We start from the raw sequence: 115,343 nt of genomic DNA, 5'->3' as shown, positions 1-115,343 counted from the left end.
TCTGTGATTGTCATAGCCTGCCGACAGGGTGATGCAGGGAGCCGGCTTTTCTTTCACCGCTTCCATAGCGTTGACCACCAGGTTGATCAGCACTTGCTCGAGCAGGTTGATATCCGCTTCCAGCACCATGGCCGTATCCCGGAGCACGATCTCCATTTCGATATTTTTCTGCTGCAGCGTCGGCTGCATAAGCAGGTAGAGGTTTTCGAACAGGTCGCGCACCAGTATTTCCGACAGCTGCAGGTTGGCGATCTTGCTGAGGTTGCGGTAGGTTTCGGCAAATTTGGTGAGCCCTTCGCTGCGCCGCTTGATGGTATCGATGCCCAGTTCCAGGTCGTCCAGCACGCCGTCTTCGTAACCGGCAGGGATATGGCTGATGGTGTGCTGCACCCTCTTTTTAAGCGTATCCGCCAGGGAAGCGATAGGCGCCACGGAGTTCATGATCTCGTGGGTCATCACGCTCAGCAGCTTCTGCCAGGCCAGGGATTCCGTTTCGTCCAAAGCCTCGTTTACGTTCTGGAAGGCCACCAGTTTGTAAAGCCTGCCCTCGGTCTGAAAAACAGCGGAGGTCAGCAGCATCTTGATCGGGCTGTCTTCCTTTTTTAATGTTACAATTTTACTTTCCCCGCTTTTTACCTCCTGCAGGTTGCCCAGCAGGTCCTTGCTTCGCCGCTCCAGCAGACGGATATTCTTCAGATAGGGTATGCCCAGCAGTTGTCTGAAAGATTCATTCATCCAGATCACCTGGCCGGTCTTTGTTTCGAAGCAAAGTATACCGGTATCCACGAGCTCCAGTATTTTTTGCAGGTACTGGTACTGGGTCTCCCTTTCCCGGCTGATGGTCTTAAATGCTTCGTTTATGGCATTAAATCCCTTGCGCAACGCGCGCACTTCCATCGGGGAATGCTTCCAGGCAAAGTGCCGGGTGAAGTCGCGGTAATGGACCGCCTCCACAAACTCCTCCATTTCCTCCCGTACTTTTTTGTGAAGACGGAAAAAGTAAACCAGCTGTAAAACTACCAACGGGGTGGCATATACGGCATAAGGCCATTCCCGGTTCACCACCAGAAAAGCGATGCCCAGGAGTGTCAGGAACAGCAGCAACACCCTGAGAAAAAGTCCCCAGCTGAATCCTTTAAATGTCATATTTGCTCAATCGCCGGTACAGCGCGGTGCGGGTCAGCCCCAGCTCTTTGGCTGCCCTGGTGATGTTGCCGTTGTTTTTTTCGATGACTTTCAGGATGGTATTCCGTTCCACCGCCCCGAGGTTGGTTTCCTCCTGTACAATATCCGAAGGCCTGGAAGATTCTATCGGTGAAAAGATGATATCCTTTGCCTGCAGCTCATCCTCTTCCGCCATGATCACGGCCCGTTCAATGATATACTGCAGCTCGCGCACATTGCCCGGGAAATGATACTGCATCAGCTTGTCCTCTGCCGGCCGGGAGAAACCAATGCTGGGCTTGAGGTACTTTCGGGCATAGCTTTTTGCAAAATGGCGGGCCAGCAGCAGGATGTCTTCCCCCCGCTCACGGAGGGGCGGCACCACGATCTCGATGGTGTTGATACGGTAGATCAGGTCCTTCCGGAACCGCTGCTCATCGGATAGCTCGGAGATGGGCAGGTTGGTGGCGCAGATCAGCCGGATGTTGACCGGCACCGTTTCATGCGTACCGAGACGGACGACCTGCCGGTTCTGAAGCACCGTCAGCAACTTGGCCTGCTGATGCAGGGAAATGTTGCCGATCTCATCCAGAAAAAGCGTACCGCCGTTGGCTACCTCGAAACGGCCTACGCGGTCTTCCGTGGCATCCGTAAAGGCTCCCTTTTTATACCCGAACAGCTCGCTTTCAAACAAGCCCGAGGTCAGCGCTCCCACATCTACCTTTACGAATGGTTTTCCTACCCGCAGCGATCCTCCATGGACCGCACGGGCGATCAGATCTTTCCCGGTTCCGTTCTCGCCCAGGATCAGGATGTTGGCGTCGGTAGGGGCTATCTTCCGTATCTTGTGAAAGATATCCTCCATGGCGGGGGAGCCGCCCAGCAGCTCGCTGCCGATGATCTCGCCGCTGTCTTCCTGGAGCAGAGCCGCATGCGGACTTCTTTTCCGCAACACATCATGAAAGGTGGCGATCAGCTTTTCGTTATGCCAGGGCTTGACGACAAAATCATCCGCCCCCTCCTTGAGGGAACGCACGGCGAGGTCAATATCCCCATAGGCGGTGATCATGATTACCGCCGTATCCGGCCTTATTTCCTTTAACCGCTTCAACCAGTAAAGCCCTTCGTTCCCAGTATTGGTTGCGCTGTTGAAATTCATATCAAGCAGCACCAGCTGAAAAGAGTGCCGCGACAAAAGCCATTGGATATTTTCCGGATTGCGCTCGGTGACCACCTCCCCGGCTTCCGTTTTCAGCAGCATCCTGACGGCTGTTAACACGTCCGGGTCGTCGTCGATTACCAGCACCCTGGCCTGTTTTAATAGCATTGCGGTGGATTTGGAAGCTTCTGCAAGTATAGCATAATTTCGAAGGCATTACAATAATTTCTGACCGCCCCGGAAACCCGGATATAAAGGCTGTATCAAAACCGTACACCCGCTGTATCGGAACCGGACATGGTATTAAATTTAGCAATGTATATGTTTTTAATTTACAATTGTTTAGTATTTTGGCACGACTTGTATAGCATAAGGGCAAAGACAAAAAAATAAGCAGTGGACAGAGTACTTCCCAAAAAAAGATGGTCAAAGAAACGAATACTGATGATCGGCGGCATTACCGGCATTGTATTGCTCATCGGGGCAAGCATTTATTTTACCGGCGGCAAGTCGCGGCTGAATGTGGAAACGGAAAGGATCACTGTCAGCACGGTTAAGAAGGGGACCTTTCAGGAGTTCATCCCGGTGAACGGGGTGGTGCTGCCCCTGACCACCATCTACCTGGATGCGCTGGAGGGAGGAAGGGTAGAGGAGAAATACGTGGATGACGGCACCATCATGAAAAAAGACCAGCCCATCCTGCGACTGTCCAATACCGACCTGGAGCTGGAGCTGGTAAACCAGCAGACGAACGTGTACAACCTGCTGACCCAGATGCAGATTTCCCGGAACGCTTCCCAGCAGAATACCATCAACAACCAGAACCTGATGACGGATGCGGAAAACAACCTGAAAGAGGCCGAACGTATCTATAAGCTGGATAAGCACCTGTATGCGGAAAAGGTGATCGGCTCGCAGGAATACCAGCAGGCTGTAAACGAATATAACTATCAGCTGCAGAAAAAGAAGCTGATGCAGCAGATCCTTGAGAAGGACTCACTTACCAACAGGCAACAGCTCGATCAGTCCCAGCAATCCTACGAAGGTTCGCAGAACGCCCTGAAGCTGATGCGGAAAAAAGTGGGCGACCTGATCGTACGCGCGCCGGTGGACGGACAGCTGACCTCCCTGGATGCCGAAGTAGGGCAAAGTATTCCCAAGGGTACCCGTCTGGGTCAGATCGATGTGCTGGGAGGCTTTAAGGTACGGGTGGATGTGGACGAGCATTATATTTCCCGCATCTTTACCGGGCTGATGGGCGACTTTACCTTCGCCGATTCCACCTATACGCTGAAGATAAAAAAGGTATATACCCAGGTCACCGACGGCCGCTTTCAGGTCGATATGGAATTCGCGGGGAAAGCGCCAAAAGGCATCCGGCGGGGCCAAACCCTGCAGATCAGGCTGGCCCTCAGCGATGAAACGCAGGCGCTGCTGCTGCCGCGCGGCGGATTTTATCAGCAGACGGGGGGCAACTGGATCTTCAAGCTGAGCAAGGACGGACAGACGGCGTATAAGACCGACATACAGCTGGGCCGGCAAAACCCGGATTATTATGAAGTGCTGCAGGGGCTTCAGCCCGGCGACCGGGTCGTTACTTCCAGCTATGAGAATTACGGCGACGTGCAGGAGCTGAATTTGAAAAACTGAGGTAAAAGGCGAAAGGTAAAGGGCATTTTAATGATTTGAAAATTTGATGATGTGCTAATTTATTTCGTGCACAATGATCTTTAGTGGTCTCAATGAACGCTCCGCGTTTGATGATTACTCCATTACCAAATCATCAAATCAACCGGAAACCAGAAAGGCGCAGCATTGGCAACGGGATCGAATTATTTTTAAATGGCGTTGCCGAACTTCGTTTCATTGAGACCTTTAAAAATCATAGTGCGCGAGATAAACCTCAAACCGGAAACTGACCATGATCAAGCACCATTTTAGAACAGCCTGGAAAAATCTGAAGGCGAACCGTTTCTACAGTCTGATCAACATCAGCGGGCTGGCGATCGGTCTTGCCGCAGGCATCATGGTGCTGCTTTGGGTGCAGGATGAGCTGAGCTTTGACAGGTTTCACAAGGACTACCGGGACATCTATCAGCTCAGCGCGCATTTCAAGGCCAACGGCAAAGAAATGACTGTAGATGGCATACCGGGACCGCTGTCCGTCTTTTCCCGGTCCATGCCGGAGGTGGAGTCGCTGGTAAGGATCCTGCCGGATGTGGACCAGGTCCTTTCAGACGTTGCACATGACAAGGTAATTGACGGGCACCAAACGGCCTTTGTGGACAGCACTTTCTTCCGGATATTCGACTTCCGGTTGTTGTATGGCAGCAAGGCGACGCTGTTTCCGGACAACAACGCCGTCGTCGTCACGCAATCCACAGCAGAAAAATTCTTTGGAAGCGCCGCGGCTGCCATGGGCAAAACGCTCGTATTCCAAAAAAATAATTTCAGGGTGACCGGGGTATTGCAGGATTTTCCGCAGAACTCCAGCCTGCATTACGACGCGCTCTTTCCTATGGGCTATTACGGACGGCAATTTACCGCCAACGGGGGCAACGGAGAATGGAAGACCATCGATCAGGACCTGGGAGATTATAATTTCCGAGATTTTGTAAAGCTCCGCCCGGGTGCCGATCCGGTAAAAACAGGCCGGGCTTTTTCTGAAGCGTATAAAAAAGCGCGGAATGGCGACAGCCAGAGCAATTTTCAATTACATCCACTGAGCAGCATTCATCTTACCGGTACCGACGGCAATGACGCAAAGCTGAAAATGGTCCGCATCTTTATGCTGGTCGGTATCCTGCTGCTGCTGATCGCGGGCATCAACTATGTGAACCTTTCCACCGCCCGATCCCTGGTGCGTGCCCGGGAAGTCAGCATCCGCAAGATCGTGGGAGCGGCAAAAAGACAGTTGTTTTTTCAGTTTTTTATCGAAACTTTTTTGTTGTTTTGCCTGGCCGCCTTGATCGCCATAGGGCTGATGGCGCTGCTGATGCCCCTGTATAACCGTATTTCGGACAAGACGCTGCATTTTACCCTGGCGGATATGCAGATGTGGAAAGTGATCGGTTGGGCTATCCTGGGCACCCTGCTAGTTTCCAGTATTTATCCGGCCATTCTCCTGTCTTCTTTTAATCCCATACGATCCCTGAAAGGAAAGCTCAGTCCGGGACTGGGGACCACCTTATTCCGGAAAATGCTGGTGATATTCCAGTTCGTCATCTCCGTTGTGCTGATCATCAGTACCCTGGTGATCAGCCGACAGATGGGCTATATCCGGAACAAGGATCTGGGCTTTGACAAAAGCTATGTATTCCGCGTGCCGCTTACTTCGGACGTTGTAAACCATATCGACGTGGTAAAGCAGGAGCTACTCCGGCAGCCGGACATCCTGAATGTGTCAATCTCCAATATATATGATCTATCCGATTTTTGGAGTTCCACAAGCGATATCGAGTGGCAGGGAAAGCCTGACAATGTCAACATGATGATTTCACAGGCCAATATCGATAAGGACTTTATTCCCACCCTGAAGATACAGTACCTCGAAGGAGGAGGTCTGTCCGGTACGCCGGCAGATAGTAACCACTATATCCTCAATGAAACGGCGGTAAAGAAGATGGGCTTGAAGCCGCCTTACACCGGGCAGCCCATCAGCTTTCACAACAGAAAAGGAACCATCATAGGGGTGGTAAAGGATTTTAACTTCCAGTCCCTGAAAGCGACTATCGAACCGATGCTGCTGTTTTCCTGGTTCCGTGGAAATATCCTTTATGTAAGGACCACGGCAACCGGCGCAAAACAAGCTATTGCCACTACGGAGAAGGAGTATAAGAAATATGCCGGCTATATGCCTTTCAGCTACAGCTTTCTGGATAAACAATTTGAAGAGCAATATAGATCGGACCAGCGCACCGGCATGCTGTTTAACCTGTTTGCCGCCATTGCCATCTTTATCTCTTGTCTGGGACTGTTCGGCCTGGCCACCTATACCGCGCAGGTCAGGATAAAAGAGGTGGGTATCCGCAAAGTGCTGGGCGCAACCGTAGGAAACGTCACCGCCCTGTTGTCCGTCGATTTTCTCAGGCTGGTGCTGATAGCTATCGTGGCGGCCATTCCTCTGGCCTGGTGGGGAATGAGCAGCTGGCTGAATAATTTCGCCTACCGGACAAGGGTCAGCTGGTGGATATTCCTGGTGGCCGGCTTGTCGGCCATCCTGATCGCGCTGGCGACAGTGAGCTTTCAGGCCATCCGCGCCGCCCTCGCCAATCCGGTGAAAAGCCTGCGGACCGAATAGCGGTGAACATAAAAGGTTAAAGGTAAAGGGAGAAAGGTGAATGGCATTTAGGTTTAAAGTTCAAGGTCTAACGTCTAAGATTCCTTTTCAGTCAGATTAACTTTAGACGTTAAACCTTAGACCTTAGACTATTGAACCGGAAACGAGAAATTAAAAATATGAACAACATGATAAAGATTACCGACCTCGAAAAAACCTATCGTACCGAAGAGGTAGAGACCGTGGCCCTGAACAAGCTTTCCCTGGAAGTGGGAGAGGGGGAGTTCGTCGCGATCATGGGGCCCTCCGGCTGCGGCAAAACCACCCTCATGAATATCCTCGGCCTGCTGGACGACCCGGATAACGGCAGCTTTGTCTTCAACGGCATCGAGGTGGCCCGCTTCAACGAACGTAAGCGGGCGCAGCTGCGTAAGCACAATATCGGTTTCGTCTTTCAGAGCTTTAACCTTATCGATGAGCTGACCGTATTTGAAAACGTAGAGCTGCCGCTGATCTACACGGGCGTAAAAGCCGGCGAACGGAAGAGCAAGGTAGAAGAGGTGCTGGACCGGATGCAGATCATGCACCGCCGCAACCATTTTCCCCAGCAGCTCTCCGGCGGACAGCAGCAAAGGGTGGCCATCGCCCGCGCTGTGGTCAACAATCCCAAGCTGATCCTGGCCGACGAACCGACGGGTAACCTGGACTCGAGCAATGGTAACGAGGTGATGCAGCTGCTCACCGACCTCAACACGGCCGGCACCACCATTATTATGGTAACCCACTCCGAGCACGACGCCCGCTACAGTCACCGCACCGTACGCATGCTCGACGGACAGACGGTGCTGGAGGACATCCTGATATAAAAATATGTTCCCGGAATTGTCGGGATCATCCAGAAACTCAAGCTTCAACTCAGCAATCTCAAACCGGGAACGGGAAATGTTCAGGAACTTTTTCAAGACGGCATGGCGCAACATCTGGAGAAATAAGGGTTTCTCTCTTATCAATATCGCCGGATTATCCGTTAGTATGGCAGCGGCCATGCTGATCGTACTTTGGATCGGCAATGAGCTGAGCTTCGACCGCTTCCACGCCAACAGGGATGTGCTGTATAAAGTATGGAACCGCTCTACTTACGAGGGAAAAACCAGCGCCTGGGATATAACGGCGGCTCCGCTGGGACCGGCGCTTAAGAAAGATTTTCCCGAAATCCAGGCATTTGCCCGCACCTACTGGCCGGAACCCCACCTGTTCAATTATAAGGAGCAGCGGCTTACCGCTACCGGTCTGAGCGTAGATGCGGCTTTTCTGACGATGTTCAGCTTCCCGCTGCTGGAAGGCAACGCCGGGCATGCTTTGGATGATGTAAATGCCATAGTGATCACCCGGAAGCTTGCCAGAAAGCTATTCGGTGATCAGGACCCGATCAACAGGATGATACGGCTGGATGATACGACAACCCTGAAAGTAACCGGAGTGCTTAAAGATCTCCCGGCCAATACGCAATTTGATTTTGAATACCTGCTACCCTGGGCCCATCTTAAAGAAACTTACAGGATACCGGGATGGGAAGCCCCCAGCTATAATACCTATGTCGTACTTCGCCCGGATATATCTGCTGCGGCGGCGAACCGGAAAATTGAAAATATTTACCGGCAATACACCGGGTCGACAGACACGCGGATATTTCTCTACCCGATCAGCCGCTGGCATCTGTACGATCATTTCGAGAACGGTTATCCTGCCGGGGGGCGCATACGCATGGTCCGGCTGCTGGGGATCGTTGCGGCCCTGCTTTTATTAATCGCCTGTATCAATTTTATGAACCTGAGCACGGCGGGCGGCGAACGGCGGGCCCGGGAGATCGGTGTACGTAAAGTAACAGGGGCCTCCAAGCGCAGCCTGATCCTGCAGTTCTTCGGAGAGTCTACGCTGCTGGTTCTGGTAGCCGGCATCCTGGCCTGGCTCTGGGTCCTGTTGTTCCTCCCGGCCTTTAACGATCTTACCGGCAGGCACCTCAGCCTGAACTACGGGAATCCGTATCTCTGGCTGGCCGGCGTGGCCTTCATATTGATTACAGGAGTGCTCGCCGGAAGCTATCCGGCCATCTTCCTTTCCTCTTTTCAGCCGGTGAAGGTTCTGAAAGGCGGCCCTTTGAATACAAAGACCCTGGTGACTCCCCGGAAGATGCTGGTGGTTACCCAGTTTACCGTCTCGATCATACTGATCATCAGCACGCTGATCATCTACCGGCAGATCCGCTATGCCCAGCAACGGGATAATGGTTATGCAGAAAATAACCTGCTCGAGCTGGATATTAACGGCGACATCCGGAAAAACTATCCGCTCATCAAAAACGATCTCCTGAACAGCGGGGTAGCTGCCGCTGTATGCAAAAGCAGCCTGTCCATTACGACCAACGGAAGCAGCTCCACCGGCTTCAGCTGGTCCGGAAAGGATCCTGACACACGCGTCAGCTTCGACCTCATGGCCACCACCGGCGACTTTGTAAAGACATTCGGGATCAAGCTTCTGGCCGGCAGGGATATTGACCTTTCCGCCTTCCCCGCCGATTCCAACGCCTGCCTGTTAAACGAATCGGCGGTGAAGGCGATTGGCTTTAAAACGCCGGTAGGACAGCTGATTAAAGAAGGGGGCTTTACCTGGAAGGTGGTCGGCGTAGTAAAAGATTTTATTATCGGCTCGCCCTACCAACCGGTGAACCCGGTCATCATAAAAAGCAGCGATACCTGGGCTTACCGCGTCAATATCCGGCTAAATCCCCGTCAGCCGCTTTCCTACACGATAAGCAGGATCGGAGATGTTTTTAAAAAATACAACCCGGCCTATCCGTTCGAATACCGTTTTGTGGATGAAGAATACAATAAAAAATTCAGCGATGAGCAGCGCATCGGACGGCTCTCCCGGGTCTTCGCCCTGCTCACCGTATTCATCTCATGTCTGGGACTCTTCGGGCTGGCCATTCTCACGGCGCACCAGCGGACAAAGGAGATCGGTATCCGGAAAGTGCTCGGCGCCAGCATATCCGGGATCGCCCTCATGATCAGCAGCGATTTTTTAAAGCTGATCCTCCTGGCCATTATTATTGCGTCCCCCGTTGCCTGGTGGATGATGTATAAATGGCTGCAGGAATTTGCTTACCGGATACATCCCGGCATAGGAATCTTCCTCGCCGCCGGTGTCCTGGCCCTGCTGATCGCGCTGATAACCGTAAGCTACCAGGCCGTCAAGGCCGCCACAGCCAACCCGGTGAAAAGCCTGAGAAGCGAATAGGGGTAAAAGGTGCAGGGTGAAAGGCAAAAGGCATTTTAATGAAAATAAAAGAATGAATCTCAAACTTCAAATCAGAAATCTCAAATCAGAAATCCATTGACTATCTAAACATGCAAGCATGATCGATCTGGTAAACATTTCCAAGTGGTACAGCAACGGCAGCGTAAAGGCACATGTATTACAGGGCGTCAACCTCGCTGTAAGTGAAGGAGAATTTATTTCTATCATGGGCCCCTCGGGATCCGGCAAATCTACCCTGCTGCATATCCTCGGCATGCTCGACGATCCTTCGGAGGGTTATCATTACTTCATGGGGGAAGCCCTGCACCTGCTCAAGGAAAAGCAGCGCGCCGCCCTGGCCAAGCAATACATCGGCTTTGTATTCCAGGCCTATCACCTTATCGATGAGCTGACGGTATACGAAAACATCGAGACCCCGCTCATCTATCATAACGTCAAAGGATCCGAACGGAAAGCCCGGGTGGCCGACATGCTGGACCGCTTCCAGATCGTGGGCAAGAAAGACCTCTTTCCCAGCCAGCTCTCCGGCGGGCAGCAGCAGCTGGTGGGCATCGCCCGGGCGTTGATCGGCAACCCAAGTCTCCTGCTGGCCGATGAACCTACCGGCAATCTCAACTCAAAGCAGGGAGAGGAGATCATGGACCTGTTCAAAAAGCTCAACCGGGAAGACGGCGTCACCATCATACAGGTCACCCATTCCGAAAAAAATGCGGAGTACGGGAACCGGATCATCAACCTGCTGGACGGGAAAATAGAACCGGAAAAAACCGCTCTCTGACGGAAGCTTATCATGCGATAACGGGATGCATCTCCCCTTAAAACTATACATTAGATGAACGTGTTGAAAAGAGCAAGCGGAATACTCCTGTGTGCGACGGCGCTGCTGATCAGCGGCACCGCCTGTGGACAGGACAGTACCGGAAATACGGCGGCATACACGCTGCAGCAATGTGTGGAGCTGGCCATAAAAAACAACCCCGATGTAACCCAGGCCGGATTCCAGGCGCAAAGCGACCGGATAAACTGGCAGCAGCAAAGGGCGGCCATGCTGCCTACGCTCAACGGAGGCATCTCCCACAGCATCTACAACGGAAGAAGCATAGATCCCTATAGCAACAGCTATGTGACCCAGCAATACAACGCCGCCTCCTACCAGCTGAATGCCGGTCTTACGCTATGGAACGGATCCAGCATACAACATTTCATCCGGCAGTACCGGCTGGCTTATGAAGCCAGCGAGATGGACCTGCAGCAGGCCAAAGACCGGCTGACCATCGATGTCATCCTGAACTACCTCTCCGTGCTTACGATAAACGAACAGCTCGAAATGGCGAAGGGGCAGGCGGAGGTAACGCGACGGCAGGTGGAAAGGCTGACCATACAAAACCGCGAAGGCGCGATCTCCCCCTCCGATCTCTATAAAATGAAGGGCCAGCTGGGCAGCGACGAGCTGAATATCGTCAATACGGAAAATATGCTGGAAGGAGAGAAGCTGACGCTGGCTCAGCTGATGAATATTCCCTATTCGCGGGACATGAAGCTTGAAAAGCTTGCCATCAATCCTGCCCCGCTGGCTTACGATGCCACGGTAGAAGAAATATCCCGGAATGCTCTGCAGAACCTGGCCCTGGTAAAGGCGGCAGACCTGCGGGAACAAAGCGCACGGAACGGGGTGAAGGCCGCAAGGGGACAGCTGCTGCCCACGCTGTCGCTGTCGGCCGGAGTGTATACCAACTATTCCAGCGCGGCCACGACCTCGGAGCTGATGGGCATCAGCGACAAGGCCACAGACCAGTATGTCACGGTAAACAACACCAAGATTCCCGTCTTTGCGCCCGAGCCGCAATATAACAGCCTGAAGATTCCTTACGGCAACCAGTGGAAAAACAATGTCAACACAAACGTCAGCCTCAACCTGCAGATCCCCCTGCTGAACGGACTGCAGGCACGGAATCGGGTAAAACAGGCAAAGATCAGCCGGGACCAGGCCGCTTTCGCGGAGAAAACCACCCGCATACAGCTGCGTCAGGCCATCGAGCAGGATTATCTGAACATGAGGTCCGCTTTTGAAAGCTATAAAAAGCTGGCTGACCAGGTTCAGAACTACACTGAGTCGTTCCGGGGCGCGGAGGTGAAGTTCAACGCCGGCGCCATCACCTCGGTGGATTATGTCATTGCCAAAAATGATCTGGACAATGCGCGGCTCAATATGATCGCCGCCAAATACAAATACGCCCTGCAGACAAAAATCCTGGATTACTACCGCGGCAAGCTCTCCTGGTAAATAGGATGGATAAGCGGCCTGCTTTTTTTACCTTTAGGCTGTCATTCGTTTCCCTTCGGGAAAACCCTGTTTCAAAACAAAAGATAAAAGGATGGGAAAGTATAGGGTCAAGGTCGTTATTCCGGCAATCTTTTTATTTTGGACTACTGCGGGCAGCGCACAACAATACACTGTATATAAAGACAGTTCGGTTATCCGCTTCTTCCGGCGTACCCACGGCTGGATCGCCAGCGACGGCGCGCTCAGCGTTCCCCTCGCCGACGGCAGAACCTTATGGCTGATGGGCGACAGCCATATCAATGATTACGACTCCGCTACCGGGACCATCCCCGCGCTTTTCCAGGTACGCAACTGCGCTTTGCTGCAACCCGCGGGAGACTGGCAATGGGAGCATACGCAAACGCTTATCGGTCACGGACCGGGCATCAAAAGCCTGTTCAAGGAAAGACCGGATGATCATTATTTCATCTGGCCGGTAGCCGGCTTTCAGCAGGGCGATACCGTATATGTCTATCTCGCCAATCTGAAAAAAACCGGCAAGGGGGCGTGGGACTGGGGACCGGCAGGACGCGATCTCTGGGGAAAGATGAAGTTTCCTGAAATGGACAGCGTATGCGCCTACACGCCGCTACCCGACCTCGGCGGTATCGCTTTCGGGATGGGGTTTGTAAAAGACAAGCAGAGCGGATACTGCTATGCCTACGGCAGCAAGCTGGATGCTGTCGGCAACAGCCGGGTTTATGCAGCCCGCTTTCCCATGGACAACCCCAACGCTCCCTGGACTTTCTGGGACGGGAAAAGCTGGAGTGACTCGGTCGATAAAATCAGGCCGATAACACAGGCCCGCACCGGCGTGTTCATGACGCATATCCGGGACAAATACGTGCTGATCAGCGCGGAGCTGAGCGTGGCCTGCGACCAGGGCAGGCGGATATTCGCGGCAACAAGCGACAGTCCCACCGGACCTTTTTCAACGCTGAAACCCATTTATGCCATCGACGATACCCTGCAGGGCCATTATCCTTTTTTCTATACCGTGATCCCGCATCCCGAATTTATCAACGACAAGGATGAGCTGCTGATCACCTATTGCATCAACGGCTATCAGCCCTGCGTGGAGACGTTCAAAAACGGCAGGGGCAATCCCGATTACTACCGCCCCAAAGCCATCCGGGTACCCCTGGAGCTGATCGATCCGGAGCTTTAAAATATTTGCCTCCCGAAATCCGTCTGCTTTTGTATCTTCAAATGAAAACAGACATGATGAAGCCCGTCTTCCTCCTTCTTATGATGATAACCGCAACAGCATCCCTGAACGCCCAGCCCGAAGGCGCCAACTATGACGAATCAAAAGTGCCCGAGTATATCCTGCCCGCGCTGCTGGTCGGTAACGACGGCTCAGCAGTCTCCGGCCGGCAGCAATGGGAAAGGCGGAGAAAAGAAATTTACGATCTGTTTGAACGCGAAGTGTATGGCGCAGTCCCTGCATGGCGGGGAAAAATAACGGCGACCGAAATCTCGCACAGGCAGGACGCTCTCGGCGGTCTGGCCCTCCGCAGAGAGATCAGGCTCCGTATGCAGAACGGGGACAAAAGCAGGGATGTGTTCCTGCTGCTTTACCTGCCCCGGTCCCGGAAAGCCGCCCCCGTTTTCCTGGGCTATAACTTCTCCGGGAATCATACCGTTACGGCGGAGAAGGATGTTCACATATCCCCTTCATGGGTAGCGAACAACAAGGAATTGGGCATTACGGACAACAGGGCTACAGAGGCTTCCCGCGGCTCCCGCGCTTCCGCCTGGCCCTTACAGGATATTCTTTCCCGGGGATATGGCGTGGCCACTTTGTATTATGGCGACGTGGATCCCGATTTTGACGACGGCTTTAAAAATGGCGTGCATGCCCTTTTTGATCAGCCCCGGGACAGCGCTTCCTGGGGCAGCATCGCTACCTGGGCCTGGGGGCTTTCCCGCGTGATGGATTACCTCGAAAAAGATCCTGCGGTAAATGCAAAGGAAGTATTTGTGATCGGACATTCGAGGCTGGGTAAAACTGCGCTCTGGGCCGGGGCTTCAGACCGGCGCTTTGCCATGGTGATCTCCAATGAATCGGGCTGCGGCGGGGCGGCCATCTCACGGAGAAAATTCGGCGAAACGGTCAGCCGTATCAATACCTCGTTCCCGCATTGGTTTTGCGACAATTTCAAGAAATATAATGATAAGGAAGAAACGCTCCCGGTGGACCAGCACGAGCTGATTGCCCTGATCGCTCCGCGGCCGGTATATGTGGCGAGCGCCTCGGAGGACCTGTGGTCCGATCCCCGCGGAGAATTCCTGGGGGCAAAAAATGCGGAACCGGCATACCGGCTTTTCGGGCTCAGAGGACTGAAAACGGATGAAATGCCGGCGCCCGAACATCCCGTCGGCGATTTCATCGGCTATCACCTGCGTACCGGGAAGCACGACATTACCCGATACGACTGGACACAATACCTCAATTTTGCCGACCGGCATTTTCCGGGCAGCGCGGCCCGTCCGGGACGATAACGCAAATGCCTGGAAAGCTCCGTTGCCACAGGACAAAAGAAGCCTATGAAAATCATCATTCTTTTATCTGCGCTTGCCGTACCCTTACTGACCGGTCCTGCCTGCCTTGCACATCCGGAGAGACAACCGGCGCAGAAAGCCGTTGACAGCCTGCCGCCCCGGGCAGCGGCGCGGGACATTACTTCCTTACGATTTTCTGTTACGGAAGCGCCTGAATGGACGGACCTCTTCAGGAGAACGTCCGGGTGGTTCGGCGCCGACGGCATTTTTGCGCTTCCCCTGAACGGTGCCGATACGGCAGATGCATCGGACAGCCTGATGTTCGTTTTCAGCGATACCATGATAGGCGATATCAAGGAAGGGCAGCTGCAGCCCGGTCACACCATGGTGCATAACTCGGTGGCCTATATGAAAGGGGCCGTTCCTGAAAAAGAAAATATCCGCTTTTATTACGACCATAATAAAAAAGGCAGGCCGGAATCCCTGTTTATACCGGAGACAAGGAATACAAAACCGGGAGACTACTTCTGGCTGGGAGACGGCTTTGTCAACAAAGCGTTGCACAACAATATCTATATCTTTGGTTACCGTATGCGGAACATGAGCAGCGACGACTGGAGCTTCAGGCAGGTGGCCAATACCCTGATCGTGCTGCCTTCCGGCAGCCATCCGCCTTTTAAGCAGCAGCGGCAGATAGAAACGCCTTTCCTGACCACCGGTCCGGACGGCCAGGCTTCGCTCGGCGCAGGGATACTCGTCAACACCCGCAATGCAGGCATGCCTGCTCCCGATGGCTTTGTGTATGTCTATGGCATAAAAGGAAAACAGAAAGGGCTTATCGTTGCCCGTGTGAAGCCGGCAGATTTCGAAGATTTCGGCCGGTGGCGTTTCTGGGACGGCGACAGCTGGAACGCAGACATGCGGAATGCAAAAACAGTGACCAGTCATGTATCCGATGAGCTTAGCCTGAGTCCCCTTCCCGACGGGCGGTATGCGCTCGTATTCCAGGTAGACGGCATGAGCCCTGTGATCGGACTACGGCTGGGTCTCAGTCCGCACGGGCCCTTCGGCCCCCTGATTAAAATATGGAAATGCCCGGAGCCGGAGCATAAGAATTTTTTTGTATACAATGCCAAGGCGCATCCTGCCCTTTCAGGACCGGGAGAGCTACTGATCAGCTATAACGTGAATGCTTTTGATTTTTTCAAAACCCTGAGCAGAACCCCGGACCTGTACCGGCCCCGGTTTATCCGGGTGAAGCTCCGTTGAACACAATCCCATAGCTTATGACATTACATAAAAAAACAACGAGCCGCCTTCTCGTCCTTCTGCTGCTGCTTTGTGCCGCTCCGAAGGCATTGCTGGCCCAATTGGAGCAGGTATCTCCGGAAAGCGAAGGGTTCTCCTCCGAAGCGCTGGCCCGTATCGATACCATGCTCCGCCATTATACGGACGACGATCACCGTGTGGCCGGCGTAGCCGCCCTCGTGGCCAGGCATGGTAAGATCGTCTATTATACCGCCGCCGGCTATAACGACATCGCCGCCCATAAGCTGCTGAAGAAAGACGATATCTTCCGCATTGCCTCCCAGACCAAGGCAGTGACCGGCGTAGCGGTCATGATCCTGTATAACGAAGGGAAGATACTGCTGGACGATCCCATCTCCAAGTACATCCCGGAATTTACTCATCCCAGGGTCCTTAGCTCTTTTAATGAAAAAGACTCTTCCTATACTACCGAGCCGGCCGCACGCGAGATCACCATCAGGGATCTGCTCACCCATACCTCCGGGATATCTTATCCCGTGATCGGCAGCAAGGAGGCGAGGGCCATCTATGCCAAGGCGGGCATACCCGTAGGTTTTGAGCCCCGGCATATCCGGCTTGCCGACAAGATGAAGATACTGGGAAAGCTGCCGCTGATGCATCAGCCGGGGGCCGCCTTTACCTACGGACTCAGCATCGATGTGCTGGGTTATCTGGTAGAGGTCGTTTCCGGCATGCCCTTCAACGATTTTCTCCGGAAGCGCATCTTTGAACCCCTGGGCATGAAGGATACTTATTTCTACCTGCCCCTCGAAAAACAATCCCGGCTGGCCAAAGTATACAAGACCAATTATACAGGTGGCAAAAAAGAAACCGTAGAGGATGACGCTAAAGACTCCGCAGGTATCAACGTCATTTATCCGCTGATAAAGGACGGCAGCTATTTTTCCGGAGGAGCGGGCTTGTGCTCCACGGCACATGATTATGCCGCCATGCTGCAGATGCTGGAGAACGGCGGCAGCTACAACGGCCACCGGCTGCTCAGTCCTTCCACGGTCCGTCTGATGACCAGCAACCAGATCGGGGACCTGGGGCCGGGGGGAGGTCCGGACAAGTTCGGGCTCACCATGGAAGTGGTCACCGAAAAAGGCAGCGCCCAGTTTCCCTGGAACCCCGGCACCTACACCTGGGGCGGCTTCTGGGGCTCCACCTTCTGGGCGGACCCGAAAGCGGGGATCGTGGCCCAGATATGGACCCAGCATCCCGGTCCGGATTGTTCCGAGATGATCAATAAGTTCAAGGTAATGGTGTACAGTGCTATGGAAAAATAAGCAGATGATCTGCAGGCCGGAGCGGCAGCGGGGCGGATCGTCCGGTCCCTTACCCGGATCGGTCCGGAAGATCCTGCCGGATGTCGGGAATTGGATAAATGGGAATAAGCTGTTAAATTTGAAGAAACATCGACAGATGAAAGAGATTATCTTAAACGAAGACCAGGTGCTTGCCTATCATAGAGACGGCTATGTGATCGTTCGCTCTTTTTTCAGCAAGGCGGAAATCGATAAGATATACAGCACGGCGCTGGAGGACGACGCCATGCGGAAAAATGCCGTGGACCTGAATGATCAGACGGGCAAAAAAACGCGGTTGACGCTCTGGTTCACGCCGGGGGACGATGTATACAGCCTGCTGATCCGCAGCGAACGGATGGTCCGCTCTGCAGCCCGGCTCATGGAAGAGGATGCGCCGGTCTGTCATTTCCATTCCAAGCTGATGCAGAAGGCTCCCCGTGTCGGCGGAGCCTGGGAATGGCATCAGGATTACGGTTACTGGTATAAGAACCAGTTCATGTTTCCCGGACAGCTGGTCAGCGTGATGACGGCCCTCACCGAGGCCAACAAGGCAAACGGCTGCCTGCAGGTCATCAAAGGCTCGCACAAGATGGGGCGCGTCAACCACGGCTTTGCCGGAGAACAGGTGGGAGCGGACATGGTGATGGTGAACAATGCGCTGAAAACGATGGAGCTGGTATACTGCGAGCTGGAGCCGGGAGACGCCCTGTTTTTCCACAGCAACCTCCTGCACCGCTCCGAAGCCAACCTGTCGGACCGTCCGCGCTGGTCCATGATCAGCTGCTATAATGCGCAGACCAACCCGGCATACAACGAAACTTCCACGGCCTATAATGTGCCGGTGCAAACCGTGCCGGACGAAGCCATCCTCGAATGGGCAGGCGGAGCCGCCCGCGCCGGGTCCGATTTCCTGAAGAAGGAAGACGATCCTGCGCTTAAAGACACCGGCTGGGAATCGCAGGTTGCCACCTGATGCCGCGCTTATTCTTCCGCATTGCTTACCTTTGCTGCAGGAAATTTTGTTCACTTTGAGCGTGTCCTTAAAATTTCGGCAGTTATGATTTTACACAACCGCGTATCGGCACAGGTACTGAAGGAACGTCTCATGGCCGAGCCTTTCCGGCGCATTACCCTTTCGTGGTACCAGTATGCGCATATCGAAGACCCTTCCGCATTCCGGGATACCCTGTACCAGCATCTGGATGCCTTGCAGGTATTCGGCCGCATCTACGTGGCGAAAGAAGGCATTAACGCGCAGGTCAGTCTGCCGGAACATCAGCTGGAAGCCTTCCGCCGGTACCTGAACAGCATCCCTTTTCTGAAAAATATTCGTCTCAACACCGCCGTGGAGGACAACGGCAAATCCTTCTGGGTACTGAAGATAAAGGTGCGGGACAAGATCGTGGCCGACGGCATCTCCGATCCCGGTTTTGATATCACCCGAAAGGGGAAATATCTGGACGCGGAAGCTTTTAACCGGCTGGCCGCCGACCCCGATACGGTAATTGTAGATATGCGCAACCATTATGAATACGAGGTAGGACATATGGAAGGCGCGCTGGAGGTGCCCGCCGATACCTTCCGGGAACAGCTGCCCATGGCGGTGGAGCTGCTAAAGGGGCAGCAGGACAAGAACATCGTTATGTACTGCACCGGGGGCATCCGCTGTGAAAAGGCCAGCGCCTGGATGCTCCACAATGGGTTTAAGCACGTGTACCACCTCGAGGGCGGCATCATCCATTATACCCGCAGCGCACGGGAACAGGGATTGCCGCTGAAGTTCCGCGGAAAAAATTTTGTTTTTGACGAACGTATGGGCGAACGGGTATCGGACGATATCATCAGCCGTTGCCACCAGTGCGGGAAGCCCTGCGATACGCATACCAACTGCAGGAATGAAGGCTGTCACCTGCTTTTTATCCAATGCGGGGAATGTGCGGAAAAATACAACGGCTGCTGCAGCGACACCTGCCGGGATAGCTATGCGCTTCCTTCCGCCGAGCGGCAGCTGCTGCGAAAAGGCAGCCCGGCAAAAGCCCGTTTTTTTAACAAGTCCCGCAACCGGGTTCCGCAGCGGGATAAAAACAGATAGCGGCCGGCAGACTGCTGTCCATCTTGCTCTATGAAATTTGAAGTCGGCGATACGGTGTTGTTACTGCATTCACAGGAGGAAGGCCGGGTGGTGGAGATCCTCGGCAGGGATATGGTCATGGTGGACGTGGGCGGAGTGACCTTCCCGGCCTATATCGATCAGCTGGATTTTCCCTATTTCAAACGGTTTACCGAAAAAAAGCGGGCGCCGCCCAGACCGCTGCCCGGAGAGCAGCTCCCGCGGGAAAAGCCGGCGCCGCAAACCCGCCCCGAAACAGGGGTATGGCTTTCCTTTCTGCCCGTATACCATCATGACGCCGAAGAGGTGCAGGTGCAGAAGCTGAAGATCTATCTCGTCAATGAAACCGCAGATGCCTACCAGCTTCACTACCGTATGTATCTTGCGGATAGCTGCGAAATGGAGATGGAGAACCAGGTGGCGCCCTTTGCCCATTTTTATCTGAGCGATCTGCTGTTTGAAGATCTGAACGACAGGCCCCGCCTGGAGCTCCGGTTCTCGCTGCAGCCGGCAGCGGCCGGCCGGACGCCCTTCCTCGATAAAGTCGTGAAGCTGAAGCCCCGGCAGGTGATGGAGCGGCTTTCCCGGCTGCAACAGCAACAGGAAGCCACTTTCCGGCAACTGCTGTTTGAAAAATATCCGGCGACAGATACGGAGGCCGGCTGGGATATTGCTTATACCCCTTCTCCGGATACGTGGATACACCGCAGCAACGGGGGGCGGCCTTCTCCCGCTGCGGAGCCGCTTTACGAGGTGGACCTGCATATCGAAAAGCTGGTGGACAATCCGCGCGGCATGAGCAATTTTGAAATGCTGACCACCCAGCTGCACGAATTTAACCGGTATCTGGAGCTGGCCATTGCACACCACCAGGCGTCGCTGATCGTCATTCACGGGGTAGGGAAGGGGAAGCTGCGCGACGAGATACACGAGATACTCCACCATGTACCCGAGGTCAGCTCCTTTGTTAACCAGTACCATCCGCGCTACGGGTACGGGGCTACGGAGATATTTTTCAAATATGCCTGAGTTTCCGGTTCTGTTGTCTAAGGTTTAACGTCTAAAGTCTAAAGTTCCATTCCAGACAGATAAACCTTAGACCTTAAACTTCAAAATGCCCTTCACCCTTGCTCTTCTTCATGAGATCCAGGATCGAGCCCGGGATGACATTATTGAAAATGCCTTTCGCCATTTACCCTTCACCTTTCGCCTCTTTTCCCCCCTTTAGGGGGTCAGGGGGTTGGGTTTCTCCGTATCTTTGCATAAAGCTGCAGGCCGCGCTATCGTTCCACCCTCCGGGGTGGGAAGGAAAGTCCGGACAGCGCAGGGCAACGCACCACCTAACAGGTGGGTGGCATCTTGCGGCCCGGGTCCGCAGGATGTCAACAGAGAGTGCCACAGAAAATAACTGCCTTCACCCTGCCGGCAACGGCGGGGTTTGTCCTTACCGGATACATTCCGGAAGGAGGGTGAGGGTGAAAACGTGGAGTAAGCGCCCACGCGCCGGGCTGGTAACAACCCGGCGGGGTAAACCTTGTGTGCTGAAATGCCAAATAGACAGACGCCTGAGGGCTGCCCGTCCGATGTCTGTGGGTAGGCAGATAGATCATGCCAGCGATGACATGACCAGATAAATGATAGCGGGATCCTGCAACAGCAGGATTATACAGAATCCGGCTTACAGGTCTGTGGCTTTTATTAAAAAACGTGCGGCGGGAAATACCTGCCGCACGTTTTTTATGATACAGTCCGGAAAGGATTTATCTCCTCCGATGCCGGCCGCGGGCCTTATGTTTTTTCTTTATCTTCCTTTCCCCCTTTACCTTATCGGCTTCCTGCAATGCCTTGTAAGCATTTACAATTCCCCCGGAGGAGGACAGGCTCGAGAACGGCACCTCATCGTTGCCGCCGGGTTGGATGACAGAGGTGTCCTGAAGAGACATCACGGATTTATCCAGCACTTCCCGCAGCTGCCGGGCACTGAGCTTCGGGTAATACTCCAGCACCAGCGCTGCCACACCCACCACTACAGGCGTAGCCATGCTGGTACCGCTGAGCCATTCATACTTATTGCCGGGGACGGTGGAATAGATGTCCGCACCGGGCGAGAAAAGGTCCACTTCCTTTTTCCCGTAGTTGGAGAAAGAGGTCGCCAGGTGGCCGTCGTCGTTGGTGGCGCTGCTGGCGCCGACGGTGATAAAGTTATCCGCCTTCTTATGCGTATCCGCAAAAACAGGGTTCGGATAATTGGCCAGCGAATCGTTGTTCGTGCCGTCGTTACCGGCAGCGTGCACCAGCAGAACGCCCTTTTCTTCGGCATACCGCACCGCGTCATCCACCCAGTTCTTATGCGGTGAATAGCCTTTCCCAAAGCTCATGTTGATGATCTGCGCCCCGTTGTCCACCGCATAGCGGATGGCCAACGCCACGTCTTTATCCCTTTCGTCCCCGTCGGGAACGGCCCTAACCGGCATGATCAGCACATGGTCGGCAATGCCGTCCATACCAATATTGTTGCCGCGGATGGCGGAGATGATACCGGCTACATGCGTACCGTGGCGACCGAACTTGCCGGCAATGTCGTTATTGCCATAATCCCGGTCGTTGATATCGTTGGGATTATCGCCCACGATATCATGACGCAGGGCGTTGGGGTCTTTTCCGACATCATCCATCTTGCGGCGCAGCCCGTCTGCATATTCCCTGCCCTCCGCAATAAATCCTTCAAGAGAACTGTGCGGTCCGATATTGGATAACACACGGCTGGCTATCGCCTTGGCCACGGTTATGGTATCGTTGTCGGTATTCAGACCTTCCACATCGGAAAGATACAGGGTATCCTTCCCGGCAGCGGCGCGGAGCACGCTATCTATTTCAGTGAATCTGTCCAGGCCTTTGGATACGGTGGCGTAGTTCTGCTTGTTTTCCTGCATATCCTTCTCCCGCTTCTCCCGGATATTGAGCCAGTAGCGGTATTCCGCACGGTCCTGGGCCGCTACCGTGGCAGAGTCAGCGACGTTCTTGTATTTGTTGGACAGGCGGAAATACTCCCGGTCCAGCTCAGCGCTTTCCTTTTCTATGCTGCGGCCGTCCTTGCCCCCCAGAAAGTTCCATCCGTGGATGTCATCCACATAACCGTTATGATCGTCATCCACGCCATTACCTGCCGTCTCCCCCGTGTTGGTCCAGATATGTCCCTGCAGGTCCACATGGGCAGTATCCACCCCCGAGTCGATCACCGCTACAATCACCTGATGGGGTTCTTTTCCTTTCAGCAGCGTTTCATAAGCCTTGTTGACGGAAGTGCCGTATACGCTGTCCTTGCCGTAATCCAGCAGGTGCCAGTTCTCAGGCAGGTCCCGGGCAGATTGTGCCGCCGCCGGTGCCGCCAGCGCGCCGAGGGTAATCATTCCCAGCACGATCCTTAACCGTTGCTTCTTCTTCATGTACAGTTTGGGGTTTAATTTTAAAATAATCCGGCAAAATAAGCTTTTCCTGGCACCTATCGTGCCAAAAAAATGATAGCCGGCAGCGAAGATGCTGCCGTCCTTACTCTTCTGTCCCTTCGGGACGGCCGTAATATTTTTCGCGGTAAGCGGTGGGGGTGAGGCTTGTCTTTTGCCGGAAGAAAACGGTAAAATAATTTACCGACTCAAAGTCGAGCAGGAAGGCAATCTCCTTGACCGGCCGGGTGGAGTGAACGAGCATTTTTTTGGCTTCCAGCAGCTTCAGCTGCAGCTGGTACTGCGCGGGGGCGAAGCCGGTATATTTCCGGAACATCTTCCGGAACCAGGAATAGCTCATGTTCAGCGAGGCGGCAATGCTTTCCGGGGATATCGTCCCGCCGGGGTGCTGCCGCATGATCATCCGCGCATGCTCCATTCTCGATTGCATCTCGTCGTCGACGGGCCTGTTCCGGTTGATATAATATACCAGCCCCAGCAGGTGCATCAACACGCCTGCAATAATCTCCTGATAACCAGTCCGCTCCAGCTGGGCAAGGTCTATGCTTTGTCTGAAGAGGTCTACCAGCTGTTCGTTCAGTCCTACCTGATAGACCGGCTCCTTCTCGGAGAAAAAGCGGTGACAGGGGTCGCTTCCGGGAAAGCTGCCCTTAAAGCCCACCCAGTAAGTATCCCAGCCGCTTTTTGTATCGGGATAATAAGTATGCCACTCGTCGGGAAACAGCACCATCAGGGCGCCGGCCTTTAGCTCTACCGGCCCCGCATGGCGGGACGTAAAAAGACCCGCTCCCCGCGTGACATATACCAGCTGGTATTCGGGCAATACGCGGCCGCGGGCGGGATGAAAGCGGTATGGCGAGGGATGTCCCTGCGGGGGATAGCCGCTGTGCGGGGAGATGGACTGGAACCCCGCCGTGGTCACCGCCAGCCCCCAATGTGCACCTGCGTCGTCTTCCGCAAGATACTTTACCTGTGAAAAAGGGTCGTTGTACATTTCCGGAAATTGTATCAAAAATTAGAACAGGTGAACCAAAATTTACACCAAATTAAAATAATCTGTTCCGAATATTGTGTCCGGATCAAAAAAGTTATGTCCTGCCGTGTGCCGGGCCGGTGAAAACCGTGGCCTGCTCAGGGCAATTCGCTACACAAAATACGAAATCAGCATTTATGGATCAAGTTATCAGGGTGGGATTATTCGGAATTGGCCTGTCCACCTACTGGGGACAGTTTGAAGGACTGCTTCCCAGGCTGGAGGGCTACCAGCGCCGGATAGGGGAGCGGATTGCGCAGCAGCAGGTACAGGTAGTCAACGCCGGCATGGTGGATACCATTGAGAAGGCGCATGAGGCCGCTTCTCTCTTTCGCCGCGAGGAGGTATCCCTGGTTTTCCTGTACGTGTCTACCTACGCCCTGTCCGCCACCGTGCTGCCCGTGGTCCAGCAGCTACAGAAGCCGGTTGTGGTGCTGAATCTGCAGCCCGATAACGCTATCGACTATACGTGGTTCAACCAGTTGGGCGACAGGGGCATGATGACCGGGGAATGGCTGGCCAACTGTCAGGCCTGCGCCGTGCCGGAGATCGCCAACGTGTTCCGCCGCGCCGGTATCGCCTTTCATCCCGTAACCGGCACCCTGAACGATGAAGAAGCCTGGAGCGAGGTAAGCGACTGGATAGCGGCAGCCTGGGTGGCCCGGGGCATGGCGGTGAACCGGGTAGGGGTAATGGGGCATTATTATAACGGCATGCTTGATATCTACAGCGATCTCACCACACAGTCCGCCGTTTTCGGTTCCTATATTCAGCATCTTGAAATGTGCGACCTGAAGGCGCTACGCGATACGGTAACGCCGGAAGAAATTTCGCAAAAGGTAGCCCAGATCCGGCTGGAGTTCGAGGTGATGCCCGACTGCGACGAAACGGAGGTGCTCCGCGCCGCCCGTACCGCCGTGGCCCTGGATAAGCTGGTAACGCAGTTCCGGCTGGGCTCGCTTTGCTATTATTACGAGGGTACCCCCGACGGCGAATACGAAGACATCATCGCCTCGGTGATCGCCGGCAACTCCATGCTTACGGCGCACAATGTGCCGGTCGCCGGGGAATATGAGATAAAGAACGTGCAGGCCATGAAGATCATGGACCTCTTCGGGGCCGGCGGCTCCTTCACCGAATTCTACGGAATGGATTTTAACGACGGCATCGTACTGATGGGGCACGACGGACCCGGCCACCTCGCCATTGCCGAAGGGAGGCCGCTGCTGAAGCCGCTGGGCGTTTATCATGGCAAACCCGGCAAAGGGCTTTCCGTGGAGATGCAGGTAAAGCATGGCAAGGTGACGCTGCTCTCCGTGGTAGAAGACAAAGACGCGGGACTCCGTCTGCTGGTGGCCGAGGGCGAATCGGTACCGGGGCCCATCCTGCAGATCGGCAATACCAACAGCCGGTACAGATTTTCGCTCGGCGTCAAGGAGTTTGTCAACCGCTGGAGCAGCGAAGGACCTGCGCATCATTGCGCCATCGGGATCGGACATATCGCCGGAAAGCTGGAGAAGCTGGGCGCCCTGCTGCAGATCCCGGTGGTACGGATATGCTGATGTGCGTTTCTTTCGTATATTCGGATTATGCCATCATCAAAAGCTTCTCCGCCCGCCGGGGGGATCATCTATACCATCGGACATTCCACCCACGATACCGATACGTTTATCGGAATGCTGAAGGCCTATGACATCGCCTGTCTTGCCGACATACGCACCCTTCCCGGCTCCCGCCGGGTACCGCAGTTCAACCGCGAACAGCTGGAACCCGCCCTGGAAAAAGCGGGTATCTATTACGTACATCTGAAGGCGCTGGGCGGTCTCCGCCACACTACCGCCGCTTCCGTCAATACAGGCTGGCGCAATAAATCTTTCCGGGGATATGCGGATTACATGCAGACGGCGGCATTTGCAGAAGCCCTGCAGGAGCTGATGAAGCTGGCGGCTTCCCGCACCACCGTCATGATGTGCGCCGAAGCCGTTCCCTGGCGCTGCCACCGCTCCCTCGTCGGAGACGCTTTGCTTGTAAAAGGCTGGCAGGTAATCGATATTTTTTCCGCCACCCATTCCGCCCCGCACACCCTCACCACCTTTGCCAGGGTGGAGGACGGCGTCATCACCTATCCCGGCCCGGTATAACGCCACCCATACAACAAACGGCGGAAGCGCTTATCTTTATCTTCCTGAACGCATATCCTCTTCTCATGAACCAGTTACATACAGCCGATTACGTGGTATTTCTCGTTTACTTCGTAATGGTGACGGCCTACGGCTATTTCATCTACCACCGCAAAAAAGCAGCCAAGGCCAACTCAAAGGATTTCTTCCTGGCCGAAGGATCTCTGACCTGGTGGGCGATCGGTGCCTCGCTGATCGCCTCCAACATTTCGGCCGAACATTTTATCGGCATGTCGGGCTCCGGTTTTGCCCTGGGCCTCGCTATCTCCACCTATGAATGGATGGCTGCCGCCACGCTGATGCTGGTGGCGATATTCTTTATCCCCATCTACCTGAAAAACAAAATATATACGATGCCGCAGTTCCTGTCCCGCCGGTATAATGCCACGGTGAGCACGGTGATGGCGGTATTCTGGCTGCTGGTCTATGTATTTGTCAACCTCACTTCTATCGTTTACCTGGGCGCGCTGGCCATTTCTTCGGTAACGGGCATCAGCTTCGGCACCTGTGTCACCGGGCTGGCCGTCTTTGCGGTGGTGGTCACCCTGGGCGGTATGAAGGTGATCGGCTATACGGATGTCTTCCAGGTATTCGTGCTCATCCTCGGAGGGCTGGTTACCACTTATCTGGCGCTGAACATGGTATCCGAACATTTTGGTTACGGGGAAAATATCTGGAAAGGACTGACCCTGATCCGCGAAAAAGCACCCTCGCATTTTCACATGATCTTTGATAAATCCAACCCTTATTACATGGATCTGCCCGGCCTGTCGGTCCTGATCGGCGGCATGTGGATCAATAATCTCAATTATTGGGGCTGTAACCAATACATTACCCAGCGGGCGCTCGGGGCCGATCTGAAAACCGCCCGCAGCGGCATCCTCTTTGCCGCCTTCCTGAAGCTGCTGGTACCGGTGATTGCGGTGCTGCCGGGGATCACCGCCTTTGTGCTTTACCAGCAGGGGATGTTCCACACCGAGATGACGGATGCTGCCGGCGTGCTGAAGCCGGACCATGCTTATCCCACCCTGCTGAACCTGCTTCCCGCGGGACTGAAAGGACTGGCCTTCGCCGCCCTGACGGCGGCGGTAGTGGCTTCCCTGGCCGGAAAAGCCAACAGCATATCCACCATCTTTTCCCTGGATATCTATCAGAAATTCTTTCATAAAAATGCCACGGAAAAACAGCTGGTAGGGACGGGAAAGTGGACGGTGGTCGTCGCCATGCTGATCGCCTGCCTGGTGGCGCCGGCGCTGCGATCGCTGGACCAGGCCTACCAGTTTATCCAGGAATACGTGGGATTTATCTCCCCCGGCGTACTGGCCATCTTCCTGCTGGGCTTTTTCTGGAAACGCACTACCTCCGCCGCGGCGCTCACCGCGGCGCTGCTGACCATCCCCCTGTCCACGCTGCTGAAATTCCTGCCGGTATGGACCGGCGGCGTTTTTCCGGATTATGCCTTCCTGGACCGTATGTCCATTGTTTTCGGTATCCTCATCGCCCTGATGATCGTTATCAGTCTTTTGCGGCCCCGCGCCCTGCAGCCGTCCCGGGTTATCCGGATCGATACGGCCCTGTTTCGCTGCAGCCCCGGCTTTATCGCCGGCTCCGTGGTGATCGTGGGCATACTGGCCGCCCTGTATACGGTTTTTTGGTAGGTCTCCGGAAATACCTTACATTTATTCTGCCCAAATTCCTGTATCATGCAAAAAGACATGACCGACATACAAAATCCGCTTCACAGTATCGAAGAGTGGGAAGATGATGTGCTGGAGCGTTACCCCGAACCCGGCGTGACCGCAAAATCGAAGGATGCTTTCCGGAATTATGACAATCCGGAAAGAGATACCGTACGGGAGTTCTACCGCATGAATCACCAGTACCAGACCTACGATTTCGTACAGCAGAAGAAAGCGGATTTTCTCCGGTTCAACCGCCGGGAGCTCCGGGTGTGGGATGCGATGGAATTTCTCAATACGCTGGTAGATGATTCCGATCCCGATATTGAGCTGGATCAGCTGCAGCACCTGCTGCAGACCGCCGAGGCCATCCGGGCCGACGGACATCCCGACTGGTTTGTGCTGACCGGTTTTGTACATGATATGGGCAAGGTGCTGTGCCTTTTCGGCGAGCCGCAATGGGCCGTGGTAGGCGATACCTTCCCCGTCGGATGCCGCTTTTCGGACAAAATCGTATATCCCGAATTCTTTGAAGCCAATCCCGACAGCCGCGATGAACGGTACAATACCCTTTACGGCATCTATGAACCGGGATGCGGGCTGAACAACGTATCCCTGTCCTGGGGACACGATGAATATATGTACCAGATCATGAAGGATTACCTGCCCGAACCGGCGCTGTATATGATCAGGTATCACTCCTTCTACTCACAGCACCGCGAACAGGCTTACGATCACCTGATGAATGATCACGACCGGGAAATGTTCGAATGGGTAAAAAAATTCAATCCTTACGATCTTTATTCCAAAAGTCCTACGCCCCCGGTACTCGAAGCGCTGAAGCCGTATTACGAAGGGCTTATCGCCAAATACCTGCCCGAGAAGATCCGGCTGTAGATGCTGCGTATGTTGCTGCTTATCCCTTTGCTGCTTACAGGGCTGCGCTCACCGGCCCAGGACAGCAGCAGGACAGAAAAGCCGCCGCCCAAGGTGCTGATCATCCGGTTCGATCCCGATTACGCACCCGCCGTGCAGCCGGAAGATACAATCTATTATACGCCTTCGAGACCGCTGCAATGGAGCGACTTCACCGGCAAACGTCCGCCCGGGCATACCGATAACATTGCGGTCACCTACAGCAGCTTTGCCTATACCGGCAGCGCCAGGCAAAAGCAGGATACCCTGTGGGTAACGCTTACCCTGCAGGTCTTTTTTGTAAAAAGCGCTTCATGGGTCAGCGGGTCGCCCGGTACCTACGCGCTGCAACACGAGCAGATGCATTTCGACCTCACCCATATCGCTGCAGACGATTTCAAACGCAGGGTGCTGCGCACCGATATGGAACCGGAGGACGCCGACAGCTATATCCAGTATCAGTATCTCGAAGCCTTCCGGGATATGAATCACCTGCAGGAGCGCTATGAGGCCGCTACCGGTCACGGACGCAACCCCGCTGCGGCAGCACAGTGGAAAAAATATATCCGCGACCGGCTGTATGGGAAACTCGTACCTTTACCCGATACGGGTCCCTCATCTGTGAAATGATGAAAGCAGAATTGGAAAATATTCCTCTTGTCGATAATACCACCGGCAGCCGGTTTGAGCTGACGGTGGATCATTATACCGGTTTTATTACCTACCGGCTGCAGGGCGACAAGATCTATCTTCTGCATACAGAAGTCCCAGAACAGCTTTCAGGAAAGGGTGCAGGCGCGGCGCTGGTAGAAAAAACCCTTCGCTATATAGAAGCGCATCACCTGAAGCTGATTCCCTATTGCCCCTTTGTGATCGCCTACCTTAAGCGTCATCCGGAATGGCAGCGTCTTCTGGATGCCGGAACAAAAATTCCGTGATCCTTCCCCATATCCCTTTACGCAGGAATTTTGCAACTTGCTGATTTACAGATAATTGAAAAAGATAAGTAAATTTGGCAACCGGTGCTTTAACAAAACATTAGTATAAAGAATTCTTAAGAAAATACGGTTTGGCCGGCAAAGGAACGGTTGTTGATTTACAGAGGGTACAAACCAAAACCCAAGTACCATGTCTAAGAAAAATGTAAAGCAGGAGATTCAACAGCTGGCTATTGGGAATTACAAAAGCTTTCCCGACGAATACACCGAAAGCGGCGCCAATACAGATACCCTGACCGTTTCGCTGGCCAAAGGCTATTGGGATAGCCGGAGTGAAAAGGAAGTAAGCCGGGACGAACGGTTAGGCATTAACCTCGACGACTATACGCAATGGACCAAGGAGGCCTTTGCGGAATTTATCAAAGAATATGAGGGATCCCTCAACTAATGATTATTACAGGCTTGCCATGCCCCGAAAAGAACCGCGACCGGCGTCGCGGTTCTTTTTTTATGACCGGTTGACAGCCGAAATCCAGCTCGCTGAAGGCTGCTATCCGAAATGATAGAATTACGGTAATTTTAGCGTGATAAAGCGAACCCGTATGAATAGCTACGAACAGCAGGCCCTGGCCGGGATGAGAAAATGGCAGCGCAAGATGCAGCGCCGCCCGCGGCTGACAGGCAAGCTGACCAAAAGGCTGCAGGACAGGATGAACCGCTTTATCCCCGAAAAGGTACATCGCGTCATTACCACGGCCATCAAACAGATGATGCGGGCCGTATTTTTCGGCGCGAAATATATCTCACCCAGGCCCTTGCGCGACGCTGTGCTCGAAGTCCGGGAAGCGCGCGTGCTCGAACGCATCAACTTTTACAGTAAAACCGCCGCTGCCGAAGGCGCGCTCACCGGTGCAGCCGGCTTCCTGCTGGGACTGGCCGATTTTCCGCTATGGCTGACCCTGAAATCAAAGATGCTGTTCGATATTGCCGCCCTGTACGGATATGATCCGGGAGAATACCCGGAACGGCTGTACCTGCTTTATATTTTTCAGCTGACCTTTTCCAGCCAGCATCACCGCAACCGGGTATACGAGATCATGGCCGGATGGGAGGACTATACCCGTAGCCTTCCGGAAGATATCCATCAGTTTGACTGGCGCAGTTTCCAGCAGGAGTACCGCGATTACCTGGACCTGGCCAAGATGCTGCAGCTGGTGCCCGGTATCGGCGCGGTAGTAGGGCTGTACGTCAACCACCGGCTCACGGCAAAGCTGGGGAAAACGGCGATGAATGCCTATCGCATGCGCTGGTTCCGCGGTTCTGAATGATTTTTTATGTAGCTTGAGGACAGATACATAACCCTTGGATCATGACTACAGCACCGGAAAAAGGCCTGAACAAATCCGATCTTTTTATCCTCGGCGGCGGCGGTCTGGCCGTTGTGCTCACCGGCATAGCCCATTATGCGCAATGGAACAATATAGCGACATTCTGCTTTGCCGCGCTGGCGGTTACCCTGCTGGCTTCGCTGGTCGGCCGGAGCGTGGAGCAGCTTGGGGACCGTTTTGGTCCCGGGGCTACCGGTGTGCTGCAGTCTGCCCTGGGCAACCTGCCCGAACTGTTTATTGCCATCTTTGCCCTCAAAGCCGGCCTGGTAGATGTGGTGCGCGCCGCGCTGATCGGCTCCATACTGGCCAACCTGTTGCTCGTGCTCGGACTGGCCTTCATCGTGGGCGGGCTGAAACATGGCATCCAGAAGCTGGACTCCGGGCGGGCCCGGATCAGCGTCAGCCTCATGCTGCTCTCGGTCATCGTGATGACCATCCCCTCCCTGGCACACTGGGTGCATACTCCTGCCGAGCCGCATGAAACGGCCTTTTCCGTCGTAGTATCCGTAGTATTGCTGGTGCTGTTCCTGTTATATCTGCCCGCTTCGCTAAAACACGGAAGCAAGAGCATATCACCGGAAAACGGACACGGCGAACCGCCCCGCTGGCCCCTGTGGCTGGCGCTGACCCTGCTTGCGCTGTCTGCCGTGCTGGCGGCCTTTGTTTCCGATTGGTTTGTGACGGCATTGGAGCCCGCCATGAAGGCTTTAAACATCTCAGACGCCTTTGCCGGCCTGGTGATCGTGGCCGTGGCGGGCAATGCGATAGAGAACGTAGTGGGAATACAGCTGGCGTCAAAAGGGCAATCGGAATATGCCTTTTCCGTGATCATCAACAGCCCCCTGCAGATTGCCCTCGTGCTGGCGCCGCTGCTGGTCATCCTCAGCCAGGTCTTCGGGTTCTCGCCGCTTACCCTGGTGTTCAGCCCGATGCTTACCGCCTGTATGTTCCTGTCGGTCATCCTGGCGGCGTTCATCTCCTTCGACGGGGAATCGAACTGGCTGGAAGGTGCTGCGCTGACGGCCATATATATCGTTATCGCCACCGCCTTCTGGTGGGGCTGAAGGAAAAAGACCATGCGACAAATGACAGACAGGTTAAGCGTTAACAGGATCATGCATTGCTCCCGCCGGAGCATTGGCCGGCTTGATCTCAGCATGGCCGTGCTCGCCGTAACGACCGTCTTCTGTATCGTATCGCTGTCTGCCCGGGCAGCATTGCCGACGGTAATTTTCGGAGATATACCCGGAATCCAGCGCGGCTATGATCCCTCTTGATTGGCGACGACGGGAAGCGGCAGATAGACCGCGTGGCATATCCGCGTATGGCATCATAAAAGTTACCGTCATGAAAACGAATACCTTTATGGCTTTTTCCGTCTGCGCATCCCTGTGCGCACTCCTTTGTTTACCCGTACAGGCGCAGACCGCTGCACCGGGTATATTCATCGGAGAGGCGGATATCGGGCCCACGGCAAGGCCGGGCTCATCAGGTCATGCTCCGCAGGGCGGATCCTATACGGTCAAAGGACCGTTAAGCGCCGCGACAGGCAACCAACCGGCCTTTCATTTCCTCTACCGGAAAATAAAAGGCGACTTTATCCTGTATGCACGCATAGCGGCTAACGGTAACGGAGCTCCGCAGCGATCTGCCGGATGGATGATACGTACGGCGCTGGACAAAGATGCTGCTTACCTGAGTCTGTCGGCGGGAGAGAAAGAGAAGGCAGAGGCTATGCTGCGGTATAAAAAAGCAGGGGCTTCTGTCCCGGGAACAGTGCGCACCGGTCTGACCGGCGCCGACGTGCTGCAGCTGGAAAGAAAGGGCGATACCTTTACCCTCCGGGTAGCCCGGTTCGGCATGCCCTTTATTACCCGGAAGCTCAGCCTGCCCGGTATGGGAGAAGAACTCTATACCGGCCTGTACGCTGAGAGCGGGGATACCGGCATCTTCCGGGACCTGCGGATCATAGCTCCCCATCCCGGAGACGGGAAGGGAGAATCCGGGATGACCCTCGGCAGCCGTCTTGAACTGCTCGACGTCGGCACGGGCGATCGTGAGATCGTATATCGCGTGCCCTATTCCATCCAGGCGCCCAACTGGACAAAAGACGGACAAGCGTTGATCTTTAATGATAATTCCGGGAGCATGTATCGGTTCGACCTCTCTGCCCGGAAGCCAGAGCGGCTGAATACCAGCCATGTAAATCATAACAACAACGATCATGTACTGTCGTTCGACGGCACCATGCTGGGGCTCAGCAGTAATGTGAAAGAAGCCGGCGGATCGGTTATCTTTACCGTACCGGCAACCGGCGGGGAGCCCCGGCAGATCACACCCGGGGGGCCTTCCTATCTGCACGGCTGGTCGCCGGACGGAAAGTTTCTCGTATTCTGCGGGGAGCGCAAAGGGGAATTCGATGTATATAAAATACCGGCCGGCGGGGGCCGGGAGATCCGCCTTACCCGGACGAAGGGACTGGATGACGGTCCCGAATATACGCCGGATGGAAAATATATCTATTTTAACTCCGTGCGCTCGGGCAGTATGCAGATCTGGAGGATGCGCCCGGACGGCAGCGGGCAGGAGCAGGTGACGGATGACGGGTTCAACAATTGGTTCCCCCATATTTCACCGGACGGACATTGGGTGGTTTTTCTTTCCTTCCCGAAAGAGGAAGCGGCGCCGGACAGCCATCCGCCCTATAAACATGTCTATCTCCGGCTGATGCCGCTCAGCGGCGGCAAGCCCAGGGTGCTGGCTTACCTGTATGGCGGGCAGGGGTCCATCAATACCCCCTCCTGGTCCCCGGACAGCAAAAAGATCGCCTTTATCAGCAACAGCGGTCCGATTTTACCCTGAAGGTCAGACCGGTTACGCCCTCCTGCGAAAGAACTGCGGAAGATATCGTCTATTTCTCCGGGGAAAACAAGTAACGGAAGCTGCCGGCATCCACCGTCATTACATCCGCAGCGCCGCCGTCTTCCCGGAAAGCGGCTTCTATCAGGGCCGTCATCCGGGGCGATACCGCACTGTCCGACCGGTGGGTATGCAGCACATAAAAAAGCCGGCCGGCCGTATCGCGGACAAAGTCGCCGTGACCGGTACCGTTATGGCCGGTATTGTGCCGGCTGATGATGGGATTGTCCGCAGATTTCTGCCAGGGCCCGAAGGGCGTTGGCGCAGTGGCATAGCCTACCGCATAATCGATATTCCGGAAATCATTGGCAGAATAAAAAAGGTAATACAGGCCCCTGTGCTTCAGCAGGGTAGGACCTTCGGTAACGGGCCAGGGAGCATGGGCCGTATTTTCCCAGGGGTCCGTGGCCGTGATACATTCCTTCGCCGTCTCCGGCAGGATATCCGAAAGGTCATCTTTCAGCCGGGCCACAAACAGCCGGTTGCCCTGCTGCAGCCTTACATGATACAAGTACTTCTTTCCGTCTTCGTCCATGAATACGAAAGGATCTATCTGTTTGCCGGGACCGGATACCGGCTTCAGCGTCTTTTGGCGGAAAGGGCCGAGCGGGCTGCTGCTTTCCGCAATGGCGATATGCTCATCCGCAGTATAGGCCATGTAGAATTTCCCGCCGTATTTAAAAACCTGGGGCGCCCAGAATCCCTGTGTACCATAGGCATCTCCGCTCACGAGGGCGTACCCGTCTTTCACGCCGGCAGGACCGTTCCAGGTCTGCATATCGGAAGAGGTATATACCAGAAAACCTCTCGTGTTACCGCCCGTACCGTATAGGTAGTAGGTGCCGCTGTCGTAAAAGATCGTCGGATCGGCAAGCAGGATGTGAGTTCCCGCACTGTCTTTCACCGGACCGCCCGTATCTGTGGACGCATCGTTATGCTTACAGGCCAGAAAGGCGGGCAGCAGCGCTGCCAGAAGTATCTTCAAAGATGTCATTTTCCCGGTTTACTCAATTTGCCCAGCCTCAGCCGGATATTATGACCGCCTGCTTCGCGCCGGACGGTGGTGACAATTCCTATTTCATCCCTGCCGGTCTGGTACAGGGATGACCAGATGGTCTGTGTCCAGTCCGCAGCATAATCCTTTTTTGGTTGCCATGGCCGGGCCGCGGTATGCCAGCTGCGGCCGAAATCATTGCTGACCGATATGTTTCCCCGGTTGGAGGTCACCACCAGGCGGCCGTCGTCCAGCGACAGGATATAAGGCCCGCCGGTCTGACCGGGTATGGAAGTACCCAGTCCTACGGGCCAGGTGATGCCGTCGCGACTGGCTTTATAATAAACATTACACTGCTCGGGTCCGCAAACCTCATATACCACGATGTACCTGCCGTCTTTCATCCGGGTCCATACCGGCATACCCGGCCGGGATGCGGAATGTCCCGGGGTATAGGCCACCCATATCTCCCGGCCCCAGGTGCGTCCGCCGTCTGCCGATATTTTTTCCGAGATGATCTGGCTGTAAGATACGTCATCGGTCACATGTTTTTCATTGGCGTACATTACCGCCAGCCGACCGTCGTCCAGGAAATGAAAATGAGGTTCATATACCCCCTTGTCCGGCTTGCCCAGCGCTCCGGGGCGACCTTCATTAGCATCAATGGTACTGAGCTTTTTCCAGGTCCGGCCCCCATCGGCGCTCCGGTATACCGGCAGCCGGTAAGATTCCTGCCAGCGCACGGAGCGGCCGGCCAGCAGCAGCGCGCCGTCAGGAAGCCTGAGCAGCGCGGCGTTGTCCAGGTCCCTGCCCGGGTCGGAGAGGAGGCTTATCCTTTTCCAGGTCCGGCAGCCGTCCCGGCTTTCGGCGATTTCCAGTTCGTATCCGCCGCGGGGATCTTTGCGGTATCCGGGATTCCGCGAGACGGTATAGGCGGCGAGCCATCTTCCGCCCGGCAGCCGCAGCATACGTCCATACTGGGAGCCGTATGTCGACCGATCATTTCGTACTCCCGTTCCTGTTATAGGTTCGTCATCTATGATGATCGTATCACCCCAGCGGAGGGTATCCCCCGGAACCCCGCGCCACACGACCGGCTGGTGATCCGCGGGATCCTTCTCCGGCAAAGGGGTAAACTCTCCGGGAGCCGCCCGGCTTAAGACCGGGAAGGCGCCCGGAACCAGAAAGAGCAGGCCTGCAAGCAAACTTTTCATGATGTCTTTTATCATTCAGCGGTTATGCCGCATTCTTCAGCAGTCATGCCGCCATATGTCCCGGCCAAAGTTACCGTTTCACACTGACAGGAAGCTGACCGGATCAATAGCCGGGATTCTGCTTGAGGTTGGTATTGTTTTCCACCTCGATCTGCGGCAAAGGCAGCCGGATATTTTTGCCGACCACGAAATTCTTAAAATCCGGATCGCGGGCCGCTACCTTGTTCACGGCTTCCTTGCTGTCGAGATCGCCCCATCTTTTGAGGTCTGCCCAGCGCACGCTTTCACCGCACAGCTCCAGCTCGCGCTCCGTCTTCAGCCGTTCCCGGAACAGGTCCTTGCTGACGCCGATCTCGGGATGGGCCGCTTCCAGCGTTTTCAGGTTGGCCCTTTCGCGGACGCGGTCCACATAAGCATAAGCTGCCTGCGTTTGTCCCAGCTCATTCAGCACCTCTGCATAGCACAGCAGGATATCGGCAAAGCGAATGACCCTGAAGTTGACGCCCGAGTAATAGTCCTCGTTGGTACGCTGGTAATCGCGCTGGTATTTCCGGAACCAGGCCTCATCGGCATCCCATTCCCAGCTGCGGCCATACACCTTGTCTCCGAAATCTTTTTCCAGGTCGGCATAGAACAGGCTGTACCGCAGTCTTTCATCCAGCTTACCGTCTTTTGTCTTTTCTTTTTTGAACTCACCGACCATCCAGTTCCGCGCCTGCCCGTCGGACCAGCCTATGCCGCGGGGAGCAAAGAACTGCTGCCGGTTATTGCCCATGTTGCTGTTGGGGCCGTCGCCCTCAGCCGTCTTGTTCGCATCCGAGAACTGTATCTCGAATACTGATTCCTTGTTGTTTTCGTTCAGGTCTGTAAAGTTATCCCGGTAGTTGGGTACCAGGTCATAATATCCTTTTCCCTCCCCGGTCACCAGGTAGTCCAGCGCCGCTTTGGCCTCCTGCCATTTGTGCTGCTGCATATAGGTTTTGCCCAGCAGCGCCAGGGCCGCTCCTTTGGTGGGCCTGCCTGCATTGGGATCGTCCCAGCTGCCGGGCAGCACGGCCGCCGCTTCGGTGAGGTCTTTTTCCACCTGCTGCCATACCTCGGCCAGGGTGTTCTGCTGGGGCAGGTCGTCCGGCTTGGAGGGCTCCAGTACCAGCGGCACATTCTCCCAGAGCAGGGCAGCATAGTGATAATACATCGCCCTCAGGAATTTGGCCTGCGCCAGGATACGGTCTTTTTTCTGCTGGTCCGCAAAGGCAATATCGGGCACATAGGCGAGCACCTGGTTGCAACGGAAGATGGCCTTATAAAAATCGCGCCAGGTATTGACATTCCCTTCAAAGAAATTGTAATTGATGTACTGAAAGCGGGTCCAGTCGCCCAGCTCTATCCAGGGACTTTTGCTGAATCCCTCATCGGAAGTAAGGTCCAGCCGGAAGTAGATCCAGCGGTTCCAGCCCCCGTTCTGGTAAAACATATGATAAACGGCATTCACACCCCGCTGGGCATCGTCTTCCGTTTTCCAGAACTGGTCGACGGTAATGGTATTCTGGTTTTTTATATCCAGGATATCGTTACTGCAGGAGGACGTTGCAAACAGCGCGCCCAGACCGAGGATAGCGGGAAAGAATATCTTTTTCATCTGGTAATATTTGTCTTTTTAAGGGTCGTCCGCCCGGGGCGGATCATCATACTATCATAGCACTGTTGCTTGTTAAAAGCCAAATTGCAGGCCTACGGAATACATCTTCACATTGGGGAAGGCGCCGAAGTCGTATCCTCTTTCCCAGATCGAGCCGTTATCGAACTCCGGATCCAGACCGCCGTATTTTGTAAAGGTGATCAGGTTCTGTCCGGAGAGGGATATCTGCGCGCTCGAAAAACCGATCTGCTTTACCAGGGAGGAGGGCAGGCTGTAAGCCAGGCTGATAAATTTCAGACGGGCAAAGCTGCCGCTCTCCAGCCATCGTTCCGTATCGCCACGCGAGTTCAGCGTAGTACCGTAATAAGCCCTGGGTGTGCTGGTATTCGGGTTTTCCGGGGTCCAGGGCTTGATCCCTTTCCGGTAGTTGGAATTGTCGTCAAACCGGTCCGTCACGCTTTTCGGCCCGTTGAATACGGTGGCCCCGAAAGAGCCGAACCACGACATGGAAAAGGAAAATCCTTTGTAGGAAGCGCCGGCATTGAGTCCCAGCTCAAAATCGGGCCAGGGGCTGGCTATGACTTTCTTGTCCGCATTGGTGATCTGTCCGTCCCCGTTGTTGTCCCGGAAGCGGATATCCCCGGGCTTGGCATCGGGCTGGATGATCCTGCCGTCCTTGCTCTTGTAAGCATTCACCTCATCCATGCTCTGGAAAAGACCATCGGTCTGCAGCACATACCACATGCCGATGGGATGACCTACCTCGGTGACGGTATTGCCGACGTAAATATTGTTCCGGTTATACCCCAGGCTCAGCACCTTGTTCCGCACCCGTGTGAAATTGGCCGTCACGTTCCAGGCCAGCGGATGGCTGTTATCCTGGTAGGTGGCCGACAGCTCGAATCCCTTGTTCTGGACGCTGGCGGCATTGACCACCGGGTTTCCGCCGTCGTTACCCGTAGTCAGGGCAATGGGCATGTCGGTAAGCACATCCCGGGTTTCGGCGATGAAATATTCGGCCGTCAGGGAGAGCTTGTTGTTGAGAAAAGCAGCATCCACACCATAGTTCTGCTGGATGAGGGTCTCCCAGCGGAGATTTTCGTTCACCAGCTTGACCTGTGTGGCGCCGGGCTCAATATGCTGGTCGCGCCCCATGGCAATAGTGGAAAAGGTATTGATGGTTGCCAGATAATCCCAGTAGCCGATATTGCTGCTGCCGAGCCTGCCATAGCTGGCCCGCAGCTTCAGGTCGTCCACCCAGGAGCTGTGGAAGAAGGACTCCTGGCTGATCCGCCATGCTGCGGATACGGAAGGAAAATTACCCCAGCGGTTCTCCGGGCTGAGACGGGAGCTGCCGTCCCGGCGGATGATCGCGTTCAGCAGGTACCGGTCTGCATAATTATATTCGACACGGGCCAGGTAGGAAATCAGCACGGCGCGGTTGAGGAATCCGCCCGTCTGCGGTTCGTTGCCCTGGTCCAGCACCGGATAATACTGGCCTGTGGAGGGGTTCTGAAGGATATTCCGTTTGGTGCCCCATATCTGCCCGTAATCATCCCGCTGATAGGTCTGCCCGGCGACGACATTCAGCGAATGCTTGTCAAAGGTCTTGCTGAAAGTAAGGGTATTTTCTACCAGGCCGGACTGAAACCGGGCCCGGTTCTCGTTGGCAATGGCGGGGTCGTAGGACTGGTTAAGGGTCCAGTTGCCCTCCTTCCGCAGATAGGTATAGTGGTCGTTGCTGGTTTCGTATCCGAGGTTGAGCCGGTAGGTCAGGAAGGAAAAAGGTTTCAATTCTGCCCATACATTCCCCCGGACGCGGAAGTTCTCGTTGGTGCGGTTCTCCAGATTTGCAATGGCGAGAGGGTTGGTACCAAAAGTCCGGGCCTTGGCTTCATCCCCGTAACCGTATCCGCCGGGATGCGTGGAGTCGTATACGGGGATGGTGGGCAGCAGGCGGACCACATCGACGATAGGGTTCCCCGACATCTCGTCTGATTTGGCATTGGTAATGGCAATGTTTTCCCCGATGCTGAAGATACCCTTGGTACCCGAGGTATTCACCCTCAGGCTGTACCGGTCGAACTGGGTGCCGATCACCGTGCCTTTGTTGCCAAAATAGTTGGCCGATACCATATAATTTCCGCTTTTGCCGCCCCCGGAAAAGCTCAGGTTATAATCCTGCATGTTGCCGGTACGGAAGGCTACATCCTGCCAATCGGTATTTACATCCATATCCAGCTTCTGGTGCGGCACTCCCGCGTTATCATAGGCCATGAAGTTCAGCTTGGCGAATTCCTCGGTACCCGTCAGCTTATAACGGGGAATGGTCTGTATGCTGGTCTTCCCCGAAAAATTGATCTGCATGGGGCCTTCCTTGCCCTTTTTGGTGGTGATGATGATCACGCCGTTGGCGGCGCGGGAACCATATATGGCAGCTGCCGAGGCATCTTTGAGGATCTGGACGGACTCGATATCGTTGGGGTTGAAATCCCGGTTAGCCGTGGTGATCATACCGTCAATCACATAGAGAGGACTGTAGTTCTGGAAATTCTTGGTGCCCCGGATCTCGATCTTGGCTTCCGAACCCGGCAGTCCGGCGCTCCTCACATTGATGCCGGTGGCCAGCCCCTGCATGGCCTCGGCCAGGGTGGTGGCCTGCCGTTTCTGGATAGCATCGGTATTCACAACGGATACCGCCCCGGTAAGGTCCTTTTTCTTCTGCGTGCCGTATCCGACCACTACCACTTCGTTCAGACCTGTGGATGCCGGGTGAAGCTGGACATTGATCACTTCCCGCCCGTTGACCGGTATGGCCTGTGGAGCATAACCCACATAGGTAAAAACCAGGGTATCGACGCCCGGCGGAAGGTCAACGGCATACCCGCCGTTGTTGTCGGTGCTGCCGCCCTGGCCGCCCTGACCGGCCCGGACGATTACGCCGGTAAGTCCTTCCCCCCGGCCGCCCGTGACGGTACCGGTAACGCGATGCTGCGCCTGGGAGAAAGCGACACAGGGAACCAGCAAAAACAGGACAGCGAAAAGGAAACGTAGCTGCCGCCCTGCCAGCCGGGCAGGCGGTACATAGGAATATAAGTTTCCGACCATAGCAAGAGGATTTAATTTAACTTTATCTTCAGGGAATTTCGGAGAGGACCGTAGCCCTCCGTATGAGCAAAGAAAGAACTTTAGACGTTGCAGCCTGCGGGCTTTTGTCTCAATATTTCTTCATTTTGTCTCAAATATTTTCCACCTTAGCAGGCCGGGCGGACAAGCAGGCGAACGATGGAGACCCGCATTGGCGACATGAGGTACAAAGCACTATTCCTGATCTGGATGCTGGGGGCGCTTGCCGGGATAGCAGACGCCCAGACACATTATTTTACGCATTATCAGGTGGAGGAAGGCCTTTCCAATAATGCCGTGATCTGCAGCCTCCAGGACCGGAGAGGATTTATGTGGTTCGGAACAAAGGACGGACTCAACCGTTTTGACGGCTATGCCTTCAAGATATTCAGACATGATGAAGAGCATCCCGAGAGCATCGGGAATAATTTCATTCATTGTCTTTATGAAGACGACAGCGCTACCTTATGGATAGGAACGGAGCAGGGGCTGTACCGGTACCATCCCGAAACGGAGACCTTCAGCCTCCTGAAAAGCTGTCCGCGCAGCGAGATCAGAGAGATAAAAGCAGATAGCAGGGGGATGCTCTGGTTTATTGCAGGACTGACCCTCTACTGTTATAACACCGCTACGGGGAAGATGAAGCATTATCCCCCTTCCCGGTATTTCAGCGCCACCTCGATCAGCATAACCGAAAAGGGACAGCTCTGGGTTTCCACTACCTCGGGGCATCTGGAAAAACGCGCCTCCTCCGGCGACAGTTTCACCAGCTATGACGTATTCGCGGATTCACCGCCGACCACATCCCGCTGGATCGAAAAGCTGTATGATACAGGACAGGGCTTTCTTCTCATCGGCACATCCAACCAGGGGATAAAACAATTTGATATCGCTGACGGTACCTACCGGGATATCCTTACCCGCGACAGCAACGGAACTACTTTGTTTGTCCGGGATTTCATCCGGTACTCGGCAGATGAATACTGGATCGGCACCGAGTCCGGCATCATTATCTACAATATCGGAACAGGAAAGACCGAAAACCTGAAAAAGCAGTATAACGATCCTTATTCGATCTCCGACAATGCCGTATACACTTTCTGCCGCGACCGGGAAGGCGGTATCTGGGCAGGCACTTATTTCGGAGGGCTGAATTATTATCCGCGCCCTTATGCAAGCTTTGAAAAATTCTTTCCCCGGGTAGGCGAGAACTCTCTCAGCGGAAATGCGGTCCGGGAGATATGCCCGGATGCCTACGGCAATCTCTGGATCGGAACAGAAGACGGAGGACTTAATAAGCTGAACCTTGAAACCGGGACATTTACCCCTTTTAAGCCGGGCGGTCCGGGCAGCCTATCCAGCACCAATATCCACGGATTGCTGGCGGTAGGGGACACCTTGTGGATCGGCACCTTCGAGCACGGGCTGGACCGCATGCAGATCAGTACCGGCCGGGTGCTGCGGCACTATAATACCGGAAGCGCCCCGGGCGATCTGAAAAACAATTTTATCTATTATATCTACCGTACGCCCTCCGGGGATATCCTGCTGGCCAGTGCCAACGGATTATTCCGGTACAACCGTGCAGGAGACGACTTTGTACCCATCCGGGAACTACCGGATATTTTTTATACCTATCTTCTTCAGGACAACAGGGGCACGCTATGGGCGGGCACCTACCGGGAGGGCCTTTATTATTTCAACCCCTCGACGAAGACTTCCGGTCATTTCGCCTATGACCCCGCCGACCGGGAAAGCCTCAACAATAACCGGGTCAACAGCGTCTTCGAGGACCGCCGTGGTAACATGTGGTTCGCTACGGAAGGAGGTCTCTGCAAGCTGGATTCCGGTAGAAAACATTTCCAACGTTTCACCACCCGGAACGGCCTGCCCAGTAATGTGATATACGCTATCCTCGACGACAATGAAAGCAATCTCTGGCTCAGCACTTCCCGGGGCCTGACTTGCTTCCGGCCGGGAACAGGCGTCATCAAGATCTATTCCAGAGCCAACGGCCTGCTCAGCGACCAGTTCAATTACAATTCTGCCTACAAGTCGCCCGGCGGACGCATGTACTTTGGCAGCGTCAAAGGGCTGATTAGTTTTGATCCCGAAACATTCCTGAAAAACGCCTTCACCCCGCCGGTGTATATCACAGGCCTCCAGATCTACAACCGCCAGCCGACCATCAACGCAGAAGGATCTCCCCTGCACAAGGCCATTATCTGCACCGATACGCTCGTGCTGCAGTACAACCAGTCGTCTTTCAGCATTGACTTCGCCGCCCTCAGCTATACCTCTCCCGGTAACACGGAATATGCTTATAAGATGGACGGACTGGATAAGGACTGGACCTATCTTGAGACCAACAGGAGGGCCTTCTTTACAAAATTGCTGCCCGGCAGGTATGTCTTCCGGGTAAAGGCCGCCAACAGCAGCGGCGTCTGGAACAGAAAGGAAACCACATTGGCCATCGAGATATTGCCGCCGTTCTGGAAAAGCCCGCTGGCCTATTTCCTTTACTTTGTCTTTGTTTCCGCTTTGATCTGGTATGGCGTTCGCAGCTATCACCGCAGTGTAAAGGAAAAAAACATGCGCCGGCTCGAGCGGTTTGAACACGAGAAAGAAAAAGAGATATACCGCGCTAAAATAGAGTTCTTCACCAATGTGGCCCATGAAATACGCACGCCCCTTACCCTGATCAAGGGTCCGATGGAGAAGGTGATCAAAAAAGCCGAGGAAGTGCCGCAGATAAAGAACAACCTGAAGATCATGGCGCGGAATACAGACCGGCTGCTCTGTCTGACCAGCCAGCTTCTGGATTTCAGGAAGGCCGAGATCAACGGGTTCAGCCTGAATTTCGTAAGGGCGGATATCCCTGCGCTGATCAGGGACAACTATCTCAGGTTCAGACCTGCCGCAGAGGAAAAAAAGCTTTCTTTCCGGCTGCATCTTCCGGTAGCCCGCTTCTATGCCTATGTGGATACAGAAGTGCTGAATAAAATACTGGGCAACCTCCTGGATAATGCCCTGAAATATGCCGAAAATAAGGTAGACATCTGTCTGCTCCCGGAAGAGGGCGGCAGCCGCAGCTTTACCATCGCCGTGAAAAACGACGGCTACCTCATACCGCCCGACATGAAAGAGAAAATATTTGAAACTTTCTTCCGGATCCGGCAGACAGCTCAGCAGCACGGCGCAGGAATAGGCCTTTCGCTTTCCCATTCACTTGCAGAGCTGCACAAGGGCGTACTCCGGCTGGAACAGCCCGAAAGCGGAATGAACGTTTTTACCCTCACCCTTCCCGTACACCAGGAGATAGAATTCGATCCCCTCATGGAACGTTAACCGGCAAACCGGAATATGAAAGAAAAGAACAACCCAGAAGAAAGGCCGCTCATCCTGCTGGTAGATGACAACGAGGAGATACTCGAATTTATCTCCGGCGACCTCAGCGAGAAATATACCGTGCAGACGGCCATGGATGGACAGCAGGCGCTCCAGCTGCTGAGCGCCATGCCTGTGCAGCTGGTGATCAGCGATATCATGATGGACGTCATGGATGGTTTTGAGCTGTGCCGCCGTATAAAATCAGATTTTGAATACAGCCATATCCCGGTCATCCTGCTGACGGCAAAAAACACCCTGCAGTCCAGGATAGCCGGGCTGGAGCTGGGCGCCGACGCTTATATCGAAAAGCCATTTTCCCCCGAACACCTGCAGGTACAGATCGTCAACCTGCTGGCCAACCGGGAGAAGCTAAAGCAATATTTTGCCAGCCTGCCGCTGACGCATATCCGGAGTATGGCCCATACCCGCGCCGACGAGGCTTTTCTTGAAAAGCTAAACCAGGTTATCGAAGATCACCTCACCGATACCGGTCTCGATGTGGAACAACTTAGCCTTTACATGTGTATGAGCCGCCCCACGCTCTACCGGAAGATAAAGGCCATATCCGATCTTACTCCCCATGAACTGATCAACATCAGCCGGCTGAAGAAAGCCGCAGCGCTGCTGGCCGAAGGACATTACAAGATCTATGAGGTATCGGAGATGGTGGGCTACGGATCGCAGGATCAGTTCGGAAGGAACTTCCTGAGGCAGTTCGGGATCACCCCTTCCGCCTATACGGGGCTCCGGAAAGAAGAAGCGCCCGGGAAATGATCCCCGGACGGTTGCGGTCTGATTTTTGCTTTTGGGGAATTATTCGTAATTTAAGTCATCTAAAACCCCTAAACCCTTCCATTATGGCTGTCTTAAAAGTAATCGAGCTCCTCGCCAATTCTCCCAAAAGCTGGGAAGACGCAACGCAGAATGCGGTAAAGCATGCCGCAAAAACGGTACGCAACATCCGGTCTGTAAATGTAAAAAACATGAGCGCCATTGTGGGCGAAAACGGCAGCATCAGCGAATACCGGCTGAATGTAAAGATCACCTTCGAGGTGGCTGAGGCCTGACTGTTCACACATCAAAGCGCACGCCCTGCGCCAGGGGCAGGGAGGTGGAATAGTTGATGGTGCTGGTTTGGCGCCGCATATAGGCCTTCCATGCATCGGAGCCGGATTCCCGGCCTCCGCCGGTATCTTTTTCACCGCCGAAAGCGCCGCCGATCTCGGCGCCGCTGGTGCCGATATTGACATTGGCAATGCCGCAGTCGGAACCTGCAGCGGAAAGAAACTGCTCGGCTTCACGCAGGCTACCGGTCATGATGGCCGATGACAACCCCTGCGGCACCCCGTTCTGCAGGGCAATGGCGGCATCGAGACTGTCCCGGTAACGGATCAGATATAAAATAGGAGCAAAGGTTTCCCGCTGTGTGATCTCCCAGCTGTTCTCCACCTCGGCCACGCAGGGCTTTACATAGCAGCCGCTTTCATAGCCGGGTCCTTCCAGCTGCCCGCCCTCCACTACAAAGACGCCTCCCGCTTCGCGGATGGCTTCGAGAGCCCGCAGGTAATCCAGCACGGCGTCCTTATCGATAAGCGGACCTACGTGATTATTCTCATCAAGGGGATCGCCGATGCGTAGCCGCCCATATATCTTTACCAGCTTTTCTTTGAACCGGTCGTATATCTCTTCGTGGATGATCAGCCGGCGGGTAGTGGTGCAACGCTGGCCGGCCGTGCCGACGGCGCCGAATATGCTGCCGGCAAGGGCCATATCCAGATCGGCCTCCGGGGTGATGATGATGGCGTTGTTACCGCCCAGCTCCAGCAACGTGCGACCGAGCCGGGCTCCGGCCGCAGCGGCCACAGACCTGCCCATGCGCGTGGAGCCGGTCGCCGATATCAGCGCAATGCGGGAGTCGCCGGCCAGCCATTCCCCGCCTTCACGTCCGCTGACGATGACATTGCTCACGCCTTCGGACATGTCGTTACGCGCCAGCACTTCCGCGATGATCTGCTGACAGGCCACGGCGCAGAGCGGCGTCTTTTCCGAAGGTTTCCAGATCACCGTATTACCGCATACCAGCGCAACAAAAGCATTCCAGCTCCATACCGCCACCGGAAAGTTGAATGCCGTGATGATGCCGGTGACGCCCAACGGATGCCATTGTTCATACATCCGGTGACCGGGCCGCTCCGAATGCATGCTCCTTCCGTAAAGCTGCCGGGAAAGTCCGACGGCAAAATCGCTGATATCGATCATCTCCTGCACTTCACCCAGTCCTTCCTGCAGGCTTTTGCCCATTTCCCAGGAAACCAGTCGCCCGAGGGCTTCTTTTTTCTCCCGCAGCGCCAGACCCACCTGCCGTATGATCTCTCCCCGCCGCGGAGCAGGGAGGGCGCTCCAGCCGTGGAAGGCGGCCTGCGCCCGGGTTACCACCCTATCATAATCGGCCGCCGCAGCGGTGGTAACGGTGGCAATGACGCTTCCGTCCACCGGCGAAAAGGAGCTGAGCACCGGGCCGCCGGCCTGCAGCCAGTTGCTGCCGGTAGAAACACCGCTGTTAGCGGAAGCCACAGAAAGTGTTTTTAGAAAATCCATGTGATATTCATTTTGACATTCTGCCCGCCGGGCATCTGCGTCCGCTCAATACTGTTCCTGCGGCCCGGGGAAATCATGCCCGCGCACATCCTGTATATATTGCCCGGCCGCGTCCTTGATGGTATCGTAAAGCTCGAGATAGCGGCGCAGAAAACGGGGTTTGAAGTCTTTGTTGATCCCCAGCATATCGTGCATCACCAGCACCTGCCCGTCGACCGCTCCACCGGCGCCGATGCCGATGGTCGGGATGGAAAGCCGGGCCGTTGCCTGACCGGCCAGCTGAGCCGGTATCTTCTCCAATACGATCGCGAAGCAGCCAGCCTCTTCCAGTACGGTGGTGTCCTGTAATAGTTTTTCGGCTTCTGCCTCTTCGGTGGCCCGTACGGCATAGGTCCCGAACTTATAAATAGACTGGGGCGTCAGACCGAGGTGACCCATTACCGGCACACCTGCTGAAATAATACGTTTTACCGATTCCTCGATCTCCTTGCCGCCCTCGATCTTGATGGCGTGCGCGCCGGACTCCTTCATAATGCGGATGGCGGAATTGAGCGCCTCCTTGGAATTACCCTGGTAGGTGCCAAAGGGAAGGTCTACCACCACCAGTGCCCGTTTCACTGCACGGACGACGGAAGAGGCGTGGTAGATCATCTGGTCCAGCGTGATGGGCAGCGTCGTCTCATGACCGGCCATCACATTCGAAGCAGAGTCGCCCACGAGCAGCACATCCATGCCTGCATCGTCAAAGATGCGCGCCATCGAGTAGTCGTATACGGTAAGCATGGCGATCCTGGTGCCGTCGTGCTTCATCTTTTGCAGCGTATGGGTGGTGATACGCTTTATTTCTTTATGTACAGACATTGTGGGTCCCGGTTTCCGGTATCCGCCGGCAACGCTTCGCGCGCAGCAGGCCGATACGCCTGTGACGTACAAAGGTGAGAAAAAAGGGGGAATTAATAAACCGAGCATGATAATATTTATCGTCCAGGAATATTCCTATATGCGAGGTTTATCTCGTTCATAATAATAGTCATAGGTCTCGATGCACCTTCGGTGTCATCTGACCATTAAAAACGAAATATGAACAGATGAAACAAAGTATCTTTACCGAAAATTCATCCCATGCAGGAACGGATCGCACAGCTGCAGGAATTTTTAGCACGGGAACCCGAAGATGATTTTCTCCGGCATGCCCTTGCCATGGAGTATCTCGGCACGGGGGCAACAGACAAGGCGAGGATGCTTTTTGAAGCGGTGCTGAAGAAAAACCCTGCCTATGTGCCATCCTATTATCAGCTGGGGAAGCTGCTGGAGCAGGAGGGCGATGCGGAGGCCGCGCTTGCCGTGTTTGAAAAGGGGATGGCGGCGGCAAAGGCGGCGGGAGAGCAGCGGGCTTATAATGAATTACAATCGGCTTATGAGGAGCTGGCTTATTGAATCGTTATGCTGTTAGAAGCGCTAAAAAAATATGTGAATGCACACCGTCTCATTCCGTCTTCCGGTACCGTGCTGCTGGCCGTAAGCGGGGGCAAGGACTCCGTTGCGCTTTGTCATCTTTTCCGGGAGGCAGGTTATCCCTTTGCCATCGCCCATTGCAACTTCCGGCTGCGCGGTGGGGAGTCGGAACGCGATGAAGACTTTGTCACCGCTTTGGCCCGGCATTACGAGGTGCCTTTTCACCATATTGCCTTCGACACTACAGCGTACGCCGCGGCACGACGGCTGACCATACAGGAAGCCTGCCGGCAGCTTCGCTACGAATGGTTTGAGCGGGTTCGCCAGGAGAACGGTTATTCCTGTATTGCTACCGCACAGCACCGGGATGACAGCGTGGAAACGTTGCTGCTCAATTTTTTCAAGGGCACCGGCATGGCCGGCCTGCACGGCATTCTGCCGCGCCAGGGGCATGTGATACGTCCGCTGCTGTTTGCACCCGTAGGGGAGATCAAGGCCTACCTGGAGGAAAAGGAACTGTCGTACGTGGAAGACAGCTCCAACAGCTCAGACAAATATACCCGCAATTATATCCGTCACCAGGTAGTGCCGGTGCTGAAAAAAGCCTTTCCTGAAGTGGAAAAAAACCTGGCCGCCAACACCCGACGATTCCGCGAGGCGGAGCTGCTCTACCGGGATGCGGTGGAGCGGTTACGGAAAAAGCTGCTGCGCCGGAAAGGAGAGGAGCACTTCGTGCCGGTACGCCTGCTACAGCAGCAGGAGGCGCTGCATACCCTTTGCTACGAGCTTTTCCAGGAATTCTGCTTCTCGCCCGAGCAGGCAGTCCAGATCGCCGGACTGCTGGACAGCGGCCCGGGGAAGACGGTTGCCTCCTCCACCCATCGCGTGCTGCGCGACCGGGACTGGCTCATCGTGACCCCTTTAAAGAGCGCCGCCGCCGTCCACCACCTGATCGAAAAGCTGCCGGCGTTGATGGTCACCGATACCGGTACCTTTTATTTCGAATCCCTGCCGGTCTCCGCCCTGACTCCGTCAGGAGTCAAAGCTGAGACCACTGCCGGCGCGGGTGTTGTATTGCCTGCGGACCCGGACATCGCCCTCCTCGATGCGGCCCATATCCGGTTTCCGCTGCTGCTGCGCCCCTGGCAGCAGGGCGATTACTTTTACCCGCTGGGCATGCGAAAAAAGAAGAAGCTGAGCCGCTTCTTCATCGACCGGAAGCTGCCCCTGACAGAAAAGGAAAAAATACGGGTAGTCGAATCCGGGGGGCGTATAATATGGATAGCCGGACAGCGGATAGACGACCGGTTTAAGGTGACGGAACATACCCGGTCGCTGCTGAAGATCACGCGCCGCCCGGATCAGGAGCGGAAATGAAGCAGCTGCTCCAGGAAAAGGCGGCCCAGCTCGGGCCGTAACGCCAGGGTATATACGATGCCGAATACCCCGCCCCAGAGATGGGCATCATGCCCGATATTGTCATATCCCTTCCGGCTCATGTAGGCCGAATAGCCCAGGTAGAAGACGCCGTAAAGGATGGCCGGCACCCCGATCACAAAGATGATGATCTTTTCCCAGGGGGCCAGGATGATAAAGGCAAAGACTACCGCCGAAACCGCCCCGGAAGCCCCGAGCGCACGGTAATCGAAGTTATCCTTGTGCCGGAAATAGCTGTAGAGGTTGGAGGCCACGAGCGCCAGCACGTAAAAGAGCACAAATTCCAGCCGGGGAAAGATATAGGTCTCCGCAATGCGCCCGAAGAAATACAGGGTAATCATGTTAAAAGCGAGGTGCATGTAATCCGCATGGATAAAGCCGCAGGTAATAAAGCGCCACCACTCATTATTGCGCTTTACATAATAAGGCCAGAACAGGCTTCGCTCCAGCAATTGCTGATTCCGGAAGGCTGCGATGGAGACCACACAGGTAACAATGATGATAAGCAGGGTAACCGACATAGACAATACTTAAGATCGGTAAAGGTAACTATTGATGATGATATTTCTCGTTCCGCAGCACGGTGAAGGCCCGGTAAAGCTGTTCCGTCATGATCAGCCGCACCAGCTGATGGGGGAAGGTAAGGTCGGACAGTGAAAGCCGCGCCCGGGCGAGGCTGAGAACGGCGGCATCCAGCCCATGGGCTCCTCCGATGAGAAAGATCAGCCTGCGCAGGCTGCTGTTTTGCTGATGGCGGAGAAAATCGGCCAGCTGCAGGGTGCTCATCTGTTTGCCGCCTTCGTCCAGCGCCACCAGATAATCCGTTTTTTCGCACTGCTGCTCCACGAGCCGGGCTTCCTGCCTTTTTTGCTCAGGAATGGGCAGGTGCTGGGCATTTCTGGGCGGTGGGATGATCCTGAGGGAAAAATCGGTATAATGCCGCAGGCGACCGGAGAAAAGCCTGATACCTTCTTCCACGTAGGCCTCGTTGGCCTTCCCGATGGACCAGAGCTCGGTTTGCATAAAGATTTTATTTGAAGCGTTTCTGCGAAAATAGGGCCCCGGCAGGAGAGATAAAAACCGTTTGGCAAAAATCAAAAAAGAGATTAATTTTGCCATCCCAAAAGACCCCAGGGTTTTAAGGAATGGCTCCGTAGCTCAACTGAATAGAGCATCTGACTACGGATCAGAAGGTTTCAGGTTTGAATCCTGACGGAGTCACAAAGCCTTCCAACGGAGTTGGAGGGCTTTTTTGTTTGGGAGCGAATGAAAGCGGGAGCTTTCAAAAGCGGACAAACAAAAAGACCAGGGCACGCGAAGCGTGCAGAAGGCTTTGGGTAAGGCCCAAGAAACCAGGATCACTACAAGTAATCCTGACGGAGTCACTTGCAGCATCGATTGCAGACCAGCTTCCACAAGAGGCTGGTTTTTTATTTTAGGAATTAACCAACTTTGCGCTGAAATGAAGCCCGTTATTTCAGGTACTACCTCCCGATAAAATACTTATCTTTTTCCCCGCAATGTGAAAATGAAGCATAATCCAGGCAACCTCATACACGATATGGCATATAATATAGCGGCACCGGAAACAAAAGACAGGCTCTACGGACTTGATCACCTGAGATCCCTGGCTATCATAATGGTCGTCTTTTACCATTACCGGATGTTTCATCATCCGAAATGGATAGATGAAACCATGGGCTTCGGATGGGCGGGCGTCGACCTGTTCTTTGTACTGAGCGGATATCTGATATCGACACCGCTGTTTCGAAGGATGGCCCAGGCAAAGCCTATCTCTGTGCCGGACTTCTTTATTAAACGGATCTTCAGGATCATTCCACTGTACTTGGTATTACTATCCATCTACTTTATGATACCGGCATTCAGAGAAAAGGAAGCTTTGCCGCCACTTTGGAAATTTCTGACATTTACACAGAATTTTGGATTCGACATCAAAAATTACGGCACCTTTTCCCACGTATGGTCGTTATGCGTAGAAGAGCATTTTTATTTACTTTTTCCATGGGTAATTGCGGCTTTGATATATGGCAAAGCCTGGAAGAAAGGCTGGATATTAATCCTGCTCCTTTTCGTCTTGGGATTAGTGGTGAGGATCGCCGGCTGGCACTTTCTGATCGCACCGCATAAAGATCAATCCGACTTCGGAATCATCTGGTATCGGTTGATCTATTATCCAACTTATAATCGTCTTGATGGGCTCTTAGCCGGGATCGCCATCGGGGCTCTTTTTACCTTCAAACCCGCCATTAAAGGCCGTCTGTCCAAAAACGGAAACAGCATCCTGATACTGGGTATGCTTGTGCTGGTGGGTGCGTGGTTCTTGTGTAAAGACCAAAAAAGCTTTTATGCTACCGTATTCGGGTTCCCGCTTGTTTCGGCGGGCTTTGGGTTGCTGGTCATGTCGGCGATCTGCCCCAGCTGTGTTTTATACCGTTTTAACAGCCGCGCCACTACGCTCATCGCAAAGCTTTCCTATGCGCTTTATCTTTCTCATAAAGGCGTTATACACCTCATACAACCTCAAATCGCAAAAACGGGCATCGATCCCAAAGGCACGCTCATGTTACTGTTATGTTTTATTACGGCGCTCCTGGGCGCCTATATGCTCAACAAAGCTATAGAAACGCCATTTCTGAGGCTGAGAGCCATAATACTGGAGCACAGAAAAAAGCGCCAGAACCCTGGAAACGTGCAAACGATTGTCCGATCAAAGACAAGGGCTACTGAAAAATGTTGAACACAAAAGATATTTCTGAGTGGTCGGCCGGACATCGGCAGTATTGCTTACCTTTAAGCTGATTATCGTAAAATGAACTATCGGCCGTATGAAAACAAGAATATTAGGAAACAGCGGATTAGAAGTCTCTGCCTTGGGATTAGGATGCATGGGGCTGAGCTTTGCCTACGGCCCCGCAGCTGAAAAGCGGGAAGCCATCAAGTTGTTGCGCGGCGCTTTTGACGCAGGAGTGACATTTTTTGATACGGCGGAAGCTTATGGACCTTTTGAGAACGAAAAACTGCTGGGAGAGGCATTGGCGCCCTTTAGGGATAAAGTGATCATCGCTACCAAATTTGGATTTAAGGAAGGCAAAGCCAATATGGGTATGGATAGCCGTCCTGAAAATATCAGATCAGTAGCGGATGCTTCGTTGAAAAGGCTGAAGACGGATTACATTGACTTGTTCTACCAGCACCGGGTCGACCCGGACGTTCCGGTGGAGGATGTAGCAGGAGCCGTTCAGGATCTGATCAAAGCTGGAAAGATCCGGTATTGGGGATTATCTGAAGCCGGCATAGCAACCATCCGCAAGGCGCATGCCATACAACCGGTAGCGGCATTGCAAAGCGAGTATTCTTTGTTCTTCCGCGAACCCGAGCAGGAGATCCTTCCGGCGCTGGAAGAGCTGGGGATCGGCTTTGTTCCCTTCAGCCCGTTGGGAAGGGGTTTCCTGACCGGAGCCATCAATGAACAGACAAAGTTCAATCCTGGCGATTTCAGAAACACCTTACCCCGTTTTGCTGAAGAAAACCGAAAAGCCAACCTGGCCCTGGTAGATGTATTAAAGGATATTGCCTCAGAAAAAAACGCCACCCCTGCACAAATAGCCCTGGCATGGCTGCTGGCCCGGAAGCCCTGGATCGTTCCCATTCCCGGAACGACTAAAATAAATCGCTTACAGGAAAATATCGCTGCAGCCGATATAGCATTATCCCCGGATGACGTGCAACAAATAGAAACCGCCGCTTCAAAAATTGCGATTCAGGGAGCAAGATACCCCGAGCAGCTGCAGAGAAGCGTGGGGAAATAAAGCTGAGCATTCCTGTTGCGCTATCTGCTCGAGGGCAACGCCTGCGGTGTGGTCGTGGGCCCTTCTACCACCAGCATCCCGTCTTTTAATATCTTCATCCGGTCGATAAAAACCACGCGGCTTTCCCCCGTCGCCGATGTGCGCGCATGATAGACGCAAAACATCTCTTTCCCATCGGGGGAATAAGTAATGCTGTTATGTCCGGTGCCGGTGACCACCCCGCCCTTGTCCGCGTTCTTCTGCAATACAGGATTATTGGCTGCTTTGGTGAAGGGGCCCAGCGGGCTTTTTGAAGTGGCATAACCCACTGCATAGTTTTTACCCCCGAAATAATTGGCCGAGTACATCATGTAATAGGTGTCTCCTTTTTTAAAGGCGACAGATCCTTCGGTCCATCGCCGGTTGACCTCTTTTGAGGTAACCGAGCGGCTTTCCCATTCCGATTGCCTGTCATTCATTTTCACCGGTGGGCGTAACAACAATACGGGTTGACCGATTACCCCGCTGAAATCAGGCTTCAGCTCAACGCCATATACCCAGCTTTCCTCTATCGTATCGAACCATTCCCTTTTTCTCGCCCAGGCAGCCACCTCGCTTTCCACCGGGTGCTTGTAGCAGCAGCGGGAATAATAAAGGTAAATCTTACCGTTTTTATCGAAAAGCACGTTGGCGTCGATAATCGGATAGCCGGGGTCAAAGACCGGTTTCTCGCTTACATCCACAAACGGTCCCGTAGGCTTGTCGGCCACCGCCACCCCGATCCGGAAGTTCTCGGTCTCCTTATTGGGATTCTGCTTCCACTGGGCGCTGTAGAACATATAAAACCGCCCGTTATATTGGTACACTTCCGGCGCCCAGTACGCCCCGTTAAATGCGGCGGTAGAATCGCTCCAGCCGTTCCTGTTGCCTGCATAATATACCTGACCCTCTTCTTTCCAGTTTACCAGGTCGGTTGAGGAATAAGCGGCAAATCCGTTTTTGGCCTTGCCGCCGGTTCCATACATATAATATTTGCCGCCTTTTACGTGCAGCACATAAGGATCCCCGAATTTTACCGGCAGCGGGTTCTGATAGGTACGGCCGGTGGCTCCCTGGCCGGTCTGTGCAAACGATCTGGTGACATTAAAAACCAATATCAGCAAAAAGCAGCTGATTGATATCTTCAGTATCCCGTTCATTATGTTAACAATTACATCCACAAAAAGACATCGATTACGATGCCAGCCTGCAAATTTGCAACTTATCCGGCAATAAACCTGCCCAAATATTCCCGCCTGAACTCCTTGGGGGTTTTGCCTTTAAGCGCTTTAAACTGGCGGTTAAAGAATGCCACATTATTATAGCCGCTCATGTAACAGATCTCGGTGATGCTGTAATCTCCTTCGATCAATAGCTTACAGGCATGTCCGATCCTGATCTCATTCAGAAAAAGAATAAAGTTTTTGCGCGTCCTGGTCTTAAAGTAACGGCAAAAAGCGGAAGGGGACATGTTGACCACGGCGGCTACCTCCTGCAGCCGGATGGGCTTTGTATAATGGCTCATGACGTATTCATATATCCGGTTGACACGGATAGAGTCCTTGAGCTGCACACCGGTAACGCCGGGGCTCGAAAGCGCACGAATCTCATCCGAAGCGCTTACCGTATTTAATATAGCAAGCAAACACAGCAACCTGTCCATACCCTTTAAGTTGCATAGCGTCTGCATCATGGATATGACGGATCTCCTTGTTTTCCCGAGGATCTCAACGCCCAGAACAGCTTTTTTCAGCAGCTCGCCGATGTCCTCCGCTTCCGGCAGCTCCAGGAAGGACCCGCCGGCAAAGTCCGGGGGGAACTGAATGACAAGGGAGGCCGCCCTGAGTTCCGGATTGTCTTCATAATAAGCCGCATCGCTACGGTACCAATGCGGTAAATTAGGACCCAGCAATACGAGGTCTCCCGGCTCAAAACAGGCAATATGATCTCCTACAAACCGTTTTCCTGTTCCCTGTGTTATCAGCACAAGCTCACACTCCGGATGGAAATGCCAGGGTAGACTAAAGTACGGCGATCTGAATTCCTGCACGGCAAAAGAAGTGTCGGAAGTCACCGGCACTTTCTGAAGTATTGCTTTCATGGCCACCGATAATTTAGCGTGTTTTATAATGCAAGCGTTCAGAGATATTCAGCTGATCCACACTAATATAAGGTGTTTTATCAGGAAGACGCCCAAAAAGGCAAAATAGTATAGATAAACCCGTAAAAAGTGTGGGCATGCGCCGGTCCGGGAAAATAAATTTGCTCTACGTTCGAAATTATCTCAACGTCTTATGATGGAAACTCCGGCTAATATAAACTACCAACCTCAAATGCCCCTCCATCCGGGGCCCATCGCCATCATCGGCGCCGGCGGCATCGTGCACGACGGGCATTTGCCGGCCTATGCAAAGGCGGGATGGAAGGTGACGGGTATTTACGACCCTGTTTTTTCAAAGGCAGCACAGCTTGCCCGGAATTTTGACATCGGCAAGATCTATGAGAGCCAGGAACAGCTCGTAAATGCCGTACCCGGGGAAACCATATTTGATGTGGCCGTACCCGCCTCTGCCATCCCCGGCGTATTAAAGGGCTTGCCCGATAAAGCCACGGTAATGATACAAAAGCCTATGGGTGAAACCATAGCCGCAGCGGTGGAGATCCTGAAAATCTGCGAGGATAAAGCATTCACCGCTGCGGTAAATTTCCAGATGCGGTTCATCCCTGCAGTGCAGCTGGCAAAAGCAATGATAGACCAGGGCCTGATCGGTGATCTTCATGATATGGAGATCAGGATGAACATCTACCACCCCTGGCATCTATGGAAATTCCTGTATGGCATTCCCCGCATGGAGATGCTTTATCACAGCATTCATTATATGGATATGATGCGGTATTTTTTCGGTGAGCCTTTGGGGATATACGCCAAAACCTTAAAACATCCCAAAATGATGCAGCTGGCATCGACCCGTTCTGTTATCCTGCTGGAATACGACGATATCATCCGGGCTTTTATCAATACCAATCACGGGCATGAGTTCGGGCTCAAATACCAGGATTCTTTTATCAAGTTCGAAGGCACAAAAGGCGCGATCCGGACCACACTGGGGATGAATCTGGATTATCCCAGCGGCGTACCGGATACCTTCGAATATGTACTGCTTGAAAAAGAAAAAAAGCCCGAATGGAAATCCGTTCGGCTGAAAGGGACCTGGTTCCCGGATGCCTTTATCGGTTCCATGGCCAATCTGATGTGCTATACGGAAGGGTCCCAAACGATACTGATCAATCATGTCAGCAGCGCTTACCGTACCATGCAGTTAGTGGAGTCAGCCTACGCTTCAAGCGATGCCGGCGGGACCATGATACCTTCGCCGTAAGCACGGGGCGGCCGGCATTTTTCATTCCATTAAATCCAAACACCGATATAGCGGAGCATTGTTTTATGTCAAAGAAACTGAACAAATACAGCAGCGTCCTTACCGAAGATATGAGCCAGCCTTCTTCCAGGGCCATGCTGCACGGAGCGGGCCTCACCCGGGAAGACCTAAAAAAAGCGCAGGCCGGCATTGTCAGCTCATGGTTTGAAGGAAACCCCTGCAACATGCATCTCAATGATCTGGCCGGTCTGGTGAAACACGCCGTCTCCGAGTCCGGCATGGTAGGGCTGATCTTTAATACTATCGGGGTAGGCGACGCCCTTACGATGGGAACGACCGGCATGCGGTACTCGCTTCCTTCCCGCGATATTATCGCGGATTCGATAGAAGCCGTGGTGAACGCGCAATGGTATGACGGCCTGATTGCCATTATGGGCTGCGATAAAAATATGCCGGGCGCTGTCATGGCCATGTGCCGGCTGAACCGGCCTTCCATCATGGTATACGGGGGGACCATCCGGTCGGGATTGTACAAGGAACGGAAGATCAATATCCTTTCCACGCTGGAAGCTTACGGCCAAAAAATAGCCGGGGAGCTTTCTCAGGAGGATTTTGAAGGGATCATCCGCCACGCCTGCCCCGGGGCAGGCGCCTGTGGCGGCATGTACACGGCCAATACCATGTCTGCTGCGATCGAAGCCCTCGGGCTCAGCCTCCCGTACAGCTCTTCCAATCCGGCCTTAAGCCCGGAAAAAGAACGGGAATGCCGGCAGGCAGGAAACGCCCTCTATCACCTGCTGGCGGAAGATATAAAGCCGTCGGATATCCTTACTGCGGCTTCCTTTGAAAATGCGATCACCCTGGTGATCGCACTGGGGGGATCCACGAATGCCGTACTGCACCTGATGGCCATTGCGCAGGCAGCCGACATATCATTACAATTATCGGACTTCCAGCGGATCAGCAATGCCACGCCGCTGCTGGCCGACATGAAGCCCAGCGGCCGGTATCTGATGGAAGACCTCTATGATGCCGGCGGTACGCCCGCCGTCATGAAGCGCTTGCTGGAAGCCGGATTGCTGGACGGCCGCTGCCTCACCGTAACCGGCCGTACGCTGGCGGACAACCTCGAAGGGGTGCCCTCGCTGAATGAGGGATCCGGAATATTGCAACCCTTTAACAAGCCGATCAAGTCCACCGGTCATCTGCAGATCCTTTACGGGAATCTGGCCCCTGAAGGGGCAGTAGCCAAGATCACGGGCAAAGAGGGAGAAAAATTCGAAGGACCGGCCAGGGTATTCGATGACGAATTTGCCGCCATCCGCGCCATTGAATTAAAGCAAATATCCTCCGGCGATGTGATTGTGATCCGGTACGAAGGTCCGAAGGGCGGACCGGGTATGCCGGAGATGCTGAAGGTTACCGCAGCCATCATGGGATCGGGGCTGGGTAAAAATGTCGCGGTGATCACCGACGGAAGGTTTTCGGGCGGGACACATGGCTTCGTGATAGGGCATATTACGCCGGAAGCCTACGAGGGGGGACTGATCGCCCTGCTAAAAGACGGGGACATCATTACCATAGATGCTTTGCACAACAGTATAGCGGCAAAGTTGTCTGAACAGGAGATCGTATTGAGAAAAAAGGCATGGAAAGCCCCTGAATTGAAATACCGGAAAGGTGTCTTATATAAATACAGTATGACCGTATCCTCCGCATCCACAGGGTGCGTCACGGATCGTCTATACGATGATATTTCTGCCAAAAGCTAAAAGATAACATGATGCGATCCTCATCTACAGGCAAGAAGCCGGCTGCTGCGAAAACCCGCCCCTTCAGGATTTTCCTCCCATTATTGACCGCCATGCTATATACTGCCGCGCATGCGCAGGTCCCTGCCGGGGCTGATCAGGTACACGGAAAGGTGGTGGGCACACAAACGCCTCCCGACCCGCTCGTCGGTGTTTCCGTACAGGTTAAAGGGACGGACCGGGGAACCGTAACCGATCCGAACGGGCATTACGAAATAAAAGCGGGCCGCGGGGATACGCTTGTCTTTTCCTATGTAGGATATGATGCGGGTGAGGTTGCTGTACAAACAAACCCTGAGATCAATATGACCATGAAGACTGCTACAAGCGGCCTGAACGAAGTGGTGGTGGTGGGATATGGCACGCAAAAGAGAATGAATGTCACCGGGGCTATTTCTTCCATCTCGGGAGACGAGCTGCAGTCCTCTCCCGCACCCAATATCACCAACAACCTGTCCGGAAGGCTTCCCGGCGTGATCGCCGTAAATCCCAACGGACGACCGGGAGAAGGATCAAACTTTACGATCCGGGGGATGGGCTCCTTAAACGATAACAGTCCCCTGGTCGTGGTGGACGGGGTGGTCCGCAGCGATTTTTCACAGATTGACCCGGCAGAGATCGCCAGCATAACCATTTTAAAAGATGCCTCTGCTGCGGTGTACGGCGCAAGGGCCGCCAACGGCGTTTTTTTAATAACCACCAAACACGGGAAGACCGGCAGTCCGGAGATCACCTACCGGGCAGATTTCGGGTTCCAGGAACCTACGCTGTATCCCAAAGTGATGTCTGCCTACCAATATGCAAAAACCCACAATGATGCCCTCATCAACCAGGGTTATGATCCGTCTAATCCATCCCAGGCGCCCCAGTTCTATACCGAAAAGCAACTGGACGACTACCGGAGCGGCAGGGATGGCTCCGACTGGTATGCGCTTACCTTTAAAAACAGATCATTCGTCACCCATCATAACCTGACCCTGAGCGGCGGATCCCAGCACATCCGCTATTTTGCCTCTGCCGGCTTTGTGGACCAGGATGGTATGTACAGCGGCATCAATTTCAAGCGGTATAATTTCAGGAGCAATATTGATGCGGATATCAGTAAAAACCTGACCGTGACGCTTCAGCTGGATGGCCGCCAGGAAAAATCCGCATCTCCGGGCTATGACGCCAATTACATCTTTTTTATAACCAAGGTGCAGGATCCCACCCGGAAGGCTTTCAACAACGACGGAACGCCCCGCAACACCACCGGCGCCCATCCCTGGGCAATGGTCCACCAGTCCGGATATATCCAGAACACCGACAACCTGTTCAACGGCACCCTGTCGTTCAGGCAAAAGCTGCCTTTTATTACCCAGGGGCTGGTACTCGGAGGAACGGCCTCCTGGCACAAGGAATATGACTTTGATAAAAAATTCTTCACTCCATACACCATGTATGACGAAGATGAGTCGGGAAATATCATCGGAACCAAAGTAGTGGATGCCCCGACCTATCTCAACGAGACCTATCAGCAACTTTACAACAGCACATTTAACCTTTCTCTGGAATATACCGGTTCATTCGGGAAAAGCAATATAACAGGCCTGCTGCTGGCCGAGCAATCCGACGGGGGAGGAGATAACCTCAACGGTTCCAAGGCAGATTTCCCTTCAAACATCAAGGATCAGCTTTTTGCAAGCGGATCCGAAAACCAGACCATCTCCGGTTATGGCATCCTTACCGACGCCCGGCAAAGCATCGTCGGCCGCTTTAACTATGATTATGCCAGAAAATATCTTTTTGAGGTGGCCTTCAGGTATGACGGCTCCTATAAGTTTCCCAAAGGAAGAAGGTTTGGGTTTTTCCCCGATATATCGGCAGGATGGAATATCTCAGAAGAACCCTTTATCAGGGATAATCCCGGTCTCGCCTTTATCAGCAACCTGAAGCTCAGAGCTTCACAGGGCCTGCTCGGAAATGACCGGGTTTCACCGTTCCAGTATGAAGAGCTGTATACCCTGCAAAGCGGTGCAGGACCTGTATTCGGAGGCGTACCACAGATCAATGCATATTACGGGGTTTTTCCGAATCCCGATATCACCTGGGAAAAAACGTCCATAAGCGATATAGGACTGGACGGGACGCTATGGGACGGTCAGCTGGGATTTGAATTTGACTATTTCTATAAACACACGTATGATATCCTGTGGAGCCAGGTGCGATCCGTGCCGTCCACTTTCGGCAGGACATTACCCAGTGTGAATTATGCCCAGATGAACGACAAGGGGTTCGAGCTCTCCCTGAGCCATGTTCACCGCATAGGAAAGCTGCAATACCAGCTGAAGGGGATGGTCAGCTATGCCATTAACAAGGTCGTGCAGATCGACGACCCACCGGGCGCGCCTGATTATGTGAAGCAGCTTGGAAAGCCCGTGGGGTTCCGGTCGGGTTATAAGGCGCTGGGCATTTTTCAAACCGATGAGGAAGCTCAGCAATGGTATGACGGAAAGGAGTTCGGTGAAACAGCCATGGCAGGCGACATCCGCTACGAGGACGTGGACGGGGATGGCGCCATTACCTCAAATGACCAGATCGTGCTCTCAAAGAATAACGGGACTCCAAAGATCATATTCGGACTGAATATCGGAGCATCCTGGAAAAATTTCAATCTGAATATGTTGATCCAGGGAGCCACGATGAGCAATCTTATGCTTACCGGCAGGGGAAGGGTCATGTTTTCCAACAGCTATTTCAATACGTTCACTTATCTGCTGGACTACTGGTCCAAAGATAACCCGGATGCAAAATACCCGCTGTCCTGGGTCAACTCCAGGTCCGTCAACGACCGGGATTCCGATATATGGCTGAAGAAGAACGGCTACGGGCGGCTGAAATCCGTAGAATTGGGATATACCTTCAAGGGCGCCCGTCTAAAAGACCTGGGCATTGATAACCTGAAAGTCTATTTGTCAGGATACAACCTGCTTACCGTTTCCCAGTTAAAGATATTCGACCCCGAAGCCGAAAGCGGGGAAGGGGAATATTATCCGCAGCAAAGAATGTTCAATGCCGGGCTCAACCTCAGTTTTTAATGCTTTACTCATCCGATCATGAAAAACAGCACATACATTATCTTGCTTTTGGGAATAGCCATATCGGCCGCAACCTGCAAAAAGGATTTTCTAAACAGGAACAATCCGGAAACGATCAGCTCATCCGATCTGTGGAGCGATGCATCCCTTGTTCAGCTGTACATAAACAATATCTATAACGACCTGCCCGGATGGGATTATAACACCTACAATAACATTGCGGACGAGGCCAGAAGCAATTACCCGGGCGGCCCCAATTCCATCATATTGGGAGACTGGAACGATACCAATAATCCCATGGATATATGGGCCGGCACCTATGGCGCTATCCGGAAATGCAACGAGTTCTTCAAAAATATCCAGACCGCCGATATTGATTCCAGTATAAAAACGAGAGAGATCGGAGAGGTGAAATTCCTCAGGGCCTTCTTTTATTTCAGGCTGGTAAAACGCTATGGCGGCGTTCCGCTGATCACCGAAGCGCAATCGCTTTCCGACAGCCTGCTGATTCCCAGAAATTCAGCAGATGAGTGCTTTACCTTCATTATCGATGAGCTGGACGCCGCCGCAGAACGCCTGCCTGCCGAGGCGGACAAGGGAAGGGCGACAAAAGGGGCGGCGCTGGCCATCAAAGGCAGGGCCCTGCTGTTTTATGCAAGCCCATTGTTCAATCCGGATCATCAGGCACAGCGGTGGAAGGAGGCAGCGGAGGCATGCCGGGCCGTAATGGACCTGCACGTCTATTCGCTGTATCCCGATCTCAAAAAACTCTGGCTGGATCCTTCCAACAGCGAATCCATCTTTGAAGTGGAATATCATATGCCGGAGAAATACCACGGGCTGGATGCAAAGGTAAAACCGCTTATCATTGCCAACGGAGATGCAGGACAATGTTCCCCGCTCCAGGAGCTGGTGGACGCATTTCCCATGAAGAACGGCAAGCTGATCACCGACCCCGGCTCCGGATATGACCCGGAGCATCCTTACGAGGGAAGGGACGACAGATTTTATGCCGATATTGCCTATAACGGCGCCCAGGTCAGCGGAACCAACGGCGGGCCGCTGAAAACCATTACCCTAAGGGTCTTCCGGGGCGGAAGAGACTATGATTCCGTGCCCTCTAACACTGTATTCAATACCCTTACGGGATATTTTTGCGTCAAGGCCATAGACCCCGGCAACACCAACTATCACTACGGTTACGGAAGCACGCAGCCATGGATAGAGATCCGTTACGCCGAAGTATTATTAAACTATGCGGAAGCGCAAAATGAAGCAGAAGGACCAGATGCCGGCGTATATGCCGCCCTGAATGAGATACGCCAACGGGCAGGCATCACAGCAGCGCTTCCCGCAGGCCTGAACCAGGATGAAATGAGAAAGGTCATCCGCCAGGAAAGATACGTCGAGCTGTGTTTTGAAAACAAACGGTACTGGGACCTGCGGAGATGGAAACTGGCTACCGCCTATCTGAACGATATGAAATACCACGGGGTCATTATCACCAAGGAAGCCGACGGCCATTTTACCTACGACTATCAACCGTTTGACCCGCAACCCATGAAGTTTGAGGAAAAGATGTATCTGATGCCTATTCCGCACAGCGAGATCCTGAAAGATCCCCACTTAAAACAAAATCCGGGATGGCCGCAATAATTTTCACAATTTTGTATAAAAAGCATCTCTTATGTCCGATCCATCCAGGAGAAGGTTTATCCGGTCCTCTGCCGTAGGAGCCGGGGCTTTGCTGACCGGCAGCCCTTTTGCCGGTAGCCGGGGGGCAAATACCCCGGACGATCCCGGTGTAAATGGCGCCCAACGGCTTAGTCTGTCCAAACTCAAACAATGGGAATCGTTGGGCTATGGTATGTTCATCCACTTTGGCATGAGCACATTTGTAGGAAAAGAACTGCCTGAAGGAACCGAAGATCCGGAGCGGTATGCTCCCGACCGGCTTGACGTGGACCAGTGGATCGCCACGGCGCATGAAGCGGGAATGAAATATGCCGTTCTAACCACCAAGCATGTTTCAGGTCATTGCCTCTGGCCCAGCCAATACACCGATTATACGGTGGCGAGCAGCCCGAACAAGACGGACGTGGTGCTTGCATTTGTAAAGGCGTGCAGGAAATACGGTATACTTCCCGGCTTCTATTACTGCTCCTGGGACAACCACCATAAGTTCGGCAGCATGACGCCCTCGGACCTGAAATGGTCTCCGGTGATGAACGCTTTTCCCACCGGAGATCAAAAGGATCTTGCTCCCTTTACTTCTTCGATGTATCAGACCTTTCAGACCGCACAGCTCACCGAACTCCTTACCCGGTACGGACCCATCGGAGAGGTCTGGATCGATATCCCCGGGGTGCTGGGTCAAGGCTACCGGAGCTTTTTATACCAGCATATCGCCGGCTTGCAACCGGATGCCCTGATCATGATGAACAGCGGAATCAGCGACGGGGAAGAATACAACAAGGACTATGCCTGGCCCTCAGATCTTATTGCCATAGAAAGATCAATACCGCCGGCATCCGGTCATAAGAAATGGAGGACCATAGACGGCAAGAAATATTATATGCCCGGGGAAGTATGCGTTCCGCTCGGTAAGGAATGGTTTTATGTCGAAGGGGATGACCCGAGATCCGACGACGATCTTTCCGGTGCATACAAAGCCATCCGCCGGCGGGGAGCCAACCTATTGCTGGATGTGCCGCCCGACCGGCACGGCCTTATCCCGGAAGCGGCTGTAAAAGCCCTCAGCCGGCTGCGCAAAAATGCAAGGATCGCCACCTGATGCAGTGCCGGTAAACCCTTTATCCGTTTGTAGATCATCTTAGCAGGTATGACCGAAAGCCCGTTTAACTTTTCATGGACAGACGCCCATCTGCATCTTTGGGATATAAAGCGGATGCATTATCCATGGCTGGACACCGTAACGCCCATACGAAGATCCTTTTTTATAGAGGATTACCGCGAAGCAGCAAAGCAATTCCCTATCCAGCACATGGTGTTTGTACAGGCAGATTGCCTTCCGGACGAATATATGGAAGAGGTCCATTTTGTGGAAGAGCAGGCCGGGAAAGACGACCGTATACGCGGGATAGTGGCTTATGCTCCTTTAGAAAAAGGGAAGGAAGCCAGGCGGGAGCTGGAAGAGCTGAAGCGGCATCCTCTGGTGAAAGGTGTACGCCGCATGTATGACAATGAACCGGAACTTTGCTGCTCCGCCCCATTCATAGCCGGCTTACAGCTGCTGCCCTCTTATGGATTCAGCTTTGACATCAGCATCAAACCGCATGTCATGCAGCAAACGGTCCGTATGATAGCCCGTTGTCCCGAAACGCGGTTTATACTCGATCATTTAGGCAAGCCCGATATCAGGAACCGGGATTTTGAAGCATACAAAAGAAATATAGCGCTGCTGGCATCCTTTCCGAACGTAACCGCCAAGATCTCCGGGCTGATCACCGAAGCGGATCCGGACAGCTGGACACCGGCAATGCTTAAGCCTTATATCGATCAGGCCATACAATGTTTCGGGCCGGGGCGTTTAATGTTTGGAGGGGACTGGCCGGTAGTATTGCTGGCCGGTACTTACGACCGGTGGATCCGGGCCCTGGAAGAGGCCCTGGAGGATTATTCCTCCGAAACAGCAACGGCAGTTTTTTGTAAAAATGCCCTAAAAATCTATAACCTGAGCTAACCGGTCTTATGAAGAATGGATCATCCTTGAAATCAGTCAGCAGAACATTTTTCCGTCTTTGTATTGTTCCGGCGACGCTCCTGTTTTTTGCGCAGGCAACCGCAGGACATCCGGTATTAAACCCGGGAACGCTTACCTGCGAATACCAAAAAAACCCTTTGGGTATCGATGCTCCCCGGCCGGGGCTGAGCTGGACGCTTGTCTCGGAAGGACGGAACCGGCGGCAGTCCGCCTATGAGCTGATCGTAAGCGATGACAAAGCTGCTATACTTCAGCTGAAAGGCAATATGTGGGCTACAGGGAAAGTAACTACTGACCGGAGCCTCCATATTGAATACAATGGGAAACCCCTGCAATCGTTCACCCGGTATTTCTGGCGGGTAAGGGTTTATGACCAGGATGGGAACGCCTCTCCCTGGAGCAGCCCGCAATGGTTTGAGACGGCCATGCTGCACGCCGGGGACTGGAAAGCATTATGGATCGGGGATGGCAGAAAATCCTTCACAAAGGATGAGGATTTTTATCAGGACGACCCCATGCCTTTGTTCCGAAGAGTCTTTTACACCGGAAAGAAAGTAGCTTCGGCAAGGTTGTATATCTGCGGGCTGGGTTATTATGAAGCCCGCATCAACGGCAGGAAAATAGGAGACCATGTGCTGGATCCCGGCTGGACCAATTATAGCAAACAGCTTCTGTACTCGGTATATGATGTGACCGCCGCTGTGCATCACGGCGCCAATGCCATGGGGATAATGCTGGGCAACGGATGGTACAACCCGCTGCCCCTCAGGATGTGGGGCAGCAGGAACCTGAGGGATGCGCTGACCACGGGGATGCCCTGTGTAAAGGCGCAGCTGCGCATTGTCTTTACAGACGGCACCGTACAGACGCTGGTGACAGACAAAGGCTGGAAGACCATGCCCGGACCGGTAATACGGAACAGCGTTTACCTCGGCGAACATTACGATGCCCGGCTGGAGCAGCCGGGATGGGCCGTTCCCGGTACGAAAGCGTTCAAAGGACAGAAAGATGCGGTAACGGTAAAGGGGCCTTCCGGCAAGTTGACCGTACAAACGCAGCCCCCGGTGAAGATCATAAAAGTGATCCGCCCGGTAAGCATGGCCGAGCCGAAACCGGGGATATATGTATTTGATATGGGCCAGAATTTTTCCGGCGTAGCCCGCATACACGTGCATGGGCCCCAAGGTACGACCATTGTACTCCGGTACGGGGAAGATAAATACAAGGACGGGAACATCAATGTGATGACCTCTGTAGCAGGGCAGATAAAAAACGGTAACGGGGGAGCGGGAGCGCCACGGATCGCCTGGCAGGAAGACCGTTATACGTTAAAAGGCAAAGGACATGAAACATGGGCGCCGAGCTTTACCTTCCATGGCTTCCGGTATATAGAAGTGAGCGGATGGCCGGGTAAACCGTCGCTTCAGGATATAGAAGGCCTGTGCATGAGCGCGGATGTGGAGCCGGCCGGCACCTTCGGATCATCCAATCCGATGTTCAACCGGCTTTCCCGGAATATCCGGTGGACTTTTAGGAACAATATGTTCAGCGTACAGTCTGATTGCCCCGCCCGTGAAAAATTCGGTTACGGCGGGGACCTGTTCTGTACCTGCAATGCCTTTATGTTCGATTTCAATATGGCCAATTTTTACCGGAAGACATTACAGGATGATGTAAACGATCAGCGTTCCGGAGGAGGCTTTACCGAAACCGCTCCCTATGTGGGTATTGCGGACAGCGGCCCGGGAGATCATTCCGGCCCTATGGGTTTTCAGCTCAGCTTCCCCTATCTGATGGAGCAATTATATAATTTTTATGGGGATAAGCGGCTGATCGCCCAATATTATAAAGCTTTCAGACGGGAGGTTGAATTTCTCCGGGAACATACCGAAAACTATTTATCCGATGCCGATCTCGGCGACCACGAATCGTTGGACAAACCCTCAAAAGCGTTTACCGCTTCTGCTTTTTATTATCACCATGTAAAGCTGATTGCAGCATTTGCAAAGCTACTCGGCAAAAAGGCTGACGCCGAAAGGTATGGAGCGCTTGAAAACAGGATCAGACAGGCTATTATCCGCCGGTTCTATACGGCCGGCACCGGGAAATTTGACAGCGCCTCCCAGTCGGCCCAGGCGTTCGGTCTCTGGTACGGGCTGGTTGTCGGGCAGGAAAAGAAAAAGTCGCTGGATATTCTGTTAGACAATATAGACCGGCACGACGTGCACCTGACCACTGGCATATTCGGCACCAAAATGCTGCTGGACCTCCTGCGCCGGGAAGACAGGAATGATGTTGCTTATCGTATCGCCGATCAGCGGACCTTTCCCGGATGGGGCTATATGATAGACCATGGCGCCACTACGCTGTGGGAGACATGGGCGTATTCGGATAATGTATATTCACAGGACCACCCCATGTTCGGCTCGGTAAATGAATGGTTTTACCGTTCGTTGCTCGGCATTAACCCCGGAGCTCCGGGTTTTAAAAAGATCATCATCAAACCGCAGCCGGCTGGCGATCTGACCTATGCGCAGGGCAGCTATCTTTCTGTACGCGGCCCCATTACAAGCAGCTGGAAAATAGCCGGAAGCCGTTTTCAGCTGCAGATAAGGATACCGGCCAATACCACGGCGGAAGTATGGTTGCCGGCGGCCAGCGACAAGCATATTACGGAAAGCGGCAAACCGGTGAGCGGGATCCCGGGCATCGCATTCCAAAGAATGGAAGGCAACTATGCCGTTTTTAATATAGGTTCCGGCGAATACCGGTTTGAAACGGATTACCGGAAATAACACAGTAGATGCATACCGCTGGTCCATTATACGTCTGGTCAGGGATCGGCGGATATGCACTCCCCGGAAATAACAACATTTATTTGCCGGGCTATGCTTCCATAAACTTCATCCCATGCTTACTTCAGATCCGGCTACCTTAACATCTGCCGGGCTGCCGGCCTGCTTTCTTTTCTTATGATAAAAAATATACGAACCGAATACCAGGATCAACCCGAAAAACATGAACCAGGTACCGGAAACAGGATCGCCCACGGCAATAAAAGAAAGGACAGCAAAAACCAGGTCAAAAGTAAAGCCGGCATAAGCCCATTCCTTCAGCCGGGAGAAGCCGGGGACCAGTATCGCAATAACCCCTAATATTTTAGCGATACTGATCAGGGGGCCGAAATATTCCGGGTAACCCAGGTGGGTTGAGATCAGCGCTTTTGTGCTTTCCGGATTAACGAGGCTGGTAACGCCGCTGAACAGCATCAGCGCGAGGAGAAGTCCGGTAAATATCCAGTAGATAATATTTATCTTTTTCATCTGTTAATATTTATTTTTTTATAGTCAGTCCTGCCTGCCATAGCTTTGCAGTGGGCAGGTAATACCGAAGGCGCATCGGCACCTTGCGGTTTTCGCTGGTTTTTCTAAACCCCCGCGATGATCTTATTTTCACGATCCCTGTGACGCGTTACTGTAATTGATCATCCAGCAGACGCCGTATTTGTCTTTGAAGCTGCCGAAGTAATCTCCCCAGAACTGGTCCTGCATGGGCATTTCTACTTCCCCGCCTTTGGACAATCCCTCAAAAAGACGGTCGGCTTCTTCCCGGCTGTCGGACGCAAGGCTGATATAATTGTTGTTGCCTATGGTCAGCCTGTGGCCCATGGAGGGAAAGATATCGCTGGCCATGAGCAGGCTGCCATTGCCCAAAGGCAGGGATACATGCATCACCCGGTCTTTTTCTTCTTCGGGCAGATCGGGCTGACCGGGGGCATCGCTCATACGCATAATGCCATTGCCCGTGAATTCACCGCCGAACACGGATTTGTAAAAGTTCATTGCTTCTTCGGCCTGGCCGTCAAAGTTCAGGTAAGGATTGACTGTTTTCATGTTGATTTGTTTTTAGTAGTTTTTGAAAAGGGTGAGGTATTGTATCTTGTTACGATCAATGGGTATCATATTCATCATGCCTGCGCCACCATATGTAAGGCTCGGTTTGCGGTCTGCCTTCGGGCGTATCCTCCCATATCTCCTGTCTTCCAAACGGGGTAGCGTCGAGAAATCCCCAAACATTTCCGAGCGCTTCGGTACCGCGGGCCGAGGTGAAGTAGGTCCGGTAGATGCGGTCTCCGTCGCGCAGCAATACGCTAAGGCCATGTCCTTCTCCCTGGGGTGTGGTAATGCCAAGGTCTTTGTTAAATGAGTTGTGCCCGGAAGAGACCCAGCGATGCGACCATCCCATGCGTTTCCGGTAGGCTTCGATGCTGGCAAGCGGTGCAAGCGATACCAGCGCCAGGGATATCCCGCGCGCCTTCAGATGAGCGGGGGTGAATTGCCCGATATTGTCCGTAAACATAGAACAACCCGGACAACCCGCATCCGGCCAGCCGTTCACACCCGGGGCAAACATAAAATGATAGAGGAGGAGCTGCCGGCGTCCTTCAAATAAGTCCAATAAGCTTACCGCTCCCTGCGGCCCTTCAAAAACATATGGCTTCTTTATTTCCGTCATGGGTAAGCGCCGCCGCCCGGCGCTGAGCGCATCCCGCTGCCGGGTAAAGTCCTTCTCCCTTTTCAAAAAGGCCTGATGGGCTTTTTCCCAATCCTCCGGCGATACGATATCCGGAAGTCCCGTCTGGATTTTTTCCATGGTATTGTTTTTTCAACAAACATAGGCGTAATTATTTTCTTAAAGCGGGTGCAAAAACGGCATTTTGAGGGGGCAATTACGACAAGATGATCCCTTCCCGATATCCACCTTTGAAAAGTGAGTAAATCGACTGGTAATGTTCTCCCTATAAATGAATAATTTAGATAATATCTCACTCAAAGCTGCATTTGAGGACCCTGAATATAACTTGAACACGTTTGAACAGCATTTGAACAGATGAAGAAGTGAACTTTCTGCTTTGTTTTCCTAATCTTGCCGGGAGTGCTGCCATACACCCTCCGGCTCCGGCTTTCTAATCATATACTTACAAGGCAGACTTATGAAACGGGCATCCCGTCGCAGGCGGATACTATTAATTAAAAAAAATCAACAAATGAAAAGGAATATTTTATTCGTATGCGTTTTCCTGGTCTGCTCCACGGCTTTTGCCCAGAAGAATAAGACGGGGAACTTCCCACTGGAGGCGGCAAAATGGATCTTTACACCGGGGACGGTGGGGTTCATTCAGGAGAAAGGGTCGCCGGCAATGAATATTTCACCGGAAGCCGGGAAAGTAGTGGCTAAGGACCTGAATTTTTCCGACGGCACCATTGAATTTGATGTAAAACCCGATAACCTGACCTTTTATTTCCGTTATCAGGATGCTGAGGAAAATGAATGCTTTTATTTGCGTATGAACCGGGCGGGGGACTCTACTGCTATAGAAGGCATACAGTATGCACCTGTAATTGATGGTGTGCTGCTTTGGGATATCTATCCTCAGTACCAGTCTAATGCCACCTTCAGGAAGGGCGATTGGAACCATGTAAAACTGGTTATTTCCCATGCACAATTGCGCATATACATCAACAATACTGACGAGCCTGCTCTTCAGGTCGAACATTTAGAAGGAAATCCGGAAAGCGGCGCTATTGCTTTCGAGGGAGATATGGTGGTGTCAAACCTGACCGTGATGCCGGGAAAGACCGAAAATCTTTCCTCGTCTCCGGGCATGGACCCCACAGGTAATGATCCCCGATACATCCGAAGATGGGCAGTGACAGATCCGCTCCCGATCTCCAAAAACGTAGACTTCAGCTATGATTTACTTCCCACCCCGGAAACTTCATGGCGGGTGCTGGAGGCCGAGCGGCGGGGACTGATAAACCTGACCCGCGCCTTTGGAAAAAACAAGGTCAGAAGCATCATCTGGCTGAAGGTGAACATTCAGTCAGCTGTGGAGCAAAAGAAAAAAATGAATTTAGGGTTCTTAGACGATGTCTGGGTCTTTCTGAATGGGCAAATGCTGTATTTGGATAAAAACCTGCAAGGCCGGCTAATGGAAAAGGAGCCGGGCGGACGTTGCTCGGTAGAAAACACGTCATTCATGCTGCCTTTGAAAAAAGGAGCCAATGAATTGCTTGTCGGCTTGGGGAATGATGCGTATTGGGGTAGGGGAATGATAGCCCGTATAAGCGACCTGGAGGGAGTTCAAATCACACCTGACCTTACTTTTGACGCCCGGCTAATCAAACTCTCTGACACAGTAGAAAAAATGTATGTCGGCACCTACAAACTGCCCAATGGCACACAGGCGCAGGTTGTCACAGCAGGGAAGTATCTCCGTTTGTCGGGAAAAAGTTTTATTTCCACGTTATTGTATCCGGAAGCAGACAATAAATTCTTCTCCCGGGATATCGGCATTGAGGTTGAATTTTTCAAAAACAACGAAGATAAGGTTACTCACTTTATTGTCTACAGCAATGGCAAGCAGATAGTAGCGGCAAATCGGATGGAATGAGCTAACTTTATACCCATTCAAATTTGTTCATGACTACAAAATACCAATTAACCATTTCATGAACGCCCAACAAACAGAAAGGGAGCTGGATCGTTGCTGTCGGATGATTGAAGAGAAACTGGGTGCAGGTAGTGGAAAAGACTGGTCAACATTTGACTTTGAACAGCTCAGAGAACAAATTTCCGAACAAACAGGCATCTTGCTAAGCGTTACCACGCTAAAAAGAATATGGAACCGGGTCAAGTATAATTCCACACCAACCGGCACTACGCTCAACGCGCTTGCCTCCTTTTTAGGCTACAAAAACTGGCAGGATTTTCAGCGTACGAATACTGCCGTACATCAATTGTCGGAGGACGCTTCTTCCATTAAACCTGCTGGTACAGGGGCCGGACATCCGGATCATTGGCTGAACCGGAAGCGCATATGCTGGATGCTGGGTATCGGATTGACAGCCATACTTGCAGGAGCCTTTATTTTTTCCAAAAGTCATATTTCGCCGAAGCCGTTGTCTCCGGATATGTTTTCTTTCAGCAGCAAACCCGTGACCAATGGTCTTCCCAATTCTGTTATATTTCGCTATGATGCCGCTTCAGCCAATACAGATTCTGTGTACATACAACAATCCTGGGATCCGAAGCGGCGGCACTTGGTCCCTGCAAAAGGCCGGGAGTACTCATCCATCTATTACTATCCGGGTTATTACCGGGCAAAACTGATTGTAAATAACCGTATAGTAAAGGAACATGATTTAATCATTCCTTCTAATGGCTGGATAGTAGCCGTTGAACAGGATCCTGTTCCTGTCTATTTCAAATCGGATGAATGTATACGCAACGGCATTTTACATTTGTCTGCCGAAAGTATACGACAGAAAAATATCCCAATGCAACCTAAGCCACCTGTCGTTTATTATGGAACCGTACTACCTGAAACAGATTTGATGAGCGATAATTTTATCTTCCGGACAAGGCTTAAATCCAATTTTTCTCAAGGCAGCGCTGCCTGCCAACGCATATTTATCACTATTTATTGCAAGCAGGATATGTTCTTTTTTCCCTTATGTGCAAAAGGATGCGTAGGGGGCGACATAGGGCTTTACCTGGCTGGGAAAGCAGCGAGGAGCATGGAAACCGATCTTTCCGCTTTTGGTTGCAATTTAAATCAGTGGGTAAATGTAAGTTGTGAAGTCCGTAACAAACGGGTACAAATATTAATTGACGGTAAAAAAGCGTATGAAACTACTATCTTAAATAAACCTGCAGAGGTACTTGGCGTAAGGTACCAATTCGAAGGCACCGGTTCCATAGATTATATGCAGCTCTCCCATTTAAATGGGGTTAGCGTGCTGAAAGATGATTTTGGTTATTGAGCTCCTCCCTTTTAATGATCATGTCAATATATTGATTTTTTATGTGGTGCCCCGGCAGCCGCGGGAGAAAATCACACAGAAAAAAAATTGGTCCTCTCATGAACAAGTTCTACTTTTGACTGACCGGTCAGTCAGTTTAGGACTGGTCGTTTTTAAAGACGATGAGCAACCATACCCAAAGGCCGCACCCGGGGACCGCTGATCCCAGGAGAAAGATCATAGACGCTGCCCTCTGGCTTTTCGCGGCCAAGGGTTATGCCCGGACCACAGTAGACAGCATAGCCGGCCGGGCAAAGGTATCCAAGGGGCTTATCTATTATTATTTTAAGGGTAAGGGAGATATCCTCAAAGGCATCTTCAGCACCCTGATCGCCGAGAGCGAAGCCATGTTCGAAGACCGGGATCAGCTTTCGCCGCAGCAGTTTCTGAAACAGATCAGCGATTACTCCTTCCGTTTTATCCTGCAGGAAACAAAGCTGCTGCGTCTCACCCTCGCCTTAACGGTTCAGCCCGAGGTCGTAAAAGGATTAAAAAACGAGCTGGAATATGTCCGGAAAAAATGGATAGGAGAGATGACCCGGATATTCGCCGATCTGGGCTATGCGGATCCCGAAGCCGAGGTCTACCTGCTTTGCGCCTTGTTCGACGGCGTAGGGCTGTCCTATGTATCGATGCCGGACTATCCCATACAGGATATACAGCACCTGATTGAAAAAAAATATGGCCTGACATCATAAATACCTTACCGTGGAAGAAATACTTGTTTTTAAGACCGATGCTTCGGAGCAGACCGACCTGGAAGCGCTCCGCAGGCTGTTCAGCCGGGAACAAAAGGTACGGTCCTGGAATTTCGACTTTGATGACTGCGACAACATCTTCAGGCTGGTATCTGCCGGGATAACCTGCGAGGAAGTAATAACAATGCTGGCCTCGCTGGACATCCGGGCAACGGAACTGTAGCCGCCTCAACCATTTTTTTTACACATACATACAAAAAACGATTAGGTTTGTTGCAGGATGCTGCAGGACCATACAAAGCATTTGCAATTCCGTATCGCCGGGGGAGACGAATCTGCCCTGAGGGAATTATATGAATGCTGGAGCGGGCAGCTCTTTCAGCTGGCCATGACCATCATCCGCTCCCGGCCGCTCGCAGAGGAGATCGTGGAAGACGTCTTCCTCAGGATATGGCAGCAGCGGTCCCGCCTGGAACAGATAGAGAACCTGAAATCCTATAGCTATATCCTCACCCGGAATATCAGCATCGACTATCTCCGGAAAACCTCGGGGAAGCGTATTTATAACCTCGATGAAGTACAGCTGCCGCCCTTGCTGGTGGAAGCCACCCCCGAAGAGCTGATGATCTCTGCAGAGCTTCTGAAAAAGATAAACCTTGCCATCAATGACCTGCCACCCAAATGCAGGCTGATCTTCAAGCTTGTCAAAATGGACGGATTGAAATACCGGGATGTGGCCCTCCTGCTCAACCTGCAGCTGAAAACCGTAGAGACCCAGATGAGCATCGCCCTCAAAAGACTGCATAACGCCATCCTCTTTCAGCTGCCGGCCGCCTCACGACAGTAACGGCCATTCAGGCCACCACCGCTCCGCCGGCTTTTTTTTGATCACTTTAAGGGTATCGTCTCCGCTTTTCCGTCATATAAGTCAAGACCACAGGTTTTTTATGTCTGCAAACAGCATCTGGCGGCTGATGGCCAGAAAAGACAGTGGGGATATTACCCCTGCAGAGCGTGAAACGCTCGAACGGATGCTCCGGGAGAACGAGCCCGTAGGGGCTGCCCATGCTTTTCTAAAAAGAATATTGGGGAAAAAACTTACCCTGGCGGAACAGCCCCGCGATGAGGAGGCCGGCTGGAAAAGCCTGGAGCAGCGGCTTCATGCCGATGCCGGGCCGGAAGCCGGACACAGGCTTCGGCGCTGGGTGATGGCTGCAGCGGCAGCCGTGCTCGTTACCACAGGACTCTGGCTGTATTTTTCCCTGGCATCCCCGGATATCGCGAAAAAGGATTTCCGGGCCTCCAATGAAGTATCCACCCAGCCCGGCTCCCGCTCAAAGATCGTGCTGCCCGACGGCACCAAGGTGTGGCTAAACAGCGGAAGCAACCTCTCCTACAACGATTTTTCCCGTACCGGCATCCGCGAGGTAACCCTGAAAGGAGAAGCCTTTTTTGAAGTTGTTCATGACGAAGCACACCCCTTTGTCGTGCATGCCTCCGAACTGGAGATCCGGGATATCGGTACCGCTTTCGAGGTGAAATCCTATCCCGGCGATACGCAATTCGAGGCCACGCTGATTGAAGGGGCTATCGAGATCACCGATCCCCGGGAGCCCGAACGGAAAATATTGCTGAAACCGCAGGAAAAGATCACCATACCCGTCGGCGCTACCCTGCAGGAAATAAAAAAACATCCGCAGGACGATCACGAAGAGACCACGCTGTATACCATTGCCCGGATAAAGCCCGTACACGGAGGACTTTTTCCGGAAACCGCCTGGGTACAGAACACCCTGGTCTTTGACAATGAGCCTTTCGCCGAGCTGGCCCGCAAGATGGAAAGATGGTACAATGTAAAAATATCTTTTTCCGATACGGTCATCAGTCAAACCCGGTTCTCAGGGATCATCCGGAATGAAACCATCGACCAGGCCATGCAGGCCATGCAGTTCTCCGTCCCCTTCCGCTATCATATGGAAGGAAACAGCATCCGGATCAGTAAAAAATGAGCCTTTACTATAAAAAATAACGCCATGACGTGAACACTACTTCCCACCTCAACAAAAAAGGGAGATGTTGCGAGCATCTCCCCAGACAGTCAAGGAAAAAAGCAGTTTTACCAAAGTGCGCTTTCTTCCATTTTTTTATCCGTCAATTTCAAATGTATGCAAAAAAAATCACTCCGGAAGCCTTTCTTCCCTCCCGGAAGGCTGCTCAAATCTCTACTCATCATGAAGTTATCCCTGCTCCTGATAACTGCCTTTTGTTTCAATACCTATTCGGCGGTCGTTTATTCGCAGGAAAGAATCAGCCTTGACCTGAAATCGGTAAAGATCAAAAAAGCGCTGACGCTGATGGAGCATCTGTACAGCTACCGGTTTATTTACTCGGATAACATACTCCCGAAAAATAAAATAACGCTTACCGCAAAAAACGAAACGATCGGGCAGGTACTGGAAAAGACTTTTGCCCATACCGGCCTGGTCTACAAAATCCTGGATAACAACCTGATCACGATTACCGTAAAGGGCCCCGCCTCCGGCGTCATCCATATCGAAGGAAAAGTCACCGATGCCGCCAACGGCAAAACGTTGGCCGGGGTGACCATACGCGTTAAAGACGGGAACACGGGTACGATTACCGATGAAAGCGGGGCCTACAAGCTGGATGTACCGGACAACGCCGTACTGGTGGTATCTTTTCTCGGCTATGTGGACCAGGAGATTGCCGTCAACGGGCGACCCCAGCTCAATATCGCCCTGGAGTCTTCTTCCAAAACCATGTCGGAGGTGGTGGTGATCGGCTACGGAACGCGGCAGAAGAAAGACCTTACCGGGGCCATATCGGATATCAATGCCGAAACGATAGAGAAAAGCACCGCGATGACGCCGGAGCTGGCCATGAAAGGTCAGATGGCAGGGGTGAACGTAACGTCTGCAGGCGGCGACCCCTCGGGACGGCCGACCATCCGCATCCGGGGTGTAAATACTTTTAACGATGCCAATCCCCTCTATGTGATCGACGGCGTGCCGGTGGCCGAGGGCGGCTCAGGCGTTACCAATGATGTACGGGTGACCGACGTAAGGTCGCCCATCAATATCTTCACCCTGATCAACCCCGATGACATCGCATCCATCTCTGTTTTAAAAGATGCTTCCGCTGCCGCAGTATACGGTGTACGCGCGGCCAACGGGGTCATCCTGATCACCACCAAAAAAGGGCAGGAAGGCACTGCCAGGCTGGACCTGAACGCTTCCATGGGCTTCCAGAACATCCCCCAGACCTTTAAGCTGCTCAATACCCCGCAATTTGCCGCGCTCTACCAGGAAGCCTATGCCAACAACCCCACGCTCGATGCAGCCACTCATCTTCCCGTTGCCATCGGGGCCAGCACCTTCGGCCCTGCTTACGATCCCGAAAGGGCGGAATACCTCGGCAACAGTCCCAGCTACGACTGGCAGAAAGCCCTGCTGAAGAAAAATGCGCCGGTCAACAATTATTCGGCGCGGATATCCGGGGGCACCAGCCATACCAACTATTATGTTTCGGCAGGCTATACCTATATGAGCGGCGGACTGAAGCAGAATAACCAGGAGCGGTATACCGTCGCCAGCAACCTTACCGCCCGCGTCAACAAGTTCTTCGAAACCGGCCTGAACCTCCGTCTCGCCGATGAAAACACGCTCCAGAATACGCAGGGCGATCTTTCCATTTTCAAAGCTCCGCCCTGGCAGCCGATCTATGATCCCAACGGCCGGGGCGGCTTTGCACCGGTAGTCAGCGGTACCTTTAAGGTCAACCCCGATTACGATCCGGGTCGCCTTGTCCCCGGTCCGGATTCGCTCTTCGATCAGGGGCCTACGCTGCTCTGGGGACCGCAGGCCGTTACCAATGCGCTCGGCGAGCAGGCCTTTAACAGCACCACGTACAACAACCAGATGTTTATCGGCAGCGCCTATGCGCAGATAACGCCGCTGACCGGCCTGAAGATCAGGGCTACCGTCAGCGGGGAATTATACAATCTCAAACGGAAAACCTGGACCGATTACCGGGGATGGCTGTTCTCGCAGACGCCCGGCAATCCCTATCAAAGTCAGAACGGAGATGCCGGCGGTGCGATGACCCTGCGGCAAACCCGGACGAACAACCTGATCAAGGCGCTTAACGTGGATTACAGCCGCATTTTTGGCAAACACTCCATAGAGCTGATGGCCGACGCATCCGACCAGCACTATACCTGGGACGTCATGGGATCGTCCTCCACCCAGGTCAACTATGCCGATCCCGATCTGCGCTATTATGAATCGATCCTGCCTTATGCGGGCGGCTCTTACAGCCGCTGGCAGAATTATGCGCTCATCGGCTACCTCGGACGCCTGAGCTATAAGTACAATGACGAATACTACCTCGATGCCACGGTAAGAAGGGATGGCTCTTCCCGCTTCGCTCCCGGGCACCAGTGGGGAACGTTCCCCTCTTTTTCCGTGGCCTGGCGCATCACCCGGGAAGATTTTATGAAAAGCCTCAGCTGGCTGAACGACCTCAAGATCAGGGGCGGCTACGGCGTATTGGGGAACGAACAGACCACTTCCGGTTTCGCCTACCTCTATACCGCAAGCTTCAACCCGCATTACGCCTTGGGCTCCGGCGACGGAGATGGTCACGGGAACATGCAGATTGCCTCCTTTCTCCCCACATTCTCCAATGAGAACCTCAGCTGGGAAAAAGTATATACAACGAGTGTAGGCATCGACGCACTTTTGTTTAACAATACCCTTTCCCTGACGGCGGATTATTATCACAAGATGACCAAAGGGATCATCCAAAGCGTCCCCCTGCCCGCCAATGCAGGGATAGAAATGCCGATGGATCAGAACGTCGCCGATGTGCTGAACAGGGGCTTCGAGCTCCAGGCGGGATATAACCGGAATTTCGGAAAGCTGGGCTTTTCCGTCTCTGCAAACCTCACCACCGTACACAACGAGGTGCGCTCGTTATACCTGCACATTCCCAACCGGCCCCTGGGGCTGGAAGAAGGTTATCCCATAGGTTATATATATGGTTATAAAGTCGGCGGGATCTTCCAGAACACCCAGGAAACGGATGACTGGAAAGCCCGGTACCGCGATGCCATCGGATCAAATGATCCCCGCCCCGGCGATATCTATTTCCAGGACCTGTATGGTAATCCCGTAGCAGGACAGACCACCAAGAACACGCAGCGCGACAGCCTGATCAATGACAACGACCAGACCTATCTCGGCAGCACTATCCCCGGTTATTATTACGGGTTCAACCTGGGCCTGAGCTACAGCCGTTTTGATCTTTCCGTATTCTTCCAGGGTGTGGGAGATGTAAAGAAATACAACCCATACCGGGCCGTAGGCGAGGCGATGAGCGCAAACGGTATTAACCAGCTGGCCAGCACCCTGAACCACTGGACCGCGGATAACCACAGCACTACGATGCCCCGGGCGGTCTTTAACGATCCTAACCACAACACACGCATGTCGGACCGTTTCGTGGAAAGCGCAGCCTACCTGCGTCTGCAGAACGTCCAGCTGGGGTACACGCTGCCGTCCCCGCTGCTGCAGCGCACCGGTTTTATCAGAAGCATCCGGCTTTACCTGAGCGGGGTAAATCTGTTTACCCTCACCAAATGGAGCGGACCGGATCCGGAAAACGACGTCGTACCGAGCACCCGCCAGTTCATCGCAGGCATAAGGGCCAGCTTCTGAATGCAGACCGTTTGGAGGAAACCCCGTACCCGGTCTATATCTAACTTATAAACCATCTTCAGATGAAAAACTTCAATATAAAATTAACGGTCACAGGGCTCCTGACCCTTTGCATGGTCTGGATGTCCTGTAACAAGGAGCTGTTGCGCATCAACCCGTCCCAGCCTACCGAAACGGCCTATTTTACGCGACAAAGCGCTTTTCAGCAGGCGGTGCTGGGCATCTACGCCAAGCTTACCGACCTGTATTCCTATAACAATATCAACTGGCTGCAGGAAGCTTTGCTCCTGCCGGGTGACGACCTCACGGCCACGCAGCAAAACAATTTCGAGGACTTTGTGCTGGCGCCCGAAAACGGCAAGATAAACGGATATTACAATGCCTGCTACCAGATGATCGCCAGGGCCAACGTAGTGCTCTATGAGATCGATTCGGTCAAAGAGGGCGTTTTTTCCACCGAGCAGCTCAAAAATTACAACCACGGTGAAGCCCTCTTTCTCCGGGCTTTTGCCTTCTATAACCTCTGGAACATGTTCGGCACCTCCCCCCTCGATACGACTCGCTTTCTTCACCAGGATGAGCTGTATCCTCCCGGCTCCGAGGGCACCCAGCTGCTGGACCAGGCCATCAGGGACCTCACTGCCGCGGCCGGTCTGCTACCGGAAAGCTGGGACAACAACAACCGGGGGCGGGTGACGCGGAACAGCGCGTATGGCATGTTGGGCAAGTGTCTGGTGTTCCGGGCCACGGTGAAGAAAGACAATGCCGATTATCAGGCGGCCATCGCCGCTTTTGATCAGCTGTCGGGTCTTTCGCTGGTATCCGATTTTGAAGACAACTTCAACTACCGCACCGAAAACAATGAAGAATCTTTATTTGAATTCCAGGCCAGCAGTCCCACCCAGGTGGATAATGTCTATCTCAACAACGACGTCGATTATGCCGTCGGGCAGGCTTCCGCCTACTGGGGCTTTTTTGACAACAACTATGCGCAGTATGGTCAGCCCATCTTCATCGCGACACAAAAGCTGCTGGATAGCTTCACCGACGGCGACCCGCGGCTGCCGCTGACGCTCGACCCTGCCAGCCGGCAGATAAAAAAGTATGTGCTGAATAATGAGCTGACCGGCTTCGGCGTGGGCTCCACCAATAACCCCCGCATCCTGCGATATGCAGATGTGCTGCTGCTGAAAGCAGAGGCCATCCTGCAGTCCGGCGGCAGCGCCGCCGCGGCTGTTGCGCTGATCAACCAGGTGCGGACCCGCGCCCGTAACATGGTACCCGGCGGCACGCAGCCGGAAAATCTCTCCGGCGCCGAAACCAACCGGAACAGAATCATGCAGTGGATCATGGATGAAAGACTCCGGGAGCTGGCAGGGGAGGGACAACGGTGGTTTGATCTGCGCCGGTGGACGCTTGGCGGGCTCATTGCACCGGATAACGATTTCTTCAGCTCCGCCACGCCGGCGCTCATGAAATTTGATCCCGATACCCATCTCTATTTCCCGATACCGACAGACGAGACCGAACGCAATCCGAACGTGCAGCAGAACCCGGGGTACTGACCAAAGAAGCGTCACATCATATCAATCCCAATTCCTGAACCGAAAGGCCGGCTTTTTTGCCGGCCTTTCGGTTCACTGCCAATCAAGCGCGGCGACAGGCTTTTTCATATCATCCTTTCCGCCGGGATATCTGCATGCCGGGACCGGGGACCGGCGCCGGATTTCGCCTGCAGACGCAATAAGACCGGGATTTCCGGGGATTTTTTTGTAATATTGTAGTGGATCTGCGCCGCACGTTGTCCCGTTGCTCCATCCGCCGGAATTGTTCTGTAAGCACTTAAAACTTTTCAGTCATGTTGTTCATGGTTTCCGATATTTTCAACACCCTGTACCATGAAGTGATCGGTTTCTTTGGCATAGGCTCGCTGATCAGCCTGGTCCGCTCCGGCGACTACAGCTCATTGCTGACCCTGAAAGGCATCATGGCCTTTATATCGCCCCTGTTCCCGCTGCTGCTGACCATTGAGCTGCTGCGGGCCATGGTCTACAAAAAATTCAAGATCGAGGATTACAAGGTTCCGTTTATCATTTATGTGTTCAACCGGTTTATCGGCCGCTTTATCTCCATAGCCGCAGTAGCCTTTTGTATCGGTCTTTTGGAAAGGGTCGCCATCTTCCATACCACCTTCACCTGGTACTGGTTTATCTATGGATACATCATCTGGGAATTTTCGCATTTCAACTATCATTACTGGGCGCATAAGATCCGCCTGCTGTGGTGCCTCCATTCCACACACCATGCCCCGCAACAGATGAACCTCTTTGTTTCCCACGCCCACTTCTTCCTGGAAGGCCCGTATGCGGATGTGGTGCGCACCTCCATCTGCATCCTGCTGGGTGTGAACCCTCCCATGCTGTTCCTGATCATGTTTATTGACGGGGTATGGGGCGCATTCATCCATGCCGGCGAAAACATCCTCAAAGACGGCCGCCTGGGCTTCCTCAACAGGATCATCCTGACGCCCTCGCATCACCGGGTCCACCACGCGCGCAATCCCCTGTATATGGATACCAATTTCTGCAACCTGCTGAATATATGGGATAAGGTGTTCGGCACGCTGGTGGACGAAAGAAGAGATATTCCGGTCGAATACGGTATTACACGCGAAATGAATCCAAACAACTTCTGGGATGCTTATTTCGGGGAGTTTGTAGCCTTGGGAAAAGATATCAGAAAAGCGCCCGGCATCAAAAACAAGCTGCTGTACCTTGTGATGCCACCGGGATGGAGCCATACCGGCGATCATAAGACCTCCAAAGTTGCCCGTGAAAAATTTCTTCATGACACGGCTGTAGCCTCACCACAACCGCTATCCTCCACGGAGGAAGAATACGCTCCCGAAACGCCTGCGCTGTATGCCGCCGAAGCTATTCCCCAGCCGCAGCCGGAAGCCAAGCTATAAAACCCCGGACATATCCTCCCCCTTGCGGATATAAGACGATTTAACTGCCCATGTGATGCAGCAAAGGCAGGCGGCGGATGCGTTTTCCGCAAGCCCGGTACACGGCGTTGGCGATAGCGGCGGAAGCCGGTCCCTGTACCGCTTCCCCGGCGCCCATGGCTTTTGTCTCCGGACGATCCAGCACCGTTACCTCCACCTCGGGCACTTCGCTGAAGCGAAAAACGGGATAGAGGTTCCAGTCCGTGCTGACAATCCGCTTTTCATCAAACTGCACCTCTTCCTTAAGGGTCCAGCTGGCCGATTGTATCATTCCTCCCTCGGTCTGGTTTTTTAGCCCGTCGGGATTGATGACCTCTCCGGCATCGATCACGGCCCACATCTTTTGCACCCGTATACTGCCCGCTTCCGGATCGGCGCTTACTCGCGCCACTACCGCGCAGTAGGAGGCGGAATTTTTATAACGGGAGAACGCCAGTCCCATACCCGAGCCGGGACCGGCGCCTTGTCCGCTCGTAAGTTCCTGCACCTTGCGGATGACGGCTTTGGCCCGTTCGTCATCCAGGTGCATCAGCCGGAAGGTATAAGGATCTTTTCCCGCCTTTTCCGCCAGCTCATCCATAAAAGATTCAATGGCAAAGATATTGGCAAAGGCGCCGAGGCTGCGCAGCGCCGATGTCCTGAGCGGGCCGTCAAAAAAGTGTGCGTTGATCTCCCGGTTGGGAATGCGGTAATACGGTTCGGCATTCCGGTGAGCGCCTCCGCTAAACCCTTCAGCCTTGGGCGGAAACGGGGTAGCCAGGTACCGTGCCGGCAGCAGGTTCCCCGGTTCGCCGCCCGGACGCGACCCGTGGGAGTCGGACCAGAGGTCGTATTGCCAGCGGACGATCCTGCCGTCGGCATCAAGACCGGCTTCCGCTTCCATGACCATGGCGCTCCCATAAGGCTCCCAGCTGTGCTCTTCCTCGCGTGACCATTGCAGCCGGACATGCCTGCCCGGCAACGCCATGGCCAGCAGCGCCGCATCGGCGGCGGCATCATCCGCCCCGTTATGGCCGTAGCAGCCCGAACCGGGCACGCCCTTGACATGTATTTTTTCAGCCGGCATATCCAGCATCTTCTGCAACGTTTCCCGGAGCGGATATACGCCCTGGCTATGGGTCCACACATGCAGCATGTCTTCGTTGTAAAATGCAACGGCACAGGACGGACCGATGGCGCCGTGCATGATATAAGGCTTGAAGTAAGCCGCTTTCAGTGATACGACCCCGTTCTCCGCCGGAGCCGTATCGCCGGCCTGGGCTACCTGCTGCGTCTGCACGGGCAACGTCTTGAGATAAGCGGGCAGATCGGTCCTGGCGGCTTCCGGGAAAGGGGGAGGGACGGACCAGTGCGTATCGCCCCGCAGCACGCTCTGGGCCTGTATAGCCGAATACTCATCCTCCGCGATCACCCCGAGGAAGCTGCCGTTGACCACGATCTTCAGCAGCCCCGGCACATGCCGCTTTACCGGCCCCTGGTCCAGCTGCAGCAGCCTGGCCCCGTAGACCGGCGGACGGATCATACGGGCATGGACCATTCCGGGAAAACGGAGGTTATGGACATACACCGGCCCCGCCCGTACCATGCGTCCGATATCTTCCCGGGGAACGGGTTTGCCCACCAGCTGATAACGGTCCCTGGATTTTAGCGTTACCGGCATCCGCACCTCGTCGTTGAGCTGCCGGTCCTTCAGGAGGGCGGCAAAAGTGATGGCCGGCGTGCCCTTGACAGTGCTGATCCGGCCATGGGCCGTGCGCAGCTCCGAAACGCGCACCTTCAGCTCGTCTGCAGCCAGCTGAAGCAGCTTTTCCCGGGCATAGGCGGCGGCATATCGTACGGACATGGCGCTGCCTTCAATGGAGCCGCTGCCGGCGGTATAGCCTTCGTCGGGCGTATGACCGGTTTCGGCCAGGTCCACCGTTACATTTTCCATTCCCAGGTTCAGCTCTTCGGCGGCCACCTGTGCGATGGCCGTACGGATACCCTGCCCCAGCTCCAGCTTGCCCGTCATGATCCGCACCCTTCCGTCCGCCAGTACCGTTATCCAGGAGTCCAGGGCGGGAAACCGGCTCAGGCTGCGCGGAAGCTTTCCCGACGAGGGGGGAGAGCAGGCAAAGGAACCGCCGCCGATGGAGAAGCCGATAGTCAGGCAGCCGGCGGTTTTCAGGAAGTTGCGTCTGGATGTGGACATGGGAACAGGATTTAAAAACGCTGCCGCGCCGCCGTCAGGAAAGAGATTTATCTGCCTCCGCGGCCCGCTTTACCGCCCGCAGGATCCGTGCCTGGGTGCCGCAGCGGCAAAGCACCGGCTCCATGCCCCTGCGGATGGCGGCATCGTCGGGACTGGGGTTCTCACTCAGCAGGGAAACGGCTGACATTACCATCCCGTTCAGACAGTACCCGCACTGCGCCGCCTGTTCCTGCACAAAAGCTTCCTGGACGGGATGGAGGCTGCCGCCGGGACCGGCAAGCCCTTCCAACGTCGTCAAGGCCCTGCCTTTTACCCGGTCCACGGGCATCATACAGCTGAAGGCCGCCTTTCCGTCCAGCAGCACCATACAGGCCCCGCATTGCTGCAGGCCGCAGCCAAAGCGCGGACCGTTCAGCTGAAGATGATTTCGCAGGATGTACAACAGCGGCGTGGAAGGGTCTGCCTTTACTGTATGGTCTTTCCCGTTGACCCGGAGCTGAATCGTGGTAACCATAACGGGGGTTTTTGATACATGAGGTACGGCCACTCTCCCCTCCGCCGCAGGAGCCGGCAGGAGAGACGGTTGCTGAATAAAAATAAGGAAAAATGCCTGCTTGGGCAAATACCGTTTATCAAGAAAAAGAAAAAAGTTTGATCTTTTCAGGGCGGAAAGCATTAATTTTAAAAACCCTCTTTTTAAAGCTATCATCATGGCTGTTTTCAACCTTACCATCAACAGGAAAAATTACAAGGTGGACGTGGACCCCCAGATGCCGCTGCTCTGGGTCATCCGCGACTTCGCCGGATTAACCGGAACCAAGTACGGCTGCGGTATCGCCCAATGCGGCGCCTGTACTGTTCACTACGGCGAAGATGCTGTCCGCTCCTGCTCCCTGCCCGTATCCTCGGTAGGCGACAAGGCCATCACCACCATCGAAGGTCTTTCCGAAAAAGGGGACCATCCCCTGCAGCTCGCCTGGGACGAGACCGACGTGCCCCAGTGCGGATACTGCCAGGCGGGACAGATCATGAACGCGGCCGCGCTGCTGAAAAAAAATCCGCATCCTTCGGATGAGGATATCGATGAAGCCATGTCCGGCAACATCTGCCGATGCTGTACTTACAAACGGATCCGCAAAGCCATAAAACGGGCTGCGGAAAAAGCGGGAGGTAGATCATGACAACCCATACCGTTAACCGGCGCGATTTTATACGGGTCACCGCTGCCGCCGGCGGCGGCCTTGTGCTGGGCTTCAACTGGCTCAGCGCCTGCAGCCCCTCGTCCAGGCAGGCCAAAGCCGCCGTACATGACCTGAACGCCTTCGTAAAGATCGATACGGACGGCCTGGTAACGATCATGGCGCCCAATCCGGAGATCGGACAGGGCGTAAAGACCGCCCTGCCGATGATCGTCGCCGAAGAGCTGGACGTCGACTGGAAAAAGATCAGCATTGTACAGGCCGGACTGGATACCGGCAAATACAGCCGGCAGGTAGCAGGCGGCAGCGGTGCGGTACGCAGCAGCTGGGCGCCTTTCCGCGAAGCCGGCGCTACCGGCAGACAGATGCTGGTCAATGCCGCCGCCGCGGAATGGCAGGTGGACCCGGCTGCCTGCAGCACAGAGGCCGGCAAGGTATGGCATAAAGAAAGCGGTAAAAGCACGGGCTATGGCGACCTGGTAGAAAAAGCAGCCGCCCTGCCGGTGCCCAAAAACGTGGCCCTGAAAGATCCCTCCGCTTTTCGCATCATCGGCAAACGGATGCCCAATTACGACAACAAAGCCATCGTTACCGGCAGTATTAAATATGGTATCGATACCCGGCGCAAAGGCATGCTGTACGCCGCCATCATCCATCCTCCGGCCTTTGGGCAAAAGCTGCAGCATTTTGACGACAGCGAAGCCAAAAAACAGCCGGGTGTACAGCAGGTGGTAAGCTTCGACAACAACATCGCCGTGCTGGCCAGGTCTACCTGGGAGGCCATGCAGGGTGCAAAAGCCATTAAAGCCGACTGGTCGGACGACAGCAAGCTGGAAAGCACGGGAGATTATGCCGATAATTTCCGGAAAATACTGGACCGTCCTTCGCAGGAAAAACCGCGGCGGAAAGACGGTAACATCCGGCAGGCCTTTGCCGGGGCCGCCCGGGTGATTGAGGCGGAATATGCGGCCCCCTTCCTTCCGCATAACACGATGGAGCCGATGAATTTTTTCGCCGATGTAAGAGAGGACGGGGTAGAGCTATACGGTCCGGTGCAGACACCCGAAAAAGCGCAATCCGACGTCTCCAAGCTGCTGGGCATACCCAAGGAAAAAATAAAGGTGGGCATGCCCCGTACAGGAGGCGGGTTCGGCAGAAGGCTGAAATCGGATTTCGTTACCGAGGCGGCGATGATATCCAAGCTGGCCAAGGCGCCCGTAAACCTCATCTGGCGCAGGGAAGACGATATGGGAGGCGGCGATTACCGTCCCATGGGACTTTACCGCTACCGGGCGGCGCTGGATCAGGAAGGCCGGCTGATCGCCTGGCATCACCATTCGGTGGGCGTAACCGGCAACCCATCGCGCCAGGACAGCTTTCCGGCGGGAGCGGTACCCCATCTGCAGGTGGATGCGCTGGAATATAAATCACCCGTGACCACCGGTCCCTGGCGGGCGCCCAATCATAACTTCATCGCTTTCTCGGAAGAATCCTTCCTGGATGATATCGCGCATCAGGTAAAAAAAGACCCGGTGACCTTTCGGCTGGAATTGCTGGAGCAGGCCAAACAACATCCTGTCGGGAAAGTGGATTATGACCCCGACAGGTATGCGGGCGTTATCAGGAAGGTAACGGAAATGGCGGGCTGGGGGCAACCCAGGCCGGGCGTATACCAGGGCTTTGCTGCGCATTTTTCCTTTTCTACCCATGTGGCGGAGATCGTTGAGCTGATCCGTGCCGGAGACAAGCTAAAAATCAGCAAGGTATACTGTGCGGTGGACTGCGGTACGGTAGTCAACCTCAGCGGCGCCGAAACGGAGGTGGAAGGAGGGATCATCGACGGCATCGGCCATGCCCTCTACGGAGAGCTTACCCTTACCCGGGGCAGGCCGGACCAGACCAATTACGATCATTACCGGCTGATCCGGATGCGGGAAGCGCCCGAAGTGGAAGTGCAGTTTATCCGGAACAACGAAAAACCTACAGGGCTGGGCGAGCCGGGTCTGCCGCCGGCAGGAGCCGCCCTGGCCAACGCCATCTTCGCCGCCACCGGAAAACGCCTGCGGTCTCAGCCGTTTATTAAGAGCGGGTTCTTCGGGTAGATACCGGTAATCCGTGATTGAGAAGTATTCGGTACCTTTGTAGCAGCATGGCCAGCACAGATGATTTACTGGACAGGATAAAAAAAACCGTTCTGGAAAAAGAGCCGGATGCGGAAATACATCTCTTTGGCTCAAGGGCAAGAGGCACAGCTCATGCCGAGTCAGACTGGGATTTATTGATATTGCTGAATAAGGACAAAATCACACCAGATATTGAAAAGAAAATAACTTATCCTTTGTATGATATAGAATTTGAAACAGGGCAGGTTATCAGTCCTATGTTATATACCAAAAAAGAATGGAATACTAAATATAAGATTACTCCTTTCTATTACAATGTAATGAAGGAGGGCCGTCTGATATGACAGAATATAAGCGAGAAGATTATGTTAATTATAGATTTCAAAAATCAAAAGAAACTTTGCGCGAAGTCGATATATTAATTGATAATCAATACTGGAATACTGCCATAAATCGTCTATACTATGCCTGCTTTTATGCCGTTGGAGCTATATTGGTAAAAAAAGGAATAAAAACTTCAAGTCATTCAGGGGTTCGACAAAAATTCGGAGAGTTATTTGTTAAGGAAGGCAAAATCAGCAAGGAACTGGCAAAACATTATTCTGAACTCTTTGAAAAAAGACATAAGGGCGACTACGATGACTTCTATGATTTTGATAGGGAAACTGTGCTAAGACTCCTTCCTCCCTCGCGGGAATTAATAAAGCAGATCGGAATTTTAATTGCAGACGATAACGCCGGCTAACATGAATATAAAACTGTTTGGCATCACCAGGGAGATCATAGGAGAGGAGCAGCTGACAATAACGGATAAGAATATACGTACTGTAGCGGAGCTTAAGACATGGCTGTTTTCCGCATATCCTTCCATACGGCAGCTCAGCTCCCTGGCTGTTGCGGTCAATCATACGTATGCCGAAGATGCGGATCCGGTAGGGCCGGATCATGAAATAGCCCTGATACCACCCGTAAGCGGAGGCTGAACTATGCTGATCAAGCTGGTAGACGATATCGATCTCAATGAAGCCTATCATTACCTCCGCCACCCGGGGGCAGGTGCGGTCAACCTCTTCATCGGTACCGTAAGGGATCAGGGACAGGGAAAAGCAGTAACCCGGCTGAGCTTTGAGGCTTATGAGGAGATGGCCCTCCGGGAAATGCAAAAGATAGGCGCCGGAGCGTTGGAAAAATGGCCCCTCAAAAAACTGCTGATCGTCCATACCAAAGGAGAAAAGCAGGTTGGAGAGCCGGTCGTGGTTGTGGGGGTCTCCGCTCCCCATCGCGACGTGTCCTTCGAGGCCTGCCGTCATCTTATCGACACCCTGAAGCAGCGGGTACCCATCTGGAAAAAAGAATTTTACACCGATCAAAGCAGCTGGATCAATGCACATCCCTGAACCGGACATAGCGCAAAAGACCCAACCCCAGGCCGGGAACAGGCCGGAGCTGACCGATAAATTCGGCAGGCGGCTGAATTACCTGCGCCTGTCGGTGACCGACCGCTGCAACTTTCGCTGTGTATACTGTATGCCCGAAAACGGTATGGATTTCGCAGCAGGACCGGTCCTGCTCTCTTTTGAAGAGCTTTACCGGCTCAGCCGCATCTTTTGCGGACTGGGTGTGGACACCCTCCGCATCACCGGAGGGGAACCCTTTATCCGGAAAGGCCTGCTGCCTTTCCTCGAAAAAATAAGCGGGCTGGAAGGACTAAAGGAAATCAAGATCACCAGCAACGGCGCTTTTTGGGAAAAGGACCTGGAGAGACTAAAGCAAACAGGTATACGAAAAATAAACATCAGTCTGGATGCGCTCGACCCTGAGCGTTTCTATCAGATTACCCGCCGGAACAGCTTCGAACGCGTCTATGCGGGTATATTCCGCCTGCTGGAAAAGGGCTTCGAGCTGAAGCTGAACTGCGTGGTGATGGCGGGCCGCAATACGGAAGACATCCTGCCCCTCATCGGGCTGACGCAAGACTACGCCATCTCGGTACGTTTCCTGGAAGAGATGCCGTTCAACGGCAGCTCCTCCTTTATCCGGTCATGGGACTATAAAGACATCTATGCCCACATCAGCCGGCACCATCCTCATATCGAGAAGCTGGAAGACGGTGAAAACGCCACCGCCACCAATTATAAAATCCGGGGACACCGGGGATCATTTGGCATTATCCCGGCCTACAGCAGAACGTTTTGCGGCACCTGCAACCGCATCCGGCTTTCCGCTACCGGAGAGCTGAGGACCTGTCTGTATGGAGCGCCGGCAGCCGACCTGCGGCAGCTGCTGCGAAGCGGCGCTGATGACGCCGCTGTCGAAACGGCCATACGCGATGCGGTAAGCCGGCGGGAAAAAGACGGGCTGGCCGCCGAAGCATCCGGCCGGCAAAACCCGGTACATGCCTCCATGTCCGTCCTCGGCGGATAAAAAGATGCACATGGAACACCAGGAAAGATACATCCGGCAGCTACAGCTGCCCGGCTTTGGCAAAGCGGCCCAGCAGAAGCTGGAGGCGGCAAAGGTGCTGGTGATCGGTGCCGGCGGGCTGGGTGTGCCCGTACTGCAGTATCTGGCGGCCATGGGCACCGGTACGCTGGGTATCGTGGACGGGGACAGCATCAGCCGGGACAACCTGCACCGGCAGGTACTGTATGCCGACGAAGAGACCGGCCTGCCCAAAGCGGAAACGGCCGCCCGGCATCTGCAAAAACAGAATCCCCATATCCGGCTAAAGATATTCCCGGAATTTTTCAACCCGGAAAATGCGACGGACATCCTGAGCGGATTCGACCTGGTTGTGGATGCCACAGACAATTTTGCGGCCCGCTACCTGATCAATGATGCCTGTGTGATGACCGGAAAGCCTTTTATCTACGGCGCGGTACAGCAATACGAAGGACAGGTAAGCGTGTTTAACTACGGTGACGGGCCTACGTACCGGTGCCTGTATCCGGTGCCTCCCGCTCCGGAACAGCTGCCGGATTGCAACACGGCCGGCGTGCTGGGCGTGGTGCCGGGCATCATCGGCTGCCGGCAGGCCCTGGAAGCGGTAAAGGTGATCACCGGCATCGGCACCTCCCTCTCCGGATACCTCCTTATTCTCGACTTCCTGAACAACGATCAATACCGTATCCGGCTAAAAGCCTCCCCGGAGCGTCATGCCATCCGGACCCTGCAGGATAGCTACGCTGTGTCCTCCTGCGGGGAAATAAACACCCTGAGCCCGGAACAGCTTTACGGCTGGTACGGGTCCGGGATAAAATTCACCCTGCTGGATGTGCGCAGCCCGGAAGAGTACCGGGAGGCTCATCTCGAAAATGCAATGCCGGCGCCCCCGGATACTCTCACAGACATGAGCTTTCCCGTCGACCGGCCCGTGGTAACGGTCTGCCGGCAGGGCAGCCGCAGCCTGAAAGCGGCCCGGCTGCTCAGGGAAAGATATCCCGCCCTCCGGATCTATAGTCTTGCCGGCGGTATCGACCAATGGATCCGGGAGATCGGCGCTGAAAAAATAATCCGTGCAAAAGCTGAGACGTTCCCCCAACCCTCCTGACCACAACCCATGATAACCGTAACTCAAGCGCTCAGCCTGGTACTGGAAAACCGGATATTCCCGGATACCGAAACGGTGGACCTGGCAGAAGCCGGGGGACGCGTGCTGGCCGCACCGGTACTGGCTGACCGCGATTTTCCTCCTTATCACCGGGTGACGATGGACGGCATTGCCCTGCGCGCCGCCGCACTGGAAAAGACCCGCAGCTTTCCCATCGAAAATATCCAGGCTGCCGGTATGCCGGCCTCCCGGCTCAGCAATCCGCTCCATTGCATAGAAGTGATGACCGGAGCCGTTCTCCCCGGAAATACCGATACCGTGATCCCCTATGAGCAGTGCGACAGGACGGCAGGCGTGGCCGTCCTGAAAGCCGGCGCCGCGGTTTCACCTTTTCAATACATACATCAGCAGGGAACAGACGCCGGAAGGGGAGATGTGCTGCTGGAAAAGGACCGGAAAATTACATCGGCCATGGTGGGCGTAATGGCCTCCGCAGGCATGACCCGCGTAAGCGTTTACCGCCTGCCTGCCGTGGCCGTCTGCTCCACCGGTGATGAGCTGATACCGCCCGGCGCGCAACCTGCGCCGCATCAGATACGGGCCTCCAATTCCCGGATGCTGGCCGCTGCCCTGCAGACGGAGGGCATCCGTGCGGAGCTGTTTCACCTTAGCGACAACAAGACGGAGATGAAGGCCTCCCTGGCTTCCCTGCTCGAAAATTTCCAGGTGATCCTCTTCTCCGGCGCCGTTTCCAAAGGACGGTACGATCATCTGCCTGCCTTGCTGCAGGAGGCCGGCGTAAAAAAGATATTTCACGGGGTAGCCCAAAAGCCGGGGAAACCGTTTTTCTTCGGTACGCTCGGCGACCGCTGCCACCTGTTCGGATTCCCGGGCAATCCCGTCTCCACCTATACCTGTTACCAGCTTTTTTTCAAACCCTGGCTGTACCGCTCCCTGCATTGCTCTTCGGAGAAGCAGGTGGCCAGGCTGGCGGAAGAATTTATCTTTAAACCGGATTTAACCTGCCATCTTTTGGTAAATTTAAGTCACGAACAGGGTATGCTGACGGCAAGGCCCTGCCGGAATTCCGGCTCCGGCGATCTAACGGCGCTGGCCAGGGGCGACGCCCTGATGAGCCTTCCCGCAGAACGCAGCAGCTTTCATGCGGGAGAATTTTTCGAGGTGACGATGCTGTAACGGCAGGTCTCCAGCGCACGACGGACAGCGCATCATAAGGGCGTTATACTTAAGAATACAGGTTCACATGAAAGAACTGCGAGACATCGTTGCGGCATATGACCAGGCCCGGCAGCACAACAAGCAGGCTGCGCTGGCCACCGTGGTGCAGGTGGAAGGCTCTTCTTACCGGAGACCCGGCGCACGCATGCTCATTACGGAAGACGGCGGTTTGACCGGCGCCATCAGCGGAGGCTGTCTTGAAGGCGACGCCCTCAAAAAGGCCCGGCTGGTCATGCTGCAGCAGAAAAACCGCCTGGTGACTTATGACACTACTCATGAAGACGATGCAAAGCTGGGTGTAGGCCTGGGCTGCAATGGCATCATCCGGATACTGATCGAGCCCCTCCTGGCAGAAGACCCTGCCCACCCCGTCTGCCTGTTAAAAGATTTTTTTCAAAAGCGCCGCCGTGCGGTACTGGTCACCTTATTCTCCTCTCCGGGGAAAAACGGCGGGCATCCCGGCACTGTATTCCTGCGGACGGAGGACGGTAAAACATACGGTGCGGCCGGGAACAGCCGCCTGCGGCATGCGCTGGAAGCAGATGCGGAACAGGTATTGCTCAGCGGGCATTCCCGGATAAAAACATTTCCGGGCGGAGCTGTCTACGCCGCTTCCGGCATGGAAGGCCTTGAGAAAGCCTCCGGCCCGGCTACCGCAGAAAGCAGCGACACCGCAGCGCTTACCGTATTCCTCGAAGTGCTGGAGCCCCCGGTATCTTTGCTGATCTTTGGCGCCGGCAACGATGCCATTCCCCTGGCCGGGATGGCGGCCGTGCTGGGCTGGGAGGTCACCGTTATCGACGGACGCATTCACTATGCCACCACCGGACGCTTTCCCGCCGCCGGCAAGGTGATAGTTTCCGGAGCGGAAAAAGCGCTGGAACAGCTATCTCCGGATCACCGTACCGTAGCGGTGCTGATGACGCACAACTACAACTATGATCTGGCCATACTCCGACAGCTGCTGCCCCTCCGGCTTCCCTACCTGGGATCGCTGGGTCCCCGTAAAAAGCTGGAACGGATGCTGGAGGACCTGCAGCGGGAAGGACGGCAGCAGGAAGCATCCCTCCTGCAAAACGTGTACGGACCTACCGGTCTGGATATCGGTGCGGAAACACCCGAGGAAATCGCCCTGTCCGTTATCTCGGAGATCAAAGCGGTGCTCTCGGGAAGACCCTGTCGCTCGCTGCGCGATATGCAGCTGATCCCCCATCATCATGAAGCGCAACCCGGGCAGTCATGACGGGTCTTATACTCCTTGCCGCCGGAGCATCCGCAAGACTGGGCAGCCCCAAACAGCTGCTGCCTTATGCGGGGAAAACGCTGTTGCAGCACGCCATAGCGGCGGCGACAGGCAGCGACGCCATGCCGGTGATCGTAGTGCTGGGCGCCTCCGCCAACCTCATCAGGCCCGGCATAAGCCGGGACCCTGTGCATATCGTGACGCATGCCGCATGGAAGGCAGGCATCGGCTCGTCCATAAAGGCAGGTCTTGCCGCCTTCATCGAAAAAGCCCCGCAGGCTGAAGGCGTCATCCTCATGCTTTGCGATCAGCCTTTTGCAGACAGCGCACTGCTCAACAGTCTCATCCGGAAAAAGCAGGAAAGCGGGAAAAAGATCATCGTCTCCGCTTATGAAAATACCCTTGGGGTGCCGGTATTGTTTGACAAAGCCTTTTTCCCCGTCCTGACGGAGCTTGAAGATGAAGCCGGCGCCAAAAAGCTGCTACAAAGATACCCGGAAGCGGTGGCTTCCGTTCCCTTTCCCGGCGGGGGTATCGATATCGACACCCGATCCGCCTATGATGCCCTTATAGGATAACGGATACGGCTATATCTTCCTGATAACGGGATTAAAGGCTTTTGAGAATATTCCCACAGTATCCCCCGGATGCAGCTCCTCCGCTTCTCCGGCGGTAACCACCACCTTGATGACGGTATTGCCAGCAGCGACCTCTACAATAGAGACCACTCCGCTCTTTGCGACCCTCAGCACCTTTCCCGTGAGCCGGATCTTGCTGCTCAGCCGGACATTGCCAAAAAGGGCGTCAGGAGGGCCGGAACGGAGAACTTTTCCCTCATCCAACCAGATAACCCGGTCGGCTATACGGTAAATTTCCGCCATATCATGGCTGACCAGCAGGGTGGTCAGGTTGAACTGCCGGTGCAGGGCAGAGATCTGGTCCTGCAATTCCTGCCGCATTTCCGCATCCAGGGAAGAAAAGGGCTCATCCAGCAACAGGATGCCGGGCTTCCGCATCAGGGCGCGGATCAGGGCTACACGTTGTCGCTGTCCGCCGGACAGCATCGCAGGCTTTCTGTCGGCCAGCTGCTCCAGGTCCACCATGGCCAGCATACGGCTGACCAGGCCGGGGTCTTTCTCCGGCTTCAGCGCATAGCGCAGGTTTTCCCGCACCGTCATATGGGGAAACAGGGCAAAGTCCTGGAACACAAAGCCGATCTGCCGTTGCTGTACCGGGAGCCTTATCTTCCGGTCCGTATTCAGCCAGCACCGGCCATCCACCTCTATGATGCCTTTTTCGGGTTCCAGCAGACCTGCAAGGATGCGGAGCAGAGTAGTCTTGCCCGCACCGGATCTTCCATACAGGGCGACGAAGCTTTCACGGCTGATCTCCGTATCCACCTTAAGCAGCGCCTCCCCGCCGGCCATGACGAGCCTTTTCTGTATGTTTATCTTTATCATCCGCTCAGGATTTGAACAGCCGCCGGTTCAGCGTATAGACCAGGAGCAAAATACCAAAGGAAACCAGCAATAACAGTAAGGCATATACGTGTGCAGCCGGGTAATTGGAAGCCTCCACCTCGTCATATACGGCAATGGAAGCCACCCGTGTTTTGCCGGGGATATTGCCGCCGATCATCAGCACTACCCCGAATTCACCGATGGTATGCGCAAAAGAAAGCACCGTGCCGGTCAGCAGAGCCGGCTTTATGTTGGGAAGCAGTACGCTGAAGAATGTCCGCAGCCGGGATTTCCCCAACGTATAGGAAGCCTCCTTCAGGCTGGCGGGTACCGATTGCAGCCCCGCCTGTACGGGATGCACCATAAAAGGGAGACTGTAAATAACAGAACCCAGCACCAGCCCCCCGAAGGAAAATACCAGCCGGATATCGAAGAGCGAGCTTAACAGGCCGCCGAACCGGCCTGTGGGACTGAAAGCAAGCAGCAGATAAAAGCCCAGCACGGAAGGCGGTAGTACCAGCGGCAGGCTGACAACCGCTTCAAAAACCGCTTTGAAGCGCGAGGTCGAAGCCGCCAACCAGGCAGCCAGGGGAACGCCAACCAGCAAAAGCAGCCCCGTGGCAACAACAGCAAGGCGTAAAGTAAGCCACAGGGGCTGATAAGCTATAGCCATCTAAGCGGCGGTTTGCATGAGTGATACTTCGGTGGTTTTTACCAGGCCCTCCACCCGTTCGCCCACCGACAGCCCGAGGGCCACGGCAGAACGGGTCGTGATTACCGAACACAGGGTATGGCCGTTGACATCCAGCGTGATGCTGCTCAGGATCTTTCCGCCGGTTATTGCCGTGATCACGGCCGGGATCCGGTTACGCAGACTTAATCCCCCCGACAGGTTTTTCCCGATAGATATCTCGGTTTCTTTGAATACGGCAAAAACCGGCGTGCCGGTAACCAGGTAGGCGGCGGTCTCCGGCGTGTCGATCACCAAAGCCGACAAAAGGATGCCTCCCGCATCTACCGTTACCAGCGAGATGCCTTCTTCCGTTTCTACGGCCGTGATCGTGCCTTTTAAACTGTTCAATGTGTCCCGGTTATGATTATTGATCTGATACCTGCCTCTGCTCCATGAGGTCCGGGCTTTCCCGGCATAACATTCCTTTAAAATGCCTTTCACCCTTCGCCCTTCACCTTTCTCCCCCTTTAGGGGGCAGGGGGGGCAGCACGTAGCCGTATGCGGCAAAAACAGCACGCCCCTGCGGGCTGAAAATAAAGCGGTAAAAGGCCTGCGCCTTTTCCAGTCCTGCTCCCTGCGCATGCCGGAGGATCACCACACCCTGGTCAATGGGCTGATACAGGCGACTGTCCACTTCCACCCATTTTCCCCGGCCCTTCATGACGGGGGCCATTACCACCGACTTGGCCGTAAGGGCCAGGTCCGCCGCTCCTGAAAGGAGGTACTGGTTCACCTGGGAAATGCTTTCCCCGTACACGATCTTGTCTTTTACCCGGTCGTACAGCCGCAGGGCCCTGATGGCCTGCAGCGCGGCAACCCCGTAAGGAGCCGTTTTGGGATTGGCGACGGCCAGCCTGGCAATATCCTGCCCGGCGGCGGCGCCGATCCCACCGGAGATATCCCGCTCTTTCAGGGACCACAACACCAGCGCTCCGCAGGCGTATACCCTGGGGGTATCGAGCGTGTACCCTTCTTCAGACAGCATACGGGGATACTGCATGTCTGCCGAGAGGAACAGGTCGAAGGGAGCACCCTGCCTGACCTGTGCCGTGATCTTACCCGACGAGCTGACGATCAGCGTAGCCGCTGCGTCCGTCTTTTCCCGGAAGGCTTTGACAAGCGCCCTGGCGGCAAACTGCGCATTAGCGGCCACGGCTATACGAAGCTCCTGGGCCGTAACGGAGACGGTCAGTCCCGTCGCAAGCAGCAGGATAAGGATACGTTTCATGCTCATCAGGTACTTGTTATAAAGCAGCGGTTATCCCTCCGGCGTCAGGGACCTGTTATCGCCGGCAGGGAAGATATCCCGGCCGGCGGGGCGGCCCTGCCGGATCTCCGCAATTGCCTCCCGGTATTGTTCGGGGTTGTTGATGTTCCTCAGCTCAGCGGCATCCGGAGGCTGCAGCAAGGCTACTTCTGTCTGCATCAGCGCTTTCCTCGGACAGTAATGTCCTTCCTCGCGGCGCTGCTCCAGCAGGGCCCGGCTGCCGGGCTCCCAGATGGTAATCAGCGGCTCCGGAAATGTGTTTGTGGGGTCTCTAAAAGCGGTGGCCGTTTTGGAAGGATCGCGATGCCAGATCAGGTAATGCAGGGTAGGTCCGGATAAAAAAGGCAGATCACAGGCCACCACCAGCCAGGCCACCCCGGGATGCAACTGCTGGGCGGACAGGATGCCTCCCATGGGGCCCAGCCCTTCAAAGCTGTCCGTTATGACCGGGAAAATTTCCTTCAGCTCCCCGGCCTGTTCCCGGTTGCACGACATATATGTCTTTTCGCAGCAGCCGGACAGCAGATCGTATACATGGCGGCGCTGATCTTTTTCATGATAGACCAGACCGCCCTTATCCTGCTGCATACGGGTGCTCTTGCCGCCGGCCAGCACCAGCCCGTACAATGCTTTAACCGTTTTTCCTGTAATCACTTTTGCCTCCTGTTTTTTCCAGAAGCTTTACTTCCCGGATCACGATATCATGGGAAAAGGACTTGCACATATCGTAAAGGGTAAGGGCGGCCACGGAAGCCCCGGTAAGCGCCTCCATTTCCACACCCGTTTTGGCGGTAATGACTGCCGTACAATCGATCTCCACCTCCCGCTGCCCGTTGACCCGAATATCGATATGGCAGTTCTCAAGCGACAGCGGATGACAAAGCGGTATCAGCTCCGCCGTTTTCTTGGCGGCCATGATCCCCGCTACTATGGCCGTCCGGAACACGGGGCCTTTTTTTGTATGGATCTCTCCGTCGGCAAGATGCTGCATCACCTCCTCGCCGGGCACTACGATACAACGGGCACGGGCCATGCGCCGGGTAACCTCTTTTCCGCTTACGTCCACCATCGCCGGCTGACCGGTAACGGGATCCAGATGGGAAAATGTCTTTTCTGCAGGGTTCATAAATATCAGGTGAATATGAACAAAAGTAACGAAATTTCAGCTGCGGCTAAAACCGGTTACCCTCCTACGGATTCCGTAAAGCCGTTACCGCTTCGTCGATCCGGCGGAGGGTGTAGCTGATCTGCTCTTCCGTGTTGGACCGTCCCAGGCTGAAGCGTAGCGAGGCATAGGCCAGGACATCGTCCAACCCCATCGCCTTCAGCACGTGCGAAGGGGTGGTGGTGGCGGAGGAACAGGCGGAGCCGGAGCTCAGCGCGATGTCATTGTTGTTCAGCAAGGTGAGCAGCTCTTCTCCCTCCACGCCTCCAAAGGAGATATTGGTGACATGCGGGAGCCGTTGCTCCCGGTTTCCGTTTACAGCCGTGCCGCTCAGCTGCAGCAGGGCATCTTCCAGCCTGTCGCGCAGCACTGCCGCATGCAGGGCATCCTGCTCCATCCGCTCAGCGGCCAGCGCAGCCGCTTTTCCAAATCCCACAATGCCGGGTACGTTCAGCGTGCCGCTTCTCAGCTTCCGTTCGTGTCCGCCTCCGTCCATTTGCGCACGCAGGCTAACGGGCTGGCCCCTACGCCGTATATACAAGGCGCCCACTCCTTTGGGACCGTACATCTTGTGGGCGGTAAATGCCATCAGATCGATACCGGTATCCCGCACGTTCAGCGGGATCTTCCCCACCGCCTGTACGGCATCCGAAAAAAGGAGCACTCCGCGTTTCTGTGCAAGGGCGCTTATTTCCCGCATCGGCTGCAATACGCCGGTTTCGTTGTTGGCATACATCAGCGCGATCAAGACCGTATCCGGTGCAATCGCCGCTTCCAGCCCGGCCGGATCGACCAGTCCGTCGCCGCCCACCGGCAGAACGGTAACCCTTGCCCCTTTCTGCTGCAGGTGCCGGCAGGTATCCAGCACTGCGTTATGCTCGGTCGCTGCCGTGATGATATGTCCTTTCCCCGGAAAATGTTCTTCAAAAATGCCCTTGATGGCAAGGTTATCCGCTTCGGTGGCCCCGCTGGTAAAGATTATTTCGGCAGGGTCGGCGCCGATCAGCTGCGCCACCTCTTCCCGGGCTTCCGCTACGGCGTCCTCCGCCATCCATCCGAGAGTATGGTGGCGGCTGGCGGCATTCCCAAAATTTTCCGCAAAGTAGGGAAGCATGGCTTCCAGCACCCCGGGATCGCAGGGAGTGGTAGCATTATGGTCCAGATAAACAGGTAATCTCATGCCGCGTTCGTTTTACTCCGGCCGTTCCGGTATGCGCTTCCAACAGCTCTTTTTCGGGGAGCCGGTTTTCGGGGAACCGGCCGCCGGAAACCAATTTATAAAATTTTCTTCACAAAGAAGATACCGCAATTTCCTGCTTTACGGTAAAAATGCTAAATTTGGACAGTGGTGCATCTAAGTCCTGTTACAACCTTATCATTATGGAACCCGGCATGATAATATTTTGCACTACAACATCATCATGCGAGGTTTCGCCTTCCTGCCGCAAAGCGATAGCAGGCGGGTCTGATCATTAAAACAAAAATATCAACAGATGAAAGCAAACATTGGTATTTCCGAAAAGAACAGCAGCGCCGTGGCGCTTATCCTGAACAAACTATTGGCCGATGAAGTGGTTTTATACACCAAAACGCGGAACTATCACTGGAACATTGAATGCGCCAGCTTCATAGAGATGCACAAGTTCTACGAAAGCCAGTATAACGAGCTGCAGCTCATGATCGACGAAGTGGCGGAGCGGGTGCGTAAGATCGGCCATTTTGCCGAGGGAAGGCTGAAGGATTTCCTCAAGCTGACCAACCTCGACGAAGAAGAGTATACGGCAGATCAGTTCACCCAGATCAGAAACCTGCTGAACGATCATGAAACCCTCGCCCGCACAGTCAGGAAGCAGATCGGCGAAGTGGAAGAAAAATACAAGGACGTGGGCACGGTGGACTTTCTCACCGGCATTCTCAAGCAGCACGAAAGCATGGCCTGGATGCTGCGGGCCTATCTGAGAAAATAAGCACAGGTTAACACACGGGTCAGACAGCGGGAGGTATATGTTTCTTCCGCTGTCTTTTTTTATTCCACCATACATAAAACCCGGTCACCGGAAGGCTGGCGCAGATCAGGCTGATCATCAGGGCCAGCACCTGGGTGGGCAGTCCCCCGATGGTGCCTACATGTATATCGTAATTCATGCCGGAGAGTTTTTCCCCGGAGGATTTGTCGCGGTAGAGGTCCCTGCTGAGCAGCGTTCCGGAATAGCGGCTGAAATAAAGCACATTGTATTTGTAATAGGCATAACGGGTCATCCGCGCGCTCATCAGGATGGACCCGTCCGCTTCCCCGGGCATTCCGGAGGTGATGATGGAACCAGCATCAGGGATCATTCTCCAGGCGGTGGCCAGCGCCCTGTCGAGCGGCTTCATTCCTCTGGTGTCTTCCGTTGCAAGCGGGGATTTCACCACCGGCTCTTCCGCATAGGTAGTCTGACCTGTGGTCAGGTAAAGAAAAGCCTTGTTCACCCATTGGAAGGAATAGGTCAGCCCGGTGATCGCGATCACCAGGGCCAGCAGCAGGCTGTAAAAGCCGAGCACATTATGAAGATCGTAGTTGAGCCTTTTCCAGCGGGCCGTCCACCTGACCTTAAAGCTCCGCTCGCGGTTGGCCCTGGTCCACTTTTTCGGCCACCACAGCACCAGACCGGTAATCAGCATCAGTACGAAGATGAGGGTGCTCCATCCGACAACAGGCTGCCCCAGCTCAGTGCTCAGCAGGAGGCTCCAGTGGATGAACTTGACGATGTTGAAAAACTCGTATTTGTTGTCGATGATGCCGCTGACCTCCCCGGTGCGCGGATTCAGATAGATGGTGTAATAATATTCCATATAACCGAAATAGGTAGGGGCTTCCTCGTCGGTCTTTATCGCCAGAAACTCCCAGGCCCGGTCTGGCGCCTTGTAGGTGGCTACGCTGCTGATCGGATACTGCGTCCCCAGCGCCCGCTGGGCCTTGTTCCACAGGCTGTCCAGCGGCAGCACGGGACCTTCGCCGGGGGGTACGAACAGCGCCTGGCGATGGAAGGCTTCGTATGCCTGCGGCTGGAAGACATAGACAGCGCCGGTAAGACTTACGATCAGCACGATGATCCCGGAGATCAATCCCAGCCAGAGGTGAAGCCATGCAGAGATACGGCGGAACAGCGATTTGCGTTTCTTCCGCTGCCGGGGCGCTGTCGGGGGGACGGCCTTTACCTGCTTCCGCAGCGTCGGCTGCGGCTCCCGGATCATATTTTCACTGCGGTGCTGCATCAGCATTTCAGGGCTGGCCGGAGAAGGGTGACGGCTTCATCTTCTCATCATTGTTGAGCGCAAAGGTATTGGCGGCGGCAGGGACACAGTTACGCGATCGGGAAAAGTTATTTAGGAATCGGGAATTTTTCCGCCGCGGACCTTCCGTTCGTTTCCTTCCATCTGGGAAGCCAGCAGGCCCAGCAGCCGGATAGCATTTTCATAAACGGGGGTGAGGGGTTGTCCGAAGCTCAGCCGGAAGAAATTACGGTACCGGTCCTGCGAGGTAAAGATGCGGCCGGGTGAAATGCTGATGCGGCAAGCTGCAGCCTGCTCCATCAGCTCAAAAGTATCTGTTTGCCCGTCGAGACCGATCCAGAGCACAAAGCCCCCCTGGGGACGGGACAGCCGGGTGCCGGCCGGGAAATGATTGCAGACCGACCGGGTATACTGGAGATATTGGGTATGCAGGGCCTGACGGAGCTTTTTCAGATGGAGGTCGTAGCGGCCGTTCTCCAGGAAGTGGGCGATGGCCAGCTGCGGCAGGGTAGGAGAAGCGCAGGAGCTCATATATTTCAGCCGCCGTACCTGCTCCAGGAAGATCCCCGGCGCCGTCCATCCGATGCGATAACCCGGCGCCAGGGTTTTGGAGAAGGAGGAGCACAGCAGCACGAGTCCCTTCCGGTCAAAAATCTTGCAGGTCCGCGGTCTTTCTTTTCCAAAGAAGAGATCCCCGTACACATCGTCTTCGATCAGGGGAATGCCATGGCGGGCCAGCAGGCCCACCAGCTTCTTTTTCTTGTCGTCCGGCATGCAGCTGCCCAGGGGATTGCTGAAGTTGGATACTACCAGGCAGGCGCTGATCCGGTGCCGGGAGATGGCGGATTCCAGGGCGTCGAGCTCGATACCTTCTTCCGGACAGGTAGGGATCTCCAGCACCTTCAGTCCCCGGCTCTCCATGACCTGGAGCACGCCGAAATAAGCGGGCGACTCTACGGCAATGGTATCTCCCGGACTGGCCACCGCCTGCAGGCAGAGGGTAAGCGCTTCGGAACAGCCGTTGGTCACCACGACCTCTTCGGCGGAAAGGCTGCCGCCCCAGTCCATGGAATGCCGCGCGATCTGCCGTCGCAGCCGGATATCGCCCCAGGGGGTACTGTAGGAAAGACAATGGTCGGCCGCACTCCTAAGGGACTGCACTACCGACTTGTTCAGCCGCGGAGCCGGCAGCAGCTCCAGCCCAGGGACCGCCTTGGAGAGACTGGTAAAACCGGGCTGGGCATCATACTGCGCTACCCGTATGGCCATGTCCGCGACGCTGACCGGCATGGCCCTGGAAAGGGGTCGGCTCACGGCCGGCAGCTCCACCCGCCGGACAGGCTGCCGGACATAATAACCCGAGCGGGGACGCGAAGCGATCAGCCCTTTGTTCTCGAGGTGATAATAGGCCTGGAATACCGTGCTCATGCTTACGCCGTGCTCGTTGCTGATCCGGCGGACGGAAGGCAGCCGGTCGCCCATCTTCAGCACCTCCGATTTGATCAGCGCTTCAAAACGTCCCGCCAGCTGCAGGTACAGGTGATCCTCATCACCGGAAAATTTACGTTGTTCCATATAACAGGATTATAAGCGGCCCCTCCAATCTGATATGGTCAAAATTAACAAAAGTGCATCTGTTTTTTCAAAATAAATTAACGGTACTTTGTGTGGCCAAAACATAACTTCTTATGCCCTTGTCCGAAAAATCAAAAGCTTTTATTGCGGTAGGGCTGGTCAGCTTCTTCTGGGGGACCACCTACCTGGGTATCCGTATCGGCGTGAAATATATGCCGGGACTGCAGCTCACGGCCATCCGTCAGTTTACGGCCGGCGCGATGGTGGTGGGCTGGTTTCTGGCAAAAGGTCACCGTATGCCTTCACCGGGGGAGCTTTGGAAGCTCGCCGTAATGGGTCTGCTGCTGCTGGGCGTAGGTAACGGCCTGCTCAGCTGGGGAGAGCAGTATATACCCAGCGGGCTGGCGGCCATCATCGCGGCATTGTCCCCGCTGGCCATCGCCCTGTTCAGCATGCTCCTGCTGAAAGGCACCCGCCTGACGCCCCGGATACTGGCGGGCCTGCTGCTGGGACTGGCAGGGGTGATCGTCATCTTTTACAACCGGATCAAAAGTCCTGCCGGAAATACTTTCCTCCCCGGTATCGCGCTCTGCCTGCTGGCCGTGACCGGATGGGGCTGGGGCAGCGTATTCATCGCCCGGCACAAGCTGAAGCTCGACGTGCTGTATGCTACCGGGTGGCAGATGCTGCTGGCCGGCATACTGCTTTTCCCGGCGAGCTATCTTTCGGGACAGGCCGTGCCCCTGCAGGAGATAGCCGTTAACGGATGGATGGCGGTGCTGTACCTCATCTTCTTCGGATCGCTGGTCGGCTACGTGGCTTATGTCTACGCTTTGTCCAAGCTGCCTCCCACACGGGTAAGCATATACGCTTACATAAACCCCATCGTAGCCATCCTGCTGGGCTGGCAGGTGCTGGATGAATCCCTCAGCCTCAGCATGGCCGCCGGCTCTGCCGTTGCGCTGGCCGGCATATATCTTGTCAATTCAGGGTTCAAAAAACAGATAGCGGCAAAAAAGTAAACAGATGGAAGTAAAGATCATCGACTACAGACCGGAACACGGGGCAGCGTTCCGGCGGCTCAACGAGGCCTGGCTGAAAAAATATTTCCGTGTGGAGCCGGTAGACCGGCAGGTGCTGAACCACCCGGAGGAATATATCCTCCGCCCGGGCGGCTTCATCCTGTTGGCGGAATGCGAAGGCCATATCGTCGGCACAGTGGCCCTGAAGCCGGAGCCGGAGACCGGGCTGTTTGAGATGACCAAGATGGCGGTAGACGAGGCCTGGCAGGGCAGGGGTATCGGCAGGACTTTGGGAGAAGCCTTGCTGGAGCGGGCCTGGCAGATGGGCTTAGCGGAAGTGATCCTGTATTCACAGACCGCCCTGGCTCCGGCAATCAGACTTTACCGTAAGCTGGGCTTTGAGGAAATACCCCTGAGCAATGTCCATTACAAGCGCTGCGATATCAAGATGCGAAAAAAGCGCTGAACCCTGTAAGACCCCGCCCCCAAAAAATCCTTTTCCCGTCTTTATTATTTCCATTTAATGTTATAAATTGGAAACGAAAACACCGGGGATGATATCGCTCCCAGCAGTGCGGCGTATGGCCCGGCAGCGGTTCAGGACGATTTTAAAACGGGCACGGACATGGAAATCATACACATCAGCGCCGAATGCTACCCGGTGGCAAAGGTGGGCGGGCTGGCCGATGTAGTGGGAGCGCTCCCCAAGTACCAGCAACAGAACGGCGATATTGCCAAAGTGGTGATCCCCTGTTACAAAACCCGTTTCCTGTTCGAAAACGAATTTGAGCTGGTTCACCAGGGGGGCATATGGATGGGCTCGCAGTGGCGACATTTCAACGTCATCAAGGAAAAGCACAACAAGCTGGGCTTTGATCTCTATCTGGTGGATATTCCCGGCCTGCTGGACAATGAACAGGTCTACGGGCACCACAACGATCCCGAACGTTTTCTGGGCTTCCAGATCGCTACCCTGGACTGGATCCGCAGCTGGCGGCACCGGCCGGATGTTCTCCATTGTCATGATCATCATGCGGCGCTTATCCCTTTTATGATCACCCAGTGCTCCTCCTATGCGCGACTGGAGGATATCCCCACCGTTCTTACCATACACAATGCGCAGTACCAGGGTCAGTTTGGCTGGGACCGCTGGCAGTGGCTGCCCGCCTTTGACTGGTGGAAGTCCGGTCTGCTGGATTGGGATCATGCCATAAACCCGCTGGCCTCGGCCATAAAATGCAGCTGGCGCGTCACCACCGTTTCCCCGGGCTACCTGGATGAGCTGATGTTTTCTGCGGCCGGACTGGAATCATTATTGCAGGGTGAAAAACAGAAATGTTCCGGTATTCTCAACGGCATCGATACGGAAGTATGGAACCCGGCGGATGATGAGCAGCTGCCCAAAAATTATACTACACGCAACCTTGCGGGAGGAAAAAAAGCAAACAAGGAAGCCCTGTGCAGCCGGTTCGGACTCAACCCGGACCTGCCGCTGGTATCATTTATCGGCAGGCTGGTAGGAGAGAAGGGGGCCGACCTGCTCCCGGGTATCATCGGGCAGGCCGATTATGAAACGGATCACGGTATCAGCTTCCTGGTGCTGGGCAGCGGCGATCCTTACGTGGCCTGGCAGCTGGAAGAGCTGAAGACCTATGTGAGACAACCCAACTATAACGTATATATCGGTTATGACGAAGCGCTTTCCCACTGCATCTATGCAGGGAGCGACTTCCTGCTGATGCCTTCCCGGGTGGAGCCCTGCGGGCTGAACCAGCTGTATGCGCTCCGCTATGGCACGGTACCGGTTGTACGTATGGCGGGGGGATTAAAAGATACCGTCATCGACTTTGGCGATGAGGGCGGCTATGGTATCCGCTTTATGCATCCCAGCGTTGCAGATGCCTGTCACGCCCTGCGCCGCAGTGTGGAATTATTTCAACAGAAAAGCCAGCTCGGCGAGCTGAGAAGAAAAATGATGAAGCTCGATTTCTCCTGGAAGAAATCCGCCCGGCAATATGCCGATCTGTACAGCAGTCTTAAATAAGCCGTTATGTCGAACAACGTCATGTCCGTCATCCTGGGCGGGGGGCAGGGGTCCCGCCTCTCACCGCTCACCCTGAGCCGCTCCAAGCCGGCCGTACCCATTGCCGGCAAATACCGGCTGGTGGATATCCCGATTTCCAACTGCCTGAACTCGGGGCTGCGGCGCATCTTCGTGCTCACCCAGTTCAACTCCGCTTCTCTCAACAAGCATATCAAAAACACCTATCACTTCGATAATTTCAGCGCCGGCTTCGTGGACATCCTCGCGGCCGAACAAACGCCGGATAACCCCACCTGGTACCAGGGTACCGCCGACGCCGTCCGGCAATGCCTCCATCACCTGGACAACCACGACTTCGAATATGTGCTCATTCTCTCCGGAGATCAGCTGTATCAGATGAATTTTATGGAAATGCTGAAAAACCATATCCTCCAGGAAGCAGATATCTCCATTGCCACCATACCGGTGAGCAGCCGTGAAGCCCCCGATTTCGGCATACTGAAAACCAATGCCGACCAGTTCATCACCTCCTTTATCGAAAAACCGGAAAAGGATATTCTCTCCGAATGGCGTTCGGAGGTAAGTGAGGAAATGGAACGCGAAGGAAGACGCTACCTGGCCTCCATGGGCATCTATATCTTTAACCGCCGCTTTCTTTTTGACGTACTGCGTGAAAACCGCGATGCCACCGATTTTGGTAAAGAGATCATACCCCAGTCTATCGAAAAATACAAAGTAACCAGCTTCCAGTATGAGGGGTACTGGACGGATATCGGGAACATCCATTCCTTCTTTGAAGCCAACCTCGGTCTTACGGAAGGCATTCCCCACTTCAATCTGTTTGACAACCAAAACAGCATCTATACCCGTCCCCGGATGCTGCCGCCTTCCAAGATATCCGGCACCACGCTCGAAAAAACGGTCATCGCCGACGGCTGCATCATCCTGGCCAGCCGCATCGAACATGCCGTGGTGGGTATCCGTACCCGTATCGGCAAAGGCACCACCATCGTAAACAGCTACCTGATGGGAATCGATTTTTACCAGACGCTCGAGGAGATCAAGGATGCCGTCAGCCGCGGCATACCGCCGCTGGGTATCGGGGAGCGCTGCTATATCGACAATACCATCATCGATAAGAACTGCCGTATCGGCAACGACGTCCGCATCAAGGGCGGCCCTCATCTTGAAGACGGGGAGCACGACCTGTATGTGATCAAAGACGGCGTGGTAGTGATAAAAAAAGGAGCTATACTGCCGCATGGCTTTTCCATCTGACGGCGCCGGTGAAAATGCTTTATCTTGGTCCGTGTAAATCTGGTTTATGGCGACTTCCAAAAAAACTTCCGGCATAGCATCCGCTCCCGCAAAAAAAAGTGCCGCCAAGGCGGCTGCCCGCCGGGAGGCCTCCGGAAAAAAAACGCCCGCTGCCCGTAAGACGGCTTCGGGAGCGCGGGGAGGGAAACCCGTTTCCCGCTACGTGGGAGAAGCGCCGGTCCTGACCGCCCTGCCGGGCACCATAGACAGGCAGCAGCTGAAACCCGTGGAGCCGCTGTCTCTCCTGACCGATTTTGATATCGCCCTTTTCAGCGAAGGCAAACATTTCCGGCTATACGAAAAGATGGGCGCCCATGCGGCTGTTTATGAAGACATACCCGGCGTATATTTTGCCGTATGGGCACCCGATGCCGCCTATGTTTCCGTGACGGGCGACTTCAACGAATGGGATGCCTATGCGCACACGCTTTTCCCGCGCTGGGATAACTCGGGCATCTGGGAAGGCTTTATCCCCCACCTGCAACCGGGCAGGCTCTATAAATACTTTATCCGGGGAAACAACGGACAGCATTACGAAAAAGGAGACCCCTTTGCCACCTTCTGGGAGGTAAAGCCCCGGACCGCCTCTATCATCCGGGATTTGGACTACAAATGGAGAGACGGCACCTGGATGAAAAACCGGGGAAAACACAATGCCCTGAGTAGCCCGATGTCCGTATACGAAGTACACCTGGGCTCCTGGAGGCGGCCGGAGCCGGGCAACGAGGACCGCTACTATACCTATCGCGAGCTGACCGAAATGCTGGTGCCCTATGTCAAAGAAATGGGATTCACGCATATAGAGCTGATGCCGGTAATGGAACATCCCTTCGACGGCTCCTGGGGGTATCAGCAGACCGGTTATTTTGCGCCCACCTCCCGTTACGGAACACCGCAGGAATTTATGGAGATGATCGATGCGTTTCACCGGGCGGGTATCGGTGTCATCCTGGACTGGGTACCCTCTCATTTTCCTTACGACGCCCACGGACTGTTCTGCTTCGACGGATCGCATGTTTACGAATATGCCGATATGCGTAAAGGCTTTCACCCGGACTGGAACAGCTATATCTTCAACTACGGCCGCAACGAGGTGCGGGCTTTCCTGATCAGCAACGCCCTGTTCTGGCTGGACAAGTACCATGTCGATGGCCTCAGGGTGGATGCGGTGGCATCCATGATCTATCTGAACTATTCCCGGAAGGAAGGCGGCTGGGCGCCGAATGAATTCGGGGGCAGCGAAAACCTGGAAGCCCTCTCTTTTCTAAGGCAGCTGAATGTGGCCGTCTACGGAGAATATCCCGATGTACAGACCATCGCCGAAGAATCCACCTCTTATTACGGCGTGTCCAAGCCAACCTTTATCGGCGGCCTCGGCTTTGGCATGAAGTGGATGATGGGCTGGATGAACGACACGCTGGACTATTTCAAAACCGATCCCCTGCTCCGGCAATGGCGGCAGAACCAGATCACCTTCAGCATCGCCTATGGCTTCAGCGAAAATTTTATGCTGCCGCTATCGCACGACGAGGTGGTACACGGCAAGTCGCCCATGATCTATAAGATGCCGGGCGATGACTGGAAGAAGTTCGCCAACCTGCGCCTGCTGTACAGCTATATGTTTACTCACCCCGGCACCAAGCTGCTTTTTATGGGCAACGAGTTTGCCCAGACCAGCGAGTGGAACTACAAAAGCGCATTGCAGTGGGAGCTGCTGGAATATCCGCCGCACCAGGGCGTGCAGCAGCTCATCCGGGATCTGAATGCCCTGTACCGGAAGCAGGCTGCCCTGTATGAAAAGCAGTTCAGCTATGAAGGATTTGAATGGAACGACCTGTCCGACCATCAGAACAGCATTCTCATTTATGTCAGAATGGGAAGCCGGGAAAAAGATACCCTGCTTGTGATCCTCAACATGACGCCGGTGCCGCGGGAAGATTACCGCATCGGGCTTTTCAAACCCCGGCGCTGGAAGGAAATTTTCAACAGCGATGACAAAAAATACGGGGGCAGCGGGGTCATCAACCGGGGCACCTTCACCGCCCACAGAGAACCCCACCACGGCAAGCCTTATTCCATACAGCTAACCCTGCCGCCACTCGGGGCGGTCATTCTCAAGGGGCTGGCAGCGCCAAAAAAGGACTAAGAATTCAGGTAACGAATGCGTAACTTGTTCCTGAAATCCTTTTTTATCCATTAACATTTATCCTGTTCATGAACAAAATTATTCTTCTGGCCGCCCTGTTCGCGGGGCTGTTCTTTTCACCGGTGCAGGCGCAGCAGAAAGCAGCCGATGCCGTTCACCTTATCCCCGAACCCGTATCCTTACACACCGGCACTGGGCATTTCCGGCTCAGCGGCCAGACGGCCATCGTGGTTCCTGCCGGCGACGCCGAAGCCCAAAAGCTGGGAAAAATGCTCGGTACCATGCTGGGAACACCTACCGGGTACAGCTTTCCGGTAGTTTCCACCCATAGCGGAAACCAGCCGGCTATTGTGCTGGCGCTCAACCGCAGCCCGCAGAGCGAGCTGGGCGAGGCAGGCTATACCCTCCGCGTAACGCCCGGCGGCGTCACCATTACCGCCAACCGGCACAAGGGCCTGTTCTACGGCATGCAGACACTGCTGCAGCTGCTGCCCCCGGAAATCGAAAGCCACGAGAAAACGGCCGGTATCACCTGGGATATACCGGCGGTGGACATCCTGGATTATCCCCGTTTCGGCTGGCGCGGCCTGATGCTTGACGTGAGCCGTCATTTCTTTTCCAAAGAATTTGTCGAGGCCTATATCGACCAGATGGTAAAATATAAATACAATGTTTTCCACTGGCATCTTACCGATGACAACGGCTGGAGGGTAGAGATAAAAAGCCTTCCGCAGCTTACGCAGCACGGCGCCTGGCGGGTGCCGCGCACCGGCCGCTGGGGCACCTTTGAAAAGCCGCAGCCCGGGGAAAAGGCCAGCTACGGCGGCTATTATACCCAGGACGATATCCGGGAGGTGATAAAATATGCGCAGGACCGTTTCGTGACCATCGTTCCCGAAGTGGATATACCGGCGCACAGCCTGTCGCTGATCTCCACCTTTCCCAACCTGTCCTGCACGCAGCTGCAGTATCCGGTAAATCCCGGAAGCCCCTTTTATAAAAAGGAAGATAATGTGCTCTGTATCGGCAACGACTCTACGTACCTCATTCTCGACAAGATATTTACCGAGCTGGCGCAGCTGTTTCCCGGCGAGTATATCCACGTCGGCGGCGACGAGGCATACAAGGGCTTTTGGGAAAAATGTCCGAAATGCCAGGCGCTGATGCAGCATGAGCACCTGAAGAATGTGGATGAGCTGCAGAGCTATTTTATAAAAAAGATGGAAAAAATGTTGCTGGCCAAGGGCAAGCGGCTGATCGGCTGGGACGAGATCCTGCAGGGCGGCCTGGCGCCGGAGGCGACCGTCATGAGCTGGCGGGGCATGGAGGGCGGCATTCAGGCGGCAAAGATGAACCACCACGTGGTGATGAGCCCCAACTCCTTTACCTATATCGATCTTTACCAGGGCGACCCCCTGGTGGAGCCGGCTACCTACAGCATGCTGCGGCTGAGCACCTGTTATGCTTTTGAACCGGTGCCGGAAGGAGTGGACCCGAAATATATCCTGGGCGGACAGGCCAATCTCTGGGCGGAGTCCATTGCCAATGAACGGCATGCCGAATACATGACCTGGCCCCGGGCCCTGGCCGTTGCCGAGGCCGTATGGTCGCCCGCGAAAAAGAAGAACTGGGACGGTTTTGTGCAGCGGATGGAGTCACAGTTTCCCCGTTTTGATGCGGCCGGGGTCAAATATGCCCGCAGCGCTTATGACCCCATCATCAGCGGTGTCAAAGACAGTGGCGGAAAGCTGCAGGTAAAGCTGGCGACGGAGATCGACGGGCTGGATATCTACTATACCTTTGACGGGACCGAGCCGGACAACCACTATCCTGAATACAAGGGTCAGCCGCTGGATATTCCCGAAGGGGCGAGCGAGATAAGGGTGATCACCTACCGCGACGGCAAGCCCATCGGAAGACAGATCAACTGCCCGTTATCAGAAGTGGAGAAACGAATAAAGAAATAAGCAAAGAGCTGGGCCGCAATAGCGGCCCGCTTTGTTTTCAGGCCATGCCTTCACGGCGGCGGAAGATAAAATACCGGGCCAGGGCATAGCCCCCGAAGAGGACGATGCAATAAAAAAGGTCGCCGATGATCGTATTGCCCAGGAAAGGGATGGCCAGGGTATAGGTGGCGATCAGACCTGCCCCGTCGTGGGTATAAGGCGCCTGTCCGCCTGTAAAAAGCCATACCCCCAGATTGGACAGCAGAAAAAACAGCAGGGAAGCCGACAACGATCCCAGCAGCACATTTTTCACCCGGAGATGGCGCAGCAGGCGGGTTCCCAGCAGAACGATCAGCAGAAAAGCGGCATAATTCATTACCTGAGGCCAGCCGTAAAATCCCGGCGTGCCGGTGAACAGGGCAAAGCAAAGATCGGAAAGCAGCAGGGCGCCCAGCGGCAGCAGGAAAGCCAGCCTGCGGTCCCGGAACGCGGCTCCGCCCAGTAAGGCGATAGCGGCGACGGGAGAAAAGTTGTATGGATGCGGCAGCAGCCGGCTCAGGGCCGCCGCTACGATCAGCGCTCCGGCGATCCAAACGGAAAGGGCTTGTTTTTTCACGGCATTATCTTTTTTACACTGCAAAAGTAAAAGAATAATCAAAAGTTAATTTGATGATTTGATGATGTGCTGATTTGATGATAAGATCCGGTTCCTTAAAATGCCTTTTACCTTTAATCCTTCACCTTTAACCTTTTACCTCAAAGAGGTACCCCCGCCCGGAAAAGGGTGGCTCCGTCTTCGGCGTGCAGGGTATAGGAGCTGCCGGCAGCTACCAGCGCCACAGCGCCCCGGGGCAGGACCAGCTTTCCCGTGCCGTCCGTTACCACTGCCGATCCCGCTGTCGTCAGCAGGATCTCCGCCGAAAAGGCCCGGTGGGTATGGGCGGGCATTCCGGCCTCCAGGATAAACCGGCTGATGGTAAAATCCGGTACAGGGCAGGCATAGACCTGTTCGCCGGGCGCTCCCGCCGCCCCCGTGAGAACGGCAGGCGTTACCGCTTCGAAGCGGGTATGCTTCAGGAGCTCGGGCACATCCACATGCTTGGGGGTAAGCCCTCCGCGCAATACGTTGTCGGAGTTGGCCATCAGCTCCATATTCTGACCTTCCAGATAGGCATGCGGTATACCGGCAGCCTGAAAGATGGCTTCGCCGGGTTCCAGCTGAACGATATTGAAAAAATAGATCGAAAAGATACCCCGGTCGGGAATCTCCCGGGACGAGATACCGCATTCCACCGCCCGGGCCGCCCAGAAATCCGGGTGCCGGCGGGAAAGCTCCTGCGCTTTATAGCGGGGCAGCACGCGCTCCAGCAAAGGCTGCAGCCGCCGGCTCACTTCCTGCTGCGACCACTCCATCACTTCCCGGTAGAGCTCCCGGTAACCGCCGGCTTCAAAAACGGGCAGAAGGTCCGTCAGCTCGGGCGTCTCCGTCAGCGTCCGCCGCAGGGCGGCCTCGGGCTTGAAGCCATGCAGCAGCCAGAACCGACTCAGCGCCACCATCACCTCGGGCTTGTGGTTATCATCTTTATAATTACGCTCCGGCGCATCCGGAGCTATGCCGGCGGCATTTTCACGGGCAAAGCCGGCTTCGGCCTCCGCCTTGGTGGGATGTACCTGGATGGAGAGCATCTGCTGCACGTCCAGCACCTTGAACAGGTAAGGAAGCCGGCCGAAACGTCGGGCCGTCTCCGTGCCGAGGAACCGCTCCGGAGCATCCGCTATCGCACGGTTCAGCGGGACAGGACCGCCGTCCCTTCCGGTTATCTCCGACGGCGCCTTGTCATGCGCTCCCATCCAGTATTCCGCCCAGGGCTCATGCTCCGGGTTCTCCCTGCCCAGCAGCTGCGGGATAAAAGTGTAGCCGCCCCAGGCATAATGCTGTACCTTCCCTTCCAAACTGAAAATGCCGTTCATCTTCCTTTTTTAGAACCTTCGTATATCCGTCGGCTTCATACCCGCGGCCAGACACGGTTTATCACAGAAAACGTATCTTTATTACGACAGCAAAAGTAACATAAATAAACGATGGACATACGGCAGCGGCTCGGGCAGACAGGAGAAGACCTGGCGGCAGCATACCTGCAGCAGCAGGGCTACCGCATCCTGCACAAAAACTGGCGACGGCTGCGCAAGGAAATAGACCTGATCGCCCGGGATGGCAGTACGCTGGTGTTTATAGAGGTAAAAACGCGCCAGGGCAATGCCTATGGCGTCCCCGAGCTGGCCGTGGACGCCCGCAAGCAGGAACACATACAGATGGCGGCAGAGCTTTACCTGGCCCATAACCCGCACGGCGGCGACTTGCGTTTCGATATTGTGGCGATCACCTACCGCTCCGGGACCGCTCCGGAGATACATCACGTGAAAGATGCTTTTTTTTAAACATTATGCCGGCTGCTGACATACACCTGTCACTCCCGGCACCCATCTTTGCAGGATAAAACAACGTCTGTCATGAAAATTTCCTGCTGTGAAAATCCTGTCGTGAGCTGGATGAGTATGTCAGCCCGCTTTATCACCATTATGTTGGGCGGCGTTATCCGGGGAACCGGCCTGAATCATTTTATTTACCTTACAAACCATACCCATGAGCACAGAACAGCACCACCGCAACCACGCCATTGACTACATCGAGTTCGCCGGCACCGACCTGGAACGCATCAAAGCGTTTTACCGGCAGGCCTTCGGCTGGCAGTTCACCGACTGGGGAGCGGAATATACCAGCTTTGAGGACGGCAGGCTTTCCGGAGGATTTTATCAATCGGCAACGGTGGCCCCCGGCGGACCGCTGGTTATC

Annotated in this window: 97 protein-coding genes, 1 tRNA gene and 1 other RNA gene (2 of these 99 cut by a window edge); 69 read left to right on the top strand and 30 right to left on the bottom strand. The window is 54.4% G+C overall.

Going from position 1 to position 115,343, the window contains the following annotated elements:
* Together ABD851_RS06770 and ABD851_RS06765 are read right to left on the bottom strand one after the other, a co-directional pair.
* Window positions 1-1,146 carry the 5' portion of a sensor histidine kinase gene (locus ABD851_RS06770; RefSeq protein WP_344977449.1) on the bottom strand. The gene continues 201 nt to the left of window position 1, outside the view, so only the first 1,146 of its 1,347 coding nucleotides appear in the window; it begins with the start codon at window positions 1,144-1,146; the stop codon falls past the left edge of the window.
* Window positions 1,136-2,491, bottom strand: a complete 1,356-nt coding sequence (locus ABD851_RS06765; RefSeq protein ID WP_344977446.1) for a sigma-54-dependent transcriptional regulator — start codon at window positions 2,489-2,491, stop codon at window positions 1,136-1,138. The genes ABD851_RS06770 and ABD851_RS06765 overlap by 11 nt, the downstream gene beginning before the upstream one ends.
* Before the next feature lie 228 nt (window positions 2,492-2,719).
* Here ABD851_RS06765 and ABD851_RS06760 point away from each other — a divergent pair, with 228 nt between their 5' ends.
* The 14 genes from ABD851_RS06760 to rnpB all read left to right on the top strand — a co-directional run bounded on the left by ABD851_RS06760 (window position 2,720) and on the right by rnpB (window position 21,173).
* Window positions 2,720-3,973: an efflux RND transporter periplasmic adaptor subunit gene (locus ABD851_RS06760; protein WP_344977443.1), complete on the top strand. Its 1,254-nt coding sequence runs from the start codon at window positions 2,720-2,722 to the stop codon at window positions 3,971-3,973.
* A 271-nt stretch (window positions 3,974-4,244) separates the two neighbouring features.
* Entirely contained in the window at window positions 4,245-6,623 is a 2,379-nt protein-coding gene (locus ABD851_RS06755; RefSeq protein ID WP_344977440.1) for an ABC transporter permease, read from the top strand.
* Window positions 6,624-6,790: 167 nt separating this feature from the next.
* Entirely contained in the window at window positions 6,791-7,468 is a 678-nt protein-coding gene (locus ABD851_RS06750) for an ABC transporter ATP-binding protein (RefSeq protein ID WP_344977437.1), read from the top strand.
* A gap of 76 nt (window positions 7,469-7,544) precedes the next feature.
* Complete coding sequence (locus ABD851_RS06745) at window positions 7,545-9,899, top strand: ABC transporter permease (protein WP_344977434.1); 2,355 nt, start codon at window positions 7,545-7,547, stop codon at window positions 9,897-9,899.
* A 118-nt stretch (window positions 9,900-10,017) separates the two neighbouring features.
* Window positions 10,018-10,698 carry an ABC transporter ATP-binding protein gene (locus ABD851_RS06740; RefSeq protein ID WP_344977432.1) on the top strand — a complete coding sequence of 227 codons (681 nt, stop codon included), beginning with the start codon at window positions 10,018-10,020 and terminating at the stop codon, window positions 10,696-10,698.
* Between the two features lie 54 nt (window positions 10,699-10,752).
* Entirely contained in the window at window positions 10,753-12,204 is a 1,452-nt protein-coding gene (locus ABD851_RS06735; RefSeq protein ID WP_344977429.1) for a TolC family protein, read from the top strand.
* A gap of 91 nt (window positions 12,205-12,295) precedes the next feature.
* Entirely contained in the window at window positions 12,296-13,411 is a 1,116-nt protein-coding gene (locus ABD851_RS06730; protein ID WP_344977426.1) for a glycoside hydrolase family 183 protein, read from the top strand.
* Window positions 13,412-13,491: 80 nt separating this feature from the next.
* Window positions 13,492-14,748 carry a glucuronyl esterase domain-containing protein gene (locus ABD851_RS06725; RefSeq protein WP_344977423.1) on the top strand — a complete coding sequence of 419 codons (1,257 nt, stop codon included), beginning with the start codon at window positions 13,492-13,494 and terminating at the stop codon, window positions 14,746-14,748.
* 45 nt (window positions 14,749-14,793) lie between these two features.
* The gene (locus ABD851_RS06720; RefSeq protein ID WP_344977420.1) at window positions 14,794-16,017 is read left to right on the top strand and encodes a DUF4185 domain-containing protein; all 1,224 of its coding nucleotides are present in this window, start codon (window positions 14,794-14,796) and stop codon (window positions 16,015-16,017) included.
* Between the two features lie 17 nt (window positions 16,018-16,034).
* A complete protein-coding gene (locus ABD851_RS06715) occupies window positions 16,035-17,345 on the top strand; it encodes a serine hydrolase domain-containing protein (RefSeq protein WP_344977417.1) in 1,311 nt (436 codons plus the stop codon).
* 136 nt (window positions 17,346-17,481) lie between these two features.
* The gene (locus ABD851_RS06710) at window positions 17,482-18,339 is read left to right on the top strand and encodes a phytanoyl-CoA dioxygenase family protein (RefSeq protein ID WP_344977414.1); all 858 of its coding nucleotides are present in this window, start codon (window positions 17,482-17,484) and stop codon (window positions 18,337-18,339) included.
* A gap of 84 nt (window positions 18,340-18,423) precedes the next feature.
* Window positions 18,424-19,458, top strand: a complete 1,035-nt coding sequence (trhO, locus tag ABD851_RS06705) for an oxygen-dependent tRNA uridine(34) hydroxylase TrhO (RefSeq protein ID WP_344977411.1) — start codon at window positions 18,424-18,426, stop codon at window positions 19,456-19,458.
* A gap of 30 nt (window positions 19,459-19,488) precedes the next feature.
* Complete coding sequence (locus ABD851_RS06700) at window positions 19,489-20,505, top strand: Smr/MutS family protein (RefSeq protein WP_344977408.1); 1,017 nt, start codon at window positions 19,489-19,491, stop codon at window positions 20,503-20,505.
* Between the two features lie 238 nt (window positions 20,506-20,743).
* Window positions 20,744-21,173: RNase P RNA component class A (gene rnpB, locus ABD851_RS06695), an RNA gene on the top strand.
* A 63-nt stretch (window positions 21,174-21,236) separates the two neighbouring features.
* On the opposite strand, the gene ABD851_RS06690 is transcribed toward rnpB, so the two are convergent.
* Entirely contained in the window at window positions 21,237-22,922 is a 1,686-nt protein-coding gene (locus ABD851_RS06690; RefSeq protein WP_344977405.1) for a S8 family serine peptidase, read from the bottom strand.
* Window positions 22,923-23,025: 103 nt separating this feature from the next.
* A complete protein-coding gene (locus tag ABD851_RS06685) occupies window positions 23,026-23,934 on the bottom strand; it encodes a helix-turn-helix domain-containing protein (protein WP_344977402.1) in 909 nt (302 codons plus the stop codon).
* Between the two features lie 176 nt (window positions 23,935-24,110).
* Between ABD851_RS06685 and ABD851_RS06680 the strand changes: the two genes are divergently transcribed.
* The 11 genes from ABD851_RS06680 (at window position 24,111) to ABD851_RS06630 (ending at window position 33,935) form a co-directional block, all read left to right on the top strand.
* Window positions 24,111-25,535 carry an arabinose isomerase gene (locus tag ABD851_RS06680; RefSeq protein WP_344977399.1) on the top strand — a complete coding sequence of 475 codons (1,425 nt, stop codon included), beginning with the start codon at window positions 24,111-24,113 and terminating at the stop codon, window positions 25,533-25,535.
* A gap of 27 nt (window positions 25,536-25,562) precedes the next feature.
* On the top strand, window positions 25,563-26,114 hold the full coding sequence (locus ABD851_RS06675; protein ID WP_344977396.1) for a DUF488 domain-containing protein: 552 nt from the start codon (window positions 25,563-25,565) through the stop codon (window positions 26,112-26,114).
* Between the two features lie 65 nt (window positions 26,115-26,179).
* Window positions 26,180-27,811 carry a sodium/sugar symporter gene (locus tag ABD851_RS06670; RefSeq protein WP_344977392.1) on the top strand — a complete coding sequence of 544 codons (1,632 nt, stop codon included), beginning with the start codon at window positions 26,180-26,182 and terminating at the stop codon, window positions 27,809-27,811.
* 45 nt (window positions 27,812-27,856) lie between these two features.
* Window positions 27,857-28,729, top strand: coding sequence for an inositol oxygenase family protein (locus ABD851_RS06665; RefSeq protein WP_344977389.1), 873 nt, complete (start codon window positions 27,857-27,859; stop codon window positions 28,727-28,729).
* Window positions 28,730-29,377: a hypothetical protein gene (locus ABD851_RS06660; RefSeq protein WP_344977386.1), complete on the top strand. Its 648-nt coding sequence runs from the start codon at window positions 28,730-28,732 to the stop codon at window positions 29,375-29,377.
* Complete coding sequence (locus tag ABD851_RS06655; protein WP_344977383.1) at window positions 29,377-29,685, top strand: GNAT family N-acetyltransferase; 309 nt, start codon at window positions 29,377-29,379, stop codon at window positions 29,683-29,685. Before ABD851_RS06660 ends, ABD851_RS06655 begins: the two co-directional genes overlap by 1 nt.
* A gap of 190 nt (window positions 29,686-29,875) precedes the next feature.
* Entirely contained in the window at window positions 29,876-30,133 is a 258-nt protein-coding gene (locus ABD851_RS06650) for a hypothetical protein (RefSeq protein ID WP_344977380.1), read from the top strand.
* A 154-nt stretch (window positions 30,134-30,287) separates the two neighbouring features.
* Window positions 30,288-31,013: an EcsC family protein gene (locus tag ABD851_RS06645; RefSeq protein WP_344977377.1), complete on the top strand. Its 726-nt coding sequence runs from the start codon at window positions 30,288-30,290 to the stop codon at window positions 31,011-31,013.
* Window positions 31,014-31,054: 41 nt separating this feature from the next.
* The gene (gene cax / locus ABD851_RS06640; RefSeq protein ID WP_344977374.1) at window positions 31,055-32,137 is read left to right on the top strand and encodes a calcium/proton exchanger; all 1,083 of its coding nucleotides are present in this window, start codon (window positions 31,055-31,057) and stop codon (window positions 32,135-32,137) included.
* 21 nt (window positions 32,138-32,158) lie between these two features.
* On the top strand, window positions 32,159-32,350 hold the full coding sequence (locus tag ABD851_RS06635; RefSeq protein ID WP_344977371.1) for a hypothetical protein: 192 nt from the start codon (window positions 32,159-32,161) through the stop codon (window positions 32,348-32,350).
* Window positions 32,351-32,420: 70 nt separating this feature from the next.
* Window positions 32,421-33,935, top strand: coding sequence for a TolB family protein (locus tag ABD851_RS06630; protein ID WP_344977368.1), 1,515 nt, complete (start codon window positions 32,421-32,423; stop codon window positions 33,933-33,935).
* 49 nt (window positions 33,936-33,984) lie between these two features.
* On the opposite strand, the gene ABD851_RS06625 is transcribed toward ABD851_RS06630, so the two are convergent.
* From ABD851_RS06625 to ABD851_RS06610, 4 genes are all read right to left on the bottom strand, one after another.
* Window positions 33,985-34,977, bottom strand: coding sequence for a glycoside hydrolase family 43 protein (locus ABD851_RS06625; RefSeq protein ID WP_344977365.1), 993 nt, complete (start codon window positions 34,975-34,977; stop codon window positions 33,985-33,987).
* A gap of 5 nt (window positions 34,978-34,982) precedes the next feature.
* The gene (locus ABD851_RS06620) at window positions 34,983-36,200 is read right to left on the bottom strand and encodes a sialidase family protein (RefSeq protein WP_344977362.1); all 1,218 of its coding nucleotides are present in this window, start codon (window positions 36,198-36,200) and stop codon (window positions 34,983-34,985) included.
* Between the two features lie 103 nt (window positions 36,201-36,303).
* On the bottom strand, window positions 36,304-37,839 hold the full coding sequence (locus ABD851_RS06615; protein WP_344977359.1) for a RagB/SusD family nutrient uptake outer membrane protein: 1,536 nt from the start codon (window positions 37,837-37,839) through the stop codon (window positions 36,304-36,306).
* Window positions 37,840-37,911: 72 nt separating this feature from the next.
* The gene (locus ABD851_RS06610) at window positions 37,912-40,947 is read right to left on the bottom strand and encodes a SusC/RagA family TonB-linked outer membrane protein (protein WP_344977356.1); all 3,036 of its coding nucleotides are present in this window, start codon (window positions 40,945-40,947) and stop codon (window positions 37,912-37,914) included.
* Window positions 40,948-41,124: 177 nt separating this feature from the next.
* On the opposite strand from ABD851_RS06610, the gene ABD851_RS06605 reads away from it, so the two are divergent.
* From ABD851_RS06605 to ABD851_RS06595, 3 genes are all read left to right on the top strand, one after another.
* Window positions 41,125-44,313 (top strand): ligand-binding sensor domain-containing protein, encoded by a 3,189-nt coding sequence (locus tag ABD851_RS06605; RefSeq protein WP_344977353.1) that lies wholly within the window; start codon window positions 41,125-41,127, stop codon window positions 44,311-44,313.
* A gap of 15 nt (window positions 44,314-44,328) precedes the next feature.
* Window positions 44,329-45,129 carry a response regulator transcription factor gene (locus ABD851_RS06600; RefSeq protein WP_344977350.1) on the top strand — a complete coding sequence of 267 codons (801 nt, stop codon included), beginning with the start codon at window positions 44,329-44,331 and terminating at the stop codon, window positions 45,127-45,129.
* Window positions 45,130-45,212: 83 nt separating this feature from the next.
* A complete protein-coding gene (locus ABD851_RS06595; protein WP_344977348.1) occupies window positions 45,213-45,422 on the top strand; it encodes a dodecin family protein in 210 nt (69 codons plus the stop codon).
* 4 nt (window positions 45,423-45,426) lie between these two features.
* Here ABD851_RS06595 and amaB read toward each other — a convergent pair whose 3' ends face one another.
* Together amaB and panB are read right to left on the bottom strand one after the other, a co-directional pair.
* Window positions 45,427-46,953, bottom strand: coding sequence for an L-piperidine-6-carboxylate dehydrogenase (gene amaB, locus ABD851_RS06590; protein WP_344977345.1), 1,527 nt, complete (start codon window positions 46,951-46,953; stop codon window positions 45,427-45,429).
* Between the two features lie 45 nt (window positions 46,954-46,998).
* Window positions 46,999-47,814, bottom strand: coding sequence for a 3-methyl-2-oxobutanoate hydroxymethyltransferase (gene panB / locus ABD851_RS06585; RefSeq protein ID WP_344977342.1), 816 nt, complete (start codon window positions 47,812-47,814; stop codon window positions 46,999-47,001).
* 261 nt (window positions 47,815-48,075) lie between these two features.
* Between panB and ABD851_RS06580 the strand changes: the two genes are divergently transcribed.
* On the top strand, window positions 48,076-48,390 hold the full coding sequence (locus tag ABD851_RS06580; protein WP_344977339.1) for a tetratricopeptide repeat protein: 315 nt from the start codon (window positions 48,076-48,078) through the stop codon (window positions 48,388-48,390).
* A gap of 33 nt (window positions 48,391-48,423) precedes the next feature.
* Entirely contained in the window at window positions 48,424-49,785 is a 1,362-nt protein-coding gene (gene tilS, locus ABD851_RS06575) for a tRNA lysidine(34) synthetase TilS (protein WP_344977336.1), read from the top strand.
* Here the strand turns inward: tilS and ABD851_RS06570 are convergent.
* Both ABD851_RS06570 and ABD851_RS06565 read right to left on the bottom strand, forming a co-directional pair.
* Entirely contained in the window at window positions 49,770-50,366 is a 597-nt protein-coding gene (locus ABD851_RS06570; RefSeq protein ID WP_344977333.1) for a rhomboid family intramembrane serine protease, read from the bottom strand. The two genes, tilS and ABD851_RS06570, sit on opposite strands and share 16 nt — an antisense overlap.
* Window positions 50,367-50,394: 28 nt before the next feature.
* Window positions 50,395-50,868: a 23S rRNA (pseudouridine(1915)-N(3))-methyltransferase RlmH gene (locus ABD851_RS06565; RefSeq protein WP_344977330.1), complete on the bottom strand. Its 474-nt coding sequence runs from the start codon at window positions 50,866-50,868 to the stop codon at window positions 50,395-50,397.
* A gap of 124 nt (window positions 50,869-50,992) precedes the next feature.
* Here ABD851_RS06565 and ABD851_RS06560 point away from each other — a divergent pair.
* The 3 genes from ABD851_RS06560 (at window position 50,993) to ABD851_RS06550 (ending at window position 53,675) form a co-directional block, all read left to right on the top strand.
* Window positions 50,993-51,066: transfer RNA gene (locus ABD851_RS06560), tRNA-Arg, on the top strand.
* A gap of 340 nt (window positions 51,067-51,406) precedes the next feature.
* The gene (locus ABD851_RS06555; protein ID WP_344977327.1) at window positions 51,407-52,603 is read left to right on the top strand and encodes an acyltransferase family protein; all 1,197 of its coding nucleotides are present in this window, start codon (window positions 51,407-51,409) and stop codon (window positions 52,601-52,603) included.
* An 88-nt stretch (window positions 52,604-52,691) separates the two neighbouring features.
* Complete coding sequence (locus tag ABD851_RS06550; protein ID WP_344977324.1) at window positions 52,692-53,675, top strand: aldo/keto reductase; 984 nt, start codon at window positions 52,692-52,694, stop codon at window positions 53,673-53,675.
* Between the two features lie 20 nt (window positions 53,676-53,695).
* On the opposite strand, the gene ABD851_RS06545 is transcribed toward ABD851_RS06550, so the two are convergent.
* Both ABD851_RS06545 and ABD851_RS06540 read right to left on the bottom strand, forming a co-directional pair.
* Entirely contained in the window at window positions 53,696-54,817 is a 1,122-nt protein-coding gene (locus ABD851_RS06545) for a glycoside hydrolase family 43 protein (protein ID WP_344977321.1), read from the bottom strand.
* A gap of 98 nt (window positions 54,818-54,915) precedes the next feature.
* Window positions 54,916-55,794 (bottom strand): AraC family transcriptional regulator, encoded by an 879-nt coding sequence (locus tag ABD851_RS06540; protein WP_344977318.1) that lies wholly within the window; start codon window positions 55,792-55,794, stop codon window positions 54,916-54,918.
* A gap of 232 nt (window positions 55,795-56,026) precedes the next feature.
* On the opposite strand from ABD851_RS06540, the gene ABD851_RS06535 reads away from it, so the two are divergent.
* The 7 genes from ABD851_RS06535 to ABD851_RS06505 all read left to right on the top strand — a co-directional run bounded on the left by ABD851_RS06535 (window position 56,027) and on the right by ABD851_RS06505 (window position 68,480).
* Complete coding sequence (locus ABD851_RS06535) at window positions 56,027-57,073, top strand: Gfo/Idh/MocA family protein (protein ID WP_344977315.1); 1,047 nt, start codon at window positions 56,027-56,029, stop codon at window positions 57,071-57,073.
* A gap of 65 nt (window positions 57,074-57,138) precedes the next feature.
* Entirely contained in the window at window positions 57,139-58,845 is a 1,707-nt protein-coding gene (gene ilvD / locus ABD851_RS06530) for a dihydroxy-acid dehydratase (RefSeq protein ID WP_344977312.1), read from the top strand.
* A 92-nt stretch (window positions 58,846-58,937) separates the two neighbouring features.
* Window positions 58,938-61,961 (top strand): SusC/RagA family TonB-linked outer membrane protein, encoded by a 3,024-nt coding sequence (locus tag ABD851_RS06525; RefSeq protein WP_344977309.1) that lies wholly within the window; start codon window positions 58,938-58,940, stop codon window positions 61,959-61,961.
* 18 nt (window positions 61,962-61,979) lie between these two features.
* Window positions 61,980-63,617: a RagB/SusD family nutrient uptake outer membrane protein gene (locus tag ABD851_RS06520; RefSeq protein WP_344977306.1), complete on the top strand. Its 1,638-nt coding sequence runs from the start codon at window positions 61,980-61,982 to the stop codon at window positions 63,615-63,617.
* A gap of 31 nt (window positions 63,618-63,648) precedes the next feature.
* On the top strand, window positions 63,649-64,755 hold the full coding sequence (locus ABD851_RS06515; RefSeq protein ID WP_344977303.1) for an alpha-L-fucosidase: 1,107 nt from the start codon (window positions 63,649-63,651) through the stop codon (window positions 64,753-64,755).
* Window positions 64,756-64,803: 48 nt separating this feature from the next.
* A complete protein-coding gene (locus ABD851_RS06510; RefSeq protein WP_344977300.1) occupies window positions 64,804-65,664 on the top strand; it encodes an amidohydrolase family protein in 861 nt (286 codons plus the stop codon).
* Window positions 65,665-65,672: 8 nt separating this feature from the next.
* Window positions 65,673-68,480, top strand: coding sequence for a family 78 glycoside hydrolase catalytic domain (locus ABD851_RS06505; protein WP_486303612.1), 2,808 nt, complete (start codon window positions 65,673-65,675; stop codon window positions 68,478-68,480).
* Window positions 68,481-68,588: 108 nt separating this feature from the next.
* Here the strand turns inward: ABD851_RS06505 and ABD851_RS06500 are convergent, their stop codons facing one another.
* The 3 genes from ABD851_RS06500 to ABD851_RS06490 form a co-directional block, all read right to left on the bottom strand.
* Window positions 68,589-69,008 (bottom strand): DoxX family protein, encoded by a 420-nt coding sequence (locus tag ABD851_RS06500; RefSeq protein ID WP_344977294.1) that lies wholly within the window; start codon window positions 69,006-69,008, stop codon window positions 68,589-68,591.
* A 129-nt stretch (window positions 69,009-69,137) separates the two neighbouring features.
* Window positions 69,138-69,578 carry a VOC family protein gene (locus tag ABD851_RS06495; protein WP_344977291.1) on the bottom strand — a complete coding sequence of 147 codons (441 nt, stop codon included), beginning with the start codon at window positions 69,576-69,578 and terminating at the stop codon, window positions 69,138-69,140.
* Window positions 69,579-69,633: 55 nt separating this feature from the next.
* The gene (locus ABD851_RS06490) at window positions 69,634-70,338 is read right to left on the bottom strand and encodes a DUF899 domain-containing protein (protein WP_344977288.1); all 705 of its coding nucleotides are present in this window, start codon (window positions 70,336-70,338) and stop codon (window positions 69,634-69,636) included.
* 394 nt (window positions 70,339-70,732) lie between these two features.
* Here ABD851_RS06490 and ABD851_RS06485 point away from each other — a divergent pair, with 394 nt between their 5' ends.
* From ABD851_RS06485 to ABD851_RS06445, 9 genes are all read left to right on the top strand, one after another.
* Window positions 70,733-72,139 carry a hypothetical protein gene (locus tag ABD851_RS06485; RefSeq protein ID WP_344977285.1) on the top strand — a complete coding sequence of 469 codons (1,407 nt, stop codon included), beginning with the start codon at window positions 70,733-70,735 and terminating at the stop codon, window positions 72,137-72,139.
* A gap of 58 nt (window positions 72,140-72,197) precedes the next feature.
* Complete coding sequence (locus ABD851_RS06480; RefSeq protein WP_344977282.1) at window positions 72,198-73,511, top strand: hypothetical protein; 1,314 nt, start codon at window positions 72,198-72,200, stop codon at window positions 73,509-73,511.
* Window positions 73,512-73,672: 161 nt separating this feature from the next.
* Window positions 73,673-74,248 (top strand): TetR/AcrR family transcriptional regulator, encoded by a 576-nt coding sequence (locus ABD851_RS06475; RefSeq protein WP_344977279.1) that lies wholly within the window; start codon window positions 73,673-73,675, stop codon window positions 74,246-74,248.
* Between the two features lie 10 nt (window positions 74,249-74,258).
* Complete coding sequence (locus ABD851_RS06470; RefSeq protein WP_344977276.1) at window positions 74,259-74,471, top strand: hypothetical protein; 213 nt, start codon at window positions 74,259-74,261, stop codon at window positions 74,469-74,471.
* Window positions 74,472-74,552: 81 nt separating this feature from the next.
* Window positions 74,553-75,095 (top strand): RNA polymerase sigma-70 factor, encoded by a 543-nt coding sequence (locus ABD851_RS06465; protein WP_344977273.1) that lies wholly within the window; start codon window positions 74,553-74,555, stop codon window positions 75,093-75,095.
* Window positions 75,096-75,195: 100 nt separating this feature from the next.
* On the top strand, window positions 75,196-76,257 hold the full coding sequence (locus tag ABD851_RS06460; RefSeq protein ID WP_344977270.1) for a FecR family protein: 1,062 nt from the start codon (window positions 75,196-75,198) through the stop codon (window positions 76,255-76,257).
* A 156-nt stretch (window positions 76,258-76,413) separates the two neighbouring features.
* Window positions 76,414-79,986 (top strand): SusC/RagA family TonB-linked outer membrane protein, encoded by a 3,573-nt coding sequence (locus tag ABD851_RS06455; protein WP_344977267.1) that lies wholly within the window; start codon window positions 76,414-76,416, stop codon window positions 79,984-79,986.
* A 62-nt stretch (window positions 79,987-80,048) separates the two neighbouring features.
* Window positions 80,049-81,551, top strand: coding sequence for a RagB/SusD family nutrient uptake outer membrane protein (locus tag ABD851_RS06450; protein WP_344977265.1), 1,503 nt, complete (start codon window positions 80,049-80,051; stop codon window positions 81,549-81,551).
* A 293-nt stretch (window positions 81,552-81,844) separates the two neighbouring features.
* Complete coding sequence (locus ABD851_RS06445; protein ID WP_344977262.1) at window positions 81,845-82,954, top strand: sterol desaturase family protein; 1,110 nt, start codon at window positions 81,845-81,847, stop codon at window positions 82,952-82,954.
* A gap of 40 nt (window positions 82,955-82,994) precedes the next feature.
* Here the strand turns inward: ABD851_RS06445 and ABD851_RS06440 are convergent, their stop codons facing one another.
* Window positions 82,995-85,184, bottom strand: coding sequence for a xanthine dehydrogenase family protein molybdopterin-binding subunit (locus ABD851_RS06440; protein ID WP_344977259.1), 2,190 nt, complete (start codon window positions 85,182-85,184; stop codon window positions 82,995-82,997).
* 34 nt (window positions 85,185-85,218) lie between these two features.
* The gene (locus ABD851_RS06435) at window positions 85,219-85,698 is read right to left on the bottom strand and encodes a (2Fe-2S)-binding protein (protein WP_344977256.1); all 480 of its coding nucleotides are present in this window, start codon (window positions 85,696-85,698) and stop codon (window positions 85,219-85,221) included.
* Window positions 85,699-85,894: 196 nt separating this feature from the next.
* Here ABD851_RS06435 and ABD851_RS06430 point away from each other — a divergent pair, with 196 nt between their 5' ends.
* The 11 genes from ABD851_RS06430 to ABD851_RS06380 all read left to right on the top strand — a co-directional run bounded on the left by ABD851_RS06430 (window position 85,895) and on the right by ABD851_RS06380 (window position 95,116).
* Entirely contained in the window at window positions 85,895-86,365 is a 471-nt protein-coding gene (locus ABD851_RS06430) for a (2Fe-2S)-binding protein (RefSeq protein WP_344977253.1), read from the top strand.
* Entirely contained in the window at window positions 86,362-88,485 is a 2,124-nt protein-coding gene (locus ABD851_RS06425; protein ID WP_344977250.1) for a xanthine dehydrogenase family protein molybdopterin-binding subunit, read from the top strand. The genes ABD851_RS06430 and ABD851_RS06425 overlap by 4 nt, the downstream gene beginning before the upstream one ends.
* A 47-nt stretch (window positions 88,486-88,532) precedes the next feature.
* Window positions 88,533-88,850 carry a nucleotidyltransferase domain-containing protein gene (locus ABD851_RS06420; RefSeq protein WP_344977247.1) on the top strand — a complete coding sequence of 106 codons (318 nt, stop codon included), beginning with the start codon at window positions 88,533-88,535 and terminating at the stop codon, window positions 88,848-88,850.
* Window positions 88,847-89,251 (top strand): HEPN domain-containing protein, encoded by a 405-nt coding sequence (locus ABD851_RS06415; RefSeq protein WP_344977244.1) that lies wholly within the window; start codon window positions 88,847-88,849, stop codon window positions 89,249-89,251. Before ABD851_RS06420 ends, ABD851_RS06415 begins: the two co-directional genes overlap by 4 nt.
* 1 nt (window position 89,252) lies before the next feature.
* Window positions 89,253-89,489 carry a MoaD/ThiS family protein gene (locus ABD851_RS06410; RefSeq protein ID WP_344977241.1) on the top strand — a complete coding sequence of 79 codons (237 nt, stop codon included), beginning with the start codon at window positions 89,253-89,255 and terminating at the stop codon, window positions 89,487-89,489.
* Window positions 89,490-89,492: 3 nt separating this feature from the next.
* Entirely contained in the window at window positions 89,493-89,903 is a 411-nt protein-coding gene (locus tag ABD851_RS06405; protein ID WP_344977238.1) for a molybdenum cofactor biosynthesis protein MoaE, read from the top strand.
* Complete coding sequence (moaA, locus tag ABD851_RS06400; RefSeq protein WP_344977235.1) at window positions 89,890-90,930, top strand: GTP 3',8-cyclase MoaA; 1,041 nt, start codon at window positions 89,890-89,892, stop codon at window positions 90,928-90,930. Before ABD851_RS06405 ends, moaA begins: the two co-directional genes overlap by 14 nt.
* Before the next feature lie 10 nt (window positions 90,931-90,940).
* Complete coding sequence (locus tag ABD851_RS06395) at window positions 90,941-92,056, top strand: ThiF family adenylyltransferase (protein ID WP_344977232.1); 1,116 nt, start codon at window positions 90,941-90,943, stop codon at window positions 92,054-92,056.
* A gap of 9 nt (window positions 92,057-92,065) precedes the next feature.
* Window positions 92,066-93,253 carry a molybdopterin molybdotransferase MoeA gene (locus ABD851_RS06390; RefSeq protein WP_344977229.1) on the top strand — a complete coding sequence of 396 codons (1,188 nt, stop codon included), beginning with the start codon at window positions 92,066-92,068 and terminating at the stop codon, window positions 93,251-93,253.
* A 67-nt stretch (window positions 93,254-93,320) separates the two neighbouring features.
* Window positions 93,321-94,538 (top strand): XdhC family protein, encoded by a 1,218-nt coding sequence (locus tag ABD851_RS06385; protein ID WP_344977226.1) that lies wholly within the window; start codon window positions 93,321-93,323, stop codon window positions 94,536-94,538.
* Complete coding sequence (locus ABD851_RS06380; protein ID WP_344977223.1) at window positions 94,535-95,116, top strand: nucleotidyltransferase family protein; 582 nt, start codon at window positions 94,535-94,537, stop codon at window positions 95,114-95,116. Before ABD851_RS06385 ends, ABD851_RS06380 begins: the two co-directional genes overlap by 4 nt.
* Before the next feature lie 9 nt (window positions 95,117-95,125).
* Here the strand turns inward: ABD851_RS06380 and ABD851_RS06375 are convergent, their stop codons facing one another.
* The 7 genes from ABD851_RS06375 to ABD851_RS06345 all read right to left on the bottom strand — a co-directional run bounded on the left by ABD851_RS06375 (window position 95,126) and on the right by ABD851_RS06345 (window position 100,343).
* Window positions 95,126-95,998 carry an ATP-binding cassette domain-containing protein gene (locus tag ABD851_RS06375; RefSeq protein WP_344977220.1) on the bottom strand — a complete coding sequence of 291 codons (873 nt, stop codon included), beginning with the start codon at window positions 95,996-95,998 and terminating at the stop codon, window positions 95,126-95,128.
* Window positions 95,999-96,002: 4 nt separating this feature from the next.
* Window positions 96,003-96,671: a molybdate ABC transporter permease subunit gene (gene modB, locus ABD851_RS06370; protein ID WP_344977217.1), complete on the bottom strand. Its 669-nt coding sequence runs from the start codon at window positions 96,669-96,671 to the stop codon at window positions 96,003-96,005.
* On the bottom strand, window positions 96,672-97,079 hold the full coding sequence (locus ABD851_RS06365) for a TOBE domain-containing protein (RefSeq protein WP_344977214.1): 408 nt from the start codon (window positions 97,077-97,079) through the stop codon (window positions 96,672-96,674).
* 103 nt (window positions 97,080-97,182) lie between these two features.
* On the bottom strand, window positions 97,183-97,959 hold the full coding sequence (gene modA / locus ABD851_RS06360) for a molybdate ABC transporter substrate-binding protein (protein WP_344977211.1): 777 nt from the start codon (window positions 97,957-97,959) through the stop codon (window positions 97,183-97,185).
* 30 nt (window positions 97,960-97,989) lie between these two features.
* Window positions 97,990-98,652: an NTP transferase domain-containing protein gene (locus ABD851_RS06355; protein WP_344977209.1), complete on the bottom strand. Its 663-nt coding sequence runs from the start codon at window positions 98,650-98,652 to the stop codon at window positions 97,990-97,992.
* The gene (gene moaC, locus ABD851_RS06350) at window positions 98,630-99,124 is read right to left on the bottom strand and encodes a cyclic pyranopterin monophosphate synthase MoaC (protein ID WP_344977206.1); all 495 of its coding nucleotides are present in this window, start codon (window positions 99,122-99,124) and stop codon (window positions 98,630-98,632) included. The genes ABD851_RS06355 and moaC overlap by 23 nt, the downstream gene beginning before the upstream one ends.
* A gap of 64 nt (window positions 99,125-99,188) precedes the next feature.
* Window positions 99,189-100,343, bottom strand: coding sequence for a cysteine desulfurase family protein (locus ABD851_RS06345; protein WP_344977203.1), 1,155 nt, complete (start codon window positions 100,341-100,343; stop codon window positions 99,189-99,191).
* Window positions 100,344-100,656: 313 nt separating this feature from the next.
* Between ABD851_RS06345 and ABD851_RS06340 the strand changes: the two genes are divergently transcribed.
* Window positions 100,657-101,130 (top strand): Dps family protein, encoded by a 474-nt coding sequence (locus ABD851_RS06340; protein ID WP_344977200.1) that lies wholly within the window; start codon window positions 100,657-100,659, stop codon window positions 101,128-101,130.
* Between the two features lie 19 nt (window positions 101,131-101,149).
* On the opposite strand, the gene ABD851_RS06335 is transcribed toward ABD851_RS06340, so the two are convergent.
* Window positions 101,150-102,421 (bottom strand): PepSY-associated TM helix domain-containing protein, encoded by a 1,272-nt coding sequence (locus ABD851_RS06335; protein ID WP_344977197.1) that lies wholly within the window; start codon window positions 102,419-102,421, stop codon window positions 101,150-101,152.
* A gap of 111 nt (window positions 102,422-102,532) precedes the next feature.
* Complete coding sequence (locus ABD851_RS06330) at window positions 102,533-104,014, bottom strand: aminotransferase-like domain-containing protein (protein ID WP_344977194.1); 1,482 nt, start codon at window positions 104,012-104,014, stop codon at window positions 102,533-102,535.
* A gap of 113 nt (window positions 104,015-104,127) precedes the next feature.
* On the opposite strand from ABD851_RS06330, the gene ABD851_RS06325 reads away from it, so the two are divergent.
* From ABD851_RS06325 to ABD851_RS06300, 6 genes are all read left to right on the top strand, one after another.
* Entirely contained in the window at window positions 104,128-105,036 is a 909-nt protein-coding gene (locus tag ABD851_RS06325) for a DMT family transporter (protein WP_344977191.1), read from the top strand.
* A 4-nt stretch (window positions 105,037-105,040) separates the two neighbouring features.
* Window positions 105,041-105,502, top strand: a complete 462-nt coding sequence (locus tag ABD851_RS06320; RefSeq protein ID WP_344977188.1) for a GNAT family N-acetyltransferase — start codon at window positions 105,041-105,043, stop codon at window positions 105,500-105,502.
* 159 nt (window positions 105,503-105,661) lie between these two features.
* The gene (locus tag ABD851_RS06315; protein WP_344977185.1) at window positions 105,662-107,080 is read left to right on the top strand and encodes a glycogen synthase; all 1,419 of its coding nucleotides are present in this window, start codon (window positions 105,662-105,664) and stop codon (window positions 107,078-107,080) included.
* A gap of 6 nt (window positions 107,081-107,086) precedes the next feature.
* Window positions 107,087-108,358, top strand: coding sequence for a glucose-1-phosphate adenylyltransferase (locus tag ABD851_RS06310; protein WP_344977182.1), 1,272 nt, complete (start codon window positions 107,087-107,089; stop codon window positions 108,356-108,358).
* A 46-nt stretch (window positions 108,359-108,404) separates the two neighbouring features.
* Window positions 108,405-110,543 (top strand): 1,4-alpha-glucan branching protein GlgB, encoded by a 2,139-nt coding sequence (gene glgB, locus ABD851_RS06305; protein WP_344977179.1) that lies wholly within the window; start codon window positions 108,405-108,407, stop codon window positions 110,541-110,543.
* 68 nt (window positions 110,544-110,611) lie between these two features.
* Complete coding sequence (locus ABD851_RS06300; protein WP_344977175.1) at window positions 110,612-112,510, top strand: beta-N-acetylhexosaminidase; 1,899 nt, start codon at window positions 110,612-110,614, stop codon at window positions 112,508-112,510.
* Between the two features lie 37 nt (window positions 112,511-112,547).
* Here the strand turns inward: ABD851_RS06300 and ABD851_RS06295 are convergent, their stop codons facing one another.
* Together ABD851_RS06295 and manA are read right to left on the bottom strand one after the other, a co-directional pair.
* Window positions 112,548-113,105 (bottom strand): DUF6580 family putative transport protein, encoded by a 558-nt coding sequence (locus ABD851_RS06295; protein WP_344977170.1) that lies wholly within the window; start codon window positions 113,103-113,105, stop codon window positions 112,548-112,550.
* Between the two features lie 140 nt (window positions 113,106-113,245).
* The gene (manA, locus tag ABD851_RS06290) at window positions 113,246-114,460 is read right to left on the bottom strand and encodes a mannose-6-phosphate isomerase, class I (protein WP_344977167.1); all 1,215 of its coding nucleotides are present in this window, start codon (window positions 114,458-114,460) and stop codon (window positions 113,246-113,248) included.
* Window positions 114,461-114,571: 111 nt separating this feature from the next.
* Between manA and ABD851_RS06285 the strand changes: the two genes are divergently transcribed.
* Both ABD851_RS06285 and ABD851_RS06280 read left to right on the top strand, forming a co-directional pair.
* Window positions 114,572-114,928 (top strand): YraN family protein, encoded by a 357-nt coding sequence (locus tag ABD851_RS06285; RefSeq protein WP_344977164.1) that lies wholly within the window; start codon window positions 114,572-114,574, stop codon window positions 114,926-114,928.
* A gap of 205 nt (window positions 114,929-115,133) precedes the next feature.
* On the top strand, window positions 115,134-115,343 hold the 5' portion of the coding sequence (locus tag ABD851_RS06280) for a VOC family protein (protein ID WP_344977161.1). The gene runs 147 nt beyond the window's last position; the window shows 210 of its 357 coding nt (coding positions 1-210); the start codon lies at window positions 115,134-115,136; the stop codon falls past the right edge of the window.

This window comes from Compostibacter hankyongensis, from assembly GCF_039541075.1.
GTDB classification, from domain to species: Bacteria; Bacteroidota; Bacteroidia; order Chitinophagales; family Chitinophagaceae; genus Compostibacter; species Compostibacter hankyongensis.
This window is presented reverse-complemented; position numbering and strand designations above follow the sequence as displayed.

Bases quoted from the DNA above. Each gene is read 5' to 3' on its own strand.
- ABD851_RS06765 (WP_344977446.1), bottom strand. From the start codon at position 2,491: ATGCTATTAAAACAGGCCAGGGTGCTGGTAATCGACGACGACCCGGAC.
- ABD851_RS06755 (WP_344977440.1), top strand. From the start codon at position 4,245: ATGATCAAGCACCATTTTAGAACAGCCTGGAAAAATCTGAAGGCGAAC.
- ABD851_RS06750 (WP_344977437.1), top strand. From the start codon at position 6,791: ATGATAAAGATTACCGACCTCGAAAAAACCTATCGTACCGAAGAGGTA.
- ABD851_RS06745 (WP_344977434.1), top strand. From the start codon at position 7,545: ATGTTCAGGAACTTTTTCAAGACGGCATGGCGCAACATCTGGAGAAAT.
- ABD851_RS06740 (WP_344977432.1), top strand. From the start codon at position 10,018: ATGATCGATCTGGTAAACATTTCCAAGTGGTACAGCAACGGCAGCGTA.
- ABD851_RS06735 (WP_344977429.1), top strand. From the start codon at position 10,753: ATGAACGTGTTGAAAAGAGCAAGCGGAATACTCCTGTGTGCGACGGCG.
- ABD851_RS06730 (WP_344977426.1), top strand. From the start codon at position 12,296: ATGGGAAAGTATAGGGTCAAGGTCGTTATTCCGGCAATCTTTTTATTT.
- ABD851_RS06725 (WP_344977423.1), top strand. From the start codon at position 13,492: ATGATGATAACCGCAACAGCATCCCTGAACGCCCAGCCCGAAGGCGCC.
- ABD851_RS06720 (WP_344977420.1), top strand. From the start codon at position 14,794: ATGAAAATCATCATTCTTTTATCTGCGCTTGCCGTACCCTTACTGACC.
- ABD851_RS06715 (WP_344977417.1), top strand. From the start codon at position 16,035: ATGACATTACATAAAAAAACAACGAGCCGCCTTCTCGTCCTTCTGCTG.
- ABD851_RS06710 (WP_344977414.1), top strand. From the start codon at position 17,482: ATGAAAGAGATTATCTTAAACGAAGACCAGGTGCTTGCCTATCATAGA.
- trhO (WP_344977411.1), top strand. From the start codon at position 18,424: ATGATTTTACACAACCGCGTATCGGCACAGGTACTGAAGGAACGTCTC.
- ABD851_RS06700 (WP_344977408.1), top strand. From the start codon at position 19,489: ATGAAATTTGAAGTCGGCGATACGGTGTTGTTACTGCATTCACAGGAG.
- ABD851_RS06690 (WP_344977405.1), bottom strand. From the start codon at position 22,922: ATGAAGAAGAAGCAACGGTTAAGGATCGTGCTGGGAATGATTACCCTC.
- ABD851_RS06685 (WP_344977402.1), bottom strand. From the start codon at position 23,934: ATGTACAACGACCCTTTTTCACAGGTAAAGTATCTTGCGGAAGACGAC.
- ABD851_RS06680 (WP_344977399.1), top strand. From the start codon at position 24,111: ATGGATCAAGTTATCAGGGTGGGATTATTCGGAATTGGCCTGTCCACC.
- ABD851_RS06675 (WP_344977396.1), top strand. From the start codon at position 25,563: ATGCCATCATCAAAAGCTTCTCCGCCCGCCGGGGGGATCATCTATACC.
- ABD851_RS06670 (WP_344977392.1), top strand. From the start codon at position 26,180: ATGAACCAGTTACATACAGCCGATTACGTGGTATTTCTCGTTTACTTC.
- ABD851_RS06665 (WP_344977389.1), top strand. From the start codon at position 27,857: ATGCAAAAAGACATGACCGACATACAAAATCCGCTTCACAGTATCGAA.
- ABD851_RS06660 (WP_344977386.1), top strand. From the start codon at position 28,730: ATGCTGCGTATGTTGCTGCTTATCCCTTTGCTGCTTACAGGGCTGCGC.
- ABD851_RS06655 (WP_344977383.1), top strand. From the start codon at position 29,377: ATGAAAGCAGAATTGGAAAATATTCCTCTTGTCGATAATACCACCGGC.
- ABD851_RS06650 (WP_344977380.1), top strand. From the start codon at position 29,876: ATGTCTAAGAAAAATGTAAAGCAGGAGATTCAACAGCTGGCTATTGGG.
- ABD851_RS06645 (WP_344977377.1), top strand. From the start codon at position 30,288: ATGAATAGCTACGAACAGCAGGCCCTGGCCGGGATGAGAAAATGGCAG.
- cax (WP_344977374.1), top strand. From the start codon at position 31,055: ATGACTACAGCACCGGAAAAAGGCCTGAACAAATCCGATCTTTTTATC.
- ABD851_RS06635 (WP_344977371.1), top strand. From the start codon at position 32,159: ATGACAGACAGGTTAAGCGTTAACAGGATCATGCATTGCTCCCGCCGG.
- ABD851_RS06630 (WP_344977368.1), top strand. From the start codon at position 32,421: ATGAAAACGAATACCTTTATGGCTTTTTCCGTCTGCGCATCCCTGTGC.
- ABD851_RS06620 (WP_344977362.1), bottom strand. From the start codon at position 36,200: ATGAAAAGTTTGCTTGCAGGCCTGCTCTTTCTGGTTCCGGGCGCCTTC.
- ABD851_RS06615 (WP_344977359.1), bottom strand. From the start codon at position 37,839: ATGAAAAAGATATTCTTTCCCGCTATCCTCGGTCTGGGCGCGCTGTTT.
- ABD851_RS06610 (WP_344977356.1), bottom strand. From the start codon at position 40,947: ATGGTCGGAAACTTATATTCCTATGTACCGCCTGCCCGGCTGGCAGGG.
- ABD851_RS06605 (WP_344977353.1), top strand. From the start codon at position 41,125: ATGGAGACCCGCATTGGCGACATGAGGTACAAAGCACTATTCCTGATC.
- ABD851_RS06600 (WP_344977350.1), top strand. From the start codon at position 44,329: ATGAAAGAAAAGAACAACCCAGAAGAAAGGCCGCTCATCCTGCTGGTA.
- ABD851_RS06595 (WP_344977348.1), top strand. From the start codon at position 45,213: ATGGCTGTCTTAAAAGTAATCGAGCTCCTCGCCAATTCTCCCAAAAGC.
- amaB (WP_344977345.1), bottom strand. From the start codon at position 46,953: ATGGATTTTCTAAAAACACTTTCTGTGGCTTCCGCTAACAGCGGTGTT.
- panB (WP_344977342.1), bottom strand. From the start codon at position 47,814: ATGTCTGTACATAAAGAAATAAAGCGTATCACCACCCATACGCTGCAA.
- ABD851_RS06580 (WP_344977339.1), top strand. From the start codon at position 48,076: ATGCAGGAACGGATCGCACAGCTGCAGGAATTTTTAGCACGGGAACCC.
- ABD851_RS06570 (WP_344977333.1), bottom strand. From the start codon at position 50,366: ATGTCGGTTACCCTGCTTATCATCATTGTTACCTGTGTGGTCTCCATC.
- ABD851_RS06565 (WP_344977330.1), bottom strand. From the start codon at position 50,868: ATGCAAACCGAGCTCTGGTCCATCGGGAAGGCCAACGAGGCCTACGTG.
- ABD851_RS06555 (WP_344977327.1), top strand. From the start codon at position 51,407: ATGGCATATAATATAGCGGCACCGGAAACAAAAGACAGGCTCTACGGA.
- ABD851_RS06550 (WP_344977324.1), top strand. From the start codon at position 52,692: ATGAAAACAAGAATATTAGGAAACAGCGGATTAGAAGTCTCTGCCTTG.
- ABD851_RS06540 (WP_344977318.1), bottom strand. From the start codon at position 55,794: ATGAAAGCAATACTTCAGAAAGTGCCGGTGACTTCCGACACTTCTTTT.
- ABD851_RS06535 (WP_344977315.1), top strand. From the start codon at position 56,027: ATGCCCCTCCATCCGGGGCCCATCGCCATCATCGGCGCCGGCGGCATC.
- ilvD (WP_344977312.1), top strand. From the start codon at position 57,139: ATGTCAAAGAAACTGAACAAATACAGCAGCGTCCTTACCGAAGATATG.
- ABD851_RS06525 (WP_344977309.1), top strand. From the start codon at position 58,938: ATGCTATATACTGCCGCGCATGCGCAGGTCCCTGCCGGGGCTGATCAG.
- ABD851_RS06520 (WP_344977306.1), top strand. From the start codon at position 61,980: ATGAAAAACAGCACATACATTATCTTGCTTTTGGGAATAGCCATATCG.
- ABD851_RS06515 (WP_344977303.1), top strand. From the start codon at position 63,649: ATGTCCGATCCATCCAGGAGAAGGTTTATCCGGTCCTCTGCCGTAGGA.
- ABD851_RS06510 (WP_344977300.1), top strand. From the start codon at position 64,804: ATGACCGAAAGCCCGTTTAACTTTTCATGGACAGACGCCCATCTGCAT.
- ABD851_RS06505 (WP_486303612.1), top strand. From the start codon at position 65,673: ATGAAGAATGGATCATCCTTGAAATCAGTCAGCAGAACATTTTTCCGT.
- ABD851_RS06500 (WP_344977294.1), bottom strand. From the start codon at position 69,008: ATGAAAAAGATAAATATTATCTACTGGATATTTACCGGACTTCTCCTC.
- ABD851_RS06495 (WP_344977291.1), bottom strand. From the start codon at position 69,578: ATGAAAACAGTCAATCCTTACCTGAACTTTGACGGCCAGGCCGAAGAA.
- ABD851_RS06490 (WP_344977288.1), bottom strand. From the start codon at position 70,338: ATGGAAAAAATCCAGACGGGACTTCCGGATATCGTATCGCCGGAGGAT.
- ABD851_RS06485 (WP_344977285.1), top strand. From the start codon at position 70,733: ATGAAAAGGAATATTTTATTCGTATGCGTTTTCCTGGTCTGCTCCACG.
- ABD851_RS06480 (WP_344977282.1), top strand. From the start codon at position 72,198: ATGAACGCCCAACAAACAGAAAGGGAGCTGGATCGTTGCTGTCGGATG.
- ABD851_RS06475 (WP_344977279.1), top strand. From the start codon at position 73,673: ATGAGCAACCATACCCAAAGGCCGCACCCGGGGACCGCTGATCCCAGG.
- ABD851_RS06460 (WP_344977270.1), top strand. From the start codon at position 75,196: ATGTCTGCAAACAGCATCTGGCGGCTGATGGCCAGAAAAGACAGTGGG.
- ABD851_RS06455 (WP_344977267.1), top strand. From the start codon at position 76,414: ATGCAAAAAAAATCACTCCGGAAGCCTTTCTTCCCTCCCGGAAGGCTG.
- ABD851_RS06450 (WP_344977265.1), top strand. From the start codon at position 80,049: ATGAAAAACTTCAATATAAAATTAACGGTCACAGGGCTCCTGACCCTT.
- ABD851_RS06445 (WP_344977262.1), top strand. From the start codon at position 81,845: ATGTTGTTCATGGTTTCCGATATTTTCAACACCCTGTACCATGAAGTG.
- ABD851_RS06440 (WP_344977259.1), bottom strand. From the start codon at position 85,184: ATGTCCACATCCAGACGCAACTTCCTGAAAACCGCCGGCTGCCTGACT.
- ABD851_RS06435 (WP_344977256.1), bottom strand. From the start codon at position 85,698: ATGGTTACCACGATTCAGCTCCGGGTCAACGGGAAAGACCATACAGTA.
- ABD851_RS06430 (WP_344977253.1), top strand. From the start codon at position 85,895: ATGGCTGTTTTCAACCTTACCATCAACAGGAAAAATTACAAGGTGGAC.
- ABD851_RS06425 (WP_344977250.1), top strand. From the start codon at position 86,362: ATGACAACCCATACCGTTAACCGGCGCGATTTTATACGGGTCACCGCT.
- ABD851_RS06420 (WP_344977247.1), top strand. From the start codon at position 88,533: ATGGCCAGCACAGATGATTTACTGGACAGGATAAAAAAAACCGTTCTG.
- ABD851_RS06415 (WP_344977244.1), top strand. From the start codon at position 88,847: ATGACAGAATATAAGCGAGAAGATTATGTTAATTATAGATTTCAAAAA.
- ABD851_RS06410 (WP_344977241.1), top strand. From the start codon at position 89,253: ATGAATATAAAACTGTTTGGCATCACCAGGGAGATCATAGGAGAGGAG.
- ABD851_RS06405 (WP_344977238.1), top strand. From the start codon at position 89,493: ATGCTGATCAAGCTGGTAGACGATATCGATCTCAATGAAGCCTATCAT.
- moaA (WP_344977235.1), top strand. From the start codon at position 89,890: ATGCACATCCCTGAACCGGACATAGCGCAAAAGACCCAACCCCAGGCC.
- ABD851_RS06395 (WP_344977232.1), top strand. From the start codon at position 90,941: ATGGAACACCAGGAAAGATACATCCGGCAGCTACAGCTGCCCGGCTTT.
- ABD851_RS06390 (WP_344977229.1), top strand. From the start codon at position 92,066: ATGATAACCGTAACTCAAGCGCTCAGCCTGGTACTGGAAAACCGGATA.
- ABD851_RS06385 (WP_344977226.1), top strand. From the start codon at position 93,321: ATGAAAGAACTGCGAGACATCGTTGCGGCATATGACCAGGCCCGGCAG.
- ABD851_RS06380 (WP_344977223.1), top strand. From the start codon at position 94,535: ATGACGGGTCTTATACTCCTTGCCGCCGGAGCATCCGCAAGACTGGGC.
- ABD851_RS06375 (WP_344977220.1), bottom strand. From the start codon at position 95,998: ATGATAAAGATAAACATACAGAAAAGGCTCGTCATGGCCGGCGGGGAG.
- modB (WP_344977217.1), bottom strand. From the start codon at position 96,671: ATGGCTATAGCTTATCAGCCCCTGTGGCTTACTTTACGCCTTGCTGTT.
- modA (WP_344977211.1), bottom strand. From the start codon at position 97,959: ATGAAACGTATCCTTATCCTGCTGCTTGCGACGGGACTGACCGTCTCC.
- moaC (WP_344977206.1), bottom strand. From the start codon at position 99,124: ATGAACCCTGCAGAAAAGACATTTTCCCATCTGGATCCCGTTACCGGT.
- ABD851_RS06345 (WP_344977203.1), bottom strand. From the start codon at position 100,343: ATGAGATTACCTGTTTATCTGGACCATAATGCTACCACTCCCTGCGAT.
- ABD851_RS06340 (WP_344977200.1), top strand. From the start codon at position 100,657: ATGAAAGCAAACATTGGTATTTCCGAAAAGAACAGCAGCGCCGTGGCG.
- ABD851_RS06335 (WP_344977197.1), bottom strand. From the start codon at position 102,421: ATGCAGCACCGCAGTGAAAATATGATCCGGGAGCCGCAGCCGACGCTG.
- ABD851_RS06330 (WP_344977194.1), bottom strand. From the start codon at position 104,014: ATGGAACAACGTAAATTTTCCGGTGATGAGGATCACCTGTACCTGCAG.
- ABD851_RS06325 (WP_344977191.1), top strand. From the start codon at position 104,128: ATGCCCTTGTCCGAAAAATCAAAAGCTTTTATTGCGGTAGGGCTGGTC.
- ABD851_RS06320 (WP_344977188.1), top strand. From the start codon at position 105,041: ATGGAAGTAAAGATCATCGACTACAGACCGGAACACGGGGCAGCGTTC.
- ABD851_RS06315 (WP_344977185.1), top strand. From the start codon at position 105,662: ATGGAAATCATACACATCAGCGCCGAATGCTACCCGGTGGCAAAGGTG.
- ABD851_RS06310 (WP_344977182.1), top strand. From the start codon at position 107,087: ATGTCGAACAACGTCATGTCCGTCATCCTGGGCGGGGGGCAGGGGTCC.
- glgB (WP_344977179.1), top strand. From the start codon at position 108,405: ATGGCGACTTCCAAAAAAACTTCCGGCATAGCATCCGCTCCCGCAAAA.
- ABD851_RS06300 (WP_344977175.1), top strand. From the start codon at position 110,612: ATGAACAAAATTATTCTTCTGGCCGCCCTGTTCGCGGGGCTGTTCTTT.
- manA (WP_344977167.1), bottom strand. From the start codon at position 114,460: ATGAACGGCATTTTCAGTTTGGAAGGGAAGGTACAGCATTATGCCTGG.
- ABD851_RS06285 (WP_344977164.1), top strand. From the start codon at position 114,572: ATGGACATACGGCAGCGGCTCGGGCAGACAGGAGAAGACCTGGCGGCA.